The 115,343-nt window shown below is 44.1% G+C and carries 93 protein-coding genes and 1 pseudogene (1 of these 94 running past the window's edge); 70 read left to right on the forward strand and 24 right to left on the reverse strand.

Going from position 1 to position 115,343, the window contains the following annotated elements; genetic code table 11:
* Positions 1–167: 167 nt before the first annotated feature.
* From NE473_RS17855 to NE473_RS17865, 3 genes are all read left to right on the forward strand, one after another.
* A complete protein-coding gene (locus tag NE473_RS17855; RefSeq protein ID WP_196411670.1) occupies positions 168–5,054 on the forward strand; it encodes a fibronectin type III domain-containing protein in 4,887 nt (1,628 codons plus the stop codon).
* Between the two features lie 91 nt (positions 5,055–5,145).
* A complete protein-coding gene (locus NE473_RS17860) occupies positions 5,146–6,297 on the forward strand; it encodes a YibE/F family protein (RefSeq protein WP_155560841.1) in 1,152 nt (383 codons plus the stop codon).
* Between the two features lie 262 nt (positions 6,298–6,559).
* On the forward strand, positions 6,560–7,504 hold the full coding sequence (locus NE473_RS17865) for an L-lactate dehydrogenase (protein ID WP_055650878.1): 945 nt from the start codon (positions 6,560–6,562) through the stop codon (positions 7,502–7,504).
* 574 nt (positions 7,505–8,078) lie between these two features.
* Here NE473_RS17865 and NE473_RS17870 read toward each other — a convergent pair.
* Entirely contained in the window at positions 8,079–9,755 is a 1,677-nt protein-coding gene (locus NE473_RS17870; RefSeq protein ID WP_155560842.1) for a glycoside hydrolase family 13 protein, read from the reverse strand.
* 176 nt (positions 9,756–9,931) lie between these two features.
* Here NE473_RS17870 and NE473_RS17875 point away from each other — a divergent pair, with 176 nt between their 5' ends.
* From NE473_RS17875 to rbsK, 17 genes are all read left to right on the forward strand, one after another.
* Complete coding sequence (locus NE473_RS17875) at positions 9,932–12,253, forward strand: glycoside hydrolase family 65 protein (protein WP_155560843.1); 2,322 nt, start codon at positions 9,932–9,934, stop codon at positions 12,251–12,253.
* Positions 12,186–13,178 (forward strand): LacI family DNA-binding transcriptional regulator, encoded by a 993-nt coding sequence (locus NE473_RS17880; protein ID WP_256265351.1) that lies wholly within the window; start codon positions 12,186–12,188, stop codon positions 13,176–13,178. The genes NE473_RS17875 and NE473_RS17880 overlap by 68 nt, the downstream gene beginning before the upstream one ends.
* Before the next feature lie 12 nt (positions 13,179–13,190).
* Positions 13,191–14,972, forward strand: coding sequence for a sensor histidine kinase (locus NE473_RS17885; RefSeq protein ID WP_155560844.1), 1,782 nt, complete (start codon positions 13,191–13,193; stop codon positions 14,970–14,972).
* Between the two features lie 21 nt (positions 14,973–14,993).
* Positions 14,994–16,469, forward strand: coding sequence for a response regulator (locus NE473_RS17890; protein ID WP_155560845.1), 1,476 nt, complete (start codon positions 14,994–14,996; stop codon positions 16,467–16,469).
* A 185-nt stretch (positions 16,470–16,654) separates the two neighbouring features.
* The gene (locus tag NE473_RS17895; RefSeq protein WP_243145803.1) at positions 16,655–17,977 is read left to right on the forward strand and encodes an ABC transporter substrate-binding protein; all 1,323 of its coding nucleotides are present in this window, start codon (positions 16,655–16,657) and stop codon (positions 17,975–17,977) included.
* An 89-nt stretch (positions 17,978–18,066) separates the two neighbouring features.
* Positions 18,067–18,945 carry a carbohydrate ABC transporter permease gene (locus NE473_RS17900; protein ID WP_006772714.1) on the forward strand — a complete coding sequence of 293 codons (879 nt, stop codon included), beginning with the start codon at positions 18,067–18,069 and terminating at the stop codon, positions 18,943–18,945.
* Between the two features lie 2 nt (positions 18,946–18,947).
* A complete protein-coding gene (locus NE473_RS17905) occupies positions 18,948–19,796 on the forward strand; it encodes a carbohydrate ABC transporter permease (RefSeq protein ID WP_006772715.1) in 849 nt (282 codons plus the stop codon).
* 18 nt (positions 19,797–19,814) lie between these two features.
* Positions 19,815–20,645, forward strand: coding sequence for an MBL fold metallo-hydrolase (locus NE473_RS17910; RefSeq protein WP_155560846.1), 831 nt, complete (start codon positions 19,815–19,817; stop codon positions 20,643–20,645).
* A 2-nt stretch (positions 20,646–20,647) separates the two neighbouring features.
* A complete protein-coding gene (locus NE473_RS17915) occupies positions 20,648–21,922 on the forward strand; it encodes an MFS transporter (protein ID WP_155560847.1) in 1,275 nt (424 codons plus the stop codon).
* Between the two features lie 311 nt (positions 21,923–22,233).
* Positions 22,234–23,247 (forward strand): LacI family DNA-binding transcriptional regulator, encoded by a 1,014-nt coding sequence (locus NE473_RS17920; RefSeq protein WP_155560848.1) that lies wholly within the window; start codon positions 22,234–22,236, stop codon positions 23,245–23,247.
* Positions 23,248–23,284: 37 nt separating this feature from the next.
* Entirely contained in the window at positions 23,285–23,896 is a 612-nt protein-coding gene (locus tag NE473_RS17925; RefSeq protein ID WP_006772728.1) for a hypothetical protein, read from the forward strand.
* A 48-nt stretch (positions 23,897–23,944) separates the two neighbouring features.
* Positions 23,945–25,333, forward strand: a complete 1,389-nt coding sequence (locus NE473_RS17930; protein ID WP_155560849.1) for an ABC transporter substrate-binding protein — start codon at positions 23,945–23,947, stop codon at positions 25,331–25,333.
* Positions 25,334–25,357: 24 nt separating this feature from the next.
* A complete protein-coding gene (locus NE473_RS17935) occupies positions 25,358–26,422 on the forward strand; it encodes an ABC transporter ATP-binding protein (RefSeq protein ID WP_155560850.1) in 1,065 nt (354 codons plus the stop codon).
* The gene (locus NE473_RS17940; RefSeq protein ID WP_155560851.1) at positions 26,391–27,320 is read left to right on the forward strand and encodes a carbohydrate ABC transporter permease; all 930 of its coding nucleotides are present in this window, start codon (positions 26,391–26,393) and stop codon (positions 27,318–27,320) included. Before NE473_RS17935 ends, NE473_RS17940 begins: the two co-directional genes overlap by 32 nt.
* Before the next feature lie 14 nt (positions 27,321–27,334).
* Entirely contained in the window at positions 27,335–28,162 is an 828-nt protein-coding gene (locus tag NE473_RS17945; protein WP_196411671.1) for a carbohydrate ABC transporter permease, read from the forward strand.
* A 14-nt stretch (positions 28,163–28,176) separates the two neighbouring features.
* Positions 28,177–28,818: a deoxyribose-phosphate aldolase gene (gene deoC, locus NE473_RS17950; protein WP_243145804.1), complete on the forward strand. Its 642-nt coding sequence runs from the start codon at positions 28,177–28,179 to the stop codon at positions 28,816–28,818.
* Positions 28,819–28,878: 60 nt separating this feature from the next.
* Complete coding sequence (gene rbsK / locus NE473_RS17955; RefSeq protein WP_155560854.1) at positions 28,879–29,814, forward strand: ribokinase; 936 nt, start codon at positions 28,879–28,881, stop codon at positions 29,812–29,814.
* A 95-nt stretch (positions 29,815–29,909) separates the two neighbouring features.
* Here rbsK and NE473_RS17960 read toward each other — a convergent pair whose 3' ends face one another.
* Both NE473_RS17960 and NE473_RS17965 read right to left on the reverse strand, forming a co-directional pair.
* Positions 29,910–32,177 (reverse strand): AIPR family protein, encoded by a 2,268-nt coding sequence (locus NE473_RS17960; RefSeq protein WP_243145805.1) that lies wholly within the window; start codon positions 32,175–32,177, stop codon positions 29,910–29,912.
* Positions 32,134–33,348 (reverse strand): FRG domain-containing protein, encoded by a 1,215-nt coding sequence (locus NE473_RS17965; protein ID WP_256265352.1) that lies wholly within the window; start codon positions 33,346–33,348, stop codon positions 32,134–32,136. Before NE473_RS17965 ends, NE473_RS17960 begins: the two co-directional genes overlap by 44 nt.
* A 144-nt stretch (positions 33,349–33,492) precedes the next feature.
* Here NE473_RS17965 and NE473_RS17970 point away from each other — a divergent pair, with 144 nt between their 5' ends.
* The 3 genes from NE473_RS17970 (at position 33,493) to NE473_RS17980 (ending at position 36,614) form a co-directional block, all read left to right on the forward strand.
* Positions 33,493–33,654 carry a hypothetical protein gene (locus NE473_RS17970; protein WP_196411672.1) on the forward strand — a complete coding sequence of 54 codons (162 nt, stop codon included), beginning with the start codon at positions 33,493–33,495 and terminating at the stop codon, positions 33,652–33,654.
* 248 nt (positions 33,655–33,902) lie between these two features.
* On the forward strand, positions 33,903–35,963 hold the full coding sequence (locus tag NE473_RS17975; RefSeq protein WP_243145806.1) for a M13 family metallopeptidase: 2,061 nt from the start codon (positions 33,903–33,905) through the stop codon (positions 35,961–35,963).
* Positions 35,964–36,110: 147 nt separating this feature from the next.
* Positions 36,111–36,614: a QueT transporter family protein gene (locus NE473_RS17980; protein ID WP_022031684.1), complete on the forward strand. Its 504-nt coding sequence runs from the start codon at positions 36,111–36,113 to the stop codon at positions 36,612–36,614.
* 294 nt (positions 36,615–36,908) lie between these two features.
* Here NE473_RS17980 and NE473_RS17985 read toward each other — a convergent pair whose 3' ends face one another.
* Positions 36,909–37,262: a helix-turn-helix domain-containing protein gene (locus tag NE473_RS17985; RefSeq protein WP_155560857.1), complete on the reverse strand. Its 354-nt coding sequence runs from the start codon at positions 37,260–37,262 to the stop codon at positions 36,909–36,911.
* A 208-nt stretch (positions 37,263–37,470) separates the two neighbouring features.
* Between NE473_RS17985 and NE473_RS17990 the strand changes: the two genes are divergently transcribed.
* The 15 genes and pseudogenes from NE473_RS17990 (at position 37,471) to NE473_RS18060 (ending at position 54,704) form a co-directional block, all read left to right on the forward strand.
* Positions 37,471–38,901 (forward strand): sugar transferase, encoded by a 1,431-nt coding sequence (locus tag NE473_RS17990; RefSeq protein ID WP_118042800.1) that lies wholly within the window; start codon positions 37,471–37,473, stop codon positions 38,899–38,901.
* 1,161 nt (positions 38,902–40,062) lie between these two features.
* Positions 40,063–41,878 (forward strand): annotated as a pseudogene (gene glmS / locus NE473_RS17995) (glutamine--fructose-6-phosphate transaminase (isomerizing)).
* Between the two features lie 43 nt (positions 41,879–41,921).
* Positions 41,922–42,128, forward strand: a complete 207-nt coding sequence (locus tag NE473_RS18000) for a GDP-mannose 4,6-dehydratase (RefSeq protein WP_138313475.1) — start codon at positions 41,922–41,924, stop codon at positions 42,126–42,128.
* 3 nt (positions 42,129–42,131) lie between these two features.
* The gene (locus NE473_RS18005) at positions 42,132–42,959 is read left to right on the forward strand and encodes a glycosyltransferase (protein ID WP_138313474.1); all 828 of its coding nucleotides are present in this window, start codon (positions 42,132–42,134) and stop codon (positions 42,957–42,959) included.
* A 4-nt stretch (positions 42,960–42,963) separates the two neighbouring features.
* Positions 42,964–44,076 (forward strand): glycosyltransferase family 1 protein, encoded by a 1,113-nt coding sequence (locus NE473_RS18010; RefSeq protein WP_155560871.1) that lies wholly within the window; start codon positions 42,964–42,966, stop codon positions 44,074–44,076.
* Positions 44,077–44,083: 7 nt separating this feature from the next.
* Positions 44,084–45,175, forward strand: a complete 1,092-nt coding sequence (locus NE473_RS18015) for an EpsG family protein (RefSeq protein ID WP_138313472.1) — start codon at positions 44,084–44,086, stop codon at positions 45,173–45,175.
* 4 nt (positions 45,176–45,179) lie between these two features.
* Positions 45,180–46,145, forward strand: a complete 966-nt coding sequence (locus tag NE473_RS18020; RefSeq protein WP_155560870.1) for a glycosyltransferase — start codon at positions 45,180–45,182, stop codon at positions 46,143–46,145.
* Positions 46,142–46,378, forward strand: a complete 237-nt coding sequence (locus NE473_RS18025; RefSeq protein ID WP_207709574.1) for an LbetaH domain-containing protein — start codon at positions 46,142–46,144, stop codon at positions 46,376–46,378. Before NE473_RS18020 ends, NE473_RS18025 begins: the two co-directional genes overlap by 4 nt.
* On the forward strand, positions 46,356–46,673 hold the full coding sequence (locus tag NE473_RS18030; protein WP_243145808.1) for an acyltransferase: 318 nt from the start codon (positions 46,356–46,358) through the stop codon (positions 46,671–46,673). Before NE473_RS18025 ends, NE473_RS18030 begins: the two co-directional genes overlap by 23 nt.
* 215 nt (positions 46,674–46,888) lie before the next feature.
* Positions 46,889–47,992 (forward strand): polysaccharide pyruvyl transferase family protein, encoded by a 1,104-nt coding sequence (locus NE473_RS18035; protein ID WP_256265353.1) that lies wholly within the window; start codon positions 46,889–46,891, stop codon positions 47,990–47,992.
* A gap of 75 nt (positions 47,993–48,067) precedes the next feature.
* A complete protein-coding gene (locus NE473_RS18040) occupies positions 48,068–49,021 on the forward strand; it encodes a glycosyltransferase family 2 protein (protein ID WP_117624307.1) in 954 nt (317 codons plus the stop codon).
* The gene (locus NE473_RS18045) at positions 49,018–51,018 is read left to right on the forward strand and encodes a glycosyltransferase (RefSeq protein WP_155560869.1); all 2,001 of its coding nucleotides are present in this window, start codon (positions 49,018–49,020) and stop codon (positions 51,016–51,018) included. Before NE473_RS18040 ends, NE473_RS18045 begins: the two co-directional genes overlap by 4 nt.
* Positions 51,018–52,127 carry a radical SAM family protein gene (locus NE473_RS18050; RefSeq protein WP_196411674.1) on the forward strand — a complete coding sequence of 370 codons (1,110 nt, stop codon included), beginning with the start codon at positions 51,018–51,020 and terminating at the stop codon, positions 52,125–52,127. Before NE473_RS18045 ends, NE473_RS18050 begins: the two co-directional genes overlap by 1 nt.
* 13 nt (positions 52,128–52,140) lie before the next feature.
* Positions 52,141–53,580: a lipopolysaccharide biosynthesis protein gene (locus tag NE473_RS18055; protein WP_155560867.1), complete on the forward strand. Its 1,440-nt coding sequence runs from the start codon at positions 52,141–52,143 to the stop codon at positions 53,578–53,580.
* A 23-nt stretch (positions 53,581–53,603) separates the two neighbouring features.
* Complete coding sequence (locus NE473_RS18060) at positions 53,604–54,704, forward strand: Coenzyme F420 hydrogenase/dehydrogenase, beta subunit C-terminal domain (protein ID WP_155560866.1); 1,101 nt, start codon at positions 53,604–53,606, stop codon at positions 54,702–54,704.
* Positions 54,705–55,089: 385 nt separating this feature from the next.
* Here the strand turns inward: NE473_RS18060 and NE473_RS18065 are convergent, their stop codons facing one another.
* From NE473_RS18065 to NE473_RS18115, 11 genes are all read right to left on the reverse strand, one after another.
* A complete protein-coding gene (locus NE473_RS18065; RefSeq protein ID WP_138313467.1) occupies positions 55,090–56,127 on the reverse strand; it encodes an NAD-dependent epimerase/dehydratase family protein in 1,038 nt (345 codons plus the stop codon).
* Positions 56,128–56,142: 15 nt separating this feature from the next.
* On the reverse strand, positions 56,143–56,856 hold the full coding sequence (locus tag NE473_RS18070; protein WP_138313466.1) for an IspD/TarI family cytidylyltransferase: 714 nt from the start codon (positions 56,854–56,856) through the stop codon (positions 56,143–56,145).
* Between the two features lie 2 nt (positions 56,857–56,858).
* Positions 56,859–58,079, reverse strand: a complete 1,221-nt coding sequence (locus NE473_RS18075) for a polysaccharide pyruvyl transferase family protein (RefSeq protein WP_155560865.1) — start codon at positions 58,077–58,079, stop codon at positions 56,859–56,861.
* Positions 58,076–59,476 carry a lipopolysaccharide biosynthesis protein gene (locus NE473_RS18080; RefSeq protein WP_155560864.1) on the reverse strand — a complete coding sequence of 467 codons (1,401 nt, stop codon included), beginning with the start codon at positions 59,474–59,476 and terminating at the stop codon, positions 58,076–58,078. Before NE473_RS18080 ends, NE473_RS18075 begins: the two co-directional genes overlap by 4 nt.
* Positions 59,477–60,250, reverse strand: coding sequence for a LicD family protein (locus tag NE473_RS18085; RefSeq protein WP_196411673.1), 774 nt, complete (start codon positions 60,248–60,250; stop codon positions 59,477–59,479).
* Between the two features lie 172 nt (positions 60,251–60,422).
* A complete protein-coding gene (locus tag NE473_RS18090; protein WP_155560862.1) occupies positions 60,423–61,709 on the reverse strand; it encodes a hypothetical protein in 1,287 nt (428 codons plus the stop codon).
* A complete protein-coding gene (locus NE473_RS18095) occupies positions 61,697–62,659 on the reverse strand; it encodes a glycosyltransferase family 2 protein (protein WP_155560861.1) in 963 nt (320 codons plus the stop codon). Before NE473_RS18095 ends, NE473_RS18090 begins: the two co-directional genes overlap by 13 nt.
* Positions 62,652–63,815: a glycosyltransferase family 4 protein gene (locus tag NE473_RS18100; protein WP_155560860.1), complete on the reverse strand. Its 1,164-nt coding sequence runs from the start codon at positions 63,813–63,815 to the stop codon at positions 62,652–62,654. Before NE473_RS18100 ends, NE473_RS18095 begins: the two co-directional genes overlap by 8 nt.
* Positions 63,816–63,942: 127 nt before the next feature.
* On the reverse strand, positions 63,943–64,785 hold the full coding sequence (locus tag NE473_RS18105; RefSeq protein ID WP_138313459.1) for a glycosyltransferase: 843 nt from the start codon (positions 64,783–64,785) through the stop codon (positions 63,943–63,945).
* 6 nt (positions 64,786–64,791) lie between these two features.
* Positions 64,792–65,970 (reverse strand): radical SAM protein, encoded by a 1,179-nt coding sequence (locus tag NE473_RS18110; protein ID WP_155560859.1) that lies wholly within the window; start codon positions 65,968–65,970, stop codon positions 64,792–64,794.
* Positions 65,971–66,025: 55 nt separating this feature from the next.
* Positions 66,026–67,135 carry a glycosyltransferase family 4 protein gene (locus tag NE473_RS18115; protein WP_155560858.1) on the reverse strand — a complete coding sequence of 370 codons (1,110 nt, stop codon included), beginning with the start codon at positions 67,133–67,135 and terminating at the stop codon, positions 66,026–66,028.
* A 378-nt stretch (positions 67,136–67,513) separates the two neighbouring features.
* On the opposite strand from NE473_RS18115, the gene NE473_RS18120 reads away from it, so the two are divergent.
* The 12 genes from NE473_RS18120 to brnQ all read left to right on the forward strand — a co-directional run bounded on the left by NE473_RS18120 (position 67,514) and on the right by brnQ (position 82,087).
* A complete protein-coding gene (locus NE473_RS18120) occupies positions 67,514–68,485 on the forward strand; it encodes a tyrosine-type recombinase/integrase (RefSeq protein ID WP_155560872.1) in 972 nt (323 codons plus the stop codon).
* A gap of 241 nt (positions 68,486–68,726) precedes the next feature.
* Positions 68,727–69,296, forward strand: a complete 570-nt coding sequence (locus tag NE473_RS18125; protein ID WP_155560873.1) for a VanZ family protein — start codon at positions 68,727–68,729, stop codon at positions 69,294–69,296.
* Positions 69,297–69,819: 523 nt separating this feature from the next.
* A complete protein-coding gene (locus NE473_RS18130; protein ID WP_243145809.1) occupies positions 69,820–71,457 on the forward strand; it encodes an N-acetylmuramoyl-L-alanine amidase family protein in 1,638 nt (545 codons plus the stop codon).
* A 125-nt stretch (positions 71,458–71,582) separates the two neighbouring features.
* Positions 71,583–73,160, forward strand: a complete 1,578-nt coding sequence (locus NE473_RS18135) for an ICP22 family protein (protein WP_155560874.1) — start codon at positions 71,583–71,585, stop codon at positions 73,158–73,160.
* Positions 73,161–73,201: 41 nt separating this feature from the next.
* Entirely contained in the window at positions 73,202–73,930 is a 729-nt protein-coding gene (locus NE473_RS18140) for a CpsB/CapC family capsule biosynthesis tyrosine phosphatase (RefSeq protein ID WP_138313453.1), read from the forward strand.
* Between the two features lie 14 nt (positions 73,931–73,944).
* A complete protein-coding gene (locus tag NE473_RS18145) occupies positions 73,945–74,676 on the forward strand; it encodes a YveK family protein (RefSeq protein WP_022030436.1) in 732 nt (243 codons plus the stop codon).
* Positions 74,677–74,681: 5 nt separating this feature from the next.
* Positions 74,682–75,392, forward strand: coding sequence for a CpsD/CapB family tyrosine-protein kinase (locus NE473_RS18150; protein ID WP_022030437.1), 711 nt, complete (start codon positions 74,682–74,684; stop codon positions 75,390–75,392).
* Positions 75,393–75,591: 199 nt separating this feature from the next.
* Positions 75,592–76,971: a UDP-N-acetylmuramate--L-alanine ligase gene (murC, locus tag NE473_RS18155; RefSeq protein WP_155560875.1), complete on the forward strand. Its 1,380-nt coding sequence runs from the start codon at positions 75,592–75,594 to the stop codon at positions 76,969–76,971.
* 276 nt (positions 76,972–77,247) lie between these two features.
* Complete coding sequence (locus NE473_RS18160) at positions 77,248–78,498, forward strand: DnaD domain protein (RefSeq protein WP_155560876.1); 1,251 nt, start codon at positions 77,248–77,250, stop codon at positions 78,496–78,498.
* A gap of 10 nt (positions 78,499–78,508) precedes the next feature.
* Complete coding sequence (locus NE473_RS18165) at positions 78,509–79,504, forward strand: ATP-binding protein (RefSeq protein WP_006771747.1); 996 nt, start codon at positions 78,509–78,511, stop codon at positions 79,502–79,504.
* A 71-nt stretch (positions 79,505–79,575) separates the two neighbouring features.
* Positions 79,576–80,754, forward strand: coding sequence for a ribose-phosphate pyrophosphokinase (locus tag NE473_RS18170; RefSeq protein ID WP_006771746.1), 1,179 nt, complete (start codon positions 79,576–79,578; stop codon positions 80,752–80,754).
* Positions 80,755–80,761: 7 nt separating this feature from the next.
* The gene (gene brnQ / locus NE473_RS18175) at positions 80,762–82,087 is read left to right on the forward strand and encodes a branched-chain amino acid transport system II carrier protein (RefSeq protein WP_155560877.1); all 1,326 of its coding nucleotides are present in this window, start codon (positions 80,762–80,764) and stop codon (positions 82,085–82,087) included.
* 66 nt (positions 82,088–82,153) lie between these two features.
* Here brnQ and NE473_RS18180 read toward each other — a convergent pair whose 3' ends face one another.
* The 4 genes from NE473_RS18180 to asnS all read right to left on the reverse strand — a co-directional run bounded on the left by NE473_RS18180 (position 82,154) and on the right by asnS (position 86,815).
* Complete coding sequence (locus NE473_RS18180) at positions 82,154–82,372, reverse strand: UTRA domain-containing protein (protein WP_196411675.1); 219 nt, start codon at positions 82,370–82,372, stop codon at positions 82,154–82,156.
* On the reverse strand, positions 82,372–84,234 hold the full coding sequence (locus tag NE473_RS18185) for an ATP-binding protein (RefSeq protein ID WP_022030442.1): 1,863 nt from the start codon (positions 84,232–84,234) through the stop codon (positions 82,372–82,374). The genes NE473_RS18180 and NE473_RS18185 overlap by 1 nt, the downstream gene beginning before the upstream one ends.
* Positions 84,235–84,238: 4 nt before the next feature.
* Positions 84,239–85,309 carry a metallophosphoesterase family protein gene (locus tag NE473_RS18190; RefSeq protein ID WP_022030443.1) on the reverse strand — a complete coding sequence of 357 codons (1,071 nt, stop codon included), beginning with the start codon at positions 85,307–85,309 and terminating at the stop codon, positions 84,239–84,241.
* A gap of 114 nt (positions 85,310–85,423) precedes the next feature.
* On the reverse strand, positions 85,424–86,815 hold the full coding sequence (gene asnS, locus NE473_RS18195) for an asparagine--tRNA ligase (protein ID WP_022030444.1): 1,392 nt from the start codon (positions 86,813–86,815) through the stop codon (positions 85,424–85,426).
* Positions 86,816–87,062: 247 nt separating this feature from the next.
* Here asnS and NE473_RS18200 point away from each other — a divergent pair, with 247 nt between their 5' ends.
* From NE473_RS18200 to NE473_RS18280, 17 genes are all read left to right on the forward strand, one after another.
* A complete protein-coding gene (locus NE473_RS18200) occupies positions 87,063–88,337 on the forward strand; it encodes a glucose-1-phosphate adenylyltransferase (RefSeq protein ID WP_006771740.1) in 1,275 nt (424 codons plus the stop codon).
* On the forward strand, positions 88,334–89,455 hold the full coding sequence (glgD, locus tag NE473_RS18205; RefSeq protein WP_002605624.1) for a glucose-1-phosphate adenylyltransferase subunit GlgD: 1,122 nt from the start codon (positions 88,334–88,336) through the stop codon (positions 89,453–89,455). Before NE473_RS18200 ends, glgD begins: the two co-directional genes overlap by 4 nt.
* Before the next feature lie 26 nt (positions 89,456–89,481).
* The gene (gene spoVG / locus NE473_RS18210) at positions 89,482–89,769 is read left to right on the forward strand and encodes a septation regulator SpoVG (protein WP_006771739.1); all 288 of its coding nucleotides are present in this window, start codon (positions 89,482–89,484) and stop codon (positions 89,767–89,769) included.
* A 179-nt stretch (positions 89,770–89,948) separates the two neighbouring features.
* A complete protein-coding gene (locus tag NE473_RS18215) occupies positions 89,949–90,935 on the forward strand; it encodes a diaminopimelate dehydrogenase (RefSeq protein WP_155560879.1) in 987 nt (328 codons plus the stop codon).
* 17 nt (positions 90,936–90,952) lie between these two features.
* Positions 90,953–91,369, forward strand: a complete 417-nt coding sequence (locus NE473_RS18220) for a DUF3783 domain-containing protein (RefSeq protein WP_155560880.1) — start codon at positions 90,953–90,955, stop codon at positions 91,367–91,369.
* Positions 91,370–91,420: 51 nt separating this feature from the next.
* Positions 91,421–92,200 (forward strand): SseB family protein, encoded by a 780-nt coding sequence (locus NE473_RS18225; RefSeq protein ID WP_022030447.1) that lies wholly within the window; start codon positions 91,421–91,423, stop codon positions 92,198–92,200.
* Between the two features lie 258 nt (positions 92,201–92,458).
* Positions 92,459–94,189 carry an ABC transporter ATP-binding protein gene (locus NE473_RS18230; protein ID WP_055650580.1) on the forward strand — a complete coding sequence of 577 codons (1,731 nt, stop codon included), beginning with the start codon at positions 92,459–92,461 and terminating at the stop codon, positions 94,187–94,189.
* A 12-nt stretch (positions 94,190–94,201) separates the two neighbouring features.
* Positions 94,202–96,019: an ABC transporter ATP-binding protein gene (locus tag NE473_RS18235; RefSeq protein WP_118042397.1), complete on the forward strand. Its 1,818-nt coding sequence runs from the start codon at positions 94,202–94,204 to the stop codon at positions 96,017–96,019.
* A gap of 431 nt (positions 96,020–96,450) precedes the next feature.
* Positions 96,451–97,779: a Gfo/Idh/MocA family oxidoreductase gene (locus NE473_RS18240; RefSeq protein ID WP_155560881.1), complete on the forward strand. Its 1,329-nt coding sequence runs from the start codon at positions 96,451–96,453 to the stop codon at positions 97,777–97,779.
* Between the two features lie 44 nt (positions 97,780–97,823).
* Positions 97,824–99,545 carry a peptide ABC transporter substrate-binding protein gene (locus tag NE473_RS18245; protein WP_006772775.1) on the forward strand — a complete coding sequence of 574 codons (1,722 nt, stop codon included), beginning with the start codon at positions 97,824–97,826 and terminating at the stop codon, positions 99,543–99,545.
* A 123-nt stretch (positions 99,546–99,668) separates the two neighbouring features.
* Positions 99,669–100,622, forward strand: coding sequence for an ABC transporter permease (locus tag NE473_RS18250; protein WP_022031703.1), 954 nt, complete (start codon positions 99,669–99,671; stop codon positions 100,620–100,622).
* Positions 100,623–100,633: 11 nt separating this feature from the next.
* Positions 100,634–101,566 (forward strand): ABC transporter permease, encoded by a 933-nt coding sequence (locus NE473_RS18255; protein WP_155560882.1) that lies wholly within the window; start codon positions 100,634–100,636, stop codon positions 101,564–101,566.
* Between the two features lie 39 nt (positions 101,567–101,605).
* Positions 101,606–102,634, forward strand: a complete 1,029-nt coding sequence (locus NE473_RS18260; protein WP_006772771.1) for an ABC transporter ATP-binding protein — start codon at positions 101,606–101,608, stop codon at positions 102,632–102,634.
* Complete coding sequence (locus NE473_RS18265) at positions 102,631–103,626, forward strand: ABC transporter ATP-binding protein (RefSeq protein ID WP_006772770.1); 996 nt, start codon at positions 102,631–102,633, stop codon at positions 103,624–103,626. The genes NE473_RS18260 and NE473_RS18265 overlap by 4 nt, the downstream gene beginning before the upstream one ends.
* A 62-nt stretch (positions 103,627–103,688) precedes the next feature.
* Positions 103,689–104,372, forward strand: coding sequence for a FadR/GntR family transcriptional regulator (locus NE473_RS18270; RefSeq protein ID WP_006772769.1), 684 nt, complete (start codon positions 103,689–103,691; stop codon positions 104,370–104,372).
* Positions 104,373–104,467: 95 nt separating this feature from the next.
* Complete coding sequence (locus NE473_RS18275) at positions 104,468–105,652, forward strand: trans-sulfuration enzyme family protein (protein ID WP_118042396.1); 1,185 nt, start codon at positions 104,468–104,470, stop codon at positions 105,650–105,652.
* Between the two features lie 63 nt (positions 105,653–105,715).
* Positions 105,716–107,980, forward strand: coding sequence for an alpha-galactosidase (locus NE473_RS18280; RefSeq protein ID WP_155560883.1), 2,265 nt, complete (start codon positions 105,716–105,718; stop codon positions 107,978–107,980).
* 131 nt (positions 107,981–108,111) lie between these two features.
* Here NE473_RS18280 and NE473_RS18285 read toward each other — a convergent pair whose 3' ends face one another.
* The 5 genes from NE473_RS18285 to NE473_RS18305 form a co-directional block, all read right to left on the reverse strand.
* On the reverse strand, positions 108,112–108,861 hold the full coding sequence (locus NE473_RS18285) for a phosphotransferase family protein (protein ID WP_006772766.1): 750 nt from the start codon (positions 108,859–108,861) through the stop codon (positions 108,112–108,114).
* Positions 108,862–109,007: 146 nt separating this feature from the next.
* Positions 109,008–110,918, reverse strand: coding sequence for a 1,4-alpha-glucan branching protein GlgB (gene glgB / locus NE473_RS18290; protein WP_155560884.1), 1,911 nt, complete (start codon positions 110,916–110,918; stop codon positions 109,008–109,010).
* 4 nt (positions 110,919–110,922) lie between these two features.
* Positions 110,923–112,257, reverse strand: a complete 1,335-nt coding sequence (locus NE473_RS18295; protein ID WP_155560885.1) for an alpha-amylase family glycosyl hydrolase — start codon at positions 112,255–112,257, stop codon at positions 110,923–110,925.
* A gap of 25 nt (positions 112,258–112,282) precedes the next feature.
* A complete protein-coding gene (locus NE473_RS18300; protein ID WP_006772763.1) occupies positions 112,283–112,501 on the reverse strand; it encodes a YaaL family protein in 219 nt (72 codons plus the stop codon).
* Positions 112,502–112,594: 93 nt separating this feature from the next.
* A complete protein-coding gene (locus NE473_RS18305) occupies positions 112,595–112,990 on the reverse strand; it encodes an ArsR/SmtB family transcription factor (protein WP_022031708.1) in 396 nt (131 codons plus the stop codon).
* A 356-nt stretch (positions 112,991–113,346) separates the two neighbouring features.
* On the opposite strand from NE473_RS18305, the gene NE473_RS18310 reads away from it, so the two are divergent.
* The 3 genes from NE473_RS18310 to NE473_RS18320 form a co-directional block, all read left to right on the forward strand.
* Positions 113,347–113,871 carry a prepilin peptidase gene (locus NE473_RS18310; RefSeq protein WP_006772760.1) on the forward strand — a complete coding sequence of 175 codons (525 nt, stop codon included), beginning with the start codon at positions 113,347–113,349 and terminating at the stop codon, positions 113,869–113,871.
* Positions 113,872–113,896: 25 nt separating this feature from the next.
* On the forward strand, positions 113,897–114,880 hold the full coding sequence (locus NE473_RS18315; RefSeq protein WP_006772759.1) for a P-loop NTPase family protein: 984 nt from the start codon (positions 113,897–113,899) through the stop codon (positions 114,878–114,880).
* A 75-nt stretch (positions 114,881–114,955) separates the two neighbouring features.
* A protein-coding gene (locus tag NE473_RS18320) for a TadA family conjugal transfer-associated ATPase (protein ID WP_155560886.1) crosses the window boundary here: on the forward strand, positions 114,956–115,343 show its 5' end (the start). It continues 797 nt past the right edge of the window; only the first 388 of its 1,185 coding nucleotides appear in the window; the start codon lies at positions 114,956–114,958; its stop codon lies off the right edge, out of view.

Below are 115,343 nucleotides of genomic sequence, written 5' to 3' on the forward strand. Positions count from 1 at the left end.
ATGAGGAGCTGGTTATCAGTCTTAATTACGGACGCGAGGTCCAAGGAGGAAACCGATATACCGATTGCTCCATCATTATAACAGCTTAAGCAACAAGATGGATAATTCCTTACTGGCTGTAAGGGATCTTAACCATAAATACATTGTAGTAGGAGGAAATGATGAGTGTGAAACTAAAAAGGTTGACAGCTCTTTTACTGAGCGCATGTCTGGCAGCGGGCAATATAACGACTGCATTTGGCGCGCCTGTACAGCCGGATCCGGAACCAGGGGCGAGGGTACGGACGAGCAGGCTGATATCCACAGAAGAAACGGTATGGAGATATCTGGACGATAATACGGATCCGGCGGCAGCGGATGACACGAAGGAGGAAACGCCGGGGAGCCCCAGCAACGCATCACCTTCTGACGCATCGCCGTCCAATGCGTCGGCAAAATATGGATTTTATCGTTTTGCTGCGGGCAAAAACAAAGCATCGTCGAAGACCGGCAGACTGGTCTGGACCAGTGCGGATTACGATGATTCCGGCTGGAAAGAGGCGAGAGGAAGCTTTGGGGCGAAGAAAGGTGAGATTGCAGATCTGGGAGACGGCCTGATACCCTATACTCTGTTGGCCCAGTATATAGAAGGGCCGGATGTGGCGGAAGATACGGATATTCCGGCCTATTTCTTCCGTACCACAATCGAACTGGAAGACATCGACAGCATCAGTGCCTTAAACGGCGAGATCTTCTATGATGACGCGGCCATAATCTACATCAATGGCGAGGAAGTTCACAGGGCCGGTGTTCCGGAAGGCGGTTACACACAGAATCTGGAGTATGGAGGGACAAATGCGGGAACGCCGATTAACAATAAGTTCCAGATCACAGACTTATCCATGTTAAAAGAGGGGAGCAACACCGTATCGGTAGAACTTCATCAGGGCAGAGCCAACAGCTCGGATATCTATTTTGATTTCTGCTCTCTGGAAATAGGGACGCCTGCCTCGGAATCGGATGAATTCATCACGACAGAGGGTACGGTTTGGAATTACCTGGAGAACAACACCGATCCGGCGGAAGGAAGTGAGGACCGGACTGTATGGACGTATCCGGAGTTTGCGGATGAACAGTGGAAGTCCGGAAAGGGAAGCTTCGGAGCCAAGAAAGGCGCGATTGCGGACCTTGGAGGCGGATATATTCCGGATACGCTGTTAAAGCACTACATTGACGATACAAAAACGGCGGTGCCCGCATATTTTTTCCGAACAGACATCTATCTCAACGATGTCTCCGATCTGGAAGCGCTGGAGGCGGAAATCGCCTATGATGATGCGGTGATCGTGTACATCAATGGAAAGAATGTCTATGAGGGGCAGGTACCGGAGGGCGGCTATGACAAGAACCTGGCATACGGTTCGGCTAATGGGTTGTCAGCTCCAAGCCATGATACTATTACAATCAATGACGTTTCCATGCTGAGAGACGGGGTAAATACAATTGCGGTAGAGCTTCATCAGGACAGGGCGGGCAGTTCTGACATTTACTTTGATTTCATTTCCCTGAAAGCTGCACAGCCGAAGCCATTTAAGGCGATTTCTCTGGGAGTGTGGAATGATGAGACACAGACGGCTGTTACCTGGTATTCCTCAATCGGGGAAGACGGCAAAGTGAGAATCGCAGAGAAGGCGGACATGGACGGGGATTCGTTTCCGGAGCAGGCTTTCGAGTTTGCAGCGGAAAGAGCGGAGGCAAATGACGCCGGATTCTACAGCTTCCAGGCAGTCATGACAGGGCTGAAGCCGGATGCCAATTATGTTTACCAGGTCGGCGCCGGGGAAACCTGGTCCGATATTTATGAATTTACAACACGGGATTATGAGAATGGATTTAACTTTCTGCTTGCAGGCGATCCGCAGATTGGCGCGGGAAGCACAGATACGGATACAGAAGGGTGGCAGAATACCCTGAAAACGGCCATGAAGGCATTTCCGGAGACCAGCTTCTTAATCAGTGTGGGAGATCAGGTCAACACGGCCAGCAATGAGGCGCAGTATGCGGGATACTTAAGCCCGAAGGAACTGCTGTCTCTGCCGGCAGCAGTAAATGTAGGAAATCATGACGCGGGAAGCAGCGCCTACAGCCAGCATTTCCAGGTGCCGAATGTCAGCAGTATGGGCATGACCGAGAAGACCGGGAAATTCGGAGGAGACTACTGGTATACATATAACAATGTGCTCTTTATGTCTCTTAACTCCAATAACATGAGTACGGCGGAACACCGGGAGTTTATGAAAGCAGTTCTCGATGAGAATGGTGCTGATGCGGACTGGACGGTGGTAACATTCCATCATTCAATCTACAGCACGGCCAGCCACGAGTCGGACAATGATATTATCCAGAGGCGGGCAGAGCTCTCTCCGGTATTTACGGAACTGGGAATTGATGTGGTGCTGATGGGCCATGACCATGTCTATACCAGAAGTTACATGATGAACGGAACGGATCCGATCATTCCTGAGGATGGAACAGTGCCGGAAAGTGTAACGGACCCGGCGGAAGGAGAAGTGCTTTATGTGACGGCCAACTCTGCCAGCGGCAGTAAGTATTATTCGATCCATAATAAAGATTTCCCTTATGCGGCAGTGATGAATCAGGAGAGCACTCCGAATATCACAAACGTGGAGGTGACGGATAAGTCCTTTGCGATTACTACTTACCGTACTAAGGATATGTCTGTAGTGGATACCTTTGCAATTTATAAGGATGGCTACCAGCCTCCGGAATCTGTTATTAAATCGGTTTCTCTCGGAGTAGGTGCGGACGAATCAGAGACTATGGTTACCTGGTATTCTGATTCAAAGCTGCCGGGAAAGGTACAGCTTGTAAAGAAGAGTGATCTGGCCGGCGGTGTATTTCCGGAGACAGCGGCAGAGTTTGCAGCAGAGAAGGAGAGTGCTAATGAGGAAGGGTTTTTCACGAATCAGGCAGTGATCCGCGGTTTGGAATCCTCTACAGAATATGCTTACCGGGTTGGAGACGGAACTGCCTGGTCAGATGTGTATGACTTAACGGTTCAGGATTATGAGAATGGATTTAATTTCCTGCTTGCAGGCGATCCGCAGATCGGGGCAGGAAGCACGGATACGGATATTAAAGGCTGGCAGAACACCATGGAGACGGCCGTGAAGGCATTTCCGGAGACCAGCTTCTTAATCAGTGCGGGAGATCAGGTCAACACGGCAAGCAATGAGACACAGTATGCCGGATACTTAAGTCCGAAGGAGCTGCTGTCTCTGCCGGCAGCGGTTAACGTGGGAAATCATGATGCGGGAAGCAGCGCCTACAGCCAGCATTTCCAGGTACCGAATGTCAGCAGCCTGGGAATGACAGAGAAGACCGGAAAATTCGGAGGAGACTACTGGTATACGTATAACAATGTGCTCTTTATGTCTCTCAATTCCAACAATATGAGTACGGCGGAGCACAGAGCGTTCATGAAGCAGGTGCTTGACGAGAACGGAGCCGATGCGGACTGGACGGTGGTAACTTTCCATCATTCGATCTACAGCACGGCCAGCCACGAGTCGGACAATGATATTATCCAGAGGCGGGCGGAACTCTCTCCTGTATTTACGGAACTGGGAATCGATGTGGTGCTGATGGGCCATGACCATGTCTATACCAGAAGCTATATGATGAATGGGAATGATCCGGTAGTTCCGGCGGATGGAACAGTGCCGGAGAGTGTGACCGACCCGGCGGAAGGGGAAGTGCTTTATGTGACGGCCAACTCCGCCAGCGGCAGCAAGTATTATTCAATCCATAATAAAGATTTCCCTTATGCGGCGGTGATGAATCAGGAAAGCACTCCAAATATCACAAACGTAGAGGTGACGGACAATTCTTTTGCGATTACAACCTATCGCACGACGGATATGTCGGAAGTAGACCATTTTACAATTTACAGGACAGAAGCTCCGAAGCCGCAGCCTGATGTGACGGGCGATACAGTAGCAGAGATTCTGGAAAGTCTGGATCAGGCTCTGGAACAGGCGGAGACAGAGGGAGAGAAGCAGGAAATTCTAAAGAAAGCGGCAGAGGCGGCCGAAGCACTCTCCTATGATCCTAATACAATGGATGAATCCGAAATGGATGAAATCAAAAAACTGGAAGATATGGTTCTGGCTGGCTACAGCGAACTGGCAGCTGAAACCGATGTGCAATCCAAAAAGGTAACCGGTGTAACGGTGGAAGGTGCGGCGCTCAGTGTTCCGTTAAAGGCGGGTGTCAAAGCGGCGGCTGTACTGAAGGTTAGCGATATGGAACTGCCGGAGGCTCTGGGATTTGAGACGGAAGATGTTATCGCACTGGATATTCGGCTGGACATTATAAGTGATGATCCGGAGGTGTCAGGCGGGAATATCCAGCCGAAGGTTCCGGTTAGGATTACCATTGACGCGCCGGAGGACATTGATCTAAACAGGCTGGTGCTGATGCATTACACCAATGGAGCATATGAAGACGTGAAATTTACAGTAAAAGATGGAGCGATCAGTTTTGTTGTTAATGCGTTGAGCCCGTTTGTACTTGCGGAAAAAGCGGAGGCGGATAAACCGGATGATGGCGGGGATGGTTCTGATGACGGATCTTCGGATAATGGGCCTTCGGACAATGGGCCTTCGGACAGTGGGTCTTCGGACAATGGGTCTTCAGATAATGGGTCTTCCGGTAATGGATCTTCCAGCAGTGTGCAGGGGGCATGGATTAAAGACCAGACTGGCTGGTGGTATCAGTATCAGAATAAGACGTATCCGGTCAATACCTGGGTGTCCATACAGGGAATCTGGTATCATTTTGACCAGGCCGGCTATATGCAGACCGGATGGATTCGGGTGAATGGCGTATGGTACTATCTACAGCCGTCAGGGGCCATGGTGGCTTCAGACTGGGTATTGTATCAGGATAAATGGTATTACTTTAACCAGGATGGGGCGATGGCCACTGCACCGGTTCACTATAAAGGGACAGAGTACCGGTTCGACGAATCTGGTGCGTGTATTAACCCGTAATATTTATTAAAAGCAGACTTCCGGATCGGCCAGCCGGTCCGGGAGTTTTATGATTGTTCCGGCTGACGCGGAAACAGGGAGGAAATAAGTGATGGACTGGATAAAGAAGAAGCGTATGGAGATTGGCCTGGCCGCTGCAGTAGTATTGATGATTGCGGCCATTTGTATTTATAATAAGGCAAACCCTATTACTTATACCATGTATGAAAATGGGACCATCAATTACGTAAAGGCAAGGGTGCTGGAGGTGACGGATCAGCAGCTGGAGCCGGTGGAGGAAGCAGAGGGACGCTGGCTGGGAACCCAGGAACTGAAGGTGAAACTTCTTAATAAGGGCCATTCCGGGGAAATCATTACCGTAACCAATTACCTGAGTACGACCCATAATGTTTATGCCAAAAAGGGGCAGTCATTAATTATTAAGGCGGATTGCCCTGAGGGGGTGGAACCGTTTTATTCTGTCTATAATTACGACAGAACTACAGGACTTATGATGACCGGCATTGTCTTCCTGGCATGTATGGTGCTGGTAGGGCGGGGAAAAGGAGTAAAAAGTATTCTTAGCCTGGCATTTACCATGTTTTTTATCATAGCGTTTCTTCTTCCCATGATATACAGGGGCTATTCCCCCGTACTTTTGAGCATTCTTACGATTCTTGTCTCCACGGCTGTCTCCATGCTGCTTCTGAACGGCTACAGCGCGAAGACACTGACGGCTATCGCCTCTACCATGACGGGAGTGCTGGTGGCAGCAGGGGCATTTGCGGTCATAACTGCGGTTCTGCATCTCGATGGCTATAACGAAAGTCAGGCGGAGGAGCTTTTGCTGATTTCTGAAAATACGGGGCTGAAAATCCGGTATATTCTTTTCGCAGGAATCCTGATCGCCTCTTTGGGAGCGGTTATGGATATGTGTATGTCTATTGCGGCCTCTCTTTTTGAGATGAAAAATCAGAATCCATCCATGGATTTTAAAGCGATTGTCAAAGCCGGGTACGCCATTGGAAGAGATATGATCGGCACCATGTGCGCGACTCTGGTCCTCGCATTTACCGGGACGGCCCTTACCATGATGCTGGTACTGATCTCATACGGTGTTCAGCCGGAGCAGCTGATGAATTCAGATTATATTGCGATTGAGGCGGCTCACAGTCTGTCAGGCAGTCTGGCTGTTATCCTGTGCGTTCCGGTGACTTCATTCTTATCTGCGTATGTGCTGGAACGAAATAACAGAACTAAATAAAAATAATTATCATTATCACTATTGCAAAGAGAGGAAGACTCTGCTATACTGTAACCAGATGGAAATGGCTGGAAATATCACGGCCGTTACCATTGAGTAAATCATGCAAAGGCAGATTGTCATTGAACTATAAAACAGGATATTGCATTTTCCATATGACAGGGTGCCTTTGCGGCACTCTGTTTTCCGGTTCATGAGGCTGCGCAGTCATGCCATGCCGGACGGCAGCATAAAATAAACCTGATTAGAGGAGGAGTTTATCATGATAAATATTCAGAAGGCGGCCATTATCGGCTGCGGATTTGTAGGAACATCAATTGCATTTTCCCTTGTACAGAAGGGGATTTTTTCGGAACTGGTTCTGATTGACGCCAATGAGAAAAAGGCGGAAGGGGAGGCGATGGATCTAAGCCATGGGCTTCCGTTTACGAAGCCTATGGAGATCAGGGCCGGAAGCTATGAGGATATCGCCGACTGTGCCATGATCATCATCACTGCAGGTGCGAATCAGAAGCCTGGAGAGACACGGCTCGACCTGGTCCATAAAAATGTGGAGATTTACAAGAGCATTATACCGAAGATTGTGGAGAAGAACCAGGAGGCGACGCTTCTCATCGTCTCCAATCCGGTGGATATCATGACGTATGTGGCACTTAAGCTTTCCGGTTATCCCCGCAATAAAGTGATCGGCTCCGGAACCGTTCTGGATACGGCCAGGCTGAAATACTTGTTGAGCCGTCATCTCGACGTGGACAGCAGAAGTATTCATGCATTTATCATCGGGGAGCACGGCGACAGTGAGCTGGCTGTGTGGAGTGCGGCTAACGTATCAGGGATCCCGCTGAATCATTTTTGTGAACTGAGGGGATATTTCGATCATATGGAGTCCATGGACCGCATTTACCAGAGCGTCCGGGACAGCGCATATGAAATTATAGAGAAAAAGGGTGCCACCTACTACGGTGTGGCTATGGCGGTCTGCAGAATCGCTGAGTCTGTGATCCGGAATGAACATTCCATCATGCCGATATCGGTTTACTTAGACGGGCTTTATGGACTTCACGATATTTGCTTAAGTATTCCGACGGTAGTCGGCCAGGAAGGAGCGGAAAAGGTGCTGGATATTCCGCTGGACTTAATGGAGATGGGAAAACTGGTGTATTCGGCAGAAGAGTTAAAGAAGATTATTGGAGAATTGGAGCTGTAGTGTTTGCCTGCAAATGAATCTTAGTTCACAAATCTGAATAAAATGTGGAAAACAGCTTTTCATCTTTAAAATAATGTAGATAGAATTTGTCCAGACAAAATCCGGACATAGCGAACGCACCTGTATTTGGCGTGTACGTTATGCCCGGATTTTTTTATGGCAGGCAGAAAACAAGACGGTCATGGAATATACAGGAAACCCCGCCGTTTTTATGGTATAACATCTCCCAAAATCTAATTTGGCAGCTTTTCTTTATTCTGTTGCAGATGGTGCAATCCCAGGATTCAATTTTAAGTGTCTCGTAAAGCTGGAAATATTAACGTTAATCATAGTGATATTTACGGTACTTACATATCTGGATAATCACCAGAATAGAAAATGAGCTATCCTCTCTGGCCAGAGGATAGCCCGGTAACTTAAAATTACTGTTTGTTTGATCGGCAATCATCGGTTTCTTGTTAGCCCTTGATTACATCTAGTTACATTATACACTAGGTACTTGTATTTTTCAAATACCCTTTTAAATAAAATATTACAATTCCTTGAAATATTCTTATATCGTTATCTGCTCAACCTAATCCCCTCCGAGGAATACCACAGCCTCAAACGCCCGAAGCTTCATATGCACCTCGCAGGCCGGAGCGTCTTCATAATTCCCAATCAGCCGGATCCCGTTTTCAGGAAGGCACTCTTTTGGAAGGTCAATGACAGCCGGATCTGAGAAAAAGTTAAGAACCACCAGGAGCTTCTGCCCCTGATAGCGCCGTGTGTAGGCATAAATGGACGGATGTTCTTCGCATACCGGATTGTAGTCTCCATAGACAACTACTTTATGATTTCTGCGGATACGGATCAGATCCTGATAGTAATGATAGATACTTTCCCTGTCACGGATGGCCGCTTCCGCGTTTATCTCCGTGTAGTTTGGATTGACGGGAATCCATGGGACTGCGTCGGTGAATCCGGCATTCGGGGAGGCATCCCACTGCATAGGCGTCCGGGCATTGTCGCGCCCTTTGGCGTAGATCGCTTCCATAACGTGTTCCGGATCCTCGTGAAATACCGTGACAGCCTCGGCATAATGGTTGAGCGTGTCGATGTCTTTGTACTGGTCGATGGAGTCAAACCGGATGTTGGTCATACCCAGCTCCTCGCCCTGATAGATATAAGGAGTTCCCTGGAGTGTATGGAGAAATGTGGCCAGCATCTTGGCACTTTCCACGCGGTATTTTCCATCATCTCCAAAGCGGCTTACCATTCGTGCCTGATCATGGTTATTTAAGTACAGACTGTTCCAGCAGCCATCCGCCAGGCTGGTCTGCCATTTCCCGAATACGGCTTTCAGTTCAGACAGCTTCCATTGGCGGATCTGCCATTTGTCTTTACCGACCGCATCGAGGTACATGTGCTCGAAGGTGAAGACCATGTTTAATTCATGGCGGTCTTCGTGAGTATAGAGGCGCGCCTGGTCCGTGGTGACGGAGACCATCTCTCCGACTGTGATGAAATCCCGCTGGCTCAGGATGCGCCGGTTCATTTCCTGGAGATATTCGTGGACGTGCGGGCCGTTGGCAAAGTAAGGTGTAGCCAGATAGGGGCCATCCTCGGGCATATCCGGAAGCTCCGCGACCTTGGAGATGTAGTTGATTACATCCATACGGAAGCCGTCGATTCCTTTATCCGTCCAGAACTGCATGATGCGGTACACCTCTTCCCGCACAGACGGATTATCCCAGTTCAGATCAGGCTGCTTTTTTGTATACAGGTGCAGAAAATACTGATCACCCTCCGGTTCCTTTTCCCAAGCAGAAAATCCGAAATGACTGCACCAGTTGTTAGGCGGCAGACCTCCCGGTTTCCCATTCCGAAAGAAGTAATAATCCCGGTAGGGGCCGTTTTTGTCCTTTAACGCAGCCTGGAACCAGGGATGCTCGTCAGAGGTATGGTTGACCACCAGATCCATCATCAGCTTTAGTCCTCTCTCGTGCATTGCCTTAAGCAGCTGGTCAAATTCCTCCATGGTCCCAAACTCTTCCATGATTTCGCAGTAGTCACTGATGTCATATCCATTATCGTCATTGGGAGAACGGTAGATGGGGGAAAGCCAGATCACGTTCACACCCAGCTCTTTTAAATAATCCAGTTTCCGGATAATTCCTCCCAGGTCTCCGATTCCATCCCCGTTGGAATCCATAAAGCTTCTCGGATAAATCTGATAGACAACCGCCTCTTTCCACCAGGCTTCTTTCATTGAAATCCCCTCCTTTTATCGCTATTGTAGCATGAGATGACTGATTACACAAACGTTTTCATTCATATTTGAAAAAAAGTAAATATTATATATAAAATATTTGACTTTTACGTGTAATATTGCAATAATAGAATCAGATTAGTTCCGCAAACGTTTTGGAGAAGTGAGGTGTTTTAATGGAAAAAATAGAATTGGGAGAATGGAGCGTGTCAGTGCCCCGGTGGGACCGGGCGTGGCAGCCCCAGATGGAATCGCTGTTCTGCCAGGGAAACGGGTATCTGGGGGTACGATACGCGGTGGATGAGCCGGTTCCCGGACAGAAACGCGATACGTTTATCGCAGGGACGTATGATTCCTGTTTTGGAGAGGTTTCTGAACTTCCGAATCTTCCGGATGTGATGGGAAAGGAGATTACCATTGACGGGGAGCTGCTCCAGCTGAGCGAAAGAAATCATGAGGATTACTGCGTCATGCTTCATCTGGATAACGGACTGGCAGAAAGGCGCTTTACCTATAAAACGGAACAGGGAAAACGGGTAAAGGTAAAGATGGAGCGCTTTGTGTCGTTAAAGAACCGCCACCTGCTGATGCAGAGACTGTCTTTAATTTTGGAGGAACCGGCGGAACTGGAGATCAGGACCGGAATCAACGGACAGGTGAGTAACAGCGGAGCCCAGCATTTTACGGAAGGTACGAGGCACTGTATTCCGGGAGAGCGGGAGGAATTGGTATTTCAGGCGTGGGATTCGGGGGTGCGCTTTGCCGCTGCCTGCGCTCCGAGGCTGAGTGCAGGATCATACCGCGCTTCCATTGACATGGACCGGCGCAGGATTGGGACGCTCTATCAGATTTCCGCAAAAAAGGGGGAGGAGATCATACTTGAAAATGCGGCCGCTTTTTATACTTCCAGAGATATCGAGTATTGGGACGGTGAAAGCCCTTTTGCAGATACACCTTTCAAAGAAACCGCATGTGGGAAACACAAGAGCCCTTCCATAGTGGAAGATGCCAACGCACTGGCGGCCGAAGCCGCCAATGCAGGATTCGGCCATTCGCTGAACGAGAGCGGCGAGGCGTGGCAAAAATACTGGGACTTACATGATATCCGGATTGACAGCGATGATGTATTCGATTCCTGCGCGGCCAGATTTGCCCTTTACCACCTGCGGATCATGACGCCGGTGCATGACGAGCGGATGAATATCGGCGCCAAAGGGCTGTCCGGGGAGGCCTATAAGTGCCATACGTTCTGGGATACGGAGATGTTTCTTTTCTCTTCCTGGCTGTACACAGAGCCGGAGGTGGCCAGACGGCTGCTCCGTTACCGTTATCTCACGCTGCCGAAGGCGAAGGAAAAGGCGGCTAAATATGGCTGTGAGGGCGCATTATTTCCATGGGAGAGCGCCTGGATTACAGACGGAGAGGTGACGCCGTCAGAAGGCGCGCCCGATGTGGTGACGGGAAAGCCGATTCCTATCTATACCGGCATCCAGGAGATCCATGTCAATGCAGATATTGCGTATGCGGTCCACCGGTATTTTGAGGCGACAGATGATCAGGAATTCATGGAAGAATGCGGCTTTGAGATGATTATGGAAACCGCGCTTTATTGGGCTTCCCGCGCAGAGTGGAACGAAGAAAGAAAACAGTATGATATAAACGGCGTGATCGGGCCGGATGAATACAGCGAGCATGTATCCAATAATGCATACACGAATTATATGGCGTCATGGAATATCCATGAAGCACTCCGGATTCTGGAAAGGCTCAGACAGACCGGAAGAGAAGACCTTTTAGCGGCTCTGGAACAAAAGACAGGGGCTGTCACCAGGGAGGAATGGATGCGGGAACGGGCAGAGAAGCTGACGCTTCCACAACCGGATTCCAGAGGAATCATTCCTCAGGACGAGGCGTTTTTAAGTCTTCCGGAATTGGATTTAACGCCCTTTCGAAAGGGTGGGAAAAAGATACTGGAACATTACAATGTAGAACAGCTCTGCGGATATCAGGTGTTAAAACAGGCGGACGTAGTAATGCTGCTGTCCTCAATGCCGGATCTGTTTCCTGAGGATATTATTCTTAAAAATTATCGGTACTACGAAGAACGATGTGTACATGATTCCTCCTTAAGCTTTAATGTGCACAGCATGGCGGCAGCCCGCCTTGGAATGGAAGAGGAAAGCTTTCGGTTGTTCCGGAAGGCGGCCGAAGTGGATTTAAACAGTGGGCTGACCTCGGCAGAGGGAATTCATGCGGCGGCGATGGGAGGAATCTGGCAGTGCATCGTTCTGGGCTTTGCCGGCGTATCGGTAAAGGACGGGCGTCTGTCTGTAGAGCCCCATCTGCCGAAATCCTGGTGGAGCGTGTCATTTTCGTTCGTCTGGAAAGGCGAAAGGATGGAACTGACGGTGGATCATAAGGAGGTGCGGTATGGTAAAACTGGTGGATGTAGCAAGGGCCTGCGGCCTGTCGGTGTCACAGACGAGCCGGGCGCTTAACGGCAGGCAGGATGTCAGCGAGGAGACGAAACGGCGCGTGAGTCAGACGGCCGCGGCCATGGGTTACGTGAAAAATCTCACGGCACAGACACTGTCTGCGAAGACGCCGATGCAGCTGGCGGTGGTGGTAACCGGGGTCAGTGAGCAGACGGAGAATTCCTCCTTTTTCTTTGGCATTATGCAGGGAGTGAATTCATTTGCCAATCAGAATGAATATGAGACCGTGGTATATATGATGGAGAAAAGTCCGGAGTGCTTCGAGACGTACTGCAGGCAGAGGGGCGCGGGCGGAATGATCCTGATGAACGCGGATTACGATGAACCGGCGGTTAAGAAGGTGGCTGAAGGGAATTTTCCCTGTGTCTTTATAGATATTCCGTATACAGAGGAGAGAAAGGGATGCGTCATCGTCAACAACGCCTATTACTCGAGACTTGCTGTGGAACACATGGTGAAACGGGGCAGAAAACGCATTGCCATGATTACCGGCAGCGGGCATTCCATCGTGGAAAAGGAGCGGGAAGAGGGATATATGCAGGCACTCCGTCAGGCGGGGCTTACGGTTAAGCCGGAATGGATTGTAAAGGGGGATTTCCGCTATGATATGGCTCATGAGCAGGCGGTCCGGCTCATGGAAAAGGAACCGAAAATTGACGGATTCTTTTGCGCCAGCGATTTAATGGCTCTGGGAGTTATCAATGCCCTGCGCGGACAGCATATCAAGATTCCGAAGCAGGTTTCCGTGTTTGGGTTCGACGGACTGTTAAGCAGTGAGTATGCCAGGCCCAAGCTGTCAACGATACGTCAGAATCAGAAATACAAGGGGTTTCTGGCCGCCAGAATGCTGGCGGATATTCTGGGAAATGAAGCGTATGAACCGACCGTGGTTGTGCCCTGCGAAGTATGCCTCCGGGAATCGGTATAGAGAGGTGGGAGGATGAACTGGTATAAACACATTCCGATGCAGAGAAAGATTCTGGCTGCCTGTCTCGTTGTAATCCTGGTACCGTTGACCATTCTGGTCAGTCTCATTCTGAGAAGAAGCATGGACGAGGAGATTGACAGAAGTACGGTAAATATGACTCAGGCAAACGAGATGATCGATGACAGGCTGGAAACCATTGTGAACCATTTGAAGACCACATCCGCCATGTATCTGGTCTATCCGGATATTATACAGTTTGTAAAAAATGATTTTAATATGGACCGGCCGGAATACATTACCACTTTAAGGGAACTGAGAAAAAATGTAATGTCCGCGAAAATCAATCCCTACGTCTCCAGCATTACCTATTTATCCAACGGGAACAACGCCTACAGCGGTGCCGGATATAATGAGACTTATATGAAGCGGATTGAAAGCTTTGCCGGGACCATGAAGGCGGAAAAGATAAAAAATATGTTGTCCCCGGTCTATGAGACAGTAATCAACCAGCAGAGTGTGAAGACGATCACCTACGGCTTTTCGCTGGTGGATACGTATACGTTTGAACCGGTGGGGTATGCCTTTATCAACCTGGATTTAAAACAGTTCGGGCAGAGTTTCATGGTCTTTACAGAAGATGGAAGCATGGATACCATGGCGGTGCAGGGGGATTACGTCATTTATCAGGGACCGCGCGTGACGGATGCCATGGCAGCCGGTGTAAGGCAGGCGCTTTTTGAGAAAAAGGAAGAGTTTGCAGCCAATAAAAACCAGGTGATGGACTTGAGTCTTTCCGGGGAAGACTGGAGGCTGGTGGCTACATATAATGAAGCGCTGGATTTAACCATCATCAGTATGGCGGCGGGGCGGGTGCTGAAGCTTCATATGATGCAGGGAATGGCATCCTATATCATCATTGTCGTGATTATGACCGCAGTCTTTATCGGCGTCAGTATCCTGTTGAGTGTAAAACTGACGCGGCCTATCCGGGTGCTGGAGGAGGGCATGCATCAGGTAGAAAATGGGAAACTGGTCCCTATCACGCAGGAGCTGAACCGCCAGGACGATTTGGGCCGACTGATTCACGGTTTTAACAACATGACGGCAAGGCTGAAGGAAAGTATTTTGAGGGAGTATGAATCAAAGAATTTACAGAAAAAGGCGCAGATCATGATGCTGGAGAGCCAGATTAATCCTCATTTTCTGTATAATACGTTAAATGTGATCAATTCCATTGCCATACTGGAGGACGTACCGGAGATATCCGAACTGGCGACCGGGCTGGGGGATATGTTCCGTTATAACATCAGCGGAGGAAGCCTGGTGACCGTGATGGATGAGATCACGCAGATCGAGCGTTACACCAATATTCAGAAGCTGTGTATGGCAGGACAAATCGAAGCTGTTTTTGATGTCCCGGAAGAGGTAAGAGGGAAGAAAATCCTTAAGTTCCTGCTTCAGCCGCTGGTTGAGAATTGTTTTGAACACGGTTTTTCCCGGGATAAGAGGGATGGCCGGATTAAGATTTCAGCTTCCTCACAGGAAGGTGTCGTAACACTGACGGTAGAGGACAACGGCTCAGGAATGTCGGGAGCCCGGCTTAAGCAGCTGAAGGAAAAGTGCCGGGAGCAGGGATCTCTGTGCCTGGATAAAGAAGAGACCGACTCCATCGGACTGCTGAATGTGAATTATCGTTTGAAGAATTATTATGGAGAAGAGTATGGTTTGATCCTGGAGAGTGAAGAGGGACGGGGAACAAAGATTACCATCAGGATACCTGAGGGTGAAAAATAGTCATAGGAAGCAGGTGAGGTCATGAGGTTTGCAGTTGCGGATGATGTTCTTTTGGCCAGAAAGGCTGTGGAAAAATTAATACTGGAATGGGACCGGGACAGTACAGTCTGCTGCTCCTGTGACAATGGGGATGAGGTTTTAAAGGTTCTGGAAGATCAGAAGGTGGATGTGCTGGTTACGGATATCCGTATGCCGGGACTGAATGGAATCGCCTTATCCGAAGTGGTGCGCCAGCGTTTTCCATCGGTGGATGTGGTTTTGGTAAGCGGTTACGCTACCTTTGATTACGCCAGGGCCGCCCTTCACAACGGAGTGCGGGATTATCTCTTAAAACCGCTGAAAAGAGAAGATCTGTTTCATACCCTGGATGCGATAAAGAAAGCGCGCGCGGAGGAAAAAAGGCAGGAAGACCTGCTCCGTGAGGTACAAAAACGTGCCGGAAGCTTTTTGCTGCTCCGGTATTTATCCGGGGAAGAGCGCCCTGAGGATGTGCTGCCCAGGGAGATGACAGGGCTAAAAAACGGCTGCTTTTTCGCGGCTCAGATTATGGTGAAAGGCGTGAAGTTTGAGGAGCTGTCGATACGGCTTCGTGATCTGTCCTTTAGCAGAGACCTGATATTTGAGGACATCCTGCACTCTGGTGCGGGAGTTATTGTTTCCTGCGGGGAAGAACGTGCTGTGGCGGTATATGATAAGAAAATCCGGGCATTGGGCACATTGGCGGAACAGGAGAGGAAGGAGGGGCATCCGGCTGCTGTCGGGGTCAGTATGCTGCTCACCGGACCGGATTCCATAAGGGAGGCTTACTCTCAGGCGAGAAGGGCTTGCTGTCTGCGGCTCCAGGACCCGGAACGGGGATTATACCGATTTGATAACGACAGGGGAAAAGAACTGCTCTCAAAGGAAGACCTGCATTTAATCAGAAATCACCTGAATGCAAAACGGGTAAAGGAAGCAAAAGAGTTCTGCTTAAAAAAGATGATCCAGCCGGATATGACGACGGTTCTACAGTTGGAACAGTCATACCAGGCGCTGCTGGGCATCTGTTTCACTATGGATATGGAAGCGATTTACCGGCCTCTCTGGGACTTTGATGACATGAACGGACTTCTGGATTATATCTGCAGTATGGCGTGCTGCAGCGGGGAAACGGACAGAACCGTAAATGAAGGGGATATCATCGATGAGATTCAGGCATTCCTGGAAGATAATTATTATTGCGAGATCTCTTTAAACGAACTGGCCGCCACGAAGTATTTTATGAACCCCAACTATTTGAGCCGTCTCTTTAAGGCACGGACCGGAATGGGATTTTCTAAATATTTGTTGGGACTGCGCATGAAAAAGGCGGAAGAACTTTTAGAGAACGGAGATATGAATATCAATGAGGTGGCGCTCATGGTGGGATATACCAGTCCCTCATATTTTATTCAGAACTTTAAGAAATATTTCGGCCGAACTCCTGGAACACAGAGAAATAAGCCTGAGCTGCGATAATGTAAAAATATAAAAAAGAACGTGTAATATAAATGTAAAATTAATGCATAATAACGGAAAAGTAATATAATTTATATGTTCTAATGTCAGTTTTGCAATATGATTCGTAAAAATAAACACTATAATATGGGTATAAGATACAAGTGACTTATACCCATATTTTTCGCATGATAAGGAGGATGTCTATGAAAAAAGTATTGAGTGCAGCAATGGCGGCAGTAATGGTAGTGTCCATGGCAGGATGCGGATCAGCCGGCAAAACCGCGGAGACCACGACAGCGGCGCCGGCGGCAGCCACAGAGAAAACGGAGGAGACAACGGCAGCCGACACGAAAGAGGCCGCATCGTCAGGAGAGGTGACAACGATTGAGTTCTTCCAGATGAAGGACGAAGGAACCGACTATTACACAGCGCTGATCAAGGAATTTGAGGCACAGAATCCGGATATCAAGATCGAGTATACCAATGTTCCGGACGCAGAGACGGTTCTGATGACGAGAATGGCTTCCGACCAGGTTCCGGATGTATTTACCCATTTCCCGCTGGATGCTTCCTTCCGGGAGCAGGTAAAGGCCGGATACATGATGGATTTAACCGGGGAAACAATGCTTGAAAATGTGGCGGATGATATTCTGGATATCAGCCTCATCGACGGCAAATCGTATTCTGTTCCGGTATCCTTAAACATGCTGGGCGTTTACTACAACAAAGATTTATTTGATAAGGCAGGAGTTGAGATTCCCACAACCATTGAAGACTTATACAAGGTCTGCGATACGTTAAAAGCAGCCGATATCACACCGTTTACGTTCCCGGATAAGGATGTATGGACAGTCCGCCAGTTCTGTGACCGTGCCAGCGTTACCATGCTGGAAGATCCGGTAGGACTGTTTGAAGACATTGCAGCAGGAAAGACGACAGCTGCTGATTCCAAGGAACTCCGCCAGATGGGCGAGACTATCGTAAAGCTGCGCCAGTACGGCCAGGAGGATAACCTGGGAACCGGCCAGGAGCAGGCCATCGCAGATTTTGCAAACGGCAAGGCAGCCATGTTCTTCTCAGGGACCTTTGCGTACCCGGAGATTGTAAAGAGTAACCCGGATCTTCCGTTTGCCATGTTCCGTTACCCGTCATTTAATGGAAGCAGCATCGACCGTCTGGGTGTCAACATTGATACGGCATTCAGTATCTCCGCATCGACAAAATATCCGGAAGCGGCAAAACGTTTCGTAGAGTACTGTACCAGCCCTGAAAATGCGCAGCAGTTCTCCGATTACGATGGAACTCCGTCGGCGATCAAGGGTGTCAATTTCAATAAGAGTGAGTTTGAGTCCATGTTTAAGGATTATATCCAGACTGGTAAGACCATGAGCGTTCCATCCAACAGCTGGCCGCCGTCATTCGGTGGTGAGTACGGCAATATCTGCCAGGAATTGATTGATACTAAGGATGTAGACCAGTGGCTTGACAACTTAAATCAGTTGATTATGGATACCTATAATAACTAAGATTTTACGAGAGGGTGAGAATCTTGCATGCGCTGATTTCACCCTCTTTCTATCAGAAGAAAAGAATCGTTCAGAAAGGGTGATGGACCGTGAAAAACAAACCAAAACGGCCGAAGGCGGGCCGGGCTGCCTATATGGCATTTACACTGCCGGCAATTATTTTATATACGGTCTTTTTCGTGTTTTCCGTAATCTACGGAATCTACTACAGTTTTACGAACTGGAACGGATATGCGAAGGAGTATAAATTTGTCGGTATCAACAACTACACAAGGCTGTTTTCAGACCGGGTTTTCAAACGTGCGCTGGTCTTTACGGTTGAATACAGTGCAATTCTTGTGGTGGGAGTTATCACGATTGCGCTGATTCTGGCGGTTATTCTGTGTTCAAAGATTAAGCAGCAGACCTTTTTCCGGGCTGCCTTCTTTTTCCCGGCTACGCTGAGTCTCGTGACCATAGGCCTGGTTTTCAATGAGATCTATTACCGGGTAATTCCGCTGATCGGAAAGAGTTTCAATATTGGTTTTCTGAGCAAAAATATTTTGTCCAGCTCCTCCACGGCCATGTGGGGCATTCTCATTGTCCATATCTGGAGAAGTGTGTCCATCCCCATGGTGCTGCTGATTGCGGGAATGCAGAATATCTCCGGTGATTTGTACGAGGCGGCTGCCATCGATGGAGCCAATGGAATTCAGCGCTTCTTCCGCATCACGCTGCCTCTTCTGATGCCGGTATTAAGCGTCTGTATCATCCTGGTGACAAAAGAAGGTCTGACGGTCTTTGATTATATCACAGTCATGACCAGCGGCGGGCCGGCGGGATCTACGCAGTCCATAGCGTTCCTGATCTATGAAAATGCCTTCATGAACCAGAAATTCAGCTATGCGATCACCCAGTCTGTCGTTATCTTTGTTCTGGTGTGCGTCGTATCGTATTTCCAGTTCAGGACGACGAGGAAGGAGGACTGACCATGAATGAAAAAAAGAAAAGCCGGCTGCGGCCCTCCGGTATCCTTAAGTATCTGTTCCTGGTCCTGGGCTGTCTGGTGATAGCCGCGCCCCTGTATGTGACGATTATTACTGCATTTAAGACGAGAGAGGAATCGACGGTTAATTTCTTCTCCTTTCCCAGTCAGTTCTATTTGGGAAATTTTCGTGAAATTATTGAAAAACAGAACTATTTCCGTTACTTAGGAAATACCGTTATTATTACGGTCTGTTCCCTGATCTTAATGGCGCTTGTCATTCCCTCGCTGTCTTACGCGCTGTCACGGAACATGAGACGGTCAAAATTCTACCGCTTCTCCTATATCTATCTGGTCATCGGCCTCTTCGTGCCCTTCCAGGTAGTAATGATTCCGCTGGTGAAGATCGCCAGTTCCTTTCACATGTCCAATATCTGGGGACTGATTGTCTTAAATCTGGTGTTTGCACTGCGCGACGGCGTGTTCCTTTTTGTAGCTTATATGGACAGCGTGCCGCGGGAACTGGAGGAGAGTGCGTTTATCGACGGAGCCGGAGTGGTTCAGACGTATATCCGGATTGTGTTTCCTCTGGTAAAGCCCATGACTGCGACAATCATGATTTTAAATGGGCTTTCCGTATGGAACGACTTCATGCTTCCGCTGCTTCTGCTAAATAAATCCAAGGACAGCTGGACACTGCAGCTGTTTCAGTATAATTTTAAGACCACGTATTCCTTTGACTATAATCTGGCCTTTGCGTCATTTCTGCTTTCCATGCTGCCGGTAATGGTTGTCTATGTGTTTGCACAGAAATATATTATTCAGGGGCTGACCACGGGCGCGGTCAAAGGCTGAGTGCGAAAGGAGACCGATATGGAAATCAAATATCTTGGTACAGCCGCCGCAGAAGGGTGGCCGGCCGTGTTTTGTACCTGCGAGGCTTGTAAAAGGGCGAGAAAGCTGGGAGGAAAAAATATCAGGACCCGTTCCCAGGCTGTTGTAGACAATACGGTGCTGATCGACCTTCCGCCCGATACGTATCTTCACGTCCTTCGGGAGGGCATGGAGATTGACACGATTGAATCGGTGTTGATTACCCATTCCCATCAGGACCATTTCTATCCCATGGAGCTGCTGATGCGGGGCGAGCCGTACGCACACCGGCCAGGTGCGCCGGTTCTGACGATTTATGGAAATGATAAGGTGGAAGCGTTATACCGGCTGGCAATGGAAATGAACGACAGTCCTACGCTTCACGCTCAGCTGGATTTCAAGCGGGTAAGCCCCTTCGAACCGGTCGGCCTTCCCGGCGGATATGTGGTGACGCCGCTGGCTGCCAACCATGCAAAAGACGAAAACTGTCTCGTATACCTTCTGGAAAAGGACGGCAAACGCCTGTTTTATGGTCATGATTCGGGAAACTATCCGGAAGAGACGTGGGATTATCTGAGAGGAAAAATGATCGGCCTTGCCAGCTTCGACTGTACCAATATAGAGGCACCTGATGGAAATTACCACATGGGGCTGCCTGACAACCGGAAGGCAAAGGCCCGTATGATCTGCGAAGGATGTGCCGGAGAGAACACGGTGTTTGTGATCAATCATTTCTCCCACAATGGAAAGCTGATGCACGAAGAGATCGTGGACTGTGTCCGCGAGGACGGATTCGTGGTGGCATATGATGGTATGACGGTGGGATTCTGATCATGGAAATGGGGGCGTGTTTAAGGAGAAAGCAGAAGGAAGTGTTTCTGTTCTGCTGGACCGGTTATTTCCTGACGTATTTCGGACGGCTGAATTTATCCGTGGCCATGAACGCCATGGCGCTGGAATTTGCCAGCGGCACCGCGGTGATCGGCCTGACCGGGAGTGTGTTTTTCTGGGTCTATGCGGTGGGAAAGCTGGTCAACGGTTATGCGGGGGATTATCTGGACAACAGGCATCAGGTGTTTTTCGGACTGATGGTGTCTGGAGCTGCAAATGTGGCTATCGGGTTCGTCCACAACATATGGATCATCATCCTTTTATGGGCGGTGAACGGATTCGCGCAGAGCGCCATCTGGTGTAATATGATCAGTCTGATTGCCCACTGGTTTTACGAAGAACAGCACGCGGGAGCCGCGGTGTGGCTGTCCACCTCCATGGTGGGAGGAACGCTGGCCGGATGGGGGATCTGCGGCTTTATTATCCGGGCCGCATCCTGGCAGTGGGTATTTATAATACCTGGCTTCGCCCTGATTCTGTTTGCATTTTTGTGGAAGACGTATGTAAAAAATACGGCGGTGGAAGCCGGATTTACGGATTTTCAGAGCGTTCGGGTGATGAAACCGTCCGCGGCATTTCTGGAACATGCTGACTCCTCGTCGGGCATCGGAAACCGGCTTGGGAAGTTTATACTGGCTTCAGGTCTGATCTGGATTATACTCGCCTGTCTGGCGCAGGGGGTGATCAAGGATGGAATCGGGCTGTGGGGACCGACCATGATACAGGATATCTATGGCGTGGACGCCGGCACGGCCTCATTCCTGCTGTTGTTTATACCGGTGATGAATTTTATGGGCATCACCCTGGTGGGAATAATTCAGAGAAAACGGCTTCTGGAGGAAGAAATGCTGGTGGTGATCATGATGATACTTTCCGTGTTTATCCTGGCTTCCCTCCGCGTCTTTATGGGGAAATCGCTGACTGCCGGGGTACTTTTATTAGGCGGCGTCAGCGCCGTGATGTACGGCGTGAATACGATTTTGCTGGGAGTATTTCCGCTTCGCTTCGCAAGGGCCAATCGGGCCAGCTTCGTATCAGGGCTCCTGGATTTCTGTTCCTATGTGGCAGCCGGTCTGTCCTCGGTGTTTTCAGGGCTGGTTATCCAGCTGGGGCTGGGGTGGAACAGCGTGTTTCTGGTGTGGATGGCGCTTACGGTGATGGGGATTGGGGCGTTGGGGGTGTTTGGGTGGAAGTATAATAGAAGACATTTACAGTGAATGACGCTTCTCTGCAAAAGCAGGGAGCGCCGTTTTGGGTAGTAATACTAAATTTTTGTATAAAAATATCATTTTTTTGCCAAAAATACTTTACAATCTGTATAAATGATGGTAAGATACAAATGTGTAAACGATTACACAATGTAATACTATACAAATACCTGCTTTTTACAAAGGCTAGTGATTATAAAGGATTACATAATCTATATATCTTCAAGTAAGAATCATTTTTTTTTGAAGATATGTGTAAACGATTACACATTACCAAATAATGGACGCATAGCGTGACTGCAGGAGAAATGGGGTGTGAAATGAGTTTTACGATAAAGGATATTGCTGAAAAAGCAGGTGTATCCGTAGCTACGGTATCGAGAGTGATCAACGGATCCGGCTACGTGAGCGAAAAGAACAAAAAAAATATCGAGGAAATTATCCAGGAATCGAATTACTGTCCGAATGCGGCGGCAAGAAGCCTGATCACCCAGGCGTCTGATATGATCGGCCTGGTGATGCCGGAGCGGGTTAATCCATTCTTCGTAAAGGTATATGACGGTGTAACCCGAAAGGCGGATGAGGAGAATATTACGGTTCTTTTTTATAAAACGGGTGATGATGAGAAGAAGCAGGGAGAAATCTTAAAGCAGCTGAAGGCTCAGAATGTAAAAGGGATTCTGATAACTCCAAGTCTCTATCAGACCTCCGCCACCAGAAAGATGTTAGAAGCAGTGGAACGGGCCGGGATTCCCGTGGTCCTCATCGACCGTGATACAGAGGGTGGGGATTTTGATGCGGTATTTATTGATAACAAGGGGGCTATTTATAAGGCTACAGAACAGCTGATCCAGGCGGGGCATACGAAGATTGCGGCCGTCACCAGCCCTGATTTTTCCAGAGTGGGTGCGAGACGGCAGGACGGTTTTCTGGAATGCATGAAGAAGCATGAACTGGAGGTCTGCCCGGACTGGGTGATCGAGGGAGAACTGAGTGTTGAGAGCGGATATGAAGCCTGTAAGCGCCTGATGGAGATGGAGAACAGTCCCACCGCGATTGTGGCGTTTTCCAGCTCGGAATTGATCGGATGTGTGAAATACTTAAACGAAACCGGATACCGGATCGGCAGGGATGTCTGCCTTTTTGGCTTCGATGATATCGGTACATTTCCGGATTTCGGACTTCAACTGTCCACAATCGAGCGTCCTATGAGGGAGATGGGGGAGATGGCATTTGAACTGTTGTGGGAACGGATTCATAACGGCGGAAAGAACAAAAGGAGCCGTGAGATCATCCTTCCAACCAATATAAAGTTAGCTGAGAATCAAAAATAAAATAGATATCTACTTTACTACAAGGGGGAAAACAACAATGAAACATGACAATCGCTACAGCTACAAACCACAGTACGATCCGTTTGAGAATGTTATGACGAGGAACGGACTGCACGCTGATGAGGTGATTTCTGCACTGCAGAAAAGCATTCGCCACGCAGATGAGGATACCGCCATCCGGTGCGGATATGAGATGTATGTTACCAGTATGGAACTGGAGAACTATCTCTGGAGACGCCTTTCTGTTATCAGTGTGGAAGACATCGGATTCGGGGAGCCGACTGCTCCCATTCTGATCCAGACCCTTAAGAACATGAGAGAGGAGTTTCCATATTCTTTAAGCGGCAGCAGGGCATTGTTCCTGTTCCAGGCGATCCGTTATCTGTGTAAATGTAAAAAGGAACGCTCCAGTGATACGATTAAGACAATCGTAATCGAGGAGTATAAGAGAGGGGAGTACGCCAAGCTTCCCACAGAGTATGATATCTATGACTGGCATACAAAAAAGGGAAGAGAGGGAGGAAGAACGTATCTGGATTTTCTGGAGCATTTTACAGATGTTACACCATTTATGGATCAGTACGATCCGGAATTAAAGGAGATCTTAAAGCAGTATACCAGGGAGAACATCGAACTGGGTGAAGAGTAAACAGGGGAACCGGTAAAAACAAAAGGAGAAGAACAGGGAGGTTTCAGAATGAGTAAATTAAGACGTATTGCGGCATTGGGACTTACAGCGGTATTACTGGGGGGCTGTGTACCACAGAAGGTGGCGGCGCCGGGGAAGGCAGAGGAGACAAAGGCAGAAGAGACGAAGGCAGAAGAAGGCCAGGCAAAGAACGAGGGTACAAACGGGACGGAGGCGGCGACGGAAGCAGAGACGGCCGCGGCCATCGCGACGGAGATTACGGGACCGGTGGAGATAACCATATGGCATCAGTATTCTGACCAGTATGAGGTGTGGTTTCAGAAGGTAGCGGACGAATTCCATGCGAAAAATCCGGACATTACGGTTAAGCTTCAATATCAGCCTGCTGATCAGTACGAGGCAAAGGTTATGGCGGCGGCAAAAGCCGACGATCTGCCCAGCATGGTACACTCTGCGGCGGCCAATATGACCAGCTATATCAATGAGGGTGCGCTGGTGAATCTGGATGATTACATTTATGATTCTGCGGTGGGATATGAAAACTTCGATGAAGATATTAACTCAGGACTGAATCAGATGTATGTGCCGTGGGGCAATAAACGCTATGCCATGCCTCTGTTCCTGGGGGGGAATGTTTTCTTTTACAATAAGACCATGTTTGAGGAGCTTGGAATAGAAGCGCCAAAGACCTGGTCTGAGGTAGAGGCGGTAGCGACCGCGGTCAGCGATAAGATCGGCAAGCCCGGTTTTGGATTTCAGATTTTAGTGGATGGTTATATGGAGGTTCTGACCCAGGCCGGAGGAGAAGTCATTGACCTGGATAATAAGACCGTCGGCTTCGATTCTGAGACAGCCAGAGAGAAAATCACGTGGTACAAAGATTTGATTGATAAAAAAGTTGCACGGTTAGTAGGAGATGACAAACACTTTACGAATCCATTTGCTAACGGGGATGTCGGATGCTACGTTGCATTATCCGGGAACTACGGATATCTTGCTACCGCAGTTGGAGACAAGTTCGAACTGGGAGCGGCACCGCTTCCTCAGGAAGGCCCCAAGAAGTTTGTCAGCCTGTCTGAGCCGGTATTTGCCATTGCGAAGACCAGTCCGGAAGAGGAACTGGCCAGCTGGCTGTTCTTAAAATACTTACTGAGCCCAGAAGTAAATGCGGAGTGCGGAACGGTATTTGGCGCACTTCCGGCATCCACTGCGGCAATGAACCAGAGCGTATACCAGGATTTCCTGAAAGTAAATCCTGTGGCAGCTGCGGTTTATGAGCAGAGAGACTGCTACGGATATATGCCGACCATTGCGGGCTGGTATGAACTTCGCACAAGCCTGGATAAGGCGTTGGAGGAAATTATGCTGGATATCAGTGACATGGATACAGCACTTGCAGAGGCCAGGAAGTCGGCAGAAGCGGCAATCCGTAAATAGTCCAATCAGTTGAAAAGGTGAGCCATGAAGATTAAATTACAGAATATCAGAAAGAGATTTGGGGAAACGGTGGCCCTTGATGATTTATCCCTGGAATTTTGCGATGGGAAACTGACCACGCTTTTGGGGCCAAGCGGATGCGGAAAGAGTACCCTGCTTAATTTAATATCGGGAATTCTGCCGCCTACTTCAGGATCGATTTTTTTCGGAGACAGGGATGTAACATCTCTGTCTCCGGATAAGAGAAATATCGGCCTGGTATTTCAGAATTATGCGCTGTATCCCCACATGACAGTGGGGGAGAATATTGCATTCCCGTTGGAAATTAAAAAAGTTTCAAAAAAAGAACGACTGGAGCGGGCGGAGGAGTTTGCCAAACTGCTTCGAATTGAAGATTATTTTACCCGTAAACCATCCCAGCTTTCAGGGGGGCAGCAGCAGCGTGTAGCTATTGCCAGAGCCCTGGCAAAGGAACCGGAGATTTTACTTCTTGACGAACCGTTGTCTAACTTAGATGCCAGACTTCGCCTGGAAATGCGGGAGGAGATCCGGCGTCTTCAGCTGGAGACGGGGATTACTACCATTTTTGTAACGCATGACCAGGAGGAAGCGCTCAGTATTTCAGATCGTATTCTGCTTCTGAAAAAGGGCCGGGTTCAGCAATACGGGCTGCCTCAGGAGCTGTATGATGAACCGTGCAATCCCTTTGTGGCGGACTTCCTGGGCAATCCGCCGATAAATTTGTACGACGGCATGGTCGATGGAGACCGCGTGGTACTGCAGGAGGATCATACGGGATTCTTTATTGCCGGGGTGAAAGGTATCCAATCAGGAAGAAAGGTGAAGCTGGGAATCCGGAGCGAGGCATTTGAGGCCGCGGCGGAGGGGGTCTATGAGACACCTGCAACCGTAAAAAACGTATTTTTAAATGGAAAGGAAACCCTGTATTTTCTGGAAATTGGTGGAAAAGAATTCAGAAGTACGCTGGAAAGCGGACAGACCTATGAAATTGGAGGAAAGATATCGGTTCGGTTGAAAAAGAAGGGGGTTCATATCTATGATTCTGAAACAGAGGAAAAAATTGGTTAAAGTGAAAAGTGATGAAAAAATCACGGTCAGGACATTTACAGAACCCCTCATCTATCTGCTTCCATTTATTCTTGTAGTGAGTGTGTTTATGGTTTTTCCGATTATCACAGTCTTCCTAAATGCATTTCTTGAAAATTATGATTATTTGGCCAACACTTATACCGGAATGGGGATGGGGAATTTTGCGGCGCTTTTTTCCGATAAAGAGTTTTTACTGTCTCTGAAAAATACATTCCTTTACGTGGCATTTGTCGTACCAGTGTCTACGGTGATTGCTTTGACCGTGGCCATTCTTTTAAACCAGAAGCTGAAAGGAAGCTCATTCTTTCAGTTCGTATATTTTTTGCCAATGGTTACGGCAACGATTGCCGTCGGAATTGTTTGGAAATGGATGTATCATTACGATTACGGAATTATCAATTACGTACTGGGGATAATTGGGATAGAACCGGTCAAATGGATGGAGAATCCGAGGATGGCTCTGGCAGCGCTGATTATCTATGGGATCTGGACAAAACTCCCGTTTACAATCATTCTGTTCCTGTCCGGTCTTCAGACCATTGGCGAACAGTATTATACGGCGGCAAAAGTGGATGGGGCGAAACCTGCAAAGATTTTGTTCCGTATTACACTTCCGCTTTTATCGCCTACGATTGCGCTGGTATTGATTATCAACATTATCAATACTTCGAAGGTGTTTAATGAAGTCTTTGCACTGTTCAACGGAAAGCCGGGGCCTGGATACTCCCTTTATACTGTGGTGTTCTACATATATGAGAATTTTTATCATAAGATGAATGTTTCCATTGCCTGTGCGGCTGCTCTGGTATTATTTTTAATTGTGTTTATCATGACTATGCTGCAGATGACGATTCAGAAAAAATGGGTCAGCAGGTAAAAAGGAGAATTGAGATGAAAAATAGACATCTAATTGTAAAGATCATTTCCTACGTGATCCTGTCGGTCGGTGCGGTAATGATGGTTCTGCCGTTTTACTGGATGATCATTACTGCGTTTAAAACGCCGGAGCAGGTGACGCAGATGCCGCCGATCTGGTGGCCGCCGTCATTTTTGCTGGATAATTTTAAGTATGTGCTGAGTTCGGGGGAGTTTGCAAGGTATATTATAAATTCACTGTTTGTCACAGTATCATCTGTGATACTCACGACTACGGTCAGTATTTTGACTGCCTTTGCATTTTCAAGACTCAAATTTCCAGGGAGAGATATTATTTTTTCGCTGTTTCTGGGATTTATGATGGTACCGTTTGAATTGCTTGCCATCACCAATTACGTTACCATTGTGAAGCTTCATCAGATCGATACGTACAAGGCGTTGATCGTTCCGTATACCGCTAACATACTCTATATCTTTATATTAAGAAACTTCTTTCTGGAGATTCCGGGCTCGCTTTACAACGCAGCGAGGGTAGATGGGGCATCTAACTGGAAATTTCTATGGAGAATCATGGTTCCAATCGCCAAACCGGCGATCATCACAATCATTCTTCTTAACAGTATTGACAGCTGGAACTCATTCTTATGGCCCATGCTGGTGACGAATGAGTCAAGGATGAGAACTGTGACTGTAGGATTGACTTCATTTGTGCAGTCTGCGGGAATCCGTTATGAAAGGCTGATGGCGGCAGCGTTTATTGTAGTAATCCCCATGGTTGTACTGTTTTTCTTTGCGAGAAAATATATTGTAACCGCGGTAGCGCAGGGGGGAATCAAGGGATAGAGATGGAGGACAACATGAATATTGCAGAAAAGATTGATCACACCATACTGCGCGCAGACGCGAGAGAGGCTGAAGTAAAAAGATACTGCCGGGAAGCTGTTCAATACCATTTTGCATCGGTATGCGTCAATACATGCCACGTTCCGCTGGTGGATGAAATGCTGAAGGAAAGTGACGTAAAGGTATGCTGCGTTGTGGGATTTCCACTTGGGGCAATGAGTACCCGCGCCAAGGCCTGTGAGGCACGGATTGCAGTGGAAGACGGGGCGGAAGAGGTTGACATGGTTGTCAATATCGGCGCTGTAAAAGACGGAAATTACGGTCGTGTGGAGGAGGATATCCATGCAGTCGTGGAAGCCAGCGGCGGTGCTGTGGTGAAGGTAATACTGGAAACATGTCTGCTGACCAGAGATGAGATCGTGGAAACATGCCGCTGTGCTGTGAAGGCCGGTGCGGGATTTGTAAAAACTTCAACTGGATTTTCGACCGGAGGTGCAACTGTGGAAGCGGTTCATCTGATGAGAGAAACAGTGGGAGATTCGGCAAAGGTGAAGGCCAGTGGTGGAATCCGTACCTGTGGGCAGGCGAAGGCCATGATAGAAGCAGGAGCCGACAGAATCGGTGCGGGAAATGGCATCATACTGCTGGAAGGGTAATCGGTGCGGAGAGGAGTTATTCTGCCGGATCGGTAATTAGATTAAAACAGGAGATTGTATATGGGAAGAAAAACACTGGTTTTCGGAAGTTTTGTCGTGGATCTTATGGCCCGTACGCCGCATCTTCCTGTCCCGGGAGAAACGGTTAAGGGGAGCGAATTCAAGATGGGCCCTGGGGGGAAGGGGTTTAACCAGGCTGTAGCGGCCTTTAAAGCAGGGGCAGAGGTCATTCTGGCAACCAAACTGGGAATGGATTCTTTTTCTGAAATTGCGCTGAACACCATGGAAAAATTGGGGATGGATACCAGACGAATCTTTCGGACTGAACGGAAGGACACGGGGTGTGCACTGATCCTGGTGGGGGAAGACAGCAGCCAGAATGAGATTGTGGTAGTGCCGGGAGCCAGTCTCACCATAACGGAGAAGGAAGTGGACTCGTTAAAAGAATTGATTCAGGAATGTGAATTTGTTCTGATGCAGCTTGAGACGAATCTGGATGCAGTGGAGCAGGTTGCAGAATACGCGGCGCGGAGTGGGACAAAAGTGCTCTTAAACCCGGCACCCGCGGCTGATTTGCCAGAAGGCCTGTGGGGACGGATCGATGTGATTACTCCTAACGAGGTAGAGGCGGAGTACTATACCGGAATCCCTGTTCACTCTGAGGTGGATGCGGCGAAGGCGGCAGACTGGTTTCATAGCCGGGGAATCGCAGATGTGATCATTACGATGGCAGATCAGGGGGCATATCTGTCGTCTTCTTCCGGGATACGGGAGTTTGTTCCGGCATTTTCTGTAGATGCCGTGGACACCACCGGCGCGGGGGACGCGTTTTGCGGAGGACTGTTGGCGGCTTTAGCGGAAGGTAAAGAAAGGAAAGAGGCTGTAGTGTTTGCCAACGCGACAGCGGCACTTTCGGTACAAAAGATTGGAACGGCGCCGTCCATGCCGGATCGAAAGGAGATAGAAACGTTTTTAGCAACGAGAGTGACTAACTGACATAGAAACAGTAAAAGATACAACCCCAAAAGAGTGCAATGAAAGTACAATTAAGACTTTCATTGCACTCTTTTATCATGGCATCTCTCAGACCGTTACCAGGAAAACAACGGTGTTTTCCCGTCAAGTGCCATCCAGCTGATGCTGTGCTTTTTTACATGGAGAAGGCTGCATAATAAGTCGATCTGATTATACTTTACAACACTGTTCGAGTGGGTCCCAACCCAATAGGTTTTTCCGTCACTGCCCGTCACTTCGACGCTTCTTCTCAAATAGCTGTAGCCCTCTTCCGCCCTTGTCCGGTCATCCGTGAACCAGTCCGTGCCGCTTATAAGAAGCTCTTCCTCATGGCCGGGATAGTTGTCGAGAACAAACTGAACCGTTTTTACCATGGCGTGGGCGGTGCTGTTGACCCGTTCGACCGGCCCGTTGTTCAATTTAATGAATTTGGCTTTGCCGTTGGGGGTTTTTTGTGCCGGGCTGTCTGTATCTGAAGATGGCTGCCGGTTACCGCCTGTCACTTCGCGGTAACTTACAAGGTCGATCTTTTCGTCGTCATCCAGGTTATCGTTTATGATCTGCGCAAAGCGGTTCGCGTCTGCCTCGTTCCGGGTCAGGATGTACAGTTCGTCTTTTTTAAATGTATTAGAGTCCAGAACCGGATAGTTGCCCGACTGCTGTGCTGCTTCGCCGCACAATTCCGCAAAAAGTTCCATTAAGTCCTTTAATTTATCCCGGATCAGCTCGAAACAATCTGTAAACTGGGAGAAATCGCTGCGGTATCCGTTAAAGAGCTGAACCATATATGTGGTAAAGTACCATTTTCCGTTTTGCAGAACAGCAGCTTTTAAGGGATTATCTGTGATGATTTTCTTTGCGTTTTTTCCGTAAAAATCAGCCACTCTCACTGCAAAATATACCGCGCCGTAATATTTTGCAAAAATGCCTGCTTCCTGTTCGTCCTCCGCTTCCAGCCATTCAGGCACGAAAATGGTTTTATCCTGAAAACTGTATTCGCCCCCGGTCTCATTTCTGGTACTCAGCAGAAAATTGGTACCCTTGCTGCGCGCGTCTCCCGGGTAACCGGCGCATGCTTTCCGGGCTCTCGCAAAATCGACGAGGTCGACCGTGCGTCTGGCGATGTTTCCTTCCCCGCGCTTAACCAGCCTGAAATACCGTTTCCCATTGATCTGTTCCCGCTCCAGAAATGCGGCCAGCTTTACCACAAACGGGGATGCAAAAGCAATATCTTCCGCTTTAATGGGTTTCTGCCGGTTTAAAGCCACGCTGATCTCGTTTACCTCCCGGGTTGAATCCGCTTCGGATTCGGCAGTCTGTGCAGAGTGCGAGATATGTATGATCCGAAGCAGTACCTTGGCATTTTTAGACTTCCGGATTCTCTCTTCAAGTTTTGCGGCTTCCTCTGCTTCACCATTTTTTTGGAGCTCTTTTAAATCGTATTCCATTTCATAAAGGCACTGGGCAGAGGCGGTAATGGTCTGGGCTCCGTTGATGACGGAGAAATGGAGCTCTCCGTATTCGGATATATGTTCCAGAAGGACCTCCTCCACGCGGTCCAGTTTAAAATCGGGCCGCTCTACCAGAATGGTAATGCCGTTATTCTTAAACCAGAATTCGTCAGGGCTGTTTCTCAGCGTCTCCTTGATAGCCCGGTCAACACCCAGCTGTTCGTTCAGACCGTACCGGACATTGCGCTTAAACAGCTTGTCCCCGATTCTGTTGTAGATCTCAACCAGCTGATACAGATGGACGGAGGTCACATAGCCGCGGTTAGACACCTCTGTCCTATCCTCGTTTTCCCAGTTGATATGGCATTTCATAGGAGGCATCTGAATAAACTCAAACCGGTTTACACTGGTCAGCTTAATGTCCTGTTCATGGTAGCTGTTGTCGAGAATATAGAGAAAATTTACGGTGCCTTTCCAGGGCTTCATCTCTTTCCTGATATTTTTCTTCATCGCCTTACCTTCCGCAGACAGAAAAAGTCTTTCCAGAAAAACCCGGCTTTTCATATTGTCCACGAGGCAGATGATATAGATATTTTTTTCCGCGGATTCCGGCAGCTTTGCCAGAATTCGGGCCTGCTCTTCCAGAGACTGCAGCAGGCCCCCGCTGTCCTCTGTAAACTTGAGAAAAAGAAAATTTTCACTGCTGTCAATGCCCATTTGGACGGAAGAGGTGACTTCCCATTTCTCCGCACGAACCAGGAGATTCAGCGCCTTATGAGCCTCCTCGCTGTCCCACCAGGTCTCGTCACAGTCGATATCACGGTTGCTTAAAATATTTCTGATATATTCCTTATAATTTTCGATTCTCCTGGCTCTCATCCGATTTTCGCTCATGATCATTTGTCCTTTCCATACTGATTAGCAGCTGGTCTCCTGAAAATTTATGGACGCCGTGCTGATTTAACTCTTTGGAAAATTCCAGAATTAACTGGTTATACCGGTTAACAATGGTATTCAGTTCATCTTCTGATAAGTATACTTTCTGGATGGCCTCTTTCAGATTCTGGGTAAAGTCCAGCAGGCCGATCCGGTAGCTGTTAATCATATTTTCCACGTAGACCAGAATTTCATCCGTATCCAAATCCTTCCGGTTATCTAAAATATAGTCAAAATAGTAATCCAGCTCCTTTTCCAGCATTCTGACGGCATACATCAGTTCATTGCTGCAGCAGAATTTCTCTGTGTTCAGTTTCCGGCTTTTATTGCTGATTTCATCTACCAGATTGACAATCTCCGGATAAATACTTCCGGTATGGATTCCGAAAAATTCCTTTAACTCTTTTCGGATCAGGGGGTTGGCTTCCTTCGGAATTCGGATGCCATACGTCATCCATGCCGGTAAATCGGCGGCATCGTTGCCCTGAAACAGTATGAAAGCGCCCTGCTGTGCCACGATCCGGTTATTCAGTTTTGTGTGGTCAATGAATTTGTGATTTTTCTCAAATATAATTTTATCCCGGTGCCACTCTCTGTCCCGGTTGATGATGGCATCGTAATTGGCATTGGTGTTCTCCGCGCTGGGGCTGAATATCTCGTCGATGAAAAATACGAATACCATTCCGTCCTCGTGATCCAGCGAATCAACGTCTTTGCGGTAGTACGGCGTGACTGCAAAATACAGGGCAGTCAGGCAGTTATAGGACACATCCAAAAGCCGGCTGGGAAACTCCCCGTGCTGGGCGTCAATCGCGTTGTCCAGATACCGTTTCTCACCCGTCAGCCGGTTTTGCCTCATGGCGTCAAAGAGGCTCTTTTCAAAAAAAGGATTGCCATCCATGACCCCTCTACGGAAGATGTTGGCGCGGCAGGAGGTCGTATAAATCTGAGGCTCTCCGCGGTATACATAACTGTAATTTTCGCCTTTTCGGGATTCGATATATTCCTTTATTTTGGAAATATAATCGGATACATTTTCAATAGGCTTTTCAGAGATTTCTTTGACTCGTTTATCTTTGGGAAGAACATAAGCGCTGTTTTCGTTCAATGGCTTTCCCTCTCTTTCCATAAAGATTCCCTGGCGCCCGGTTACTGTCTGCCGGATATGGGATTTGCTGTAGATATGCGTGCCGGGGAAATCATGATGATTTTATTATAGCTTATCCTGAAAGGACATTCAACGGAGAATCTGCGCAAGTTTTGTGCGGGCGGCATGAAAAAGATAAAAATAGCCATAGTAATAGTGTTGTTGTGGATGAGGGAGCGGGGAGCGCAGGAGTGGGAAATGAGATTCAGCCAGTTCCAGTCCTGCATAGAATCAGCCAGCAGTTTTGCTGATAAAGGTCTTGAATTAACTGAAGTAAATAAAGTATAATGTTCATGAGCATTGCCTCCTTTGTATAAGGTTGGTTTGGCGATTGACATTATACCAAAAAAGGGAGGTCAATGCTCTTTTTATTTGAATCTTCTATAAAATCAAGGTTTTTTATAAAAAATGAGGTAGTCTTTGACACTACCATCAGAAGAAAGAGGAATAGTATGAGAAAACGAGTGAAAGGTTGCCTTACAGTATTATGCCTGGCATCATTGATGTTATCCGGATGCAGAGGTCAAAGAGAACGAGTGTCTGAGATTAAGGAGGCGGAATCTTCTTCCATGGCAATGGCTGAGGATTCTGTTGCCGGACGTGACGGAGCACTGCAAAGTACAGAGAAGGGGCAGACTCCGGAAGATGAGCAGAATATAGAGGACGCAGTCAGAACGGCAGGAAAGGCAGAGACAGGCAGTGTTAGAGCGGAAGATGATTATTACAATTATGTAAACCAAAAATTTTTGGCAGGAAAACAAATCCCTGAGGATTCTGAAAGCTGGAGTTATTTTTATGAATTAGGACAGGAGTCTTATCATAATTTAAGTGAACTGCTTGATGAAGTTATCAATCAGCGCTCAAATTTAGCCGAGGGATCACCAGAACAGAAAATTGTCGACTTATATCAGACTGCAATGGATACGGAAGGAAGAAAAAAGGCCGGATTTGGTGCCTTACAGCCATATCTCGACAGTATCCGCGGCGCAGCTGATATTCAGGAATATATAGAAGCGGTGGGAGCGGTAAACAATGACCTGGGATTTTCCAGCCTGATTGCCCTGGCTTATTTTGAAGATATGAAAAATTCCCAAAATTACGGCTGTTATCTGGGCAGTGCGGATCTGGGACCTGGAAAAGAGACTCTGGAAGATAAAACACAGTCAGTTTTATTAGAAGCATATAGAAATTATATAAAAAATATCATGGAATCCACAGGCATCAGCCGGAAAAAAGCGGAAGAGACAGCCTCAGACATTTATAAATTCCAGACTGATTTAGCAGCCGCAACGCTCCCATTGTCTGACCAGAATGATCCGGAAAAAACTTATAATCCCCTGTCCCTGGAGGAACTCCGTACATTATACTCCAATATTGATATTGAAGCCTACTTAAAAGCGGCTGGGGCAGATGGTTTTCATTCCTGGGTGGTAAATGATCCCGGACAGGCTAAAAAAATTAACAGCTATTTGACAGAAGATCATCTTCCTCTGTTAAAGGAGTACTCCATTTTTTGTCTGATAAAAGATTTCAGTCCCTTTCTGACCCCGGAAATACGAGACAGTACGATCGCATGGAACAATACGCAAAAGGGCGTTCAAGGGAAAAAAACGGATAAAAAGCTGGCCGCTGAACTTGTCCAGAACACATTTGGATTTGAATTCGGCAGGCTTTATACAGAAAAGTATTTTTCGGAGGATGACAAGAAGGCTGTAGAAACGCTGGTTCACCAGATTTTGTCTGCCTATAAAGAACGGATCAATGGTCTGGAATGGATGGGAGAGACAACAAAAGAAAAAGCTATCCGGAAACTGGATCATATGACCCTTAAAATCGGCTATCCGGACAACTGGCCGGATTATTACGAAAATGCAGTGATTCTTCCAGAAGGCCGAGGCAGTCTGATTGACAATATGGTAACGGTATACCGTTCGCTCAGATCTTTTGAAAAAGAAGAAATAAAGAAGCCGGTAGACCGGGGGCAGTGGGGAATGACACCTCAGACTGTCAATGCGTATTACAACCCATTAAACAATGAAATCGTTTTTCCAGCGGCAATCCTTCAGCCTCCATTTTACGATCCGGAGGCCGGCCGTGCTGCAAATTTAGGCGGAATCGGTATGGTAATTGCCCATGAAATCAGCCATGCATTTGATTCCTCCGGCTCCTGTTACGATGAAAATGGAAATTATAATATGTGGTGGACAGAAGAAGATTTAAAGAAATTTCAGGAACTGACACTCCGAGTGACAGAGTACTACAATGACCAGGAGGCGGTAAAAGGACGTTACGTAAATGGGCAACAAACGTTAAACGAAAATATTGCCGATCTGGGGGCACTGGCCTGTGTGACCTCTATTGCAGGAGATGATACGGAAGCGCTGGATTCTCTTTTCAGGCAGTATGCCCGTATCTGGGCGTCTAAATATACGGAGGAAAGTATGATTCACAGGCTGAATACGGATGTTCATTCTCCGGCAAAGGTGAGAGTGAATGCAGTTTTGAGTTCTACGGAAGCATTTTATAAGGTTTACCCTGATTTAAAAGAAGGAGACGGCATGTATGTGGCGCCTGAGAAACGGGTGAAAATCTGGTAAGTTCTGAGGGTGGGATGGATCTTGCGTTTGCTCTGTTTTTATGCTATAGTAAGAACGCTGATTTGCCTTGTGACACAGGCAAAATAGCAAATATATGGTGTGTTCGAAACCTTCCACACCTAAAACAAAACTAAAGGAGAAATGAATATGTTACAAAAATCTTCAAGCAGAACCTATTTTATGGTTTATGCGGCGGCGATTGCTGCCATCTACACCGTACTTACGATGGTGTTTGCACCGATAAGTTTCGGTCCGGTTCAATTCCGAATATCGGAAGCGCTTTGTATCCTGCCATTTTTCACCCCGGCCGCAGTTCCAGGTCTGTTTATCGGCTGCCTGCTGTCTAATTTACTGTGCGGCGCCGCAGCACTGGACATCATTTTTGGAAGTCTGGCTACGCTGATTGGTGCGTTGGGTTCCTGGATGCTCCGCAAAAACAAGTGGGCAGTCTGCCTTCCTCCCATTCTGGCGAATACGATTGTGATTCCGTGGGTATTGCGTTTTGCGTATGGCTCGGAAGATATGATTCTGTATGCAATGATAACCGTAGGGATTGGTGAGATTCTGGCTATTGGTGTTCTGGGAAATCTATTAATGGGAATTCTTTATAAATACAGACAGATTATGTTTGGAAAGAAAAACCTTGCGTAATCACGATTGAAATACAGCCTGCTGGTGGAATGCCTTTGCCTGATAGACAGACAAAAGGGAAAGACGGAAACCAGCAGGCTGTTTTTTTGATTAGTTTCTTCTATATAATTGTATTATAATTAGTATTATAAGAGCAGTGCTGATGTAATTGAATCATATTTGAATAACTATTAAAAAATGGCCGCAAATATGTGAGAATTCTCAGTAAAAGCCAGGAAACGCAGTATTTTAAATCATAACTGTTGTTTCATTTATAAAAATATGACTGCGGTCATGACAAATGTTTTTGTTACTTTAGCGCTCATCACAAGCCTTCATAAATAATTTTAACAAATCCAAAGCATATCTTTTTTTCTTATGGCTGCAATTTCCCAGAATTTCGATAACTGCCTGTTGCTCTGTATCCAGGTCTGCGAATTCGGTATAATCCTCGTTATTTCCGTAGATTAAGTAATCCAGCGAAATATTGAGGCAGGCTGCAATGCTAAGCATTGTATCAATGGACATACCGCAGGTACCGCGTTCAATATCCTGACAGTATTTATAAGCACGGCCGATTTTTTCCGCAAGCTCTTCCTGGGTTAATCCCATAATCATCCGTCTGTTTCTGATTCTTTCCCCTGCAGCAATTCGATTATATCCCGCCAATTTATAAGCCTCACTTTCCAGAAATTACCGTATATAAAATTATTATATGGTTCATTAAGGTTGACAACACCTGTTTTGAGGGTATAATAATAGTAAGTTTTAAACGTATATCATGCACCTGTTTCTAACGCGAACAGATGATGAAGTGCCAAAAATCGACATTCTGTTGAGAATGGATTAGATGGTACTAAAAGGGTGAGGATAAAAAATGTATAAAAAAGCTAACCTGGGCTGGCTGAAACACTGGGATTTTATGATCCTGGATTTAATTTGTCTGCAAGTGGCATTTATAAGCGCTTATTTTATTCGACATGGGGTTCATTTGGCATATGAGAATAAGCTGTATCGTAATATGGCCTTTGTACTCTTCTTAATTCAAGTCTGCGTCACTTTCTTTGGCGAGAGCTTCAAAAATGTTTTGAAGAGAGGATATTACAAGGAGTTTACAGCTACGTTTAAGCACGTATGCCAGATTATTTTAATTGCAGTATTTTATTTATTTGCAACGCAGACCGGCGAGGGATATTCCAGAATTACGCTGGTTCTGACCGGTATTATATATGCGGTTATCAGTTACATAGCCAGAATTCTCTGGAAAAAATATTTAAAAACTAAAGGTGTTTTAGGCAAAGGGAACCGGTCGTTGTTAATTATAACATCAGAAGAAATGATGGATACAGTGATTGATACCATTCGTAACAACAATTATGAAGGCTTTCAAATTAAGGGAATTAGCCTTCTTGATGCGGACCGGGTAGGAGAGAGGATCAATGATGTGCCGGTAGTGGCTACTTTGGAGAATGTGGAAGAATATGTCTGCAGAGAATGGGTGGATGAGGTATTTCTTGATTTGCCCAAAGAGGTTCCGCTTCCAAGAGATCTGATCAATGATTTTATTGAGATGGGAATCACCATTCATTTAAAACTGATTGAGATGGCAAAGCTGGAAGGTGAAGTTCAGCGGGTAGAGCGGTTGGGAAGCTACACCGTTTTAACGAGCAGTATTAATATGGCTTCCTGGAAGCAGGCGCTTTATAAGCGAGCAATGGACATTGCCGGCGGCCTGATTGGATGTATCATTACTGGAATTTTGTATTTGATTGTGGCACCATGCATTTACATAAAATCACCGGGACCTGTCTTTTTTTCACAGATCAGGGTAGGTAAAAACGGTAAGAGATTCAAGCTTTATAAGTTCCGCAGCATGTATATGGATGCGGAGAAGCGCAAGAAAGAACTGATGGCACAGAATCGTGTGAAAGATGGAATGATGTTCAAGCTGGACCACGATCCCAGGATTATTGGTGGTGATAAAGGGATCGGAGGTTTTATCAGAAAGTATTCGATCGATGAGTTCCCTCAGTTCTGGAATGTGCTGAAAGGCGATATGAGCCTGGTCGGTACGAGACCGCCAACTATCGATGAATGGGATAAGTATGAACTGCACCACCGCGTAAGGCTGGCCATAAAGCCCGGAATAACCGGAATGTGGCAGGTGAGTGGGAGAAGTGATATTACGGACTTTGAAGAGGTTGTGAGGTTGGATAAGGAGTATATTACCAAGTGGAGTTTGGGGCTGGATGTGAAGATTGTGATGAGGACTGTGGGGGTGGTGTTTGGGAAGAGTGGGGCGATGTAGGTATATTATTAAGTTTTGTAATATGAACTACAAATAATAACAATTATTTGGAAATAGGAATTTTTAGCAGCTATCAGTAGTATCCCATTATCAGCCTAATTTTTTGAATTAAATAACATCAGAAAAATGATAGTGAAGAAATTACCTTGTATATTGAATGATACTTGTAGAAAGGTCTGCTCCTATAATACGAGTAGTTGCCTAATAATTAAATAGTCTCCCCCAAATATATATGACTATATTTTGCTATGAAAAACAGATGAAACAAATCAAGAAAAGACAAAATCATTACAGCCAAGTCATATAGTTGCCAATATAGGCTATGTCCACTTTTTTGTTATGGCTTACTACATATGTAAAGAGTTTAATGTGGGTACGATTTCTAAAAAATTGAGCAGATTAATACTAAAAATTTCAATCCCAAATTAATGATATTGAGAAATACCTGGCTAAAAAGAACAGGGCTAACCGCAACGTTGGGCATTAAAGCAATGTTTAACATTGCGGGTTTTGTTGTTATTATGCCATTAACCAATATCTATGCCACAAAATCAGTGAGGGAAAATAACCAGGATTATCATGGAAATGAGTTACTCACAAGTGAAAATATGATGTGTTTATCCTACGAAATTAGTGAAAATATCAATCCGTAGCATAGCCACAGCAATACACACTCTGACAGGTTTATCCAAAGTTAGTTTAGTGAGTGAGAAATCGACATTTTGGATCGACATAGAGTGAGGAGTGGTATGGTGTTGTAAGCCTCGGATGCAGGGGATGGAGATGAGGGGAAATGTGTGGAAAGCCTTGTAAATCAAGGGTTTGTGAGGGGTGTGGTTACAGTGATTGGACGATCGCAATGCGAATCGGTCTATACCCTATATGCTTTATTGTGAAGAAAAGCTCGATGAGGGCTGACAATAAAGTGGATTGGATAGAGATGGGATTGTAATACGTTAGTCAAAGTGATTAAGCAATAAAGTGGATTGAATAGAACGAGGTTTGTGAGACTGTGGTCTGAATGGTAGATGACCGCAGAAGTTGAGCCGGTAGGTTAGGCAGGCTACGGGAATAGATAAAAGAAAAGAGCAGTTTCCCTAAGGTATGGGAAATGAACTGAGGAAATAGATAAGTAGTTAGATAAAAGGAGAACAGTCAAATATGTGTGGAATCGTTGGATACGTTGGACATAAGCAAGCAGCTCCAATCTTGTTAGATGGATTGGCAAAACTGGATTGGCTGTTCGTGATGGAGATAAATTAACGGTTGTTGTTAAGTCGATTGGTAGACTCAAGAATTTGAGCGAGAAAATTGATGGTGGCAAAGCAATGCCTGGTATGTGTGGAATTGGTCACGCAAGATGGGCAACACACGGAGAGCCTAGTCAAAGCGCATCCACATGTAAGTGGAAACTGTACTGGAAGTGGATCTGGAACAGTTGAAAGTGATGTTGTTGGTGTACATAACGGTATCATTAAGAACTACCAGGAACTTAAAGAAAAGTTATTAAAACACGGTTATAACTTCTACAGTCAAACGGATACTGAGGTTGCGGTAAAGCTTGTTGATTACTATTACAAGAAATATAAGCTTGTACCTATAGATACTATTGAAAAAACTTTGGTCAGTATCTGTGGAGCATATGCTCTGGAATTGATGTTTAAAGACTATCCGGATGAGATTTAGGTAGCGAGAAAAGATTCACCAATGATTATCGGAATTAAGGATAATGAAACATTTGCAGCTTCGGATGTACCCGCAATTTTTAAATATACAAGAAATGTTGTCTATATCGGCAATCTTGAATTTGCAAGATTAAAGGCTGGAGAGGCAACTTTCTACAACTTGAATGGTGATGAAATTCAGAAAGAAAAAGTTGAAATTACAAGGGCTGCTGAGAAGGGTGGATATGATCACTTCATGATGAAGGAAATCCACGAGCAACTAAAGCAGTACAAGATACTTTGAATAGCATTGTAAGGGATGGAAAGATTCAACTTGTCATAGATAAAGAGACTATTAGCGGAATAGATAACATCTCGATCGTTGCCTGTGGATCTGCATGGCACGCTGGTGTTGCTTCTCAATATGTCATTGAGGATTTGTCAGATATTCCTGTAAGAGTTGAACTAGCTAGTGAGTTTAAATATAGAAATCCAAAGCTTTCGAAGTCTACATTAGTGTTTGTCATTTCTCAAAGTGGTGATACAGCTGATACTTTAGCAGCATTGAGACTGACTAAGGAAAAAGGAGTAAAGACACTGGCCATTATTAATGTGGTTGTTTCTTCTATTGCGAGAAAAGCTGATTATGTTTTCTATACAGTGACAGGACTTGAGATTGCGGTTGCAACTACTAAGGCATTCTCTGCTCAACTTATTGCTGGTTATTGTCTGGCTACTGAATTTGGAAGAGTTAAAGGTTTAGTTGATGAAACGAATAAATACTACATAGAAGAGCTTGAAACAATTCCTGCCAAGATTGAAAGCATCCTCAAAGAAAAAGAACGTATTCAGTGGTTTGCTTCAAAGATAGCAAATAAAAAGGACATTTTCTTTATTGGTCATGGAATTGACTATGCAGTGTCTCTTGAAGGCTCTCTGAAATTGAAAGAGATTAGCTATATACATTCAGAAGCCTATGCAGCTGGGGAATTGAAGCACAGTATGATTTCACTGATTGATAAGGGCACTCTTGTAATAGGAGTACTTACACAGTATGCACTCTTTGAGAAGTCAATCAGTAATATGGTGGTATGCAAATCCAGAGGTGCTTACTTTTGGGACTTACTAATTACGGAAAATACTCAACTGAGGAACAGTGTGATTTCACAGTTTATGTTCCAAAGGTTGATGAACATTTTGCAGCAAGCTTATCAGTAATTCCTCTTTAACTACTTGGTTATTATGTATCTGTAGCGAAGGGACTTGATGTTAATAAGCCTAGAAAACTTGAAAAATCAGTAACTGTTGAATGAGGAAACTGAAATGAATGCAATGGAAAGATGAGAGGAAAGAGTAATGGCAAAAAAATTATTAACAAGTACCGGTGTAGAGATTAATTATAAATATGGTGAAAATAGACCAGAAGATTTGCCGGAGTCTTATGCAAACGCTGATAAGGTATATGAGAAATTAGGGTGGAAAGCGGAACAGTCATTAGAAGATATGTGTAGAGATACATGGAATTGGCAGCGCAAAAATTCTAAGGGGTATAAAGGAGCGTAAAGTATGGGATATCCGAATTATAGTGTGTTGATGTCCGTATATTGTAAAGAAAAAGCTCAGTACTTGGAATATGCTATTCAGTCTATGTTAGATCAAACCATTTCTCCTAATGAGTTTATTCTTATCAAGGATGGGCCACTTACAAAAGAATTAGATTTGGTTATTGAAAGATTTGTTAGTGCAAATCCGGGATTATTTAACATTATTGTGAACGAAAATAACATAGGATTAGGACCTGCACTAGCAAAAGGGGTCATAGCATCGTCTAATGAATTAATTGCAAGAATGGACTCGGATGATTTCGTTGTGGAAAACAGAGTTGAACAGCAATTAAAAATCTTTGAAAGTGATAGCAGTCTAGGTGTGGTGGGTTCTTTTGAATCGGAATTTATTGACAATATTGATAATGTCGTAAGTGTTCATCGTGTACCAGAGAAAGACGATGAAATAAAAAAATTTATGAGAAGAAGATGTGCGGTTCTTCATCCAACTGTAATTTTTAAAAAATCTGATGTTCTAGCAAGTGGTAATTATCATGATGTTCGTTTATATGAAGATTACGATTTGTTTGCAAGAATGATTTTTGAGCACGACGTTAAGTGCTACAACATACAAGATAGTCTATATTATATAAGAACGAGCGAGGATTTCTTTGAAAGAAGAGGTGGATATAGTTATGCAAAGACTGCACTAAAATTTAAGTGGACACAGTTCAGAAAAGGACATATGTCTTTTGCAGATTTCTTTATCAGCGGAATAGGTCAATTTGTTGTCTCATGTTTGCCAAATAAGGTTAGAAAAATATTTTACATGAAAGTTCTTAGAGGGTGATTAAATGATAAAGGTATTACATATTGTTCCCAATATGCATGTTGCGGGACTTGAAACATTGATAATGAACTTGTACCGCAACATAGACCGCTCCCAAATACAATTTGATTTTTTGGTGCATTATAGTGAAGAATTTTTCTATGACAAAGAAATTGTTTCATTAGGTGGCAATATATACAGGCTGACTTTTAGAGAGGACGGGGATTTTAAAAAATATCTAAAAGACCTTAAGTCTTTTTTTGAACAGCATAATGATTATAATATTGTTCATAGTCATATGGCTAGTACTTCATTGTTTACACTTTGTGAAGCGAAGAAGAATGGTGTAAAAGTGAGAATTGTTCATAGCCATAACACAAGTACAGAAAAAACTTTTAAAGGATTTATAAAAAATATTTTACTTAAGAATAGTTTACATTATGCTAATTATTTTTTTGCGTGCGGCGAAGAAGCTGGAAAATTTTTGTTTGGTGAAAAAAAGTTTTTTATAATTCACAATGCGGTAGATATAAGAAGGTTTACAGATGCAGCTACGATAAAAGATACGGAGTTATTAAAGACACTAAAAAATAAATTTGTTTTGGGACATATTGGAAGATTTAATACTCAGAAAAATCATCGTTTCCTAATAGATTTATTTGAAGCGTATTCTAAGGAAGACGATTCTGCTCACCTTTTGCTTGTCGGAGAGGGTGAATTGTTTGATGAAATCATTCAAATAATTAAAAATAAAGGGTTGGAAGAAAAAATATCTGTTCTTGGCGTAAGAGATGATATTCCAAGCATCTTTAAATTATTAGATGTTTTTTTGTTGCCATCTCTTTTCGAAGGACTTCCGGTTGTGGGTATAGAAGCACAAGCAGCAGGCATTCCCGTTATTTTTTCGGATAAAATTACAAAAGAAGTTGGAGTTACTTCGCTAGTTAGTTATGTGCCTATTACAAACGGGGTAATTTGTTGGATTGATGAAATTAAAAAGATAAAACAACAAGCTTTGAAAAGCCAAAATGGAGAAAGAATTCAAGAATTAATAAATTCGGGGTATGAAATTAAGGCTGAATCAAATAGGTTATTGGAGTTATACAAGCGCATAATAGATGAAGTAAAACAGGGATGATAAAAATATGTTAGTTTATACAATAGGTTTAATTTTAACAGTTATTCTTTTGAAACTGGTTAAAAAGAAAAAATACAAACAGAAAAACTCAAAAAAAATTAGAATTGCCTCGATTCGATTTAATATACCTTATCTGGATTTGAGAAAACTCATTCCTATGATTCCATTAACTCTCATTGCTGGTGTACGATATATGGTAGGTGCTGATTATTGGTCTACCTATGTTCAAATTTTTAAAAAAGTTTTGTATGGTAATGCGGATGAGGCGTGGGGGGATTTCGGATATACATTATTGAATAAGTTTGCAATTTTGTTTTCGAATGATTATGCGAGTATTTTCATTATTACATCTATAATATTTTGCTTTTTTGTATTTTTTGCTATTTATGACAACTCACAAAATATAACAATGAGTGGGTATTTATTTGTTTGCTCAGGATATTATTTTTGTTTTTTAAATGGCGTAAGACAAATGATTGCAGTTGCTATTATTTTGTATAGCATAAAGTATTTAGTTACTAAAGATCCTAAAATATATTTTATACTAATTGCTTTGGCTTCTCTGTTTCACATGACCGCATTAATTTTTATTCCGGTTTATTTCTTTATTAATTTTAGGTTTACTAATATTCAAAAAACAATAATAGTCGTCACTTCATTTTTGTTGGCCAAACCAATATCAAGCCTTTTCACTAAATTGGTATTGTTAACAAAATATAGTTGGTATATTACAGGTTCTTATTCATCAGCAAGACAAGGATTCGTTGGGACCGTTATGGCAGTTGCAATACTGGTTTTTGCTTGCATTTATGATGACAAAAAGAAGGACACCAACGTTTATATAAATTTACATTTAGTTTTTACTTGCCTAAATGCTTTTATTGGAGTTTTACCGCTAGCAGTTAGAATTGCCTGGTATTTCGGATTTCCATCAATAATACTTATTCCTAACATTGTATCGAGAATTACTACGAAAAATAAAACAAGGATGATTATTTCTTTGGCTATCTATGTTTTATATTTTATATATTTTTATTATACGGTTGGGTTAAATAATAGTAACCTAGTCTTGCCGTATAGGTCGATTTTTGAGAGGTGATAGAATGAATGAATTATTATCAATTATTGTACCAGTGTATAATGTCGAGATGTATTTGAAGCGCTGTGTGGACAGTATTCTTAAACAAGATTATGACAATATGGAGATTATTCTTGTAGATGATGGTTCAACAGACTCCAGTGGTGTAATCTGCGATCAATATGCATCTAATTATAAGAATGTGAAAGTAATTCATAAAAAAAACGGGGGACTTTCAGATGCTAGAAACTTTGGATTAGATAATTGTAGGGGTCAATATATATCATTTATAGATAGTGATGATTGGATAGAATATGGCATGTATCATCATATGATTAGCCAAATGCTGTCTGATGATAGTGATATATCAATATGTAGAAGAAATCGTGTAAATGAAAATAACCAATCCAGACTCGAAGCTTGTAGGCGATATCCATCAAAAAGTATACTTACAAAGGAAGAAGGCCTGTCATGTCTAATGACTTATACAGGTTATGATATGTCTGTTTGTGATAAAGTTTTAAAAAAAGAAATTATTAATAATATAAGATTTCCTTTTGAAAAAACTTGCGAGGATTCATTTACTACATATAAATTTTTTAGTAATGCTAAAAGGATAAGCTATATTAATAAACCATACTACAATTATTTTTATAGAGAAAATAGCATCACTCGTAGCTCAAAAGTTAATAAAGCAGTAATAGAGGCATCTCTAGAACAAATGGTTTATATATCAAACAATTATCCTACAGTAAAAGTTGAGAGCGAAGTAAATTATGTTGTTTCAGTAATAAGTGTTTTTAATGAATTTATAAAAAGAAATTTAGATTGGCCAGAAAAAAAGTTATATTCAAAAGAATGTAAATTATATTTTAAATCAATTATTTCTTGTCAATATATTGCATCATTAAAACGATTTCAATGTATTGCATTTTTAATAAGCCCTCAGATATATAGATTGATTTTTAAGAAAGTTGGAGGAAAGGCATGAGTTTCTTAAAAAATATTATTAAGAAATTTATTTTTAGAGAAAAAGCATCCTCTGATACATATATTGAATATTTAAGAAAGATAGGATGTATTATTGGAGAAAATACAACAATATATTCTCCTAGAAAAGGCTTTATAGATGATACAAGACCATTTCTAATTGAAATTGGTAATAATGTAAAAATAACAGAAGGTGTTACCATATTAACACATGGATATGATTGGTCAGTATAAAACGGTGTCTATGGTGATATTCTTGGTTTCGGCTGGTAAAGTAAAAATAGGAAATAATTGTTTTATTGGTATGAAGACAACTATTCTAAAAGGTGTTCAAATTGGCGAGAACTGCATCATTGGGGCTAATTCTTTAGTGAACAAAGATATCCCATCAAATTGTGTAGCAGGAGGGGGACCAGCTCAAATAATATGTGATTTAGAAACATATTACACAAAAAGATTAGACTCGCAAATATCAGAAGCAGCAGAGGTTGCTAGATTTTTGGCTATTCGAGGAATTGAATTCAGATAGTCGTTTTGATTGTGAAACCTTTAATAAAATGATGAAGATTAATGGCAACTATACTAAGACATTTAATAAGTATTTAGATACTAAAAGGCCTTTTGAAAATTATGAAGATTTTCTTTTGTATTGCTTTAAAAAAATAAATCGCCAAAACTGAATTCTAAAGAAAATAATTTTATATAAGAATGTTTTGGCATCTATATAAAAAGGAAATGGATGATATGAAAATAGAAATACTTTCAATGCAACAAATTAATAATATGGGATCATTGTTGCAAGCTTATGGTTTGATGAAAAGATTAAAAGGAGGACATAATTCTGTACACTTTCTTGATATAAAAAAATACGATGATGACTATGCACTTCTTGAAAATTATCAAATCAATTTTAATAAGGAGTATGAAAATGATAAGAAGTATTATCGCTATTTTAGATATCCAATATCTATGATCTATCAAAAAATGAAAGTAAAACAGCAGAATAAGATATTTGAAAAATTTAGAAATAATTATTTCTATAGAGCAGATGAAGATAAAATATATGATCTTTGTGTAATAGGAAGCGATGAAGTATTTAATTGTCAGAATGCTGGATTTTGGGGGTTTTCCTCTCAATTATTTGGTAACGTAGCTAATGCTAAAAATGTGATTACTTATGCTGCCTGTTGTGGGGCAACAACCTACGAAACGTTGCCAAGAAAGGTAAAAAATAGAATAACAGACTCATTAAACAAGATATCGAATTTTTCGGTTAGAGATCAAAATACATTTGAATTTGTACGAAAGATGTCATCGAAAGACATTCAAATTAATTTAGACCCCGTTCTAATAAGTAATTTCGATGCTGAAATAAATAAAGCAAAAAAGAAATATAATAAAAATAACTATTGTGTTGTATATTCATACAAAAACAGAATTAATTCAAAAAATGAAATTAATGCAATCAAAAGGTTTTGTCATGAAAATAATCTAAAACTTGTTGCTATTGGTGCACCACAATTTTGGATTAAGGATTATGTGGTTTGTGATCCGTTTGAATGCCTAAAGATAATAAAGAATTCTAGTTTTGTTATAACAGATACTTTCCACGGAACTATTTTTTCTGCTAAATATGCCAATAGATTTGCTGTAATTGTTAGAGATAGTAATCGAAATAAATTAATGGATTTGATTGACAGGCTATCAATAAATGAACATTTGCTAAATAGTATAAATGACATTTCAAGTGTTTACTCGAAGCAAAAAGATTCGGTTTATTTGAAAAAAATAATAAAGGAACAAGAAACAAACACATATACTTATCTTAAGAATTCTGGATGTTATTAATAGCCTTGATGTACTTTAAATAAAAAAAACTCAGAATACTACTCTTGAGTAATATTCTTGAAAGAGGGAAAGTTAATGTCATATTCTCAACATCAACTGATATCAATTATTGTTCCAATATATAATGTTGAAGACTATCTCAAACGCTGTATTGATAGTATTTTAGGACAAACATATAAAAATCTTGAAGTTATTTTGGTGGATGATGGTTCTCCAGATAAATGCGGAAAAATATGCGAGGAATATAAATTAATCGATTCCAGAATTAAAGTGATTCATAAAAAAAATGGAGGATTATCTTCAGCAAGGAACAATGGTTTAGATATTGCAACTGGAGATTTTATAGGATTTGTAGATAGCGATGACTACATTGAACGGAATATGTATGAGAGTTTAATTGAGGCTCTTAATAATAACAATGCTGATATAGCAACTTGTGGAATTATTCGTGAGGATACAAATACACAACATAAAATAAATATAAGAACACCAAACACAGAAAAAGTATACTTGGACATCGATGCCATTAGAGAAATATTGCTATCTAGAGAAATAGGAATCAGTGTGTGGAGTAAACTATATAAAAGAGAAATATTTAGTACACTTAGATTTCCTGTTGGAGAAAATAACGAAGACGCTGCCATAGTGCTGGAATGCATATCTGGACGTGTTGTCGTGCATACTGGTATTTGCACTTACCATTATATAGTAAGAAATAATAGTATCACTAAAAAGTACAGTATTGCTAACACCTTTAATTTTTGGAAACACAGTCAATCGATAGTTAATGAAATTAATGATAATTTTTCGTTATTGCAGACAGAGGCTAGATATTATTCTGTATTCGGATTATTTGGGATGATGATTGACTATAAAAGTCAAAGCAAAATTTCTGATCCAAATTATGAAGTATACTATAAAGTGTTTTTAGAAAACTATGAATTTTTAAAAGATCATAGTTCTTTTAAGACGAAAATGAAAATAACGATATTGCGATATTGTCCTTGGATATTAAGGTGGATAAGATGAAAAAAGTAAGCATAATAATTCCAGTTTACAACGTCGAACAGTATCTAGAACGATGCTTAGAGACAGTTGTAAATCAAAGCTATAAAGGTTTAGAAATAATCCTAGTCGATGATGGATCAACGGACAGCTCTGGGAAAATTTGTGATAAATATAAAGAGTTAGATGAAAGAATAGTTTGCATACATAAAGAAAATGGAGGCCTTTCATCTGCAAGAAATGCGGGAGTTAATATTGCTACCGGAGAGTATTTTGTATTTGTTGATAGCGATGACTGGGTATCTATCAGAATGGTAGAGACCTTAACTAAAGCTTTGCAGAAAAACAATAGCGATATAGTTTGCTGTGAATTTTATAATGTTAGCGACAGTACATTGGCGGTCAGTGATTTCAGCAGCAACGAAAGAAAGCTAACCAAAGAAGAAGCAATTTTAGAATTGATTAATTGGAAGATTAGAGATTACGCATGGAACAAAATATATAACAGTGCTTTGTTTGATGGGGTAAGGTTTCCTGTTGGTAGAAACTATGAAGATATGGCCACAACATATAAGCTTTTTGATAAAGCCAACAGCGTATACGTTATACCAGATTGCCTTTATTATTATTACTTTAGAGAGAATAGTATTGCCAATATCAGTAATTTTGATAAGTTACTAAAAAATAAATATGATGCGCTTATATCATATTATGAGAGAGTATTTTACTTTCGTGATAAAAATTCTCGTGCTTTTGAACTGTGTTGTAAAAAATATATCGAACGTGCTTTTTCCTTTTTGAATTTTTACTATGGAGACTATAGGCAAAAGAACCATACAGATTGGGAATTAGAAACCACAAAGGGAATAAAAGAAATATACGCACTTACTCCAAATTTAGATTTAGGCAGAGGTCTTAAATTAAAGGTTAAACTACTTAATACAACGAGTTTATACAAATGTTCAGAAAAATTATATTGTCAAACTAAAAAAATGATTCCCTCGTATCTTAAGCAGAAAATATCTGCGTTAAAGTGTGTTAAATCTATTCCAGAGGTAACATCTAGCAATACAAAAAATGTATGGTTAATAGGTACTCCTGCACACGATAATCTAGGAGACCATGCTATTACTTATGCGACGTTTGTAATATGTAAAAAACAAGCTATCAATTGCATTGAAATTGAAGAAGAGCAATTTTTGAATGGCATTAAAGAATACCGTAAAATCATTAACAAAGATGATTTGATTTTGATTCAAGGTGGTGGAAACTGGGGAAATGCATATCGTTATATAAATAATGTGCATGATTTTTGTTTGAAATATTTTAAAGAAAACAAAATTATTATCATGCCGCAAACTATTTATTTCACGAAAGATGAAACTGGTATTAAGTCATTAAATAGATCAAAAGTTTTATTAAGTAAATGCAAAGATGTTACATTTTTCACACGAGATAGAGAATCTTTTGAATTTGCAAGTAAAGAATACTTATCAGATTCGTGCAAAATAAAGTATTGTCCAGATATTGTATTGTCACTTGATATTAGTGAAAAAAATAATAGAGAAGATTGTTGCTTAGTGTGTCTTAGAAACGATAAAGAAGGAAAAATTAGTGGTAAAGACAAGACGCATATTTTAACTGAAGCTGAAAAATTATTTACTAGGGTTATCGCAATTGATACTTGCACCGGGATAAGAGTAAACGCAAAGGAAAGAATGCCAGCACTACTTAACGTTTGGAATAAATTCAGTAACTCAAAGTTAGTTATTACAGATAGACTGCACGGCGTAATTTTTTCTTATATTACCAATACTCCTTGTGTAGCTTTAGCAAATTTTAACCATAAAGTAAAATCTACAAGCACAATGCTATCAAAATACGGCAACGTTGAGTATTTAGAAGATTTTTCTAAAATAGATGAGGCTATTAATCAAGTACTCAATATCAATGATAAAAGTTATAAACCTTTTAATTATAATGACATAGAAGACTTATTGGAAAAATGGAGAAACAATTAATGGAACCAATAAAGAGATTTTTTGAGTGTTTATTACCAGTGACAGCATGCAATTTTAAATGCAGTTACTGTTATATTATTCAAAGAGATCATAGGTACAACAAAATACCCAAATTAAAGTACTCAGCTGAACATATAGGAAAAGCTCTTTCAAAAGAGAGACTAGGAGGGGCTTGTTATTTTTCAATATGTGGTGCAGGGGAAACACTTCTTGGTGATCAAATAGTTGAGTTAGCATATGAGTTATTGAAGGAAGGCCATTATGTTAATATCACTACTAATGGAACTATAACAAAGGCGTTTGATAGAATTTGTTCTTTTCCAGAAGGGTATTTATCTAGAATGCATTTTGCCTTTTCATTTCATTATACTGAGTTAAAAAAGCTAAATAAATTAGCGGAATTTTTTAGTAATGTCAAAAAGGTTAAAATACATGGATGTTCTTTCCTAGTACAATTAAATCTAACAGATACTTACGAACCTTATTTAAACGAAATAAAAGATATCTGTAACAAGGAACTTGGAGCTTTACCACAGTTGGTTGCAACTAGAAAAGAAATAAATCTTAATAATAAAATCGAATTTTTGACAGAGCATAGCGAACAGGAATACATTGAGCAAGGAAGTTCTTTTAATTCACCTTTGTTTGATTTTACAGTTAAAAATTTTAATGAAAAAAGAAAAGAGTTTTGCTACGCAGGTGATTGGTCTGGAGTCTTAAATTTGGAAACAGGCTTATTAAGAAAATGCTATAGCGATAATGGGGGACAATTAATTTTTGATGATATATCTGCTCCAATAAATTTTGAAGCAATTGGATGCTGTGGTAGTTTATTTTGCATGAACTCAAGCCATTTCTTGTCACTAGGAGTTATACCTGATTTATACACTGAAGTAACTTATGCGGGATTACGAAACAGACCGGAACATAATTGGTATACTGAAGACATGAATGAGATATTAAGTTCAAAATTAAGTCTTTCAAATAATGAGTATTCGAAAATAAAGAAGGCATGTATTTATTACACTACCTTGTTAAAAAGAGCTTTTACGGGTGGAATTACAAAAATTAAAAACGGTTTAAAAACGGTTTTAAGAATCAAGAAATAGATTAGGAGGAGCTATGTTTAAATTAAAACAAAAATTGGAAAACATGTCAGCTCCAGTAAAAGCTGCCTCATTCTTTACTATTTGTAATGTTTTACAGAAGGGAATATCCCTAATTAGTGCGCCAATATTTACCAGATTATTAACAACAGAACAATATGGTTTATTTACAATCTATAATTCTTGGTACGGTATCATATCGATATTTGCAACATTCAATCTTTCATATGGCATTTTTATAAAAGGACTTGTCAAGTATGAAGATGATTCTAAACGTTTTGCTTCATCGTTGCTAGGGCTGTCTACAACGATAACTTTTGCCTGTTTCTTAGTTTATCTAATTGGACTGAATTTTTGGAATTCGGTATTTGAACTCCCTTCATTTCTTATTCTTGCAATGTTTTTAGAATTACTGTTTGTACCCGCCTTTGGATTTTGGTCTAACATACAAAGAAATGAGTATAAATATAAGGCCCTAGTACTTGTTACGTTAGAAATGTCATTAGCTAATCCTTTACTTGGTATTGTGACAGTCCTATCCACAATCTATAAAGCGGAAGCAAGAATCTTGTCCATGGTTTTTGTACAAGTCATTTTTGGGCTATTCTTTTATATTTTGATAATGTACAAAGGCAGAAGGTTTTATGACAAAAAATACTGGAAATATGCATTCCTGTTCAATGCACCATTAATACCACATTATTTATCAATGACGGTTCTTCAGCAAGTTGACAGAATAATGATAAATAACATGGTAGGGACTTCAGAGGCGGCAATTTATGGGGTTGCATACACAGTGTCAACTTTGATGATACTTGTAACTTCTGCAATGAATAATTCTTTTACGCCTTTTACATATCAATCTATTAAGAAAAAAAACTATATTTCCATAAAATCTATCACTAACTTGATTTTAATAATTGTAGCAGTAGGTTGTATTTTGGTAATGGCCTTTGGCCCAGAAGTTATTTCTATATTGGCGCCAAAACAATATTATGATGCAATATGGATTATTCCTCCTGTTGCAGCATCTGTTTTCTTTATGTTTTTGTATCCTCTTTTTGGGAACATAGAGTTTTATTATGAAAAAACAAAATTTACTATGATGGCTTCTTGCGTGGGTGCAGTTGCAAACATAGTACTAAATTATGTTTTCATAAGGATTTTCGGTTATCACGCAGCAGGATACACAACTTTAGCATGTTATATTATGTTTGCTATTGCGCATTATGCTGTTTATCGAAAAATTATTAAGGAAAAAGAGATAGAGACAATCTATGATATAAAAAACATTGTTCTAATATCTATCTTTGTTCTGATTGCTATGATAGCTATATTGTTTACTTATAATTATACAATTATCAGATATTCCATTATCGCACTAATTATTGTAATAGCTATTGTAAAAAGAAAAACCGTTATTGAAATAATCAAAAGATTAAAGAAAAGAAACTAGGTATTTAAATATAAGGATTTTATATGAAAACAGTATGTGAATTAAACAAATGCAATGGTTGTATGGCGTGTGTTGATCGTTGCCCAAAACAATGTATATCTGTAAAGGATGATGTATCATACTTTAATGCGATTATAGCTGAGTCTCTTTGCATTAATTGCAAGTTATGTGAAAAGACATGCCCAAATGTTACCAAAGTAGAAAAAACAAATCCAATCGAATGGAAACAAGGATGGGCAGCAGAAGCTATAAGATACAAAGCTTCTTCTGGTGGAGCTGCATCTTCTATCATCAAGGGCTTTATTAAAAATGGTGGATATGTTGCTTCTTGTCTTTTCAAAGATGGAGATTTTGTTTTTGATATTACTAAAGATACAGAAGTAGCAAAGAAATTTGTTGGATCTAAATATGTAAAGAGCAATCCTACCGGTATTTATAAAAAGGTGGAGGAGAGATTAAAAACTGATAAAGTACTATTTATCGGTTTACCCTGCCAGGTTGCGGCACTGAAGAATTTCATCAAAAAGCAAGACAACCTCTATACAGTAGATTTAATTTGCCATGGAACGCCATCTTCTATGATTTTGGCTAAGTATTTAGCTGAAAACGATAATGATATCAACCAATTACAAGATATAAAATTTAGAAGCAGCAATGATTTTGGGTTAATAATAGATGGTTCCAAGGTATGCAATGAGGGTCAAGATGATTATTTAATGGCATTCCTCTCCGCAAATAATTACACAGAAAACTGCTACGAATGTCAATTTGCTACCAAGGATAGAGTTTCTGACATTACTCTTGGTGATTCTTGGGGAACTGAATTTAGTGATGAAGAAAAAAACGGCGTTTCTTTGCTACTGGTTCAAAGTGAAAAAGGAAAAGAAGTAATTGAGGGAATTGATTTTAATTTTTTTGATGTTGATATAGATAATGCAGTTGAGCAGAATCATCAACTAAGGCATCCTTCTATTAGAACTCCTGAAAGAGATAAATTCTTATCTCTAGTGAAGAATGGAAAAAGCATTTCCTATGCTACGTTCTGCATCTTCAAGAAAAGAATAATTAAAAGAAATATAAAGAAGGTTTTGACAAAGTTACATTTAATGGAAGTGCAACACTAGGGAAAAATCCCAACCATCTTATTTTCTTCGGATAGGAGATTAAAGGTAGTTGTGCATGCAACAGAGGTACATAAGAATAAAAGGTGTCAGGCAGTGCGTTAGGCTAAGGGCGAATAATCCGATGGGTGGAAATCCCATCAAGCAAGCCGCTAACCACGGCACTTTATAATGTAAGCGCCAGCCTCCCTAATACTTGGCGCTTACGAGGTAAAAGCACAAAGTGGCTTAAACGAAGTGAAAGCCAGCGCCTTGAGACGCTGGCCTAGTAACAAAGGCTTATAGCCGAAGTGCGAGCCACCCGTTAGACGGGGGCAACGACTTTTACCGCGTTATTATTTGGCGCTTGCGATTATACAAAAAGAACACCGATAGATTTGCAATTTTATCACATCTCCATTAGAATTTTAATCGTATGCTCAAGCCCATCTTTTAACGTATACTGTCCTCGCCAACCTAACTGGCGCAGTTTATCATTAGACAGTACACAATCTTGAGGATTGGAGTACCCCCTTTTTTCAATTTCTTCAGGAGAATCAAAGACAACTTTAGTCTCGCTAATTTCAGCAATCGTTTGGGCAACTTCGGCAATAGTAGCAATAGAGTTTTCGTTGGAAATATTATATGCCTCACCTGGGACACCGTAAAACAGAACAGTAAGCAAAGCATCTATTGTATCTATTATATAGGTATATGTCCTTTTTTGTGTACCGGCACTCTTAAGAACAATATTTTTATTATTTATTGCATTACGGATAAATTGTGCATGAGCTTTACTGTCATTTACTGTCATGGCAGGCCCGTAAACACTACTAAGACGAGCAATAACTCCATTGACACCATATTCCTGATAATAGCATCTCAACAACAATTCCGCACAACGTTTACTTTCAGGATAAGAAGACCTTATTTGATTAATATTAGTAATACCGCTGTTTTCTTCACTATAATAGTCAGCATTATCAATATGCCCATATACTTCAAAAGATGAGGTCAATAACACTTTTGTTTTTTTATGGCTGACACAATAATCCAATACATTTTTGGTTCCGTATATATTAGTAAGCAATGTTTCTGCTGGAAAAAGAGAATACATTTTGGGGTCTGCATTACTGGCAGCATGAATTATGTAATCATAATGGTACCGCTTTGCAAGCGGATCGCATATATCCTGTGCAATGTAACTAATCCAATCTTTATTTTTAATATAAGAAAATCTGGATTCCATTTTTTTTAAATTCCGGCTAAGAGCATAAACTTTAAAATTAGACTTACAATGTTGATTTGCATACATTAGTAAATCGACAACGCACGAACCAATTAAGCCGCTAGCACCTGTAACGAGAAAAACGCCATTTTTACCCAGTAATTTATCGCATATACCAGATAATTCACTCAGATATATCGGGTTTTCGGAAATTTTCATATCTCACCTCTAATTTTAATGTAACCAGGAATCTTTTTTTGCATTTAATAACGCTTTAAAAATTTCTATATCTTCTGTTGTTGTCAGCTTCAAATTTTTTTCTGATCCCATAGATATATACAACTTCTTTCCTAACTCAATATACATTGTACAGGAGGCAACGGAATTAGTAATTCCTTTTTCCAAAGCCTCTTTATGAGCAGCTATAATATCTTTCAAAAAAAATGTTTGTGGGGTTTGAGTTATTTTCAGGTTATTACGTGGAACTTGCTCCTCAGAAGACTTTGAATTATACGATTTTAACATAGCCGCTGTACAGGGAATTACAGTAATGGCATTACCACATTCCTTACATACACGAATATTATCGGATATAACATCTGCACTTAGCATTGGCCGGATTGCATCGTGAATTAATACGATATCATCTATATTTGTATGACGAGCTGCAATATCATAGAGACCATTACGTATGGAATCCTGACCATTTTCCCCGCCGCTTACCACATTTTCTAATTTAGTAATTCCAAACTGTTTCGCATATGCATATAATATATCATGCCAGCCATCCAGACAGACAACTTCAATCTTATCAATGTTTGGATGCTTTTGAAACGCCTCCATGGTATAAACAATTACCGGTTTATCATATACGCTGATAAACTGTTTAGGAATATCCTGATTCATTCTTGCGCCTATTCCGCCTGCAATAATAAGTGCTATATTCATTTCTATTGCCTCCTACCATTCATTTCTTCTTCAATCGCTGTCAGGTATTTTTTAATATATACAATGGATGTTTGTCTGTATTTTTCTTTGTTGATATCACAATATCCTTGACTAACGGCCAGCTCAAATTTTTCTAAAACCCTGCTGAAATTTAATTCGTCACTATCCATAACTCTTTCAGATACTCCAATATTATCAGCAAAATATTTCAGTTTGTTATTCCAGCTAATCGCTACAAAAGGAATTCCTAGCGAATAAGATACTATGCAAGAATGTAGCCGGGAGGTTATGATTCCCTGGAAACCACTGATAATCTCAACTAATTCTTTGGGGGTTTTAGGGGTTAGCAATTTATCAGACGGATTAATTCCTGCTTTCTCACACAATTCCTTGGCATACTCACTATCGCAGACGTCTCCATTATTAAAAAGCTTCCATTTTTTATTCTGCTTTTCCAAAGTGTTAATGATTTTTAACATTTCTTCTTCATATTGCTGAGGAGTTATCCTCCTTTTGAATTCAGCAAAACGTATTGGCGTAATTATCCCCAGACCAATAATATTTGTTTCTTTTTTTGAAATATTAAATGTTTCTGCGCTCCAAACGCCTATATCAGCTATTCGTGCAACTTCAGTATGGGGGTTATGAATCATCTGTTTAAGTGTATTAAGATCATCTCTTGTTGTTGCAATCTTTAATATATCCATACTAAGTACTTTACAAAATTGCCGGCATCTTCGATCTTTTTGATTATATTTGCTCTCAATTCCTGCACAATTAATAAATACCGGTATACCAAGCTCTGAAGCAGTTGTCATAAATGCCATATAGTATGGTGCAAAATTAAGCCTCACATCATACTTTATTGAACCGGCACCCATAACAATAATTCCATCAAGCCCCTGCATTTGGTCTCTAAAGCTTTTTATTAAATTTTTTCGTGCAGTACCCATTTGCCAGATATATTCATCCAGCCACAGGGTATTTATCACACCAAAAATCTTAGCTAATTTTCGAATCACTTTTAGTCCAAGCACAATAGGATTCTTATCAAAATAGTACCAAACAGAATCATCACCAGAAAAGGTTCTTCCAAAAATGTCAATATTCTTAATTTGCAGATCAGAAGCTCCTTCTTTACGGCATAAATACTCTGTACACGAAAACAATAGGGGATCACCTAAATTCTTACTATAGTATTCACCCAGAAGCCCTATTTTCATAAATTTCCCCTCCCTGTGTAGAACATCTTAATTTTATCTTTATATATAATTATTGCTTCACAGCAAAGTAACACAATAAATATGCCATTATAAAACAAGTTAAATGAAAAATAAATTTTACATGAGAATAATACCTGAAAAAACAGAGCGACTAATAATTTCCAATTAACTTTGATATAAACATACTTTTTAATTAACAAAAACCGCCTGATATCTATGACGAGATAACCTAATGCCAGAGCTATATTAGCAGCCTGTACGCCCATAAAATTCATAGCGATGACAGCAATGAAAACATTCACTATACTACCTGCAAGTGTTGTAGTAAAAATAGATCTATTTTTTTTTAATGTGCTCAGTATGCTTCCTAAGAAAGAAGATACACACGAAAAAAGTGCAGCAAGTATAGCCACGGGAATTAAAGGTTCTGCATTTAAATAGGAAGCATCTACTAAGAGCGGGAAAAAAATTTTAACACAGGGAATTATTCCTGTACATCCCAAAGTCATAAATTCTATATATTCCTGAAATGCAGTTGTATAAAATGCCGCCATTTCCGCTTTGCTTTTATTTGCTTTAGAAAAAGTCAATTCCTGCCAGGCCATTTGAAAGCACTGTGTAAATAAACTGATTATACCTGTGAACTTATTTGCAATAGCGTACAAACCATTTTCCGCAACAGATAATTTATATCTAATAAGCACTTTATTAAAACTCGACAAAAACCAATACGCTGCAGAATTTATTGATAATGGTAACGAATATACAACCATCGCTTTTAATAATGAAACATCAAGTCTTTTATATTTCAAAATATGAGTTAATTTAACGGCACGTCCCATAATTATGATACCGGTCATAGCACCAATACAACTGGATATGTACAAGAATTGATAACTTCCCTTCATTACGACAATAAACCATATATTGCATATAATAGTAATGCAGGACGACAATACCCCTGCCAGAGCAAACATTTTATTTTTACCGTATCCGCGTGAAACAAACCCCATAACTTGCTGTATATTTGTTAAAAGACCAAATAAAAGTAGCCAGCATTTATATTCAATCCCCATAATACTGCCTAACAAAATAACTGCAATCGAATAAACTAACGTTGAAATAGTAAAAATAACGCACCCGGCTTTAACAACATTTGCTTTTTCTGCTTCCTTTTTATAATCAAACATAAAACGTAGTATCCCGCCCCATATGTCTAAGAATAATATTGAACTTAAAAATGTTATATATGCCGTATTCAAGTCATATGTGCCATATGATGCCGGTGGTAAGTATTTTGTATATATGGGTAAAAGCAAGAATGAAATTATTTTTATCAGCACATTTCCGACTAAATAAATTCCTGTTGTTCTTACGAATCGAATTAAATCCTGCATTTATTTTCTCCAATATGCTTTGTAATCATGGGGCAGAGTACGCTCCTTTTCTGGAGGTAATTCCATATAGTCTCCATACATTGTTTTTAAATATACATCATAATTTTTAATAACAGAAAATATAATGTTTTCAAAAACTGCAGTTGTGGTTTTATCAAAAAATCCCTGTGGAAAAATTTCTTTTTCTCCATATTTAGAATAAATACTCCCACAATATTTTGTTTCCTGATTATTATATTGCTGCACCATTTGCTCTAACTGCTTCATCCAGTATTCAGCCTGTTTTCTTCGGCATATTAAATGCTCCGGGTAATATAGAATTCGTTTTATATACATTTTCCATGGAGTACTGGAATAATAATACCCTACCTTTGATGAAGCTATGGCACGGCGGGTATATTGCCTGGCCTTTTTAAACATTAAAGTTTCCTTTCCTTCCGGAATGGAGTCAATCGGAAATATATCAATAAAAACGCCCATTTCCGGCATATCAAGTTTTATTTCCTGATCATTATACATTATGGTTTGCGGATTAATTAACTTTGAGAAACCATAGATATAATGAGGAGTAACTCCTGGCGTATATAATTTATATCTTGTTTCGGACTTTAATACATTAATCAGGTGATTATAATTATCTCTGGTCAAAAATATATCAATATCGTCATCCCAAGGGATAAAACCTTTGTGCCTTATTGCGCCTATTAAACTGCCACCACAGAGAGAGTATGATATGTTATGTTGTTCACAAATTTCTTTAATATAAACTAACATATCAAGTTCTAACTGTTTTTGCTCATCAAAAAGAATGTTTTGCATTGTCAATTATGTATGATAAGATTTCTTGTAAATCTATAATCATACTACTCCTACCCAGATTTATATAAATCTTATTCATATTTTTTATAAAAACTTTAATCATTTATATGGTATCGTTATAAATCTTTTATGAAAATGAATTTGTGCACTTTCTTACAAGTACAGCCAATGCCCAAAAGATAATGAATGAAAGCTGTGAATACATCGCCATATTATAAATAAATATCATAATACTCCCTGTAACCATCATTATTAGCATCGTTCCATATTTTCGTGTTCTTGTAAAAAAAAGTGATTTAATTCCTATTTTAAGTAACTCAACATATATTAAACAATACAGTAAAAAACCTATCATACCCTGTTCGTTATACAAATATGATGTATAAAACTGGTCATAATGCGTCCCTTGATTTTTAAGCCAAAAACTATTGTCAACAAAATTTGACGATGTTACGTTTCCAATACCCATACCAAACAATCTATTCCATCTATTAGGCAACAGATATTTATTTGAATAGCTAAACACAGCAGCTCTTCCAATATCATAATCGGTACTGTAATGTTTTTGAAGGTCTATAAGTCTTGCCAAACCGCCCCTTCTCAATTCACCTATCAACGTTGAAAACTCTGGAAACATTCGAATCAATAAATTATAGAAAACGATAACACAAATTAGAATTAGTGCAACCCCAAAAAAAGTTTGTGGCTTTTGGGGAAGGCAAAGGTATGCTACCATAAAAAGTAATACAAATTCTGCAAAAAAGAATTTAATCTCTGCTAATGCTGCAACAGCTAACATCAGCACTGATATAATCAGTACTCTTTTATATTCACTTCCTTCTGCATCGTGACACACAATTTTTTCAATACAATATACACTTATAATTACAAAATAGAGATTTGTATATTGATTAACACCCATAACTAAACCAAAAATGCCACCTAATAAGTCTTGATTTATTCCCAACAAAAAAAATTCTATCAATGTCAAAACAATGTTAATCCAAAAAATACAATTAAATATTTTAAGTGTTTGTTTAACGCTTTTGGAATCACCAAAAGCCAAAACGCAATAGAAAAAAACAAATCCTCTAAAGTACTTATATGCACCATATATTGCATTGCCTAGTGACACGCCATTTATCACGCCTCCAACAGTCATTGCCATAACTATAAATAGCAATATCGCCGTTATTGAATAAACAGATTTACACAACAATGTTTTTATAAATTTCTTGATTTTGAAGGTAACCATCAATATGATTGGTATATCTATCAAAAAATATATTACAGACGAAACGTGAAATGTTTGTGCTATACAAAGTGTGGCAAAAGATAAAATGAGTGTTAAATTTATATAATCTGTTCTAATTTCGTTATTATTCATTTTAAATCTTACTTTTACTCCTGCCATCTAATCATCCTCCTGGTGCCTCTTATAAAATAAAAGAGACTCGGAAAACATGCAATAGCATAGCTTTTCAATCCCACTTGTTTTCTCTGGCTTCTCACTTTTTTCATTAGGTTGATGCGGCTTATTACCCCTTCTTTCCTATCTTTCAGTTCCATCATTCTATATATTTCTTCACTTAACATGAGATATGTCTTTAAAATATTTTGATATGCATTTCTTAAACAACTGCCCTGTTCTATATTAGTGTTATCAATCAGGCAGTTACAGATTTTAACCAGATCACAATAATTCTTGATTTTTACTTTCGAGGTTGTAATTGACTCTCCTCTCTTATTATAAAAATAAAGTGCCTTATCCATATAATAAATCGTTGGATTTTTAAAAAATGCTAGCGCTGTAAAAAAAATATCTTCATAATAAATTCCTTCTTCAAACAGTAACTTTTCTTTCAATAAAAAACTTCTGCGGTAGCAATAAAGTGGAACGGTTGACAAGGGTACTCTTTTTTGTGCTATTTCTATACCATATTCAATCTTATTTATACACTTACCTGTTGAAAGTACACTCCGCCTATTTGCCTCAATTACCGTTGCATTAAATCCAATAATGTCAACCTCATACTTGTGAAGTATCTTTTGTAACTCATCAAGCAAATTGCTCGAAATAGTATCATCACTATCCATGAAATATATATATCTTCCAGTTGCAGCTCCCATACCTGTATTTCTGGCCCCTGAGAGTCCTTTGTTGGTTTGATGTATAACTTTACATCGAGATTCTTTTACTTTAAATTCATCGCAAATATCCGGACATTTGTCTGTTGATCCGTCATCTACCAAAATTACTTCGTAATCTTTGAATGCTTGTCGTGTAATACTTTCCAAACATTGAGGCAAGTATTTTTCAACATTATAGATAGGCACAACAATCGAAAAGATAGGATTATTCATTTTTATTATCCTCTAACGCTTTCAAATATAACTTTTTCACCCTTTTTGCATGTATTTCCATAGAAAAATTTTTTTTTGCGTACGCTTCTGCGGCTAGTCCAATTTTATTTACTGTTTTCCTGTTATTTACCGCCCAAATTATTGCAGCTTTCAGTGCATCACCATTTAATGCCTTATATATAATCCCATTTTTTCTATCCTGTACAATTTCTAAATTAGCCCCACTATCACTCACAATCGGGCAAAGACCTGACATCATATATTCAACGGTAACTCTACCAAAGCCTTCTACACGTGAGCATGTTAATCCAACATCATACTCAGGTACTTTCTTCCAAATGTCCGGCTGATAGGAATGGATTTTCATACACTCTGAAAGATCGCTTTTACAAATTTTTTTGTTCAAGTATTCTACGTACTCTGTCTTTCCATTTCCGTAGAAATCGATGACAAATTTATTCTTCAGACTTTCTGAAATGTCGTTTAAGGCATCAATCAAATCCTCTTGACCTTTATTCTTTGTATATCCACCCAAAAAAATCATTTTGACTTTCTTGCCAGATTTATCTTGTTCAGAATTATATAACTCAGTTCTAATACCATCATATATAAGTGATTCATTTTTAATAAAAAGGCCTTTTTTATTCCATGCATTTTTTACAGACTGGGAAATGGTGATAAAATAAGAATCAAATGAATTCATATATGAAATCGAGTCTTTTTTTACCGATATCAACTTAAAGTCTCTTCCATCTGCATGTTCACGAATATGCCAAATGTGAGGAATATTATATTTTTTCGCTAAAATTGTTCCAATGTCAATTCTATTAAGATTTGAATGTATAATATCTACTGTTGAAAAATCTATACTTTTCTCAATTTTATGAATTGCCAAATGTAGCCCTAATATGTAACGAATTTTTAAAAGCACTTTATATATTTGTGTCGGTTCTTTATACGAGCTCATAAAATTTTTAAACGGAGCCGAATAATTTTCCACTCCTATGTCTGTTAGCATTTTATTTAAAGAATTTTTCTTTCCCGTAATAACAATAGGCGTAATATCCGCCTCTTTTTTTATTTCAAAAATCAAATCATACAGTGCAAGTGCAGCGCCTCCTTGATCTACATGATTCATAAAGTACAAGACTTTCATAAGCTTCCTTCCATATCCTCATGTACTAGTAACTGATTTTAATACTTGCAGTTACTTCTCTGTTCTTATAGAAAAACATCCCCCAAAAGCTCGTCCCACTTTTTATATCTTTTCGTTCCTGTTTTTATCACTCGTCAATAAATATTAGCTTTGCACTCAGTGCCCAAGCCTTAAATGGAATCGACAATGACTTGCTCTTTTTCCCTATTTGGAGACCTAATCCACAACATTTTATAAATCCTAAAAGCCGGATTTTCACACCACCTATCAGTCTGGTCTGACGCATGATATCAATGACTCTCAGTTTTAACCTTTTCCACCCCGCTTCAGGTGTCAGTTTTGTTCCCCTTTGATAAAAGTTCTGAAGAATTTTAACATCAATTTTTTTGAACTTCACATTCTTTCTCCTTTGATCATAAAAGAAATTTTGATCTACTTGATCTACGAACAGCTTTTCATTAAATCTATAATTATTAAAAACCTTCATACGGATTGCCAAACAACTGGCAATCGCATTGAATTTTTCTTGTGATATTTTCTGATCTGAGAATTTGATAAAATGGCTGCGCATAAAATCATATTCATTCGGAGAATAGATTACACCGTCTTGCCCATAAATAATCGGAGCAAAAATATCAACGTCCTGGTAAGTATTTATTGCATCACTCAATTTATCAAAGTATTCTTTTGTAACTTCAGTATCATCATCAAAAAGAATTATAATATCTTTAGTTTTACTCGCATCAACCGCAACATTATAAGCTTTGGACAGCCCCTTATTCCCATTCATCGAAATATACTTAATATTTTTTTTCTCACAAAAAGTTTTATTTTTATAATCTTGTGTGCTATTATCAATAATCAGAATTTCAATTTGTTTATCATTAATATTTAAAATGTTTTTGCAAGTAATCGAGTCTTTTACCTTTTTGTTATAAACAACGATTGCAGCAACCATAGTTAATTTCATTACCAGTTAACCTCTCATCTGATTTGCAATATCCGCCTCCACAATTTCCTCACCGGTCTTATGCTTCAGTTGCTCTTTAGAAGCTTCACTTAGACCATTATTGATCACGCAATCTGTATCACATGTACTGCACTTGTCCAGCTCCTCTTTGGTGACCTTACCGTCACGGTAATCACGACAAATCTTCAGTTCGTACATGCTGTAAGGATAATTGGTAAACAATGCTTTAAATTTATGTACTAGAACCCAAATCGCCGTTTTCCAGATGTACTTGTGCATAGCCGGAGATACTGAGCCGATCATCCAGCAGGCACGGTCACAGCAGTGAACCTTTACACGGACTGTTTCGGCCTCCGGACTGTTCCATAGCTCGTCCCAAGTCTGGTTGTTCAGGTTTCCCATGACCTCTTTGTCCTTGGTCCCGTTACAGGGCATAACATCACCATAAGGGTCGATGAAAAAGGTATCAAAACTCATGTCGCAAGGCAACAGGCGTTTTTGGCCATAAATATAGTTGATCAGACCGTGGTTGAAGTAAGCGCGGAACCACTTCTTCGGGCTGTTGCTGTGGAGCAGTTCGTTGACTAGGTTTTCTAAGTTCTTTGCAACCATCGAACGATCAAGGATGATATTCTTTGCCTCCACGAAGTAGAAGCTGTTGTGCAGGGAGGCGGTTGCAAACTCCATTCCCATTTCATCAGAAATCTTATACAGCGGCACAAGGTCAGGAGCATTCTTGTCCTGCACGGTCATTCCGAAACCAACGTCCTTCATACCCATCTCACGCAGTTTCTTCAGTGTGCCGTAACCACGTTGGTAACCGTTTTCCAGACCACGAATCTCATTGTTCGTATGCTCCAGACCCTCAATGGAAATGCGAATACCAATCTGCGGGAACTCTTTACAGAGATCTACGATACGGTCGGTAAAAAATCCATTAGTTGAAATAACGATGCGATCTGACTTCCTATACAACTCACGCACAATATCTTTTAGGTCTGTACGAATGAAAGGTTCGCCGCCAGTGATATTGGTGAAATACATCTTAGGTAGTTTTTTAATTGTTTCGATGCTAATTTCTTCTTCCGGCTTAGAAGGCGCCTTATAACGATTGCACATAGAGCAACGGGCATTGCAACGATAAGTGACGATGACCGTACCATTTAACTTTTTTTCTTTAGACATAATTTGCTCTCCCATTATCAATCAAAGTATTATCGTTCATCTCTACTTTTTTATTTCAAACCTCTTTTCTATATAATTCCACCGTTTTCTTCACAACATCCTCCCAGTTGTATTTCTTATATATAAAATCGGAAGCCTTTTTCTTTAAATCCATCACATTCTCCGAATGGTCACATGCTTCTTGCAGTTTCCTCCTTAAATCATTCACATCTGACTTTTTGAATATTAGTGCTTTATTTTCGACAACTTCCACACACTCTGAAATGTCAGACACTAAGCAACAATTTCCGTAACCCATCGCTTCCAGAAGACTTAATGGCATGCCTTCCAAGTCAGAGGGCAACGTGTAGATATAGGCATTGCTATACAACTCGTCAAGCATTTGCCCCTGTACGAAACCAGTGAATAGGATTCTGGCATCATCCATCGCCAATTCTTTCAGTTCTTGTATATAAGAATCCGTATCACTGGTTCCACCTGCGATTACTAATTTTTTATCTGTCTTGACCTTTTTAAATGCTTCTATTAAATAGTGAATCCCCTTCTCAGGTACAAGTCGCCCCAAAAACAAAATATAAGAATCTTTAATTAGTCCGTGTTTTTCAATAATTTGTTCCGCTTTCCGAATATTTGGCCGATTTACACCGTTTGGAATAAACCAAGTTCTTCTTCCGTACGTATCTTGGAAATAGTCCTGTACACCTTTGCTTAAAACTATAATTTCATCTGCATATTTGACTGCATTTTGTTCACCCATTCGGATAAATTTAGAGCCAAAGCCAGATTTCCATTTTTCACGTTGCCAATCTATTCCATGAATGGTAACTACAACTCTTTTTCCGCACAATTTCGGCAACAATGAGAAAAAGGCTGGCCCTTCAGCATGAATATGTACTACATCATATTTCCCCAAAGCACTATAAAGAGCTGCAAAAAAAGATGAACTTACAGCCGCAAGACCTTTTCTTTTTATTGTCGGAACAGACTTTTGATGAACTCCTTCATACTCTGCATCACTTAAATGATGGCCAGATCTGTTATAACAGGTCACCTGATAACCGTTTCGTGCCATTCTGGTACAAAGCTCTTTTACAACTATTTCAATTCCGCCTTCTCGGGAAAGACGTTTTTGACCGAACATAGCAATTGCAAGTTTCTTTTCCATATTGTCTCCAATTTATCACTTATTCTTCTATTCCTTTTATCTTACCCCCCGTTACGAGATTTTTTTCTATCTTATCAGTACGTTTTAAGTTCATGTTATTATTCCATCACCTACTGAGTACACATATAGTACATTCTTTTCTATAACCCAAAAATAATTGTTATTATTTGGACTAGACACTTTATCGCCCTATCAATTTATGCAATAATCAAAGCATCAAAGATGAATTTATCAATGCTAAACTTTGGGAGGGAAAAAATATGTCAATAAATTGCAGAGGTCCAGGACAAATTACAGAAATGCTAACTCCTGTTCACTATTCAGACTGAAATAGAACTCGAAACACACCATACACTTACAATGAGGGGGAACCGAACAATGAACTACAATTACGAACAACAAAAAATATACCTGACTGACTTTCTAAACTCTTTATCTCTCGAAAGAAACCTGTCAGGAAAAACCATATATGCATATAAAAGTGATTTATCATGTATGTTTTCATGGTTAAATGAAAATAAGTATGAATTAATAAATCCGCAGTCAATCTCGGACTATTTTCTTTATTTGCAAAATAATAAGAAATTATCTCCGCGATCCATTCGCAGAAAGTATGTTTCGATTAAACAATTCTTTCACTACATAAATGTTGAAAAAGGTGTGAATGAAATTTTTATGAAATTTTCGTCAAGAAAGTTTCAGTTACCAAAATCACTGCCGCGTACCTTATCAAAGATGGAAGTAAATCAGCTGATTACTACTGTTTCAAAAGAATACAAATCAGCTCCAACTGATTTTTACCGGAGACTTTGCTTGAGAGATATGTGTATAATTGAAATACTGTTTTGCCTGGGGTTGAGGATTGGAGAAGTGGCAGCATTAAATATAGAAGATTATGATTCTGGTGAGGCTTCCTTTTTGATTCATGGTAAAGGGAATAAAGAACGGATGCTTTTTATATCATCAATAACCGTAAATCAAAAGCTCCAAAAATGGATTAGAACGAGGCAAGAGTTTAATCTTCAGGACGATGCATTATTTGTTAACAAATACGGAAAACGATTAAGTATTTACAGTATAGAAAATCTTTTTTATAAATATAGAGAATTGGCACATATAAATTCTGAAGCAACTCCTCATTACTTGCGGCATAGCTTCGCAACCCAGTTACTAAATAATGGAGCAGATATCAGAGCGGTTCAAGATATTTTGGGGCATAGCAGTATTGTTACAACTCAGATTTATACAGAGGTATCATTAAAAAGAAAAAAAGAAGTGCTGTTAAATTATAATGGGAGAAATTTTATTAATTTACCAGAAGATAGTATGATAGAAGAGTGGCTAAAATAGTTATTAAAAATAAGAATATGATATAATACTGCAATCAATAAAAAATTATGTTATAGTAGAGGACAAAATGTATTTTGCAAAAAAATACTGGAATCAATTTATAGAACAAAAAAATAATGGTCTAATAGAATATAAATTTTTTCGGTAGCGATAAATCATATATTTATTCAGATATAAAATAGTGAATACATATGATACTAATTACAAATGGTTTAGAAATTTTTATTGAAAGGCAGTTAATATGTTTGATTTACTTGATAAAGCTATGTGGGGCTACATAATAAAGGATATAGGAAAAGAATTAGAATATCTCCCATACGCCCTGTTTTTGAGTATAATTGTGTATTTTGTGTTTAAAATTATTTTGCGTAAAAATAGTAAATCGCTCTATAATTTTTATAAAGTAATATTTTTAGTTTATTTATTTGCGCTGGTACATATTACATTGTTTGAACGTGAACCGGGTTCACGGACAGCAATTAGCCTTACCTTATTTGAAACACTAGGAGGTTCCAGAAATAATGCATATGTTGTCGAAAATGTACTTTTGTTTATCCCATATGGTTTTTTACTTGCGATTCTTTTTCGTCCAATGCGTAATTTCGTGTTATGTCTTGCGGTAGGCGCAATGAGCAGCTTGACAATTGAAACAGTTCAATTACTTACCCAAAGAGGATACTTTCAAGTAGACGATATTCTCATGAACAGTATTGGAACAGTGATTGGCTGTGCTGTTTTTTTGATAACAGCTGGAAGTTATCGCGTCTGTAAATGGATTATTACAAAGTATTGTGAGTCTGCAAAAATTTAATCTGTTGATCATCATCGGATAATTTGTCGTAGGTTGTCGAAACGTGGACTGAGCAATAGAGGATTATGATCAGGGTTAGAATACAACAGACAGAGAAACAAATAGAACCATATAAAATAGATGTAAGCAGCATATATTTAGCTCCTTTCATTCTTACCTCGTAAGTTGCATGATTACCTAATATAATATAGGTTTTATTTTATTAGATTATACTAGATATGGAAATAAAACATAAAAAATAATATAAAATCCGTAATCATTTATAGATAGAGTAATCAACTGTAGCATCATAGAAGCGAATATTCGGGTAAAATAGCAGAATCGTTAAATATTATAACGATTCTGTTTTTACAAGTATGATTGAATAATTGCATATATTATACACTTAAAACATATTATAAGCAGATGTTTTAGACCTAAAATGCTTGCAAAATATGGAAAGGTGAGTTAATATAGTCTCAACGGGTTACATATTCCGGAAAAACAATTTTAGGAAAAGGATTTTTGAAAGGAGAATGCAATTATGAGAATGAAGAAGCTGGCTGTTATGGCATTAGCAACAGCGCTCTCCGTAGGTTCTGTCATGACAGCATCGGCTGCATGGTTACAGGAGGGAAGCAACTGGAAATACCAGAATGATGATGGTACATTCCAAACAGGAACATGGTTTAGAGATGTAGACGGAAGATGGTATCATTTCGATAACAACGGAATTATGCAGAAGGGCTGGTTCCAGGATGCTGACGGTAAATGGTATTTCATGGCTTACAACGGCGTTATGCAGGTCGGCCTGATCAAAGTTGACAGTAGTGTCTACTTTATGAATCCGAGCGGCGATTTATTTATCGGCGATAAGGAAGTGAATGGTAAAGTTTATAATTTTGGTGTTAATGGAACAACAAATGGACAGCCTAATGTGCCGTTAACTGCTACTTTTGGCGGCAATGGTAATCAGTCACTGTCAGGTGGCGGCGGTTCTTCGTCACCGAGTTCCAGCTCCAGTTCTAAGTCAAAGTTAAAGACCGTTGCTACTGTAGCTGATTTAAACGCACTGGCAAAAGAGGGCTATACAAACCTTAAGTATGCTACAAACGATGGCGGAGCAGTTACCTTATCAGAAGTAGATGATGTAGATTATTCAAAAGTTACTTTAACTGTAGATGCTCCTAATCAGAGTATTACTAATGAAATTACATTCAAACAGGTAACGATTGAAGCCGTTAAGCCTAACACCTGGAATGAAAATGCAGGAAACAAAATCGTGTTAAACAGCGATGCACGTATCGTAAATAATAGCGAGGGTACTGTGGTTAATGTTGCTAAAGCAAATATTCAGGTAAAACTGGAGGGTGACACAGCAACAGGATTGAATGTCACTGTATCTGGCACAACCATTATTGCAGATGTTCCGATCGTTGCGACTGTTAGTAAGCCTGTTACTCTTGTAGTTAATGAGACTAGTGGCTCTTCTGTAGCGGTTACCGAGCCGGTTACAGTTGAGGTGAAATCATCAAATCCAACTGATTCAGGGAAATTGGATATTACCACGACTGCAAAAGCTGAAATTAAAACAGCGATTCCTGCCACTATTACAGCATCACAGGAGATTACATTAGTAGTTACCCACAGTGCAGCTGCATCAGGGACTACGGTTAAATCTGCGAACAACGATGCAGATGAGGCGGTATCTAAAACAGAAATAAAGAATGAGTCTTCTGCAACAGTAGAGGTTGAAATTAAAAATTCAGATGATACAACTGCAGAGAAAAAACCAGTTGAGCCTGAACCAACTAATACTACAGACAAGCTTGTAGAAGAAGGAATTAAAGCAGCAGTTGCTTCTGCTAATAAATCTTCCTATATTGGCGCTAGTATTGAAGATAAAACTATTAATGTAACGATTAAGCAGTCAAACGCCACGTTAATAGACGCTCTTCCTACGGCTAGAACAATTTTAAGCATGTTTAAATCTGTAGATGGTGTTAAAGATATTACGGTGGACGGTGATCCGGTCAATAACGACGAGGATATGTTAAACTTTGCCAGAAAGCTTTACAGCGGAAGTACAAAGTTCGAAGCGGTAAAGGGATCATCCTATACAGTAGAAGTATCATATAAAGACGGTAAGACACCGCTGACCTATACTGTAAATATTAAATAAGTGTATATTTTATTTTCTTAAAAATTATTAAAATAGGGTGGCTCCCAAAGGAACCGCCCTATTTTTAAGTATAGCTGTATAAGAATTTTATCAAATAAAAGCAGTAATCCAGTGTGGGGCAAATTATGAAAAAACGAACAAGGACTGCAGGAATCTGCAGCCTGTTATCACTGCTGTTCTCGACCATTCTGGCGAGCACAATTTTCTGTATCACTGCTTATGCCGGCAGTATTAATGGTAATGAGCAATCTATTGTATCTGTCATCCACGGTCAGTTTGAGCAGGATGGCGTCGTGTATAAAGTTCGACAGGAGTACATCAATTCTGCAGTGAGTTATTTGCAGCAGGATGATGTAGACTTGACTGCAGAACAGGCTCAGGCTGTTATATCTGAAATCTATTCCAATGTGCAGACTGGTGTCGAAAGCGGCTATTTAGAGCCGATCGGGCAGGCAGTGCCTGAGGAGACGACCGCGGCAGAGGAACAGTCCGGCGGAGCGGCCGGCGAGACTGGAGTCAAGGACACAGATAAAGAAGGAAGCGGAACAGAGAATCAAGATGTTTCTGAAACAAATCCGGATGAACAATTAACGGATCCCCCTGAGTCGGACAGTCCGGCTGAGATCGAGCCGGAGGAGAATTCTGAACAGGTTACAGAGGCGGAGATACCGGAACCTCCTGAAGTTATTTCGATTCTGGAGTTGGTAGACAAGGCTCCTCCGCAGTCATACGAATATTTATCCAGGGATACCGATGCGCTTATGGCGCGCATTCACATTCCCTATCTGACGGTTATATATTTGATTATTTTAATGGCCGCTGTGATTGTGGTCATTGCAGCCATTTCATTTATAAAAAAGCTTCTTGTGAATCATCGTCGCAGAAAGCTGCGAAAATGTTTAAAATATATACTGGCAGCGGAAATTGGTGTGCTGTCCGCCATTTGTTTTACGGCAGCAGGCGTCTGGATCGGGGCGTTTCAGGACAGCGCTGTTTTAAATAAACTTGCGGATACGGGATATTACCGAACGATCTTTGAGGAGCTGCGGCGTGATACTTCTATCTCGTTTGCACTTTTAGATATCCCGGACAATGTGATGGACGGCGCAATTACATATGAACGCGTTGTAATGGCGGCAAGACAGCAGGTGGAGAGTGATCTAAGCCAGGGCGCCTATCAGGCGGATACGTCCGTTCTGACGGGGCAATTGGAGGCAGATATCAGATCATACCTGGAAGGCAGATCAGTTACCATGACGGAGCAGGCTGAGATTGGTCTGAATGAACTGATGAATCGCCTGGATCAAAAGTATACATCACTGCTTAAATGGCCATTCGCTGAATGGTGGATAAAAATGAGAACAGAATTTTTTGCTTTTGCAAAGACGGCATTGCCGCTTTCACTGCTTTTGGCCATTTGTTCTCAGGCTCTTATGATTGGCCTGAACCACTATAAGCACCGTGGCGTTATACTGGGAGGGAAAAGCCTGGTAGGCGGTGGGGTGATTACCGCAGCGGTATTTGGTGTGGGCATGGCGATGACCAGTCAGAACCTGCCGAAGATGACTCCGGATTATATGGAGCGGTTTTTCAAAATATACAGCAGCGGGTTATGCAAAACCGGAATGCTTACAGGAGCGATCGGAGTTCTTCTTGGAATTATTGTCCTGGTGGCTGTGCATACCTGGAAGGACAGTAAGTAACAGTTAATGATTACACAAAAAGAAAGGGAACGGTAAGAAGGATGGATTTATTCGACATTCACTGCCATTTGATTCCCGGAGTGGATGATGGTTCACAAACGATAGAAGAGAGCCTGGAGGCAATGAAACTGGAATACGAGGAAGGCGTGCGCCATATTATCTGTACTTCCCATTTTTCAGCGGATTGCGGGCCCGGCTATGGCGCTAAGCTGCAGGAGGCATTTGAGCAGTTGAAAGCGCGCCTGAAGGAAACTCCGTATGGAGGTGAAATGAGGCTGTATCTTGGAAACGAACTGATGTATTCCGAAAGCCTTCTGGAGTGCCTTGACGAGGGGCGTGCGAGAACGATGGCGGGCAGCCATTACATCTTAGTAGAGTTTTTACCCTCTGTCCGTTATGAGGAATTGTATAAGGGCTTACGAAAGCTGGAATCCGGCGGCTATATACCGATACTGGCTCATATGGAACGATACAAGTGTCTGTATAAGGAGATGGATCGACTGGATGAATTGAGGGACCTGGGGATTTGTCTTCAGGTAAACAGCTCCAGCTTATTTGGCGGAGTGTTTGACACTGCCAGCGCGGTGGTTCGGAAACTCTGCAAATCGGGGCGAATTCATTTTCTGGCGACAGATACCCACGGTACCCATTATCGCAAACCACAGATAAAAAAAGCAGCGGCATGGATGAAAGACAATTGTCCTGAGCCGGTTGCAAAAGGGATTTTATGCGGGAACCCAATGGCGATACTGGAGGATAAATTATTTTGATTTAGGAGAAAATTATGGGAACCAATCAGGATGACGAGATTGAAATTGATTTAAAGGAACTATTTTACGTAATCAAACAGAAACTGTGGATTATCCTTCTGACAGGTATTGTGGGTGCCGTCAGCATCGGACTTTATACTGCCATGGTGATGAAACCTGTCTACACGTCCTCTACGATGCTCTACATCGTAAATAAGACGACTACGCTGACCTCTCTGACGGATTTGCAGCTTGGTACCCAGCTGACGAAGGATTATAAGGTCCTGGTAACCAGCCGCCCTGTTACGGCGCAGGTTATTACCAATCTGGACTTAAATTTGAGCCATGAACAGCTGGTGAAAAAAATTAAGGTGGACAACCCTACCGATACCCGCATCCTCACTATCTCAGTGGAGGACACAGACCCCTATATGGCAAAATCGATTGCTGATGAGTTTGCGTCTGTTGCATCAGCCCGTATGGCTGAGATTATGGATTCCGTTCCGCCCAACATTGTGGAGGAGGCATATCTGCCGACTCAGAAGACAAAACCGAGCATAACGAAGAATACCATGATCGGCGGTATCGCAGGAATATTCCTTGCAGGAGCAGTCATTCTTGTCCTGTTTGTGATGAATGACGCGATTAAGACGCCGGAGGATGTGGAGAAATACTTAGGTCTCAATACGCTTGCTACTATACCGGTTTTTGAGGATGAAACAGGCGCAAAAAAGAAGAAATCCAAACGGAAGAAGAGCAGGAGGTAAAGAGGATGCAGAAGGTTTTATTGCGTAAACACGATAAGCTGGATTTCAGGGCAAATGAGGCGTTTAAAACGCTGCGTACCAATATCCTGTTTTCCGGACACGATACAAGAGTTATTACGTTGACAAGTTCGACACCGAACGAAGGAAAGACCTCCATTTCTTTCCAGCTGGCTGCCTCTTTTGCAGAAGCGGACAACCGTGTGCTGTTTATTGATGCGGATATCCGTAAATCAGTGCTTGTGGGCCGCTATAAGGCGGAGGGAAACAAGTTTGGACTGACACATTACTTATCCGGACAGAAATCGACGGATGATGTAATCTGCAGCACCGATATTAACAACCTGGATATGATTTTTGCCGGTCCCGTTTCACCAAATCCAACCGAGCTGTTAAGCGGCGAGTTATTTGCAGATCTGATCGAGAGTGCCCGGGAGAATTACGATTACGTGATTATTGATGCTCCGCCTTTGGGAAGCGTAATTGATGCAGCGCTGATCGCCAGACACGTAGATGGGACAATTATCGTCGTTGAGAGCGGAGTAATCAGCTATAAGATGGTTCAGCACGTAAAAGAGCAGCTGGATAAGGGTGAATGCCGTATCCTGGGTGTTGTATTAAATAAGGTGGACTTAGAACGTGATTCCTACTATGGAAATTACTATGGTAAATACTATGGAAAGTATTATGGAAATTACGGGGAAGAAACGAAAAAATAAGACAATATATCATTGAATTCTATACTCAAAGATACCCGCAGAGAATCGCCGCTGCGGGTGTTTTTCGTTTATTCCTCCCGAAAACGTAGCTTTTCTGCCGCTTTTTCGATATAATAATAAGAAAGAGTTGACTTTACCGCAGAAAAGCAGTAAAAGTAAGTGGAATAAAATTAAAAACATAATAAGGATGGAAAAAACGATGTATCAGATTGATTTTCATAAACCGGAGAATATACATTTTATAGGGATCGGCGGCATCAGCATGAGCGGGCTGGCCGAAATACTGATCGATGAGGGATTTTCTGTTTCCGGCTCCGATTCTCATGAATCAGAGCTTACGGATCATTTAGCCGCAAAGGGAGCCAGGATTGCGTATGGTCAGAGGGCGGAAAATATTGTTGATGGGATTGATGTAGTTGTTTACACTGCGGCAGTCCATCCGGACAATCCGGAATTTGCAGCGGCCATGGAAAAAGGGCTGCCGATGCTGAGCCGTGCGGAACTACTGGGGCAGATGATGAAAAACTATGAGAACGCGGTCGCAGTATCCGGAACCCATGGAAAGACCACTACAACCTCCATGATCACCGAGATCCTTCTGGCTGCTGATGCAGACCCGACAATTTCCGTAGGCGGTATCTTAAACTCCATCGGAGGCAATATCCGGGTGGGAGGACCGGAGCTTTTTGTGACGGAGGCCTGCGAATATACCAACAGCTTCCTGTCATTTTTTCCGACCATTGAGGTGATTTTAAATGTGGAGGCCGATCATCTCGATTTCTTCAAGGATTTAGACGATATCCGCCGCTCCTTCCGCCTGTTTGCAGAGAAGCTGCCGAAGGACGGCATTCTGGTCATTAACAGCGATATAACGGAGTATGAAAAGATTACAGAGGGGCTGCCCTGCCGTGTCATCACATTCGGCAAAGAGGAGAGCAGCAAATACCGTGCGGAGCACATCCGATTCGATGAACTGGCAAGACCGGTCTTCGACCTGAGTGTGGATGGAGAAACCGTGGATACCGTAGCTTTGGGGGTTCCCGGTGAGCATAATGTGTATAACTCCCTGGCGGCCATTGCTGTGTGTATGGAACTGGGGATATCTCTGGAGATGATAAAGAAGGGACTGTGGAAATTCACGGGTACAAACCGCCGCTTTGAGAAGAAGGGAGAACTGGGAGGCATCACCATTATCGACGATTATGCCCATCATCCGCAGGAAATCAGCGCCTCTCTGGCGACAGCGCTGAATTATCCGCACCGGAAGCTGTGGGTCGTATTCCAGCCTCATACGTATACGCGGACAAAGGCCTTTCTTGACGAATTTGCAGAGGCCCTGTCCATGGCTGACGAAGTAATCTTAGCAGATATCTACGCCGCCCGCGAAACCGACAATTTAGGCATCAGTTCCAAAGATATTGTCGACAGAATCGAGGCAAAGGGGGTAAAAGCCCATTATATTCCGTCCTTTGATGAAATAGAAACATTTATTTTGGAAAACTGTATACACGGTGATTTGTTGATAACTATGGGGGCCGGAGACATTGTAAAAGTGGGAGAAAAGCTGTTAGGTAATTAGTTATCCACATTATCCACATAGTTTTCAACATTTTATGTAAAGAAGCTATGTGGATTTTTTAATTAACATAAATTATTGACTTACAATTTTAGAAATAACGGATTTATGCGGCATTCGACACAAATCCCCATAATTTTTAAGATTATGTATACCTGGTTTCCACATTATCCACATTATCCACAATTACTTTGGTGGATAACTCCCCCTATTTCTTTTTAAGGGGACTTATGGTATACTATGAGCACTTGGTGAGGCAGTTCACGTACAGGGTACAGGATGAAAAGTGAGGTTATGGCGGTGGATTTTAAAAGCAGTTTTAAAGTGAGTGCGACGTTGGTAGCCAACGAGTTTATTGATACATATATGGCATCGGCCAATGGGGAGTATATCAAGGAGTATCTTTTTGTGCTTCGCCATGAGGGGGAAGCGGTGACGGTCTCCATGATCGCGGATGCCGTTAACCACACGGAATCAGATGTAACACGTGCGTTGTCTTACTGGAAAAAGCTGGGGGTTCTGGAGACGTCTGTGGATAAAGTCCCCGTCGATGGCCCTGATGTGGATAAATGGCCTGCGGCGGCTCAGACGGCCTGCGCCGGCGGCATGATTACGGAAAGTATGGAATCTCCGCTGAATGGAGCGTTTCCAGAGGCCTGTGTGGCTGTACAGTCCTCTTATGACTACGTGGAGAGACCGGTAAAGGGAAGCGGCACCGGTACTGCTGCGTACGGAGAAGCGGCTGTCCCGGAGAAGAGGGAGGCCGTCCTTACTGCCCCGGAACCTGCCTCGGCGCAGGCCCCGGTTAAAAAGACAGAGCCAAGGCCTGTTTATTCCCCGGAGCAGATCAGCGGTCTGGCGGGGGATGAAGACTTTTCCCAGCTCCTTTATATTGCCCAGAAATACATGAATAAAGTCTTTACGCAGCGGGAGTGTGAGGTGTTTGCCTATCTCTATGACGGTCTGCACATGACGGCGGAGCTTCTGGAATACGTGGTGGAGTACTGCGTGCAGGGAGGCCACACCAGTATCCGCTATATCGAGACTGTGGCAATCAACTGGCACGAGTCCGGGCTTAAGACGGTGGAGGATGCCAAGGCATATGCTTCTTCCTTTACCCGGGATTCCTTTGCGGTGATGAAGGCCTTCGGTTTAAATGACAGAAAGCCGGGCGATGCAGAGCGTGAGATGATTGACCGCTGGTTTAAGACCTACGGGTTTACCAGGGAGCTTGTCCTGGAGGCCTGTAACCGCACTCTGACGGCCACACACGCGCCCAGCTTCAAATATGCGGACAAGATCCTTTCGGGCTGGAAAAAGGCCGGTGTGTGCTCCTTAGAGGACGTGAAACGGCTGGATGAGCAGCATGCGGGGCGGACAAAGGGCAAGGGAGGCGGCAATGGAGCCGGCACCCAGGAGTACAGGGGAGGCGGGAACGGCCGCGGACGAAGTACCAACCAGTTTCAGAACTTTCCTCAGAGAGAGATCGATTATGATGCTCTGGTGCTGCAGCAGTTAACAGAAAATTAAGGAGGGAGCCATGTCGCTCAGCAATTCTCAGTATGATGCCATCATGCGTACTTATCAGCAGCAGCAGCTGCAAAACCGCCATGAGCAGGAAAACAGAATAGCGGAAGTTTATAAAAAGATACCTGCCATAAAAGAACTGGACGACTCCATAAGCTCCTGTGCGGTAAAGAGCGCCAGAAGGCTGCTGGACGGTGATCAGGGGGCGTTAAAGGAACTGAGGGCGGAGATTGCGGATTTGAGGGAACAGAAGAGCGTTCTGCTCCGTGCATACGGATTTTCGCCTGACTATATGGAGATGCATTATAAGTGCCCGGACTGTCAGGACACCGGCTACTCGGAAGGCAGGAAGTGCCACTGCTTCCGGCAGGCCGAGATGAAATACCTTTATGCCCAGTCCAACATTGAAGAGATTGTAACACTTGAAAATTTTTCTACTTTTTCTTTTGAATATTTTGATGACTCGTCGGTACTGCCCGTCCTGGGAAGAACGGTGAGGCAGTATATGAAACAGGTAGTGGAAACGTGCCACCGGTTTGTGGACGACTTTTCCACGGAACACGGCAATCTGCTGTTTACGGGGCCTACAGGGGTTGGAAAGACCTTTCTGACCAACTGCATTGCCAGAGAGCTGATCGACCGCTATTATTCCGTGATCTATTTATCAGCCAATGATCTGTTCGAGGTATTTTCAAAAAACCGCTTTGAGTATCAGGCGGAGGAAGAGATAAAAGGCATGTACCAGTACATTCTGGACTGTGATTTACTGATCATCGATGACCTGGGGACGGAGCTCAACAACAGCTTTACCTCGTCCCAGCTGTTTTACTGCATCAATGAGCGGCTGAATTCATCGAAGTCCACGATTATTTCCACGAATCATCCGCTGAATGAACTGAGGGACCGTTACACCGAGCGCGTGACTTCCCGCCTGATCAGCAAATATACGATTATTCCGCTCTATGGCGACGATATTCGCCTGCGAAAGAAAGCAAAACGCGCTGATTAACTTGACTATTTCGGCGCATAATGATATAAAAGAACCGTTGTAAGACAAATGGATACGTTGGAGGAGAAGAAATGTTATACGAAGAGAAGACGATTGAGACGATTCCGGTGGGCCCGCTGGGATTAATTCCGCTTAAGAGCTGTACGGAGCTGGGAGCCAAAGTAAACGATTATCTGGTGGACTGGAGACGGGAGCGTGAAAGCGAGCACAAGTCTACGATTGCATTTTCCGGATATCAGAGAGAGTCCTATATCATCGGGGCCAGCACACCGCGTTTCGGTACGGGAGAGGCGAAGGGAACGCTTTCCGAGTCAGTCCGCGGAGACGATTTGTACATTATGGTCGACGTGTGTAACTACAGTCTGACCTATTCCCTTTGCGGGATGACAAACCACATGTCTCCCGATGACCATTTTCAGGATTTAAAACGAATCATCGCGGCAGCGGCCGGCAAAGCTCGCCGTATCAATGTGATTATGCCGTTCTTATATGAGAGCAGACAGCACAAGAGATCCAGCAGAGAATCCCTGGACTGCGCACTGGCACTTCAGGAGCTGACCAATATGGGTGTTGAGAACATCATTACCTTTGACGCTCACGACCCGAGAGTACAGAATGCGATTCCGTTAAAGGGATTTGAGACGGTTCAGCCGATTTATCAGTTTATCAAATATCTTCTGAGAGAAGAGAAGGAACTGCAGATTGACAGCGACCATATGATGGTGATCAGCCCGGATGAAGGCGGCATGGGACGTGCTGTATACTTTGCCAATGTGCTTGGTCTCGACATGGGTATGTTCTATAAGCGCCGCGACTATACACAGATTGTCAATGGACGCAATCCGATCGTAGCGCATGAATTCCTGGGCAGCAGCGTGGAAGGGAAAGATGTAATTATCGTGGACGACATGATCTCTTCCGGCGAGAGCATGCAGGATGTGGCGAAGGAGCTGAAACGGCGTAAAGCGAGAAAAGTCTTTATCTGCTCCACCTTCGGTTTATTCACCAACGGCCTGGCCAAATTTGACGAATACTATGAGAATGGAACCATCGACAGGATTCTGACGACGAATCTGGTATATCAGACACCGGATCTGCTGTCCAGACCGTATTATATCAATGTGGATATGAGCAAGTATATCGCACTGATCATCGATAATCTGAATCATGACGCTTCCTTGAGCGAGCTGCTCAATCCTACGTCGAGAATTAACAGGCTCCTTGACCGTTACCGTGCGGGTGACAGGTAGGAGATCGATGGAACGATTGTCGAAACGGAACGTCTGTCTGGTAGGACTGACATTATTCTCCATGTTTTTTGGGGCGGGAAATCTTATTTTTCCGCCCTTTTTAGGCGCTATGGCAGGGACGAATACCTGGACAGCCATGGCAGGCTTTGCGGTGACGGCCATTGGATTTCCGATTCTGGGCGTGATTGCAGTGGCGAAGGCCGGCGGACTTACCAGTCTGGCGGGCCGGGTCCATCCCGGGTTTGCGTCTGTTTTTACGCTCCTGATCTATTTGTCCATCGGACCGTGTCTGGCAATTCCCAGAACCGCCAGTACCTCGTTTGAAATGGCTGTAATCCCGTTTCTGCATGGCCGCGTTTCTGTGGGGATGGCTCAGCTTCTGTATTCGTGCCTGTTCTTTGCCATTGCGTTTCTGGTGGCTTTAAAGCCGGATAAGCTGACAGACCGGCTTGGGAAAGTGCTGACTCCGTGTCTGCTGACTCTGATAGCGATTCTGTTTTTCGGCTGCATCTTAAAGCCGGCTTCGGTGTCTGGTTATGGGGGGCCGTCTGAGATGTATCAGAAGAATCCGCTTGTGAAGGGATTTCTGGAAGGATACTTAACGATGGATACCATAGCGGCTCTGAATTTTGGAATTATTATTTCTCTCAATATCAGCGCTCTGGGAGTGAAGGCGGAAGCCTCCATCATAAAAGAAACGATAAAGGCCGGAGTGATTGCCGGCGGTATCCTGGTTCTGGTATACGCCGCTCTGGCTCATATCGGTGCGGTCGCGGGAGGCGCCTTTGGTTCTTTTGAAAACGGTGCGCAGACCCTGAATCAGATGGTGCGTTTCCTGTTTGGCAAGGCAGGGCTGATTATGCTGGCGGCTATTTTCTTTATCGCCTGTCTCAATACCTGTATAGGTCTGATCAGCTGCTGCAGCCGGTATTTCTGTACGCTTCTGCCCCGGATCGGATACCGGATGTGGGCGTTTATCTTTGCTGTTGTCAGCCTGATCATAGCCAATGCCGGACTGAACCGGATTTTGGAGATATCCGTACCAGTGCTAAATGCAATCTACCCTGCGGCTATCGTACTGATTCTCCTCTCGTTTCTTTTCCCTGACGGGAAGCGGTGGCGGCCGGTTTACGTCTGTTCCATCGTTCTGACCGGAATTACGAGCGTAGCAATGGCTCTGTATGAAATCGGCATAACGCCTCTGGGACGCGTGCTGCTCCTGCTTCCCCTGCACAGTCTGAATCTGGAATGGATCAGTCCTGCGGCGGTGGGGATTGTAATTGGAGTATTGGTTCATTTCAGAGCGAACAAAAGAAAACTGCTTTTTGATTAAAACCATGGGGCTGGATCCCAGTGGTTATTCTCAAAAAGCAGTTTTTTGTTTTGCCCGGCAGTTCTATTACGAATTACTAAATACATCAAAACTAAACTGGTGCGCTTCTCCGGATATTGATTCAATACTTAGTTCTATGGGGACGTCATACTGGTCATAGACAATATTTTCGATCACCAGTAGCGCTGTACCTTCCGGGACCTCAAGGGAGGCTGCCAGCTGCGGGGAAGCGCTGCGGGCCATGATGGACCTTCTGGAATGGGCGGTATAATCCTGTCTGCACATCAAATCTCCACCAGATGATAAGGGATCAGATTCGCGGTCAGCATCTGCGCCTCCCTCTGATGGCATGTAAAGATAATTATCTGCCCTTCACAGGCCTTCACGAGCCATCTCAGGGCCGTCCTCAGCCGGTCATCGTCATAGAGGACAAAGCTGTCATCAAAGATCAGCGGCATCTCCCCGTGGTCCCCGATGATCAGCCTGGCGGCAGCCAGTCTCAGCGCCAAGTATACCTGGTCCATGGTTCCGCTGCTGACCTGCTCTAACGGAACCAGCTTGGTCTTCGTATTGAGAAACACATTCAGGTTCTCATCCACACTTAAACTGGTATAAATCCCCCCTGTGATCCCTGCGATCAGGTCCGATGCGGTCTTATTTAGATAGAGACCGAAGGAATCCCGGATGGAAGAGGAGAGCGTCGTCATAGTCTCTAACGCCAGATCAATGGCGGCCAGTTCCTCGCGGATTCTGTCGTTTTCTGCCAGGATATGCTTCAGGCCTTCTGCCTGGGTCTTGCAGGCGGAGAGGTGCTCCAGCTTCTTCTCCAGCTCCCACTGTGTCTTCTGCTGTTTCTCAATGACTTCCCCGCAGGTCTCCTGCCTCCCCTGAAGTTCCGTGATCTCGGCAGCCTTCTGCTCAATCGCGGTTTCCGACTTGGCAATGGCGGAACTCAGCCGTGTAAATTCGGCCATTCTGGCCTGAAATGCCCGCATGGCGTCCATGGAGATGGCAGTGTCGCCCAAATGCCTGGAAAATATCTCCTGCAGGACCTTGGCGCTTAATTCCATGTCCTTCTGGCGATGGCGCAGACGAAGGTACAGGATAAGGCCGATCAGATAGAAGATAATGGCGGCCCCCACCGCCGCGGCGATGCAGACCAGGGAATCCATCCCATAAGCGGCTGTCAGGTAATTGCTGTCACCCAGATAGTAGACTGCGCCGGCACCGCACAGCAGCAGGGTGGCGATAACGAGCGAGAGCACCGAAAGGATCTTTTTCGATTTCCTGCCGCAGACCTCCTTCGCCTCCGTATACTCGTCAAAGGTCCCCTGTGTCTTGATGGAATAGGCGGTAATGGAATCCTGGTCGGTAAACTGATTATTAGCCAGGACCTGTTTGCCTCTGGCCACTTTCTGGATCAGCTCTTCCTTTTCCTTCTGCTTCACTTCCAGTGTATCCTTTACCTCCACGCGCATGCGCTGGTAAGCCTGAATCTGATTCTCATATTCAGGTGAGGCAATCTCTTTTTCCGTATTGCGGATCTCGCTGAGCAGAGAGGTATAGGTGCGGGCGGCCTCCGGAACCATCTGGGATTCCAGTTCCTTGTGCTGGCTCTTTAAAAAGGAAGTAGCCTTTGTGATATTAAGCGCGATATTGCCGGTCGTATTTAAATTGGCGATGTAATTCTTAAGCTCAGACACCATGCCCTCATCGGTAGCGCTTTTTAACTGGCCGATGCTGACCGTGTTGTTGTAAGCCGTCTCACTTAAACCGCTTAAAAGGTCGTCGAGAAATGCCTTCGTCGGTTCGATCTCACGTCCCGCGGTCTCGTCCACCACCTTAAATTCTTTCTTGTTCTTCTGAAACGTCCGTTCAATGCGGTAGATGTGGTCCTTATGCTCCAGCCGCAGCTGGCCCTCGTAGGTGCCGCTGTTCTCCCACGGCTCGAACTTGGAGTACAGATCGTTTCTGGAGGCCCGTCCGCGCTGTTTTTCGATGCCGAACAGCATGCCTCTGATAAAGGTATGGATGGTGGATTTGCCGGCCTCATTCTTGCCGTAGACGATATTCAAGCCGTCCTCGAAGGAAAGGTTCCGCCCGTGAAATTTTCCAAAACCGTTAATATAGATATCCAGAATTTTCATTCGGTCAGCTCCTTTCATCCGTAGTGCGCAGCAGCGCGTTGATTCCGTAATACAGCGCCTTCTTTTCTACCTGGCTCATCTCCGGCTTTTGAAGGGCCTGAATATAGAAGCCGATCATATCGCTGGGATGCTCCGCGAACAGCGCTGAGAAATCGTACTGCGGTTCGGATTCATCAATGATTTCCATTATTTTAAAACGCGTGGACAGCATGTCTAAATCAAAGGAGATGTCGGGATCACGCATGCCGCGGATGCGGAACCGGAAAATATTCTCCGGTCCCCGGTTCTGAATCTCCTGGGTAATTTTCATGGCCAGCTCCGTGTTGGTGGTGGCTGTGGTCACGTTGACTGCTAAGGAGATGTACTGAAGCCTTGCAAGGGGAACAAATTTTAAAGAGGTTACCATGCGGGTTACCTCGTTGATCTCACCTACAAACATGCCGTGCTGGCCGGCCTCCGTCTTGTCGAGCGGTTCCGGTGACCCGGAAAATGCCATACGGTTTTCGATCAGCACCTCCGGCTTATGAATATGTCCCATGGCAATGTAGGAGAAATCCAGTGCGCCCATGGCCCCCTTGTCAAAGGGAATGTGGTTGGCGTCGCCGCCGTGCCCCAAAAGAACGTGGATTCTGCCGTTGTTTGGCACCTTCAGATGGTCCAGGCGGTTCTCGGGAATATCCGTGGTATGGTAGGAGAAGCCATAGACCTCCGTGTTGATCTCCTCAAAATAGACGCACTGCAGCTCCTCGTCCATCAGATAAGTCACATTGGGCGCCCAGGTAAAGCTTAAGAGTGCGGAATTATTCCGGATGCGGTCGTGATTGCCTGCGATGATGACGACGTGAACACCGGGTATCGTAGAAAACAGATAATTGACTTCTTTTAAATCCCTTGCCAGCGGCTGGCGGTGAAATAAATCGCCGGAAATAAACAGGCAGTCGGCTTCCAGCTGTCCCGCCTGTGCGACGGCTTTCGCGAAGGTATCTTTGATATCCTGGGAGCGTTCCTTGCTCCAGGGCTTATCGCTGTCCGGGCTCATGCCCCAGTGAACGTCTGCTATATGTACGAATTTCATAGTCATCACCTCATAGTCCCTCAGTTGTTTCCGGCGCCGTTTTTTTTATCCGGCTTTCCCAGTAAAGATACCACAAATTCCCTGCCGGAAAGGTAGGGAATTTGTGGTAGAATTCTAGAGTTCACAGTTGTTTACGGTTCTTGGGAACGGGACAACGTCGCGGATATTGGACATACCGGTTAAATACATAACACAGCGTTCAAATCCCAGACCAAAGCCTGCGTGGCGGGTGGAACCGTACTTTCTTAAATCGAGATAGAACTGGTAATCCTCTTTCTTTAACCCCAGCTCGTCCATGCGGGCTGTGAGCTTGTCGTAATCGTCCTCTCTCTGGCTTCCGCCGATGATCTCGCCGATACCCGGAACGAGGCAGTCAACTGCAGCCACGGTTTTGTTATCCGGATTCATCTTCATGTAGAAGGCCTTGATCTCCTTCGGATAGTCGGTTACGAAGACCGGTTTCTTGAAAAGCTGCTCTGTTAAATAGCGCTCATGCTCGGTCTGTAAATCGCAGCCCCAGAATACCTTGTAATCGAATTCGTCGTTATGCTTCTCTAAAAGCTCTACGGCCTCGGTGTAGGTGACATGGGCGAATTCGGAATTTAATACATGGTGGAGACGGTCTAAAAGGCCTTTATCCACGAACTGGTTAAAGAAATTCATCTCCTCCGGAGCGTGATCCAGTACATAGCCAATCACGTATTTTAACATGGACTCTGCCAGTTCCATATCGTCGTTTAAATCGGCAAACGCCATCTCCGGCTCGATCATCCAGAACTCGGCGGCGTGGCGGGTCGTGTTGGAATTCTCCGCACGGAAGGTTGGCCCGAAGGTGTAGACATTGCGGAAGGCCATGGCATAGGTCTCTGCGTTTAACTGACCGCTTACAGTTAAGTTGGTCGGTTTGCAGAAGAAGTCCTGGCTGAAATCCACTTTTCCCTCGTCGGTCTTCGGAATATCGTTTAGGTCAAGCGTCGTCACCTGGAACATTTCGCCGGCGCCTTCGCAGTCGCTTCCCGTGATCAGCGGGGTGTGTACATACACAAAATCGCGCTCCTGGAAGAACTGGTGAATTGCATAGGCGATTAAGGAGCGGACACGAAATACCGCCTGGAAGGTATTGGTACGGGGACGTAAATGGGAGATTGTCCTCAAATATTCAAAACTGTGTCGTTTTTTCTGCAGTGGGTAGTCTGGCGAAGAAGCGCCTTCGATGACGATTTCTGTCGCCTGAATCTCGAATGGCTGCTTGGCTTCCGGTGTGGCGACCAGCGTGCCTTTGATAATCAGAGCCGTTCCGACGCTCAGCCGGGAGATTTCAGAAAAGTTATCCATGGTGTCATGGTAGACGACCTGAAGTGTCTCAAAATAAGTACCGTCACTTAAGACGATAAAGCCGAAAGCTTTGGAATCCCGAAGGCTTCTGACCCAGCCGCCGACGGAAATCTCTTTGTTTAAATACTGTTCCCTGTCCTTATATATTTGCCTTACTGTCACTAAATCCATAATGATTTCTCCTTTTGATATGATCGCATACTTATTAAGATTATACTGTATTTTGGGCTGCGATTCAAGGGGGAGACTGTGTAAAAACGCTATATCCGGCATGAAATGTAAAAGAAAACCATATTTAAGGAAAAATGTCGGAAAATGCACAAAAAAGTATAACAATATTTCAAATATTTGTTCACTATTTTTTAAATGTGTGGTATAATGCTAGTACAATAAAATTCTAACAGCAAGAGGTGATAACGTGATTAAAAAAGAAATGATTGCCATGCTTTTGGCAGGCGGCCAGGGAAGCCGTTTAGGTGTACTGACACAGAAGGTAGCCAAACCAGCAGTATCGTTTGGCGGGAAATACCGCATTATCGATTTCCCGCTCAGCAACTGCATCAATTCAGGAGTTGATACGGTCGGAGTTTTGACACAGTATCAGCCATTACGTTTGAACACCCATATCGGAATCGGTATTCCGTGGGATTTGGACCGTAATGTGGGTGGAGTAACCGTTCTCCCACCTTATGAGAAGAGCAAAGGCAGCGACTGGTATACCGGTACAGCCAATGCGATCTACCAGAATCTGGAGTTTATGGAGACGTATAACCCGGATTATGTGTTAATCCTCTCAGGAGACCATATCTACAAGATGGATTATGAGGTTATGCTTGAGTATCACAAAGCGAATAATGCAGATATCACCATTGCTGCCATGCCGGTTCCGATTGAGGAAGCCAGCCGTTTCGGAATTGTAATTACTGATGAGAACAACCGTATCACGGAGTTTGAGGAGAAGCCGGCGAACCCGAGAAGTAATCTGGCGTCGATGGGTATTTACATATTCAGCTGGAAGGTTTTAAAAGAAGCCTTAATCAAGATGTCTGAGGAACCGGGCTGTGACTTTGGCAAGCATATTATTCCGTACTGCCACGCAGCGGGACAGAGAATATTTGCTTATGAGTACAATGGTTACTGGAAGGACGTAGGTACGTTAGGTTCTTACTGGGAAGCCAACATGGAGTTGATCGACATTATTCCTGAATTTAATTTATATGAGGAGTACTGGAAGATTTATACCAAGAGTGATATTATTCCGCCTCAGTATGTGTCTGAAGATGCAGTGATTGAGAGGAGCATCATCGGAGAGGGCTCCGAGATATACGGTGAAGTCCATAACTCTGTGATCGGTGCAGGTGTTACTGTAGCGAAAGGCGCCGTGATCCGTGATTCCATCATCATGCGCGAGAGTGTGATTGGTGCCGGTTCCTCAATTGATAAGGCTGTCATCGCTGAGAATGTTAAGATTGGATCAAACGTCGCACTCGGCGTGGGGGAATACGCACCGAGCAAGTATGATCCGAAGGTATACCAGTTTGACCTGGTTACCGTGGGTGAAAACTCTATTATCCCGGACAATGTCAAAGTTGGAAAGAATACCGCCATTGTAGGGGAGACGATCGTAGAGGACTATCCCGACGGATTACTGGCAAGCGGAGATTACATCATAAAGGCAGGTGGTATGCGATGAGAGCAATAGGAATTGTATTAGCAGGCGGTAACAGTAAGAGAATGCGGGAATTGTCCAACAAGAGGGCGATTGCAGCCATGCCGATCGCAGGCAGCTACCGCAGCATTGATTTTGCACTGAGTAATATGACGAATTCCCATATTCAGAACGTGGCAGTGTTGACCCAGTATAATTCCAGGTCTCTTCATCTCCATTTAAGTTCTTCCAAATGGTGGGATTTCGGAAGAAAACAGGGCGGTTTATTTGTATTCACGCCAACCATTACCGCGGAAAGCAGCGACTGGTACCGTGGAACTGCCGACGCATTATATCAGAATCTTACTTTCTTAAAGAACAGCCATGAACCGTACGTAGTTATCTCGGCCGGTGATGGTATCTATAAACTGGATTACGGCAAGGTGCTGGAGTATCATATTGAGAAAAAGGCCGATATCACCGTAGTCTGCACGGATCTTCCTGAGGGAGAGGACGTAACCCGTTTCGGTCTGGTGGGAACCAACGAGGACGGCAGAATTACCGATTTTGAGGAGAAACCCATGGTGGCTTCCTCCAATACCGTATCCTGCGGAATCTATGTTATCAGAAGACGTCAGTTAATTGAGCTGATTGAGCGCTGCGCCATGGAAGACCGCTACGACTTTGTCAATGATATTCTGGTGAGATATAAGAATTTAAAGAGGATCTATGCATATAAGATGGATTCTTACTGGAGAAATATCGCCTCCGTAGAATCCTATTACAGAACGAACATGGATTTCTTAAAGCCGGAAGTCAGAGATTACTTCTTCCGCCAGTATCCGGATGTATATTCCAAGATTGATGATCTGCCGCCGGCAAAGTATAATCCCGGCGCAGTCGTGAAGAACAGCCTGGTATCCAGCGGAAGCATCATTAACGGTGTAGTTGAGAATTCCGTTCTGTTTAAAAAAGCCTATATTGGAAATAACTGTGTGATTAAGAATTCCATCATTTTAAATGATGTTTATATTGGGGACAACACGGTTATTGAGAACTGTATTGTAGAAAGCCGGGATACAATCCGCGCGAATACGACTTACATAGGTACACCGGACAATATTAAAATTGTCGTAGAGAAAAACGAAAGATACACATTATAGGTAATGTGACGGGAAGGGGTTTTGACATGCAGATTACAGATGTTAGGGTAAGACGTATTGAAAAAGAAGGAAAGATGAAGGCTATCGTATCAATTACACTGGATAATGAGTTTGTAATCCATGATATCAAGGTAATTGAAGGGGAGAAGGGATTGTTTATCGCCATGCCGAGCCGGAAGGCAGCAGACGGAGAATACCGAGACATCGCACATCCGATTAATTCGAATACCCGTGACATGATTCAGAGAGTAATCCTGGACAAATATGAGACAACCGCATTGGAACTGCCGGAGGAAGAGGCAGCAATGGCCTGACGTTAGAGTTGGGACAGGCAGCAGAGAAGTGAAGTTTGAATGAATAGAAGCCGCATGGAGGGCCGATTGGCCGCCATGCGGCTTTGCTGGCTTAAAAAAGCAATTTACATATGGGGGACAGGCGGGTTATAATGGGGGTAGCGTTTAGATAGTTTATGACAAGGAGAGGAAGTACGAATATGACAATCAAAATTGGTATATTAGGATATGGGAATCTCGGTAAGGGCGTGGAGTGTGCAGTGAAGCATAATCCGGATATGGAGTTGGCGGCTGTCTTTACCAGGAGAGACAAAGCGTCGTTAAAAGTACTGACGCCCGGAGTGAAGGTTTGTTCCGTCCAGGAGGCGGAGTCGATGAAGGATGAGATCGATGTGATGATTTTATGCGGCGGCAGCGCTACGGACCTTCCGGTTCAGACGCCGGAGCTTGCGAAGAACTTTCATGTCGTTGACAGTTTTGATACACATGCCAGGATACCGGAGCATTTTGAAGCAGTGGATGCAGCGGCGAAAGAGAGCGGTCATGTGGGGATTATCTCAGTGGGATGGGACCCGGGAATGTTTTCCCTGAGCCGTCTGTACGGCAGTGCTGTTCTGCCGGAGGGAAAGGATTATACTTTCTGGGGCAGGGGAGTCAGTCAGGGCCATTCCGATGCGATTCGCCGCGTGGAAGGAGTGAAGGATGCCAGACAGTATACGGTGCCGGTAGAGGCTGCACTGCAGGCTGTGAGAAATGGAGAAAACCCGGAGCTGACTACAAGGCAGAAGCACACGAGAGAGTGCTTTGTGGTGGCGGAAGAAGGGGCTGATTTAAAGCGGATTGAGGAAGAAATCGTGACGATGCCCAACTACTTTGCCGATTACGATACGACGGTCCATTTTATCAGTGAAGAAGAGCTTATGAGAGATCATAAGGGGATTCCGCACGGCGGTTTTGTGATACGCACCGGAAAGACCGGATGGGAGAATGAGCACAGCCATGTGATCGAGTACAGCCTGAAACTGGATTCGAACCCGGAATTTACGGCTTCTGTCATTGCAGCATACGCGAGAGCGGCATACCGTCTGGGGAAAGAAGGCGTAACGGGCTGTAAAACGGTATTTGATATTGCGCCTGCGTATTTAAGTTCTATGAGCGGGGAAGAATTAAGAAAACATCTGCTGTAGGAACAGGAGGAAGAGGCATGGCGGCGAAAGAGATGGTTCTGTATTATCAGCCGGCGAAAGAAAAAGAGGCCGGCAATGCATCAAAAGCGGCAAAGTTAAAGGGTGTTCTGATTCGTATGGGAGTCAGAATTAAAAATATTACACCGGAGCAGACCGGGCAGACGATTGGCTATCTGGCCGGTTTTGACGGATTCGATGAGATGGAACCGCAAGAGGGAAGTGTGGCTCCGGAAATCGATGAAGAGATGCTGGTTATGAAGAATTTTACGAACCGGCGTATTGATGAACTGCTCGTGGGACTGCGGCGGGCCGGTGTGCCGAAGATTGAATTAAAGGCGGTCGTCACAGAGACGAACTGCGGATGGTCCTTTTATACTCTGTACGAAGAGCTTAAGAAGGAACGGGAAGCCATGACGAAGAAAGAGGAAGACTAATCGGGATCAGGGCGAAATGATATTATTTAACTGAAAGAAGGAGAAGTACCGATGGATAACGAAGGAAAGAAGGCGGCACAGACAGACCGGCAGGCGTTACTGGGGCGTCTGAGAGACACCAGGGAACTGTATGTGATTGTTTCAGCGTGTACAAAGCTGCCGTATGTTGTATGTGCCCCGGAGACATTTGACGACGAGGTGCTGGTGTTTTTTAAACCGGAGGAAGCAGAAGCCAGGGCAAAGAGCCTGGCGGCGGAAAAGATTCCGGTGAGCGTCGTAAAAATGGAAAATAAACAGCTGCTTTTGTTCTATACAAATTTATACACAATGGGAGTCAACGCGATTTCCCTTGAAGATTCCGGGAAGGAAGAACTCATCCAGCTGGAGGACTTTGTCAGACGGAGAGGAGACGAGCCCGGCGAGGAAGGAAAAGTCTGGGTGGAGAATCCGGCGCTGCACTTGACTGCCCTGTATTATATGCAGGAGGCGAGAAGACAGCCGGGGCCGGAGATGAATTCCAAACTTATGGAGCTGCAGGAAGAGATTGAGATGCATTTCCGCAAGGGCAATTTCATACTGGCCATACAGAAGGAAGGCAATGGAATCCCTCTTGTAAAGATGAAAAATGGGGATGTCTATCAGGCGGCATTTACAGATATTCTGGAATTTCAGAAGTTTAACCGGGAAGACCAGCTGCGGCCGGTAATCGTTCCGGCGGAAAAGGTCTCCCAGGTACTGGCAGGGGATGCCATCGGTGTTATCTTAAACCCCATGGGAATTAATCTTCCGCTGGCAGTGAACCGCCCGCCGAAACAGGAAAACAGGCAGTAGGAAGATGCGCAGGTGGCGGCAGAGAGAGTTTGCAGCTCTTTCTGCCGCTGTTTTTGTGATTATTTTTGGGGGGCTGGTTCTCGTGTCATGGTTGCGGTGTCAAGGCTGGGGAGGCTTGACCGTTTGAACGGACAGAGAATGCCTGATGAAACTGGCAGAACGGAATGCGGACAGAAGCCTGATTCCTGTAGACGCAGCTGGTATTCTTGCGCGTTTTGGTGGAATCCTGTATAATGGAGTCAGTGGGTGAGGTAAACGATGAAGAAGATATTTTCGTATTATTTAAAGCCGTATTATCTGCGTATGGCAGTCGGTTTTCTTATTAAATTTACAGGAACGCTGATGGATTTATTCCTTCCGTGGACACTGGCTTATATGATCGATACGGTGATTCCGGCAAACCAGAGGCCGGAAATATTTTTGTGGGGATTTTTCATGATTTTCTGCTCGGTTCTGGCAGTGGTGTTCAGTGTTGCGGCGAACCGGATGGCCTCCCGGGTGGCGAGCAGCGCGATTGAAACGATCCGGGGAGATTTGTTTGAGAAGGTGAGCCGTTTATCCAATACGGAGATTGACCGCTTCACCAGGCCGTCTTTGATATCCAGGCTGACAAGTGACACGTATAATGTTCACCAGATGCTTGGAAGAGTCCAGAGGCTGGGAGTTCGTGCGCCCATCCTGTTGATCGGCGGTATTACCATGACCATGGCGCTGGACCCGGTTCTGGCGTGTATTCTGCTGGCGGTTCTTCCGCTGCTGACTTTGGTGGTGGTCGTGGTATCAAAGAAGACGATTCCCATGTTTTCCGTTCTTCAGGACCGGGTGGACCGGTTCGTCCGGCTGATTAGAGAAGATATCGCGGGTATCCGTGTGATTAAGGCATTGTCAAAGGAATCGTATGAGAGGGAGAGGTTTGATCAGGCGAACCGCGAGGTGGTGGACTGGGAACGGAAGGCGACCGTGACCACCAGCATCACCAATCCTGTCATGAATGTACTCTTAAATCTGGGCCTTGTGGCGGTGATTCTTACCGGGGCTTTCCGTGTGAACCAGGGGACGTCAGAGGTCGGAAAGATTCTTGCCTTCATGACGTATTTTACGATTATTCTGAATGCGCTGATGTCTATTTCCAGGCTGTTTATCATGATTTCGAAGGCAGCGGCATCTGCAGCACGTATCGTAACGGTGCTGGAGGCGGATCAGGAGATGGTTCTTCAGGAGCTGGAGACGGATGAGGAAGCCGCGATGGCGGAAGCGGAGGCTGATTCGGTTCATGTAGAATTTGATCACGTGTCCTTTTCCTATAATAAAGTTGAAAATAATCTGGAGAATATCAGTTTCCGGCTGAAGCGGGGAGAGACGCTGGGGATTATAGGGGCCACGGGAGCAGGGAAGACGACGATTGTGAACCTGCTGATGCGTTTTTACGATGCCGATCAGGGAACGGTACGCATTGATGGGAAGGATGTGCGCACCATGGGGCTTCATGAGCTGAGGAAGCGTTTCGGAGCCGTATTTCAGAATGATACGATATTTGAAGATACCATTATGGAAAATATTAATATGGGAAGAGATTTAAGTGAAGAGGCGGTTATGGAAGCCGTTCTTTACGGACGAGCCAGCGAGTTTGTGGCGGAAAAAGGCGGAATTTCGGAACAGCTGGATATTAAAGGGGCCAATTTAAGCGGCGGCCAGAAGCAGAGAATTCTGATTGCCAGGGCGCTGGCGGCCAGACCGGATATTCTGATTCTGGATGATTCCTCCAGTGCGCTGGACTATAAGACGGATGCGGCGCTTCGAAAGGAATTGAGAGAACATTTCGCGGAAACCACCTGTGTGATTATCGCCCAGAGGATCAGCTCTATTATGAACTCCGATCACATTATGGTTCTGGAGGATGGGCAGATGATCGGATACGGGACACATCGGGAACTCATGGAGACATGTGAAATTTATCGGGAAATCGGAAAATCCCAGATGGGAATATAAGGGGGCGGGATCATGGCTGCACGCAGCAGAAGTGAAAAGCGGCTGGATGCCGCATATAATGAGCCGCAGGGACGTTCTCTGATTCAGAGAAAGCACACCATACTCCGCCTGGGCCGCTACATGATACAGTATAAATGGCTGCTGCTTCTGGCGTTTGTTATGACGGTGGGGAGCAACCTGCTGGCTTTGGTGGGGCCCATGCTGTCGGGATATGCGATTGACGCCATTGAACCGGGGATCGGAAAGGTGGATTTTTCGAGGGTTTTTCATTACGCCGGGTGGATGGCGGCGTTTTATGTGATTTCTTCGGTGTTGTCTTACGCGCTTTCTGTTCTGATGATCACCATCAGCCGAAAGGTGGTCTACCGGATGAGGAAGGATGTATTCGATAAGATGCTGGCCCTTCCTGCGGGATATTACGACTTACACCAGACGGGAGACATCATCAGCCGCATATCCTATGACATTGATACGGTTAATGAGTCGCTGTCCAGCGACCTGATACAGATTTTGACCACAGTGATCACAGTAGCAGGCGCTCTTTACATGATGGTGGTGATATCACCGAGGCTGGTGCTGGTATTTGCCTTTACGGTGCCGCTCTCCGCCTGTATTACAAAGTTCGTTACAGGCAGGACTCGTCCTCTTTTCCGGGCAAGATCGGCAAGTCTGGGGAATTTAAACGGGTTTGTGGAGGAGATGGTAACCGGCCAGAAGACGTTGAGGGCTTATTGCCAGGAGGAACATGTGATTCAAAAATTTGCGGTGAAGAATAAGGAGGCTGTGGAGACGTATTACCGGGCGGAGTACTATGGCAGCATGGTAGGTCCCATGGTTAATTTCATCAACAATCTTTCACTGTCTTTAATCAGTGTTTTTGGAGCCCTTCTTTATCTGGCCGGGTACATGACGGTGGGCAGGATCTCTTCCTTCGTGTTGTATTCGAGAAAGTTTTCCGGCCCGATCAATGAGGCTGCCAATATCATGAGTGATTTACAGTCTGCGCTGGCCGCGGCGGAGCGGGTGTTTGCTCTGATGGATGAGATTCCTGAGGCTGCAGATATGCCGGGCGCTATAGAACTGGGGCGCGGAGAGGAAGAAGTCAGGGGAGAGGTCGAGCTGTCCCACGTGGATTTTGGGTATGACCGGGACCGGATTATTCTGCATGATCTGTCTCTGAAAGCGGATCCGGGTAAGCTGATTGCGGTGGTGGGTCCTACAGGCGCGGGAAAAACGACGCTGATCAATCTTCTGATGCGGTTTTACGATCCGAACTCAGGAGAAATCCGGGTGGATGGCCATGAGATCCGCGGTGTGACAAGAAAAAGCCTTCGGAAGTCTTACGCCATGGTTCTGCAGGATACCTGGCTGTTCCATGGGAGTATCTATGAGAATCTGGCATACGGTAAAGAAGGGGCGACGATGGACGAGGTCATGGCAGCGGCGAAAGCAGCCAGAATTCACTCGTTTATCAAGCGTCTGCCGGATGGCTATGAAACAATTCTGACAGACGACGGGACAAATATATCAAAGGGACAGAAGCAGCTGCTGACCATAGCGCGTGCGATGCTTCTGGATGCAAGAATGCTGATCCTGGACGAGGCCACCTCCAATGTGGATACGAGGACGGAGATTCAGATCCAGGAAGCTATGAGGAAGCTGATGGAAGGAAAGACGTGCTTCGTGATTGCGCACCGGTTATCGACTATACGAAACGCCGATCTGATCCTGGTTATTAAGCAGGGAGAAGTGGTGGAGAAAGGAAATCATGAGGAATTAATGAGGGCAGAGGGGGAGTATTATCAGATGTATACGGCTCAGGGGGAGTGAATGAGAGCAGTGCGCAGCGCAGCGGAGCTGTGCACTGCGGATGTTACAGTTCACACCCTGTCCGGTGCCCTGCAGCCCGCTGATTGTTCAAAATTCCTAAAAAACCATCTAAACATTGACAAATATTGAGTAATATGCTATTTTTAATATAAACAGACAGGAGACGATTCACTCGTTTTTATTTTTTAAACTCAACCTATCATACAGCATATAGCATATAGGTTGCGGCTAAATGTCACTCATGCATTCAATTCATTATCGTATGAGATCATCGTACGGGATATGGGAAAGAAGTGCATAGAATATGTCAATCAGCCATCCCCTCGCACCCTTTTCTGCCAGTGGAAGAGACGGAATGAGCGGAGATGGCATGTATTGCACCCGGGGATCAGTAAAATTCGTCAGGTGCTCATATCAAGGAGGACATCAATATGAAAAGACCAGTAACAGCGGCAATTGCAGGTCTGGGCAACAGGGGAAATGATATCTATGCCCATTATCAGCTTGTAGCGCCGGAGGAGATGAAGGTGGTGGCCGTCGCGGACCCTGTGGCAAAGAAGAGGGAGGCTGCCAGAGCAGAGTACGGTGTAGGACCTGAAAACTGTTTTGAAACCGTGGAGGACTTATTAAAACAACCGAAACTTGCCGATGTCCTGGTAATTGCGACTCAGGACAAGCAGCACGTGGCCCAGGCAGTGGAGGGAATTAAAAAGGGATATCATATTCTCTGTGAAAAGCCTATTTCCCCAAGTCTGGAGGAATGTCTTCTATTGCAGAAAACAGCCCATGAATATGGCCGTATGGTAGCGGTGGGACATGTGCTCCGTTACACTCCGTTTTACTCAAAGATAAAAGAAGTGATTGAGTCCGGACAGATCGGGGATGTGGTCAGTGTCCAGGGACTCGAGAATGTAAAATACTGGCATCAGGCTCACAGCTTTGTGAGAGGTAACTGGCGGGATTCGGTGGAGACAAGCCCTATGATCCTTGCAAAGTGTTGTCATGACATGGATATTTTCGTTTGGCTTCTGGGAAAGAAGTGCAGACGGGTTTCGTCCTATGGATCTACGTATCTGTTTAAAGAATCAATGGCGCCGGAAGGATGTGCCATGCGCTGCCTCGACGGGTGTGCGGCGAAAGAGAACTGTCCATATGATGCGGAAAAGATTTATATTACGGATAAGGGAACCGGAATCCGTCATGTGGTTGACGAGAAGCTGACCGGTGATGACGCGTGGCCGTGCTGCGTACTCTCTCAGACGCTGACTGAGGAGGCGATCTATGAGCAGATAAAGACGGGCCCATACGGCCGTTGTGTGTATCACTGCGATAATAATGTGGTGGACCATCAGGTGGTCAATATGGAATTTGAAGGCGGTGTGACGGTTAATTTCACCATGAGTGCCTTTACCAGCAGCGGGGGCCGCGATATTAAGGTTATGGGAACTATGGGAGATATCATCGGTGATTTACATACAGGAATTGTGAAGGTCACAAACTTTGGAAAAGAGACGGAGATTTATGATATCAATGCGACTGCAGGTGATTTATCCGGTCATGCAGGCGGCGATAACCGCCTGATTCATGATTTTCTGGAAGCGGTAGTGGAGGGAGAGACAAAGGGGCAGTTAAGGACCGGCGTTGATGTTTCCATACAAAGCCATATCATTGCTCTGGCGGCAGAGTATTCCAGAGTCCATAAAGGTGAAAATGTGGAGCTGGAGGAGTTTATTCAGAGTGAAAAATATAAAGAGCTTTAAGGGAATCCATTATTTATAAAGCGTTAGAGAAGGAGAGGAATTCTATGAAAAAAAGATGGTTAGCTTTATGTCTGGCAACAGTGATGGCGGCATCCTTAACTGCATGCGGCAGTTCCAAGACGTCTGCGCCGGATACAACGGGAACAGAGACGGCTGCGGCAGGCAGTGAGACGAAGGCCGGAGGCGAAACGAAGGCAGAAGAGGCACCGGCAGGTGCGGTGGAACAGGTGGTGACCATTCCGATGTTCAGTGATCCGGATACGCTGGATCCGGGACGCTCCGATGACGAGCAGAAGAATGCTATCGTACTGGAGATTCAGGAAACGTTAATCCGTCTGATGGACGGCAAGGTAACACCGGGAGGCGCCGAGAGCTGGGAGACCTCCGACGACGGACTGGTATGGACCTTTAAGCTGAGAGACAATCAGTATTCTGACGGTACGGCTGTAACAGCACAGGATTATGTGAATTCAATTCGCAGAATCTTTGATCCGGAGGTTAACTGCCACAATGCAGGAATCTTCTACTGCATCAAAGGAGGAGAGGATTTTAATACGGGAAAGGGAAGCAAGGAAGATGTAGCGGCGAAAGCAATTGATGACAAAACTCTGGAAATCACTCTGACAGAACCGCTTCCATATTTCTTACAGCTGATGACATTTGCCAATGTGACTCCGGTTCCGGAATCCAAGACCCAGGGCGAGAAGAACTCTTCCTACGGTGCGACGGCAGAGGAACTCAGCAGTTCAGGACCATTCTACGCGGCAGAGTGGACCCGCGGTTCCAAAATTGTGTTGAAGAAGAATCCGAATTACTGGGATGCGGCAAATGTAAAACTGGAAACAGTCAACATGGTGCTGGCACAGGACGAGAATACAAGAGAGCAGATGTTTAATCAGGGCCAGCTCGATATCTTGAGAAAGGTCCGCAGTGAGTACGCGGATACATTAAAGGCCAAAATTGACGGAGGCGAGGTACAGCTTTTAGAGGGACCGCAGCCGAGATACAGTTATATCTGCTTTAATAACGAGGATCCGGATGGGATCTTTACCAACGAAAAAATCCGTATGGCATTCTCTATCGCTCTGGACAGAGAATCGCTGGTTAAGAACGTTATGAAGAAGGATCAGGCTGCATACGGTATGATTCCTTACGGTTTGAGTATTGGCGAGGAGCTGTTCCGGGATGTTTATCCGGAACCGATGAAGGACTTCCTGGCTCAGGACCCGAAAGCACTCCTGGAAGAGGGCTTAAAAGAGATTGGAAAAGAAGGAGAGCAGATTACGGTTACATTCCTTCAGAAGAACTCGGATAATGATACGAAGGTTCAGGCAGAGTATTACCAGAATCAGTGGCAGACAAAGCTGGGCGTTATTGTGAAGATCGACACGGCGTCTGACAACTCTTCCTTTAACAACCAGGTATCCAAGGGACTGTATCAGGTATGTCAGACCGGCTGGGGCGCGGACTATAATGATCCGATGACATTTATGCAGTGCTATATGACAGGAGACGGCAACAATCCGGCATTCTTCTCCGATGCCAGGTATGATGAACTGGTGGAAGCGTGCAAGACAGAATCTGACATGAAGGTGCGCGGTGAAAAATTTGCGGAAGCAGAGAAGATTATAACAGTGGAACACTGTGGTCTGGCACCGATTACCTTTACATACGACAAGAATGTGGCAAAGAGCAGCGTGAAGGGCTTCTATATCAATGGAGCCGGCGGCCCGGCAATCGAACTGAAAAGTGCATATGTAGAATAGAATTAAGAGATCAGAACATGGACTTTGACAATGCGGGGCAGGTATTTACTGCCCCGCATTGTGCGTGAAACCAGATCGGTTATGGGGAAACGCATAAGTCAGAAACAGGATGGGAGGTTCAAGATGGTAAAATATATTTTGAAGAAGATCGGTTATATGATAGTTACACTCTGGGTAATTCTGACGATAACCTTCTTCCTGGTCAGCGTCATTCCGGGCGATCCAATGCAGGCGGACACCAAGGTGCTTCCAGAGGCGGTTGTGGAGAACTTAAAGGCCCGGTGGGGACTGGATAAACCCATAGGAGAACGGTATGTCATTTATTTGAAAAATCTTCTCCATGGAGAACTGGGAGAGTCTTATAAGACCCCGGGGCTTACGGCAAATCAGATTATTAAGGACAGGTTCCCGGCTTCCGCAAGGCTCGGAATTCAGGCTGTGGTGTTAGGGCTGGTTCTCGGACTGCTTCTGGGAATTCTGGCGGCCTTTCACCGGGGAACCTGGATTGATTTTATTACAATATTCATTGCGATCGTGGGGGTTTCTATCCCAAGCTTTGTATTTGCCGCCCTGCTCCAGAAATACGGCGGCGGTGACTATTTCCCGATTGTCGGCTGGGTATCACCCGGAATGAAAATACCTGACATTTTCCGATATACGGCGCTGCCGACACTGGCAGCTTCCATCGGCGGCCTGGCTACGTATTCACGGTTTATGCGGTCTTCGGTGCTGGATGTGCTGAGCTCCGACTATATCCTGCTGGCCAAGGCAAAGGGGCTGTCGAATTGGAAAATCATAACGCGCCATGTACTGCGCAACAGCATCACTCCCATTATTTCCATTGTGGCGCCGCAGGTGGCGGGAATTGTGACCGGATCCTTTGTTATTGAGAGAATTTTCTCCATACCGGGCCTGGGCCGTTACTACGTGGACAGCGTCAATGGCCGTGATTACCCGATGGTTCTGGCCACGACCATCTTCTTTTCCTTCATCTTCATTCTTTCGATTGTCGTGATGGATATTTTATATGCAATTGTCGACCCGAGAGTCCGTAAGGGCATTATTGAAGGAAAGTAAGGAGGAGAGCCATGGAACAGGGAAATGAAATGACAGTTACAAAAGATCTATTCCGGCGTGTCGGAGTGGATGAACAGAAATCAGAATCCGTGGTGCGCCCCAGTATTTCCTACTGGCAGGACGCGGTCCGGAGGTTAAAACAGAATAAGGTGGCTATGGTAAGCCTGGTTGTGCTCCTGTTAATTCTGGTGATGTGCGCCATAGGGCCATATATTTATCCCCACCCGTTTGATGAGCAGAATATTGAGTTTACGAATCAGGCGCCTTCCCTGCAGCACTGGTTCGGGCTGGATGATCTGGGGCGAGATATCTTCGCGAGAATCTGGATGGGGGGAAGAATCTCCTTAACCATTGGAATTGTGGGGGCGATCGTGTCGCTTGTAATTGGAGTGCTGTATGGCGGAATCAGCGGATACTGCGGCGGTCTTGTGGATGATATTATGATGAGAATCGTGGAAATCCTGGTAGGAGTGCCGTATATGGTGGTGGTCATTATCATGTCTGTGGTGTTGGGAAAAGGTATGACTTCCCTGCTGATTGCGCTGTGTATCACAAGCTGGACGAATCTGGCGCGAATTGTGAGAGGACAGGTGCTGGAACTGAAGGAGAGCGAATACGTTCTGGCAGCCCGGGCGCTGGGAACGCCTCCTCTTCAGACCATTGTGACGCACCTTCTTCCCAATACACTGAGCCTGATTATCATCAATACGACTTTTTCCATACCATCATTTATCTTTGCCGAGGCATTTTTAAGCTTCGTAGGGATGGGAATTCAGCCGCCGCTTACAAGCTGGGGAGCTATGGCCGCTCTGGGGCAGCAGCAAATGTCTTATTATCCCCATGAGCTGATTTTCCCGGCGCTGGCAATCTCCTTGACCATGCTGGCATTTAACCTGCTGGGCGATGGACTCCGGGATGCGTTTGATCCGAAGCTGCGCCAGTAATATGGTTTGTGAATAATAGAGGAAAGGCAGGCATCACCTATGAGTCAACCATTACTTGAGGTTAAAAATTTAAAGGTATCATTTCATACATATGCCGGGGAGGTACAGGCGGTCCGGGGCGTGGATTTTACGCTGGAGGCCGGAAAAACCATGGCGATCGTGGGGGAGTCCGGAAGCGGAAAAACGGTGACTTCCAAGGCGGTTATGGGGTTAATTGCTTCACCGCCGGGTGAGGTAAAGAAAGAGAGCAGTATCCTGTTTGAAGGTACGGATATTTTAAAGTATACGGAAAAACAGTGGCAGGATTACAGAGGCAAGGATGCGGCCATGATTTTTCAGGATCCCATGACATCTCTCGATCCGACTATGAAGATCGGGCGGCAGATCATGGAAAGTATTGTGGAACATCAGAAGGTGGGAAAACGGGAAGCCATGCAGAGGGCCATAGAACTGCTTAAAAAGGTGGATATTCCCAATCCGGATGAGAGAGTTCATCAGTATCCTTATGAATTTTCAGGCGGAATGCGCCAGAGAGTGGTTATCGCCATCGCGCTGGCCTGCAATCCGAAGCTGATGATCGCGGATGAACCGACTACGGCGCTGGATGTTACGATTCAGGCACAGATCATCGGCCTTTTAAAGGAGATACAGAAAGCAAACAATACATCGGTTATCATGATTACTCACGATCTGGGAGTCGTGGCCGGTATGGCGGATACGATTGCGGTTATGTATGCGGGCTGTATTGTGGAATATGGTAATGTCTTCGACATATTCAACGCGCCGCAGCACCCGTACACCAACGCCCTCTTAAACGCGGTTCCCAGACTGAATGTGGAGAATAAAGCGCAGCTGGAGGTGATTCCAGGGACGCCGCCGGATCTCATATCACCGCCAAAGGGCTGCGGATTTGCAACGAGATGCAAATACTGTATGGAAATATGCCGTCAGGCGCCGCCGGAATATACGGAGGTATCAGATACCCACAAGGCAGCCTGCTGGCTCCATCATCCGATGGCCAGAGAGGCATTTGATTACGATGATATAAGGAGGGTTTTTGAAGCATGACAGGGATAGAAAAAGATAATCAGAAACCCATGGTCCATGTGGAACATTTAAAAAAGTATTTTCAGGTACGGAAAAAGGGGATTTTAAAAGCGGTGGACGACGTATCCTTCGATATCTGTGCCGGAGAGACTCTGGGACTGGTGGGGGAGTCGGGCTGCGGCAAGACAACCTGCGGGCGTACGGTTGTAAAGCTGTACCCGGCTACATCGGGAACCATTGAGTTCGATGGAAGAGATGTGGGCCGGTTAAAGACAAATGAGGAGATAAAATGGTTCAAAAAGAACGCTCAGATCATCTTTCAGGACCCTTATGCTTCCCTGGACCCGCGTATGACAGTGGGCGATATTGTCGCGGAAGGTATGAAGAACCATGATTTATATCCGGGGAAGGAGCGTATGGAACGGGTCCATGAGCTGCTTAACCTGGTTGGACTTAACAAGGAACATGCCAACCGGTTCCCTCACGAGTTTTCCGGCGGCCAGCGACAGCGTATCGGCATTGCCAGAGCACTTGCTGTAGACCCGAAGTTTATCGTCTGTGACGAACCCATATCAGCGCTGGATGTGTCAATTCAGGCCCAGGTGGTCAATTTGCTGGTGCGTCTTCAGAAAGAACTGGGACTGACATACCTCTTTATTGCCCACGATTTATCCATGGTGAAACACATCTCGGACCGGGTGGGGGTTATGTATATGGGCCATATTGTGGAGCTGGCTTCCAGTGCGGAACTGTACCGGAACCCGCAGCATCCGTATACGAAGGCACTGCTGTCGGCAATTCCCGTGCCGGATCCTGAGTTTGAACGATCGAAGACGCTCATACCGCTGGAAGGAGAGGTGGGGAGTCCGATCAACTGCAGTGAGGGATGCAGATTCGAAAAACGGTGTAAATACGCGACGGAAAAATGCCGCAGTGTGACTCCGCAGCTTACGGAAATAGAGACGGGACATTACGTCTCCTGCCATCTTTTAAACCAGGCAAAAGGCCATTGATTGACAGTCTCTGTTTATTATGATATGGTTAAAAAAATATTATTTTTAAGAGAGAGAGCACGATGGTTAATAAGATAAAGAGGACTTCCCTCCAGTCCGAGATCATACGGTTTATTCTGGATTATATCAGAGAACATGATTTGAATCCGGGGGATAAACTTCCTTCACAGGAGAGCCTGCTGGCCATGATGGGGGTCAGCAGGACTTCTCTGAGGGAGGCCATGAAGACGCTGGAAGCCAGGGGGATTCTGGAGATTCAGAATGGAAAAGGCGCCTATGTGGGCGGTTTGGTGGATGCTGACGGTGTGCAGGTCATTGATTTTACACAGGAAAAGGAACGTCTTCTGGAAGCACTGGAAGTGCGCAAGATTCTGGAACGGGAGATTTTACGGATGCTGATCCATACCATCACCGATGAGGAGTTAAAGGAACTGGGAGAGATTAAGGACATCCTGATGAGCAAATACCGGCGGGGGCTGCAGCAGACGGCGGAGGATAAAAAGTTTCATTATACCATCTACCGGCTTTGCCATAATCAGGTAATGTATCAGCTGATTCTGTCTTTAAACAATGTGATGGAGAAGTTCTGGGAGTTTCCTCTTAATATGGAGGACCCGTTTCTGGAGAGTATTCCGCTCCATGAAGAGCTTTACGAGGCGATCTGTGAAAAGAACGTAAGGAAAGCGCAGTCTATCAATGACAAGCTGTTAGAGGCAGTTTACAGAGATATCAGAAAACAGAGGTAACAGATATGGATTCAGGGGGCATAAACAGAAGCGGTTCGTGCGCCCTCATTTAAACCTATCACATAGCATATAGGTGTGAAGAAAAGGGGGATAAGATGACAGATCAATCGGAGTATTTAAAAAATGATAAGCTGATAACATCTCATTATGGGGAGGAATTTGAGCATTATTACAATGCCGTTGTTCCTCCGATTTTTATGAATTCACTCAATGTCTTTGAGACGGTTGATGATTACTATGACAGCGATAAAACGGATAAGCATGTTTACTGCTATGGGCGGGTACAGAACCCGACGGTACGGATTCTGGAGGATAAAGCAGCGGCTCTGGAGCAGGGGACCGGTGCTCTGGCGTTTGCTTCGGGCATGGCGGCGGCGACGACAGCGGTTCTCACGGTCTGTAAGGCCAAAAGCCATGTGGTCTGTATTCGAAGTGCTTATGGACCCTTAAAGACGTTTCTCAATGAATACTGCAGGGAGCACCTGGATATGAGTGTCACGTATGTCAAAGGGGACGATACGGAGGAGTTTGAACATGCTGTCACAGATCAAACGGATTTAATTATTCTGGAAAGCCCTTCTTCGGTTGTGCTGTCTCTTCAGGATATTCATGCGGTATCTGAAATTGCAAAGAAACACCATGCTTACGTTTATATCGACAACAGCTTTTGTACACCGATTTACCAGAAGCCGCTCTTGCTGGGCGCGGATATCGTGATGCATACCGCCTCCAAATATATGGGGGGTCACAGCGATATTATCGGAGGAGTCCTGGCTGTGAAGGACGAGGAACTCATGGCGAGGCTGAGGCAGCAGAGAGAGCTTTTTGGCGGGATCATAGGTCCGATGGAAGCATGGTTAATCATTCGCGGCCTGCGGACGATGGAGGTGCGCGTGGAACGGCATCAGGCAACAGCCATGGAAATCGCGGAGTTTTTAGAGAGTCATCCAAAGGTGAGAAAGGTCTATTATCCGGGGCTTTTGTCTCATCCGCAGCATGAACTGATGAAGCGGCAGCAGGGCGGAAATACGGGGCTTTTGAGTTTTGAGATTAAAGGAAGCGTGGAACAGGCAAAGGAAGTGGCACAGCGGCTTAAAATCTTTAAGATCGGCGTTTCCTGGGGCGGTTTTGAGAGCCTTGTCTGTATGCCTCATGCGAGACAGGATGCGGAATCATGCCGTTTCCTGGGAGCGGACCAGAATGTACTGCGTATTCACTGCGGACTGGAAGGTGCAGAGGTATTAAAGGCTGATTTAGAGAATGCGCTGTCATGCGTGTGACAGAGGGAAAAAGAACCCGCCGCATCCGGCTGGGGCAAAGTATATACAGGGGGATTACAGGATATGGCGATTGCTTTTCATGAAAGAACGGGAGAGTTCCATCTTTATAACCGGGAAATCAGTTATATTATGAAGCTTCTGCCTGACGGGTCTGTCGGGCAGCTGTACTACGGAAAACGGCTTCGTGACAGGGAAGATTACGGTCACATGCTGGAATATGCTGTGAGAGATATGGCACCCTGTCCATTTGAGAACGACAATACGTTTTCCCGGGAACATGTCCGGCAGGAATATCCGGTGTATGGAACGGGAGACATGCGCTGTCCGGCTTATCGTATTACCTGTCATAACGGAAGCAGAGTTACCGGTTTTGCATATACCGGACACCGTATTTACGAGGGGAAAAAGCCGCTTGAGGGACTGCCCGCAGTGTATGTGGAGAACGACAGGGAAGCATGTTCCCTGGAGGTGTATTTAGAGGACCGTCTGATCCATACAAGGCTGGTGCTAACGTATACTGTCTACCGTGATTTTCCTGTTATTGCCAGACATGCAAGGTTTGAATGCATGGAGGGCTGTGAGGGGATCCGGTTGGATCAGGCCATGAGTCTGAGCCTTGATCTGCCGGACAGCTGCTATACGATGCTCGATTTAGCGGGCGCCTGGGGAAGGGAGCGCTATCCGGACTTTCATCCGCTTCATCAGGGGATTCAGTCGGTTCACAGTATGAGAGGACACAGCAGCCATCAGTTTAACCCGTTTCTGGCACTGACGAGGCCGGGAACCGGGGAGACGGCAGGGGAGGTCATCGCAGCGGCCCTTGTGTACAGCGGTAATTTTCTTGCCAGCGCTGAGGTGGATACCATGGGGACAACGAGAGTCATGATCGGTATTCATCCGGAGGGATTTTCCTGGCCGCTTGCAGCGGGGGAGCATTTTCAGACCCCTGAGGCACTGCTGATTTATTCCGATAAGGGATTAAACGGGATGAGCCAGGTGTTTCATCAGCTGTTTCGGACCAGGCTGGCCAGGGGCTGGTGGAGAGACCGGGAGCGCCCGATTTTAATCAATAACTGGGAAGCTACCTATATGAACTTCAACGAAGAAAAGATTCTGACTCTGGCCGAAAAGGCAAAGGAGGTGGGGGTAGAGCTGTTTGTCCTGGACGATGGGTGGTTTGGAAATCGGGACGACGACACTTCATCCCTTGGAGACTGGTACGCGGACCGGAAAAAACTTCCGGATGGCATTGAAGGATTGTCACAGAAAATACGGGATATGGGGCTCTCCTTCGGTCTCTGGTTTGAGCCGGAGATGATCAGTCAGAACAGCCGCCTGTATGATGCGCATCCGGACTGGGTGTTGGGAAACGGGGACAGGCCGCGTTCTGTGGGACGCCATCAGCTGGTTCTGGACTTTTCGAAAGATGAGGTGATCGATTATATTGGGGGACTGATGGAGGATATCATCGAGCGTGGGCACTTAAGCTATATCAAGTGGGATATGAACCGCAGCATCACCGAGGTATGGTCATCGGGAAGAGGGGCCGCCGAACAGGGAACCATCCTGCACCGGCAGATTCTTGGGGTCTATCGGCTGTATGAACGTTTGATCCGAAAATTTCCTTACGTTCTGTTTGAATCGTGTGCCAGCGGCGGAGCAAGATTTGATCCTGGCATGCTCTATTATGCGCCTCAGGCGTGGACCTCGGACGACACGGATGGAGTGGAGCGTATAAAAATCCAGTATGGAACGTCTTACGTGTACCCGTTAAGTTCCATGGGAAGCCACGTTTCCGCAGCTCCCAATCATCAGACACACCGCAGTGTCCCGTTGGCTGCCCGTGCAGTCTGTGCGTATTTTGGTACATTCGGTTATGAGATGGATGTTGCGGGGATTGGCGGGGACGAACTGGAACAGATGAAAAAACAGACGGCATTTATGAAGGCACACCGCAGACTGATTGCAGAAGGGACATTTTACCGTTTGATCAGTCCCTTTGAAAACGAACGCAATGAGGCTGGCTGGATGGTGGTTTCTCCGGATAAACGGGAGGCGCTGGCAGCTTATTTCAGAGTGCTGCAGCCAGTCAATACAGGGTTTTGCAGGATGAGGCTTTCGGGACTTCTGGAAGATGGGGAATATGAGATCCGGGAACAGGGGCTGGGGACACTGCCATATACGTATTATGGGGATGAGCTCATGAATTCCGGTTTGATTCTGTCGGACCAGGCCAGCGGTGTAAGGTCGGCAGGGGTGCCGCAGGGGGATTATCTTGCGAGGCTGTTTATTCTGAACGTGAGAGACGGCAGAGATGGAAGAAGATAAACGGAATGGTTTCCAGTTTGTTATTTTTGTGGATAATGAGCAGGACGGACGCGTTGGTGCGTCCGTTTGGAAGCAGCCGTGAAAGTCAAAAACCCCTCCGGGACATTCCCGGAGGGGTTCCAATTCTTATTCTACTGATAATCGCAGACATTCGCCCATTTCTGAAGTAATTCAACTTCTTCCGGACGCTTTTTCGACAGCTGAGCAGCAGCTACGATCGGCAGCCATGTCTGCACATACTTCTTGGCTGTACCGGTCTTCTTACAGAAGATATCCATATACATATCAGCTTTTTTCTGATCCTGCAAACAGAACAGAAGGTAGGTTCTGGCAACATCTGCACTGGCGTTACCCTGAGTTGCGTGTACCCAGTCGAGAACACACATGGAGCCGTCTTCTCTTACGACGATATTGGTCGGGTTAAAATCACCGTGGCATAATTTGGTATGCTTTGGCATGCTGTCCAGCTTGGTACGCATGTCGTAGCGTGTGATATCACTTAATTCTTCGGTCTCAAGAATCTGCCTGGACATCTTATCCTTCAGCTTGTTTAACAGAGGACAGTGTTTGGAAAGAATATTCAGATGAAGATCAACCATCTGTTCCATGTATTCTGCAAGCTTGTCAGGGTTCTCATCCATCAGCTGCTGGAGGGTTTTGCCTTCAATGAAGTCAAACGTAATGGACCACTTACCTTCAAATACACCGACTTCCAATACCTTTGGTACGTCAATTCCGCCGGTTTCTTCTACACGCGCGGTAATCAGCGCTTCATTTAACACTTCCGCCTTCGGGAAATCTGCGTTGAAAACCTTAATCGCCTTGTCTCCGTCACGATATACTTTTTTTGTTGCTGTTGTTGCAATCAATTCTGCTGCCATATATAACCTCTCCTTCCATCCTTGAGTCTAAACTATGTAGTAGTTTTGGTTCTTTTATTTTACTACAAATTCCATAAAAAGTACAGATATTCCGGTAAAAAGTTCAGAATATTTTGCATACAATTTACATAAAACTAAAAATATGATCAGAAACGGAAAACTGCGGTTCCGTATGCCGGAAGCGGGAAGGCGATGGAGTAATCCTGGCCGTCACACTCTTTTTTCACCGAACGGAATGCAGGCGCTTTGTCGCCGCGTTTATAGAGGCCGTGGCTGTTATCCAGCACCAGGGTATAGGTGCCGCGTTTCGGCACGCCTACACGGTAATCCGGCCGCTCTACTGGAGTGAAATTGATTACAAATAAAAGACTCCGTTTGTGGTCGCGGCTGCTGCGGACAAAACTGAAGATGCTGCGGTCCCCGTCGTTGGCATTGATCCACTGGAATCCATCCCAGTCGTAATCCAGCTCGTAAAGCGCCGGATATTTGCGGTAGAGCTGCAGCAAATCTTTTACATAGCTCTGTAAATCTGCGTTTAACGGTTCGTCAGCCAGATACCAGTCCAGCGCCGTCTTCTCATCCCACTCGTGGAACTGGCCGAAATCCTGCCCCATAAAGAGCAGTTTCTTGCCCGGATGTCCCAGCATGAAGGTGTAGCCCGCTTTTAAGTTGGCGAACTTGTCGTCCAAAAGTCCGGGCATCTTGTTGATCATGGAGCATTTCAGATGGACGACCTCGTCATGGGACAGCACTAAAATGTATTTTTCGCTGGTAAAATAGGTGAGTCCGAACGTCATCTTGTGGTGGTTGTATTTGCGGAAATACGGATCCAGCTTCATATATTCCAGAAAATCGTGCATCCATCCCATGTTCCACTTAAAGGTAAAGCCGAGACCGTCGTTTTCCGGCTTCTGTGTCACCTTCGGCCATGCGGTGGACTCTTCGGCGATGACAATGGCGCCGTTTCCGCGGTCCGCCATCACGCTGTTTAAGTGCTTGAAAAATTCAATGGCTTCCAGATTTTCATTGCCGCCGTATTTGTTGGGAATCCAGTTTCCATTTTCCCGGCCGTAATCCAGATAGAGCATGGAGGCGACGGCATCCACCCGCAGTCCGTCCACGTGGTATTTTTCCACCCAGTAAATGGCGTTGGCGATGAGGAAATTGTCTACCTCATATTTACTGTAATCAAATACTTTCGTTCCCCAGTCCGGGTGTTCCCCTTTTCTGGGATCAGCGTACTCATAGAGGGCTTCTCCGTCGAATTCAGAGAGGCCGTGGGCATCCCTGGGAAAATGGGCCGGCACCCAGTCAAGAATGACGCCGATGCCTTTTTTATGCAGGTAATTGATGAAATACATGAATTCCTGTGGCGTCCCGTAACGGGAGGTAGGGGCAAAATAGCCCGTGACCTGATATCCCCAGGAGCCGTCGTAAGGATGCTCCGCGATGCCCATCAACTCGACGTGGGTGTATCCCATATCGGTTACGTAATCCGCCAGTTCCTTTGCAGCTTCCACATATGTATAGCAGCCGTCTTTCTCCGGTCTGTTTTTCCTGCGCCAGGATCCAAGGTGAACCTCGTAAATGCTCATTGGAGCGTTCAGGGGATCGGCGCTCCCCCGTTTTTCCATCCAGGAATCGTCACTCCACTGGAAGCCGGAGATATCGGTGGTGACAGAAGCGGTTCCGGGCCGGTATTCCGCGCTGAATGCATAGGGATCCGCCTTAAATAAGATTTTGCCGCTTTTCGTTGTAATGGCGTATTTGTATAATTCGCCGGTGGCAATGCCGGGGACAAATGCCTCCCAGATTCCTGAATCCGCCAGCGGCTGCATCGGATTTGCCTCCGGGTTCCAGCTGTTAAAATCACCGACGACGCCGATCTGCTCCGCGTGAGGCGCCCAGACGGCAAAGTACATGCCGCTTTTCCCCTTGTATTTTTTCGGATGTGCGCCCATCTTCTCGAAGATTTCGTAATGCCTGCCGTTGTTGAAGAGATAACGGTCCACTTCCGTGATAAATCCTGTCCCAATTTCCTTTTTGCTTCCTGCCATATGTTTAGCCCTCCGTAATCTTTAGAATAACCCCCCGGTTTGCCGGCAGAGTTACCGTGATTTTCTGATCTGTAACGGGATACTCTTCTCCATCGAGAAGATTGACCGCTGTGGTGCCGGTTACCGGGCTTGGTATGGTGACGGAGGTTTCCGCCCCATCGTTATTTACCGCGGTAATGATGGCATGTCCCTGGTGGAACCGTGCAAATGCATACTGTCTGTTGGTGAGAAGGAGTTCCTGATACCGCCCCCCGTGGAATTCCGGATTCTCATCATGAATGGTTCCCAGTCTGGCAATAAGATCTGTCAGGCCGCAGTGAAGTGTTTCCCTGTCTGTGATTGCGATGCAGGGCCGAAGCGCATCATCGCTCGTCTTTGTCCGCCGGCCTTCCACGCCCCATTCGCCTCCGTAATAGATGGAAGGAATCCCGGGAAGGGTGAACAAAAGTGTGTAAACGGGATATAAATGATCCGGATCGTTTAGTTTGCTGGCGATCCGGTCTTCATCGTGGTTGTCTACAAAAGTGTAGAGTCTGCCGCCGATGGCTTCGAGGCGCTTAACGTTATGGGCTATTTCGAAGTAATTGTGGTCGTTGTGGCCGGAGTAAATGCTTTTGTGCAGCTCATAATTGGTGACGGAATGAAGCATCTCATCGTTCACCCATCTGCTGTAATCACCGTGAATCACTTCGCCCATCAGCCAGAAATCCTCTTTCATGGCAGCGGTCTGGCTCCTCAACTCTTTCATGAAGCCGAAGTCAAGCACGTTGGCGCAGTCGAGGCGGATTCCGTCGATATCGAAGTTATCGATCCAGAACCGGATCGTGTCAAATAAGTACTGTTTTACATCGGGATTCCACAGATTCAGACAGGGAAGTTCATAATGACCCTGCCAGGCCTCATAACCAAAAGAATCTCCCAGCGGACTGTTCCAGCCGAAGTTTACACCCCTGTACCAGTCACGGTAAGGAGAGCTCTCCCGATTGGCGGCAATGTCCAAAAATGCAAAGAACTCCCGGCCTGTGTGGTTGAAAACTCCGTCAACCACCACTTTGATGTCCGATTCATGACACAGGGAGACAAAGTTCTTAAAGCTTTCATTGTCACCCAGACGGCAGTCCACCGTGCGGTAGTCCCTTGTGTCATACCCGTGTGAGGAGGACTCAAACAGTGGCCCGATGTAAATGGCGTTACAGCCAAGTGACCGGATATGAGGAATCCATTGATCCATTTCCTCAAAACGGTCTGTAACGTCGGCACCGGAATTCTCTTTCAGCGCTCCCGTTAACCCTAAGGGATACATATGATAAAATACCCCTTTTTCATACCACTTGCTCATATACTTATCCTCCAGTGTGAAATGTTTATACCTCCCGGCTTTTGAATCGCCGCAGGAGGAACTGATAACGCAGCTGTGCCGCGTTTAGTTCGTAGATATAGCAGTCGATCAGCGTGGGGTCGATCACCTGTTCAAAATGGTTTCTTGCCGAGTCGATGGCCGTTTTGGAACGCTCGATCTCCCGGCGCAGGTTTTTTTCTTCCTCGGAACGGACCAGCCGTTTTCTGAATATTATGTTTTTCATCGTTTTTCATCTCCAGATTAGAATGAGTCAATAGTTCTTTTATAAAAAATAGTATATCTGGAAAATACCATAATATTCATAAATTGCCTGTATTCATGAGGTTTTTGGTGAATACAGCTCCAGAAGCTCCTGGAGACAGTTCCCAAGCCTTCGCAGTTCTTTTGTGCTGTCCGCAATCGTCAGATAATAGTAGTTGGAAGTCCCTTCCCTGCGTACATTGACCAGTCCGGCATCTTTTAAAATTTTTAAATGATGGGAAATGGCGGGCCGCGACAGATTTGTCTGTTCCGTAATTTCCTTTACATTCATGCCGGGGACGCCGGAAGGCCGGTATCCGTTCAGTGAAACCGCGATATCCGTCTCATGATCGTCGTAGAGACCGGAGCCGGCAAGAACCCCGATGATGGACAGTCGGACCTCGTCGCCGAGCGCAATAAACAGCGGCATGCAGTCGCGGAAAAGCTTATTCAAATCGCCGGCTTCCAACATGGTAATTCCTCCTTTGGTTTAAAAAAATAAACTAATTGTATTTTACCATTTCAGGAGGAGAACGTCAACAAAATGCGGCGGAAAAAGCCGGGTTCCGGAATAGAAAAAAGGCCGGTGTATCCGGCCTGACCAGTTATGTAAAGCGGTTGAATGTATACAGTATTTTTGTGGAAAACCGGTTGACTTTTTGGCCCGGATTGTGCATAATTAAGAAACATTCTTACCCCCGTTCGGTGGGCAGATATGATTCATGCGGTCATAGAATTCTTTTTATGGCCATAGCGCCGATATTCCGGCATGATTCCCAGGTTTGATAAAATAAAAGACAGAAAGAAGGGGATTTTATCGTCCAAAATTTGATTTTGCTGTTGGTGCTGGCTGCAGGAGCGTATTACGATGTGCGGGAGCACCGGATTCCCAACTGGTGGGTGGCTGTGTCCGCGGTCTGCGGAATACTTCTTTCCATGGTGGAGTCAGGAGCGCCGCCGGGGCCAGCCGCGTATTTAAAAGAATGCGGATTATTTCTGGCGCGTATGCTGACCGTGTCCGCACTGTTTTTTCCACTGTTTATCTGCCGCATGATTGGAGCGGGAGATATCAAGCTGGCTGCATTAATCTGCGGCTACTCAGGCTTTGCCGGCGGAGCTTCGGCGATTGGTCTGGGATTTCTGATCGGGGCCTTCTGGTCCTTTCTGAAGATGATGGTAAAAGGGAGCTTTCATGAGCGTTTTTGCCATCTCGCAGCCTATATCAGGCGCATTTACCATACGAAAACAATAACAGCATATTATGATAAGGCCCGGGACGGGACGGAGGCGGTGATCCCGCTGGGAGTCTGTCTGTTCTTTGGGACCATGGCTTTTATCATGATGCCGGGATAGGAGTGAAGGTGTGACAAACAGAATTATGGCGGTCTATGATGTAGACCCTTTTTATGCCGACCGGTTTGCAGATTTTGTAAACCAGAAGGAGAAAGTGCCTTTCACCGTAATGGCCTTTACGACGCTGGAGCGGCTTAAGAATTATGCCGCAGACCATGAGATCGAGCTGCTGCTGATCAACAGCTCTGTGCCAAAGGCGGAGATTGACCGTTTGGGGGCGGTACGGGTCGTGACATTGGCGGACGGAGAAACCGTTCCGGTTGACGGGCAGTATCCAAGCGTCTATAAGTATCAGGCTACTGATAATATCATGCGGGAGGTGATGGCGTGCTACTGTGCGGGAACGATTCAGCCGGCACTGACTGTAATTGGGAATGCCGGGGATATCATAGGCGTGTATTCCCCTGTGAACCGCTGCTTAAAAACTTCTTTTGCACTGACTGCGGGTCAGCTGCTGTCCAGAAAATCAAGGGTGCTTTATGTCAATCTTGAGGACTGCTCCGGGCTGGAAAAACTGTTCGGGGAAGAGCACAAAGCGGATTTGTCGGATCTGCTGTATTTTTACGGACAGGGGAACTACAGCTGGGTAAGGCTGAGTTCCGTTATCTATTCCTGGGGGGATTTGGATTACATACCGCCGGTGCGTTACCCGGAGGATTTATGCCAGATAACCGCCGAGGAGATGGCAGACTTATTGACGCGGATTGCCAGGGAGAGCGCCTATGATATTGTGGTGGTGGACTTAGGGCAGTTTGGGAAAAAGGCAGCTCCCGTTCTGGAGGTATGCAGTACGGTTTATATGCCGGTGAAGGATGACTGCATGTCGGTGGCAAAGGTGGAGGAATTCGAGGAATACCTGATCCGTTCGGGACATGAAGCGCTTAAGGAGCGTATTCAGAAGATCAAGCTTCCGTATCACAGCAGTTTTGGGAGAAAGGAAAACTATCTGGAGCAGCTGCTGTGGGGGGAACTGGGAGATTATACGAGACAGCTGCTGAACGGGAGGTAGGAATCAGCCGGCAGCAGGGAACAGGAGGGATAAAGGATGGATAAAGAGTTATGAAGGGAGCTGCGTCAGGAGCTGATGGAGGTTCTGGAAGGCCAGAGTCATACCAGCGATGAAGAACTGTATGAACTGATTGATGAACGGATCCTGGAATATGGACAAGCCAGGTACCTGCCTCTGAAGGAGAGGGTGGAGTTACGCAGCAGCCTGTTTGATTCTTTCCGCAGGCTTGGGGCGCTTCAGGAGCTGGTAGATGACCGTGAGGTGACTGAGATTATGGTAAATGGGCCGGATCATATCTTTCTTGAAAGGAAGGGGCGGATAGAGACCTGGGAGAAAGGCTTCGAGAGCACGGAACAGCTGGAGGATATGATTCAGCAGATCGTCAGCCGCGTAAACCGGACTGTGAACGTCTCACGGCCTGTAGCAGACGCCAGGCTGCCGGATGGTTCCCGTGTTCATATCG

This window comes from Hungatella sp. SL.1.14, from assembly GCF_024460495.1.
In the GTDB taxonomy this organism is placed as follows: domain Bacteria; phylum Bacillota; class Clostridia; order Lachnospirales; family Lachnospiraceae; genus Hungatella; species Hungatella hathewayi.

Excerpts from the sequence above, each read along its gene's own strand:
- NE473_RS17860 (WP_155560841.1), top strand. The coding sequence starts at position 5,146 with ATGGACTGGATAAAGAAGAAGCGTATGGAGATTGGCCTGGCCGCTGCA.
- NE473_RS17865 (WP_055650878.1), top strand. The coding sequence starts at position 6,560 with ATGATAAATATTCAGAAGGCGGCCATTATCGGCTGCGGATTTGTAGGA.
- NE473_RS17870 (WP_155560842.1), bottom strand. The coding sequence starts at position 9,755 with ATGAAAGAAGCCTGGTGGAAAGAGGCGGTTGTCTATCAGATTTATCCG.
- NE473_RS17875 (WP_155560843.1), top strand. The coding sequence starts at position 9,932 with ATGGAAAAAATAGAATTGGGAGAATGGAGCGTGTCAGTGCCCCGGTGG.
- NE473_RS17880 (WP_256265351.1), top strand. The coding sequence starts at position 12,186 with ATGGTAAAACTGGTGGATGTAGCAAGGGCCTGCGGCCTGTCGGTGTCA.
- NE473_RS17885 (WP_155560844.1), top strand. The coding sequence starts at position 13,191 with ATGAACTGGTATAAACACATTCCGATGCAGAGAAAGATTCTGGCTGCC.
- NE473_RS17890 (WP_155560845.1), top strand. The coding sequence starts at position 14,994 with ATGAGGTTTGCAGTTGCGGATGATGTTCTTTTGGCCAGAAAGGCTGTG.
- NE473_RS17895 (WP_243145803.1), top strand. The coding sequence starts at position 16,655 with ATGAAAAAAGTATTGAGTGCAGCAATGGCGGCAGTAATGGTAGTGTCC.
- NE473_RS17905 (WP_006772715.1), top strand. The coding sequence starts at position 18,948 with ATGAATGAAAAAAAGAAAAGCCGGCTGCGGCCCTCCGGTATCCTTAAG.
- NE473_RS17910 (WP_155560846.1), top strand. The coding sequence starts at position 19,815 with ATGGAAATCAAATATCTTGGTACAGCCGCCGCAGAAGGGTGGCCGGCC.
- NE473_RS17915 (WP_155560847.1), top strand. The coding sequence starts at position 20,648 with ATGGAAATGGGGGCGTGTTTAAGGAGAAAGCAGAAGGAAGTGTTTCTG.
- NE473_RS17920 (WP_155560848.1), top strand. The coding sequence starts at position 22,234 with ATGAGTTTTACGATAAAGGATATTGCTGAAAAAGCAGGTGTATCCGTA.
- NE473_RS17925 (WP_006772728.1), top strand. The coding sequence starts at position 23,285 with ATGAAACATGACAATCGCTACAGCTACAAACCACAGTACGATCCGTTT.
- NE473_RS17930 (WP_155560849.1), top strand. The coding sequence starts at position 23,945 with ATGAGTAAATTAAGACGTATTGCGGCATTGGGACTTACAGCGGTATTA.
- NE473_RS17935 (WP_155560850.1), top strand. The coding sequence starts at position 25,358 with ATGAAGATTAAATTACAGAATATCAGAAAGAGATTTGGGGAAACGGTG.
- NE473_RS17940 (WP_155560851.1), top strand. The coding sequence starts at position 26,391 with ATGATTCTGAAACAGAGGAAAAAATTGGTTAAAGTGAAAAGTGATGAA.
- NE473_RS17945 (WP_196411671.1), top strand. The coding sequence starts at position 27,335 with ATGAAAAATAGACATCTAATTGTAAAGATCATTTCCTACGTGATCCTG.
- deoC (WP_243145804.1), top strand. The coding sequence starts at position 28,177 with ATGAATATTGCAGAAAAGATTGATCACACCATACTGCGCGCAGACGCG.
- rbsK (WP_155560854.1), top strand. The coding sequence starts at position 28,879 with ATGGGAAGAAAAACACTGGTTTTCGGAAGTTTTGTCGTGGATCTTATG.
- NE473_RS17960 (WP_243145805.1), bottom strand. The coding sequence starts at position 32,177 with ATGAGCGAAAATCGGATGAGAGCCAGGAGAATCGAAAATTATAAGGAA.
- NE473_RS17965 (WP_256265352.1), bottom strand. The coding sequence starts at position 33,348 with ATGGAAAGAGAGGGAAAGCCATTGAACGAAAACAGCGCTTATGTTCTT.
- NE473_RS17970 (WP_196411672.1), top strand. The coding sequence starts at position 33,493 with ATGAAAAAGATAAAAATAGCCATAGTAATAGTGTTGTTGTGGATGAGG.
- NE473_RS17980 (WP_022031684.1), top strand. The coding sequence starts at position 36,111 with ATGTTACAAAAATCTTCAAGCAGAACCTATTTTATGGTTTATGCGGCG.
- NE473_RS17990 (WP_118042800.1), top strand. The coding sequence starts at position 37,471 with ATGTATAAAAAAGCTAACCTGGGCTGGCTGAAACACTGGGATTTTATG.
- NE473_RS18000 (WP_138313475.1), top strand. The coding sequence starts at position 41,922 with ATGGCAAAAAAATTATTAACAAGTACCGGTGTAGAGATTAATTATAAA.
- NE473_RS18005 (WP_138313474.1), top strand. The coding sequence starts at position 42,132 with ATGGGATATCCGAATTATAGTGTGTTGATGTCCGTATATTGTAAAGAA.
- NE473_RS18010 (WP_155560871.1), top strand. The coding sequence starts at position 42,964 with ATGATAAAGGTATTACATATTGTTCCCAATATGCATGTTGCGGGACTT.
- NE473_RS18015 (WP_138313472.1), top strand. The coding sequence starts at position 44,084 with ATGTTAGTTTATACAATAGGTTTAATTTTAACAGTTATTCTTTTGAAA.
- NE473_RS18020 (WP_155560870.1), top strand. The coding sequence starts at position 45,180 with ATGAATGAATTATTATCAATTATTGTACCAGTGTATAATGTCGAGATG.
- NE473_RS18025 (WP_207709574.1), top strand. The coding sequence starts at position 46,142 with ATGAGTTTCTTAAAAAATATTATTAAGAAATTTATTTTTAGAGAAAAA.
- NE473_RS18030 (WP_243145808.1), top strand. The coding sequence starts at position 46,356 with ATGGATATGATTGGTCAGTATAAAACGGTGTCTATGGTGATATTCTTG.
- NE473_RS18035 (WP_256265353.1), top strand. The coding sequence starts at position 46,889 with ATGAAAATAGAAATACTTTCAATGCAACAAATTAATAATATGGGATCA.
- NE473_RS18040 (WP_117624307.1), top strand. The coding sequence starts at position 48,068 with ATGTCATATTCTCAACATCAACTGATATCAATTATTGTTCCAATATAT.
- NE473_RS18045 (WP_155560869.1), top strand. The coding sequence starts at position 49,018 with ATGAAAAAAGTAAGCATAATAATTCCAGTTTACAACGTCGAACAGTAT.
- NE473_RS18050 (WP_196411674.1), top strand. The coding sequence starts at position 51,018 with ATGGAACCAATAAAGAGATTTTTTGAGTGTTTATTACCAGTGACAGCA.
- NE473_RS18055 (WP_155560867.1), top strand. The coding sequence starts at position 52,141 with ATGTTTAAATTAAAACAAAAATTGGAAAACATGTCAGCTCCAGTAAAA.
- NE473_RS18060 (WP_155560866.1), top strand. The coding sequence starts at position 53,604 with ATGAAAACAGTATGTGAATTAAACAAATGCAATGGTTGTATGGCGTGT.
- NE473_RS18065 (WP_138313467.1), bottom strand. The coding sequence starts at position 56,127 with ATGAAAATTTCCGAAAACCCGATATATCTGAGTGAATTATCTGGTATA.
- NE473_RS18070 (WP_138313466.1), bottom strand. The coding sequence starts at position 56,856 with ATGAATATAGCACTTATTATTGCAGGCGGAATAGGCGCAAGAATGAAT.
- NE473_RS18075 (WP_155560865.1), bottom strand. The coding sequence starts at position 58,079 with ATGAAAATAGGGCTTCTGGGTGAATACTATAGTAAGAATTTAGGTGAT.
- NE473_RS18080 (WP_155560864.1), bottom strand. The coding sequence starts at position 59,476 with ATGCAGGATTTAATTCGATTCGTAAGAACAACAGGAATTTATTTAGTC.
- NE473_RS18085 (WP_196411673.1), bottom strand. The coding sequence starts at position 60,250 with ATGTTAGTTTATATTAAAGAAATTTGTGAACAACATAACATATCATAC.
- NE473_RS18090 (WP_155560862.1), bottom strand. The coding sequence starts at position 61,709 with ATGGCAGGAGTAAAAGTAAGATTTAAAATGAATAATAACGAAATTAGA.
- NE473_RS18095 (WP_155560861.1), bottom strand. The coding sequence starts at position 62,659 with ATGAATAATCCTATCTTTTCGATTGTTGTGCCTATCTATAATGTTGAA.
- NE473_RS18100 (WP_155560860.1), bottom strand. The coding sequence starts at position 63,815 with ATGAAAGTCTTGTACTTTATGAATCATGTAGATCAAGGAGGCGCTGCA.
- NE473_RS18105 (WP_138313459.1), bottom strand. The coding sequence starts at position 64,785 with ATGAAATTAACTATGGTTGCTGCAATCGTTGTTTATAACAAAAAGGTA.
- NE473_RS18110 (WP_155560859.1), bottom strand. The coding sequence starts at position 65,970 with ATGTCTAAAGAAAAAAAGTTAAATGGTACGGTCATCGTCACTTATCGT.
- NE473_RS18115 (WP_155560858.1), bottom strand. The coding sequence starts at position 67,135 with ATGGAAAAGAAACTTGCAATTGCTATGTTCGGTCAAAAACGTCTTTCC.
- NE473_RS18120 (WP_155560872.1), top strand. The coding sequence starts at position 67,514 with ATGAACTACAATTACGAACAACAAAAAATATACCTGACTGACTTTCTA.
- NE473_RS18125 (WP_155560873.1), top strand. The coding sequence starts at position 68,727 with ATGTTTGATTTACTTGATAAAGCTATGTGGGGCTACATAATAAAGGAT.
- NE473_RS18130 (WP_243145809.1), top strand. The coding sequence starts at position 69,820 with ATGAGAATGAAGAAGCTGGCTGTTATGGCATTAGCAACAGCGCTCTCC.
- NE473_RS18135 (WP_155560874.1), top strand. The coding sequence starts at position 71,583 with ATGAAAAAACGAACAAGGACTGCAGGAATCTGCAGCCTGTTATCACTG.
- NE473_RS18140 (WP_138313453.1), top strand. The coding sequence starts at position 73,202 with ATGGATTTATTCGACATTCACTGCCATTTGATTCCCGGAGTGGATGAT.
- NE473_RS18145 (WP_022030436.1), top strand. The coding sequence starts at position 73,945 with ATGGGAACCAATCAGGATGACGAGATTGAAATTGATTTAAAGGAACTA.
- NE473_RS18150 (WP_022030437.1), top strand. The coding sequence starts at position 74,682 with ATGCAGAAGGTTTTATTGCGTAAACACGATAAGCTGGATTTCAGGGCA.
- murC (WP_155560875.1), top strand. The coding sequence starts at position 75,592 with ATGTATCAGATTGATTTTCATAAACCGGAGAATATACATTTTATAGGG.
- NE473_RS18160 (WP_155560876.1), top strand. The coding sequence starts at position 77,248 with ATGAAAAGTGAGGTTATGGCGGTGGATTTTAAAAGCAGTTTTAAAGTG.
- NE473_RS18165 (WP_006771747.1), top strand. The coding sequence starts at position 78,509 with ATGTCGCTCAGCAATTCTCAGTATGATGCCATCATGCGTACTTATCAG.
- NE473_RS18170 (WP_006771746.1), top strand. The coding sequence starts at position 79,576 with ATGTTATACGAAGAGAAGACGATTGAGACGATTCCGGTGGGCCCGCTG.
- brnQ (WP_155560877.1), top strand. The coding sequence starts at position 80,762 with ATGGAACGATTGTCGAAACGGAACGTCTGTCTGGTAGGACTGACATTA.
- NE473_RS18180 (WP_196411675.1), bottom strand. The coding sequence starts at position 82,372 with ATGTGCAGACAGGATTATACCGCCCATTCCAGAAGGTCCATCATGGCC.
- NE473_RS18185 (WP_022030442.1), bottom strand. The coding sequence starts at position 84,234 with ATGAAAATTCTGGATATCTATATTAACGGTTTTGGAAAATTTCACGGG.
- NE473_RS18190 (WP_022030443.1), bottom strand. The coding sequence starts at position 85,309 with ATGAAATTCGTACATATAGCAGACGTTCACTGGGGCATGAGCCCGGAC.
- asnS (WP_022030444.1), bottom strand. The coding sequence starts at position 86,815 with ATGGATTTAGTGACAGTAAGGCAAATATATAAGGACAGGGAACAGTAT.
- glgD (WP_002605624.1), top strand. The coding sequence starts at position 88,334 with ATGAGAGCAATAGGAATTGTATTAGCAGGCGGTAACAGTAAGAGAATG.
- spoVG (WP_006771739.1), top strand. The coding sequence starts at position 89,482 with ATGCAGATTACAGATGTTAGGGTAAGACGTATTGAAAAAGAAGGAAAG.
- NE473_RS18215 (WP_155560879.1), top strand. The coding sequence starts at position 89,949 with ATGACAATCAAAATTGGTATATTAGGATATGGGAATCTCGGTAAGGGC.
- NE473_RS18220 (WP_155560880.1), top strand. The coding sequence starts at position 90,953 with ATGGCGGCGAAAGAGATGGTTCTGTATTATCAGCCGGCGAAAGAAAAA.
- NE473_RS18225 (WP_022030447.1), top strand. The coding sequence starts at position 91,421 with ATGGATAACGAAGGAAAGAAGGCGGCACAGACAGACCGGCAGGCGTTA.
- NE473_RS18230 (WP_055650580.1), top strand. The coding sequence starts at position 92,459 with ATGAAGAAGATATTTTCGTATTATTTAAAGCCGTATTATCTGCGTATG.
- NE473_RS18235 (WP_118042397.1), top strand. The coding sequence starts at position 94,202 with ATGGCTGCACGCAGCAGAAGTGAAAAGCGGCTGGATGCCGCATATAAT.
- NE473_RS18240 (WP_155560881.1), top strand. The coding sequence starts at position 96,451 with ATGAAAAGACCAGTAACAGCGGCAATTGCAGGTCTGGGCAACAGGGGA.
- NE473_RS18245 (WP_006772775.1), top strand. The coding sequence starts at position 97,824 with ATGAAAAAAAGATGGTTAGCTTTATGTCTGGCAACAGTGATGGCGGCA.
- NE473_RS18250 (WP_022031703.1), top strand. The coding sequence starts at position 99,669 with ATGGTAAAATATATTTTGAAGAAGATCGGTTATATGATAGTTACACTC.
- NE473_RS18255 (WP_155560882.1), top strand. The coding sequence starts at position 100,634 with ATGGAACAGGGAAATGAAATGACAGTTACAAAAGATCTATTCCGGCGT.
- NE473_RS18260 (WP_006772771.1), top strand. The coding sequence starts at position 101,606 with ATGAGTCAACCATTACTTGAGGTTAAAAATTTAAAGGTATCATTTCAT.
- NE473_RS18265 (WP_006772770.1), top strand. The coding sequence starts at position 102,631 with ATGACAGGGATAGAAAAAGATAATCAGAAACCCATGGTCCATGTGGAA.
- NE473_RS18270 (WP_006772769.1), top strand. The coding sequence starts at position 103,689 with ATGGTTAATAAGATAAAGAGGACTTCCCTCCAGTCCGAGATCATACGG.
- NE473_RS18275 (WP_118042396.1), top strand. The coding sequence starts at position 104,468 with ATGACAGATCAATCGGAGTATTTAAAAAATGATAAGCTGATAACATCT.
- NE473_RS18280 (WP_155560883.1), top strand. The coding sequence starts at position 105,716 with ATGGCGATTGCTTTTCATGAAAGAACGGGAGAGTTCCATCTTTATAAC.
- NE473_RS18285 (WP_006772766.1), bottom strand. The coding sequence starts at position 108,861 with ATGGCAGCAGAATTGATTGCAACAACAGCAACAAAAAAAGTATATCGT.
- glgB (WP_155560884.1), bottom strand. The coding sequence starts at position 110,918 with ATGGCAGGAAGCAAAAAGGAAATTGGGACAGGATTTATCACGGAAGTG.
- NE473_RS18295 (WP_155560885.1), bottom strand. The coding sequence starts at position 112,257 with ATGAGCAAGTGGTATGAAAAAGGGGTATTTTATCATATGTATCCCTTA.
- NE473_RS18300 (WP_006772763.1), bottom strand. The coding sequence starts at position 112,501 with ATGAAAAACATAATATTCAGAAAACGGCTGGTCCGTTCCGAGGAAGAA.
- NE473_RS18305 (WP_022031708.1), bottom strand. The coding sequence starts at position 112,990 with ATGTTGGAAGCCGGCGATTTGAATAAGCTTTTCCGCGACTGCATGCCG.
- NE473_RS18315 (WP_006772759.1), top strand. The coding sequence starts at position 113,897 with ATGGCGGTCTATGATGTAGACCCTTTTTATGCCGACCGGTTTGCAGAT.